This window comes from Micromonospora sp. DT44 (assembly GCF_049841635.1).
Lineage (GTDB): Bacteria > Actinomycetota > Actinomycetes > Mycobacteriales > Micromonosporaceae > Micromonospora.
The window spans coordinates 1-90,135 of sequence record NZ_JBNCKS010000029.1 but is presented as its reverse complement, the minus strand read 5'-3'; the positions used below and the strand labels follow the sequence as shown (position 1 = coordinate 90,135).

General features: G+C 71.9%; 73 protein-coding genes, 1 tRNA gene and 2 pseudogenes. 47 read left to right on the top strand and 29 right to left on the bottom strand.

The window, feature by feature from the left end; all coding sequences use genetic code 11:
• Nucleotides 1-73: 73 nt before the first annotated feature.
• Nucleotides 74-1,609 carry a M1 family metallopeptidase gene (locus ACLQ25_RS18260; RefSeq protein WP_425732046.1) on the bottom strand — a complete coding sequence of 512 codons (1,536 nt, stop codon included), beginning with the start codon at nt 1,607-1,609 and terminating at the stop codon, nt 74-76.
• Nucleotides 1,610-1,797: 188 nt separating this feature from the next.
• On the opposite strand from ACLQ25_RS18260, the gene ACLQ25_RS18255 reads away from it, so the two are divergent.
• Both ACLQ25_RS18255 and ACLQ25_RS18250 read left to right on the top strand, forming a co-directional pair.
• Nucleotides 1,798-4,353 carry an FtsK/SpoIIIE domain-containing protein gene (locus ACLQ25_RS18255; protein WP_425732045.1) on the top strand — a complete coding sequence of 852 codons (2,556 nt, stop codon included), beginning with the start codon at nt 1,798-1,800 and terminating at the stop codon, nt 4,351-4,353.
• Nucleotides 4,354-4,355: 2 nt separating this feature from the next.
• Complete coding sequence (locus ACLQ25_RS18250) at nt 4,356-5,174, top strand: hypothetical protein (protein WP_425732044.1); 819 nt, start codon at nt 4,356-4,358, stop codon at nt 5,172-5,174.
• On the opposite strand, the gene ACLQ25_RS18245 is transcribed toward ACLQ25_RS18250, so the two are convergent.
• Nucleotides 5,144-5,698 (bottom strand): hypothetical protein, encoded by a 555-nt coding sequence (locus tag ACLQ25_RS18245; RefSeq protein ID WP_425732043.1) that lies wholly within the window; start codon nt 5,696-5,698, stop codon nt 5,144-5,146. The two genes, ACLQ25_RS18250 and ACLQ25_RS18245, sit on opposite strands and share 31 nt — an antisense overlap.
• Before the next feature lie 811 nt (nt 5,699-6,509).
• On the opposite strand from ACLQ25_RS18245, the gene ACLQ25_RS18240 reads away from it, so the two are divergent.
• Nucleotides 6,510-6,773: a DUF6244 family protein gene (locus ACLQ25_RS18240; RefSeq protein ID WP_425732042.1), complete on the top strand. Its 264-nt coding sequence runs from the start codon at nt 6,510-6,512 to the stop codon at nt 6,771-6,773.
• Nucleotides 6,774-6,836: 63 nt separating this feature from the next.
• Here the strand turns inward: ACLQ25_RS18240 and ACLQ25_RS18235 are convergent, their stop codons facing one another.
• From ACLQ25_RS18235 to ACLQ25_RS18225, 3 genes are all read right to left on the bottom strand, one after another.
• Nucleotides 6,837-7,250 carry a hypothetical protein gene (locus tag ACLQ25_RS18235; RefSeq protein WP_425732041.1) on the bottom strand — a complete coding sequence of 138 codons (414 nt, stop codon included), beginning with the start codon at nt 7,248-7,250 and terminating at the stop codon, nt 6,837-6,839.
• A gap of 277 nt (nt 7,251-7,527) precedes the next feature.
• Nucleotides 7,528-8,505, bottom strand: a complete 978-nt coding sequence (locus tag ACLQ25_RS18230; RefSeq protein ID WP_425732040.1) for an SEC-C domain-containing protein — start codon at nt 8,503-8,505, stop codon at nt 7,528-7,530.
• A 96-nt stretch (nt 8,506-8,601) separates the two neighbouring features.
• Nucleotides 8,602-10,068 (bottom strand): MFS transporter, encoded by a 1,467-nt coding sequence (locus tag ACLQ25_RS18225; protein WP_425732039.1) that lies wholly within the window; start codon nt 10,066-10,068, stop codon nt 8,602-8,604.
• Nucleotides 10,069-10,285: 217 nt separating this feature from the next.
• Here ACLQ25_RS18225 and ACLQ25_RS18220 point away from each other — a divergent pair, with 217 nt between their 5' ends.
• Nucleotides 10,286-10,864 (top strand): TetR/AcrR family transcriptional regulator, encoded by a 579-nt coding sequence (locus ACLQ25_RS18220; RefSeq protein ID WP_396799248.1) that lies wholly within the window; start codon nt 10,286-10,288, stop codon nt 10,862-10,864.
• Between the two features lie 6 nt (nt 10,865-10,870).
• Here the strand turns inward: ACLQ25_RS18220 and ACLQ25_RS18215 are convergent, their stop codons facing one another.
• The gene (locus ACLQ25_RS18215; RefSeq protein WP_425732038.1) at nt 10,871-12,232 is read right to left on the bottom strand and encodes a pentapeptide repeat-containing protein; all 1,362 of its coding nucleotides are present in this window, start codon (nt 12,230-12,232) and stop codon (nt 10,871-10,873) included.
• A gap of 231 nt (nt 12,233-12,463) precedes the next feature.
• Between ACLQ25_RS18215 and ACLQ25_RS18210 the strand changes: the two genes are divergently transcribed.
• The 3 genes from ACLQ25_RS18210 (at nt 12,464) to ACLQ25_RS18200 (ending at nt 16,063) form a co-directional block, all read left to right on the top strand.
• The gene (locus tag ACLQ25_RS18210) at nt 12,464-13,240 is read left to right on the top strand and encodes an esterase/lipase family protein (protein ID WP_425732037.1); all 777 of its coding nucleotides are present in this window, start codon (nt 12,464-12,466) and stop codon (nt 13,238-13,240) included.
• A 172-nt stretch (nt 13,241-13,412) separates the two neighbouring features.
• A complete protein-coding gene (locus tag ACLQ25_RS18205) occupies nt 13,413-15,641 on the top strand; it encodes a M48 family metalloprotease (RefSeq protein ID WP_425732036.1) in 2,229 nt (742 codons plus the stop codon).
• A gap of 14 nt (nt 15,642-15,655) precedes the next feature.
• Complete coding sequence (locus ACLQ25_RS18200; protein WP_425732035.1) at nt 15,656-16,063, top strand: effector-associated constant component EACC1; 408 nt, start codon at nt 15,656-15,658, stop codon at nt 16,061-16,063.
• A gap of 25 nt (nt 16,064-16,088) precedes the next feature.
• Here the strand turns inward: ACLQ25_RS18200 and ACLQ25_RS18195 are convergent, their stop codons facing one another.
• Nucleotides 16,089-16,961: an aldo/keto reductase gene (locus tag ACLQ25_RS18195; protein WP_425732034.1), complete on the bottom strand. Its 873-nt coding sequence runs from the start codon at nt 16,959-16,961 to the stop codon at nt 16,089-16,091.
• A 194-nt stretch (nt 16,962-17,155) separates the two neighbouring features.
• Here ACLQ25_RS18195 and ACLQ25_RS18190 point away from each other — a divergent pair, with 194 nt between their 5' ends.
• Nucleotides 17,156-21,127 (top strand): CHAT domain-containing protein, encoded by a 3,972-nt coding sequence (locus tag ACLQ25_RS18190; protein WP_425732033.1) that lies wholly within the window; start codon nt 17,156-17,158, stop codon nt 21,125-21,127.
• A gap of 29 nt (nt 21,128-21,156) precedes the next feature.
• Here the strand turns inward: ACLQ25_RS18190 and ACLQ25_RS18185 are convergent, their stop codons facing one another.
• Nucleotides 21,157-21,615, bottom strand: coding sequence for a hypothetical protein (locus tag ACLQ25_RS18185; protein WP_425732032.1), 459 nt, complete (start codon nt 21,613-21,615; stop codon nt 21,157-21,159).
• A complete protein-coding gene (locus ACLQ25_RS18180; protein ID WP_425732031.1) occupies nt 21,612-21,926 on the bottom strand; it encodes a hypothetical protein in 315 nt (104 codons plus the stop codon). Before ACLQ25_RS18180 ends, ACLQ25_RS18185 begins: the two co-directional genes overlap by 4 nt.
• Nucleotides 21,927-22,155: 229 nt before the next feature.
• Here ACLQ25_RS18180 and ACLQ25_RS18175 point away from each other — a divergent pair, with 229 nt between their 5' ends.
• From ACLQ25_RS18175 to ACLQ25_RS18165, 3 genes are all read left to right on the top strand, one after another.
• Nucleotides 22,156-22,521 carry a YciI family protein gene (locus tag ACLQ25_RS18175; RefSeq protein WP_396799256.1) on the top strand — a complete coding sequence of 122 codons (366 nt, stop codon included), beginning with the start codon at nt 22,156-22,158 and terminating at the stop codon, nt 22,519-22,521.
• A gap of 369 nt (nt 22,522-22,890) precedes the next feature.
• Nucleotides 22,891-24,339, top strand: coding sequence for a pyruvate kinase (gene pyk, locus ACLQ25_RS18170; protein WP_425732030.1), 1,449 nt, complete (start codon nt 22,891-22,893; stop codon nt 24,337-24,339).
• Nucleotides 24,336-25,220, top strand: a complete 885-nt coding sequence (locus ACLQ25_RS18165; protein ID WP_425732029.1) for an acyl-CoA thioesterase — start codon at nt 24,336-24,338, stop codon at nt 25,218-25,220. Before pyk ends, ACLQ25_RS18165 begins: the two co-directional genes overlap by 4 nt.
• Before the next feature lie 9 nt (nt 25,221-25,229).
• On the opposite strand, the gene ACLQ25_RS18160 is transcribed toward ACLQ25_RS18165, so the two are convergent.
• The gene (locus ACLQ25_RS18160; RefSeq protein WP_425732050.1) at nt 25,230-25,892 is read right to left on the bottom strand and encodes a YceI family protein; all 663 of its coding nucleotides are present in this window, start codon (nt 25,890-25,892) and stop codon (nt 25,230-25,232) included.
• A gap of 225 nt (nt 25,893-26,117) precedes the next feature.
• Here ACLQ25_RS18160 and ACLQ25_RS18155 point away from each other — a divergent pair, with 225 nt between their 5' ends.
• Both ACLQ25_RS18155 and ACLQ25_RS18150 read left to right on the top strand, forming a co-directional pair.
• Nucleotides 26,118-26,582, top strand: coding sequence for an RrF2 family transcriptional regulator (locus ACLQ25_RS18155; protein WP_421472247.1), 465 nt, complete (start codon nt 26,118-26,120; stop codon nt 26,580-26,582).
• A gap of 132 nt (nt 26,583-26,714) precedes the next feature.
• Nucleotides 26,715-27,725, top strand: a complete 1,011-nt coding sequence (locus ACLQ25_RS18150; RefSeq protein WP_425732028.1) for a sulfite exporter TauE/SafE family protein — start codon at nt 26,715-26,717, stop codon at nt 27,723-27,725.
• Nucleotides 27,726-27,946: 221 nt separating this feature from the next.
• On the opposite strand, the gene ACLQ25_RS18145 is transcribed toward ACLQ25_RS18150, so the two are convergent.
• A complete protein-coding gene (locus ACLQ25_RS18145) occupies nt 27,947-29,386 on the bottom strand; it encodes a pyridoxal-dependent decarboxylase (protein ID WP_425732027.1) in 1,440 nt (479 codons plus the stop codon).
• A gap of 240 nt (nt 29,387-29,626) precedes the next feature.
• On the opposite strand from ACLQ25_RS18145, the gene ACLQ25_RS18140 reads away from it, so the two are divergent.
• The gene (locus tag ACLQ25_RS18140; protein ID WP_425732026.1) at nt 29,627-31,924 is read left to right on the top strand and encodes a cellulose binding domain-containing protein; all 2,298 of its coding nucleotides are present in this window, start codon (nt 29,627-29,629) and stop codon (nt 31,922-31,924) included.
• Nucleotides 31,925-32,123: 199 nt separating this feature from the next.
• Here the strand turns inward: ACLQ25_RS18140 and ACLQ25_RS18135 are convergent, their stop codons facing one another.
• Nucleotides 32,124-33,134, bottom strand: coding sequence for an LLM class flavin-dependent oxidoreductase (locus ACLQ25_RS18135; RefSeq protein WP_425732025.1), 1,011 nt, complete (start codon nt 33,132-33,134; stop codon nt 32,124-32,126).
• 45 nt (nt 33,135-33,179) lie between these two features.
• A complete protein-coding gene (locus tag ACLQ25_RS18130; RefSeq protein ID WP_355049541.1) occupies nt 33,180-33,659 on the bottom strand; it encodes an Lrp/AsnC family transcriptional regulator in 480 nt (159 codons plus the stop codon).
• Nucleotides 33,660-33,742: 83 nt separating this feature from the next.
• On the opposite strand from ACLQ25_RS18130, the gene ACLQ25_RS18125 reads away from it, so the two are divergent.
• The gene (locus ACLQ25_RS18125; protein ID WP_425732024.1) at nt 33,743-34,921 is read left to right on the top strand and encodes a trans-sulfuration enzyme family protein; all 1,179 of its coding nucleotides are present in this window, start codon (nt 33,743-33,745) and stop codon (nt 34,919-34,921) included.
• On the opposite strand, the gene ACLQ25_RS18120 is transcribed toward ACLQ25_RS18125, so the two are convergent.
• Nucleotides 34,922-35,590: an NAD-dependent epimerase/dehydratase family protein gene (locus tag ACLQ25_RS18120; protein ID WP_425732023.1), complete on the bottom strand. Its 669-nt coding sequence runs from the start codon at nt 35,588-35,590 to the stop codon at nt 34,922-34,924. It abuts the gene before it with no gap.
• Nucleotides 35,591-35,686: 96 nt separating this feature from the next.
• On the opposite strand from ACLQ25_RS18120, the gene ACLQ25_RS18115 reads away from it, so the two are divergent.
• Nucleotides 35,687-36,538 (top strand): alpha/beta fold hydrolase, encoded by an 852-nt coding sequence (locus ACLQ25_RS18115; RefSeq protein WP_425732022.1) that lies wholly within the window; start codon nt 35,687-35,689, stop codon nt 36,536-36,538.
• A 6-nt stretch (nt 36,539-36,544) separates the two neighbouring features.
• On the opposite strand, the gene ACLQ25_RS18110 is transcribed toward ACLQ25_RS18115, so the two are convergent.
• Both ACLQ25_RS18110 and ACLQ25_RS18105 read right to left on the bottom strand, forming a co-directional pair.
• Complete coding sequence (locus ACLQ25_RS18110; RefSeq protein ID WP_425732021.1) at nt 36,545-36,967, bottom strand: hypothetical protein; 423 nt, start codon at nt 36,965-36,967, stop codon at nt 36,545-36,547.
• A 356-nt stretch (nt 36,968-37,323) separates the two neighbouring features.
• A tRNA-Leu gene (locus tag ACLQ25_RS18105) sits at nt 37,324-37,400 on the bottom strand.
• Between the two features lie 106 nt (nt 37,401-37,506).
• Between ACLQ25_RS18105 and ACLQ25_RS18100 the strand changes: the two genes are divergently transcribed.
• The 8 genes from ACLQ25_RS18100 to polA all read left to right on the top strand — a co-directional run bounded on the left by ACLQ25_RS18100 (nt 37,507) and on the right by polA (nt 47,399).
• Nucleotides 37,507-38,130, top strand: coding sequence for an ANTAR domain-containing response regulator (locus ACLQ25_RS18100; RefSeq protein ID WP_355049623.1), 624 nt, complete (start codon nt 37,507-37,509; stop codon nt 38,128-38,130).
• 50 nt (nt 38,131-38,180) lie between these two features.
• Nucleotides 38,181-39,362: a hypothetical protein gene (locus tag ACLQ25_RS18095; RefSeq protein ID WP_425732020.1), complete on the top strand. Its 1,182-nt coding sequence runs from the start codon at nt 38,181-38,183 to the stop codon at nt 39,360-39,362.
• A gap of 209 nt (nt 39,363-39,571) precedes the next feature.
• A complete protein-coding gene (locus ACLQ25_RS18090; RefSeq protein WP_425732019.1) occupies nt 39,572-40,738 on the top strand; it encodes a branched-chain amino acid ABC transporter substrate-binding protein in 1,167 nt (388 codons plus the stop codon).
• A 109-nt stretch (nt 40,739-40,847) separates the two neighbouring features.
• Nucleotides 40,848-41,798 carry a branched-chain amino acid ABC transporter permease gene (locus ACLQ25_RS18085; RefSeq protein ID WP_425732018.1) on the top strand — a complete coding sequence of 317 codons (951 nt, stop codon included), beginning with the start codon at nt 40,848-40,850 and terminating at the stop codon, nt 41,796-41,798.
• Nucleotides 41,795-42,985, top strand: coding sequence for a branched-chain amino acid ABC transporter permease (locus ACLQ25_RS18080; RefSeq protein WP_355049549.1), 1,191 nt, complete (start codon nt 41,795-41,797; stop codon nt 42,983-42,985). The genes ACLQ25_RS18085 and ACLQ25_RS18080 overlap by 4 nt, the downstream gene beginning before the upstream one ends.
• 43 nt (nt 42,986-43,028) lie before the next feature.
• On the top strand, nt 43,029-43,898 hold the full coding sequence (locus ACLQ25_RS18075) for an ABC transporter ATP-binding protein (protein WP_425732049.1): 870 nt from the start codon (nt 43,029-43,031) through the stop codon (nt 43,896-43,898).
• Nucleotides 43,888-44,598, top strand: coding sequence for an ABC transporter ATP-binding protein (locus ACLQ25_RS18070; protein WP_425732017.1), 711 nt, complete (start codon nt 43,888-43,890; stop codon nt 44,596-44,598). Before ACLQ25_RS18075 ends, ACLQ25_RS18070 begins: the two co-directional genes overlap by 11 nt.
• A gap of 101 nt (nt 44,599-44,699) precedes the next feature.
• Nucleotides 44,700-47,399: a DNA polymerase I gene (polA, locus tag ACLQ25_RS18065; protein WP_425732016.1), complete on the top strand. Its 2,700-nt coding sequence runs from the start codon at nt 44,700-44,702 to the stop codon at nt 47,397-47,399.
• A 408-nt stretch (nt 47,400-47,807) separates the two neighbouring features.
• Here the strand turns inward: polA and ACLQ25_RS18060 are convergent.
• The 4 genes and pseudogenes from ACLQ25_RS18060 to ACLQ25_RS18045 all read right to left on the bottom strand — a co-directional run.
• Nucleotides 47,808-48,152: pseudogene (locus ACLQ25_RS18060) on the bottom strand (DUF3140 domain-containing protein); the annotation flags it as partial.
• Nucleotides 48,139-48,357, bottom strand: coding sequence for a DUF2945 domain-containing protein (locus ACLQ25_RS18055; RefSeq protein WP_210857899.1), 219 nt, complete (start codon nt 48,355-48,357; stop codon nt 48,139-48,141). The pseudogene ACLQ25_RS18060 and the gene ACLQ25_RS18055, both read right to left, overlap by 14 nt.
• A gap of 35 nt (nt 48,358-48,392) precedes the next feature.
• On the bottom strand, nt 48,393-48,995 hold the full coding sequence (locus ACLQ25_RS18050) for a Uma2 family endonuclease (protein ID WP_425732015.1): 603 nt from the start codon (nt 48,993-48,995) through the stop codon (nt 48,393-48,395).
• Nucleotides 48,996-49,052: 57 nt separating this feature from the next.
• Complete coding sequence (locus ACLQ25_RS18045) at nt 49,053-49,859, bottom strand: class I SAM-dependent methyltransferase (RefSeq protein WP_425732014.1); 807 nt, start codon at nt 49,857-49,859, stop codon at nt 49,053-49,055.
• A 498-nt stretch (nt 49,860-50,357) separates the two neighbouring features.
• On the opposite strand from ACLQ25_RS18045, the gene rpsA reads away from it, so the two are divergent.
• The gene (gene rpsA / locus ACLQ25_RS18040) at nt 50,358-51,857 is read left to right on the top strand and encodes a 30S ribosomal protein S1 (RefSeq protein ID WP_357127222.1); all 1,500 of its coding nucleotides are present in this window, start codon (nt 50,358-50,360) and stop codon (nt 51,855-51,857) included.
• Between the two features lie 206 nt (nt 51,858-52,063).
• On the top strand, nt 52,064-53,248 hold the full coding sequence (gene coaE, locus ACLQ25_RS18035; protein WP_425732013.1) for a dephospho-CoA kinase: 1,185 nt from the start codon (nt 52,064-52,066) through the stop codon (nt 53,246-53,248).
• A 7-nt stretch (nt 53,249-53,255) separates the two neighbouring features.
• Here the strand turns inward: coaE and ACLQ25_RS18030 are convergent, their stop codons facing one another.
• Nucleotides 53,256-54,992 (bottom strand): hypothetical protein, encoded by a 1,737-nt coding sequence (locus ACLQ25_RS18030; RefSeq protein ID WP_425732012.1) that lies wholly within the window; start codon nt 54,990-54,992, stop codon nt 53,256-53,258.
• A 312-nt stretch (nt 54,993-55,304) separates the two neighbouring features.
• Between ACLQ25_RS18030 and uvrB the strand changes: the two genes are divergently transcribed.
• From uvrB to ACLQ25_RS18010, 4 genes are all read left to right on the top strand, one after another.
• Nucleotides 55,305-57,413 carry an excinuclease ABC subunit UvrB gene (uvrB, locus tag ACLQ25_RS18025; RefSeq protein WP_425732011.1) on the top strand — a complete coding sequence of 703 codons (2,109 nt, stop codon included), beginning with the start codon at nt 55,305-55,307 and terminating at the stop codon, nt 57,411-57,413.
• A 166-nt stretch (nt 57,414-57,579) separates the two neighbouring features.
• Nucleotides 57,580-58,413, top strand: coding sequence for a helix-turn-helix domain-containing protein (locus ACLQ25_RS18020; RefSeq protein ID WP_425732010.1), 834 nt, complete (start codon nt 57,580-57,582; stop codon nt 58,411-58,413).
• 91 nt (nt 58,414-58,504) lie between these two features.
• Nucleotides 58,505-58,873 carry a VOC family protein gene (locus ACLQ25_RS18015; RefSeq protein WP_425732009.1) on the top strand — a complete coding sequence of 123 codons (369 nt, stop codon included), beginning with the start codon at nt 58,505-58,507 and terminating at the stop codon, nt 58,871-58,873.
• Between the two features lie 152 nt (nt 58,874-59,025).
• The gene (locus ACLQ25_RS18010) at nt 59,026-59,883 is read left to right on the top strand and encodes a helix-turn-helix domain-containing protein (RefSeq protein ID WP_425732008.1); all 858 of its coding nucleotides are present in this window, start codon (nt 59,026-59,028) and stop codon (nt 59,881-59,883) included.
• 102 nt (nt 59,884-59,985) lie between these two features.
• Here ACLQ25_RS18010 and ACLQ25_RS18005 read toward each other — a convergent pair whose 3' ends face one another.
• Nucleotides 59,986-60,279, bottom strand: coding sequence for an antibiotic biosynthesis monooxygenase family protein (locus ACLQ25_RS18005; RefSeq protein WP_425732007.1), 294 nt, complete (start codon nt 60,277-60,279; stop codon nt 59,986-59,988).
• Between the two features lie 84 nt (nt 60,280-60,363).
• On the opposite strand from ACLQ25_RS18005, the gene pnuC reads away from it, so the two are divergent.
• The 3 genes from pnuC to ACLQ25_RS17990 all read left to right on the top strand — a co-directional run bounded on the left by pnuC (nt 60,364) and on the right by ACLQ25_RS17990 (nt 63,400).
• A complete protein-coding gene (pnuC, locus tag ACLQ25_RS18000; protein ID WP_425732006.1) occupies nt 60,364-61,020 on the top strand; it encodes a nicotinamide riboside transporter PnuC in 657 nt (218 codons plus the stop codon).
• Between the two features lie 5 nt (nt 61,021-61,025).
• Complete coding sequence (locus tag ACLQ25_RS17995; RefSeq protein ID WP_425732048.1) at nt 61,026-62,114, top strand: AAA family ATPase; 1,089 nt, start codon at nt 61,026-61,028, stop codon at nt 62,112-62,114.
• A 287-nt stretch (nt 62,115-62,401) separates the two neighbouring features.
• Nucleotides 62,402-63,400, top strand: a complete 999-nt coding sequence (locus ACLQ25_RS17990; protein WP_425732005.1) for a TerC family protein — start codon at nt 62,402-62,404, stop codon at nt 63,398-63,400.
• Between the two features lie 26 nt (nt 63,401-63,426).
• Here ACLQ25_RS17990 and ACLQ25_RS17985 read toward each other — a convergent pair whose 3' ends face one another.
• Together ACLQ25_RS17985 and ACLQ25_RS17980 are read right to left on the bottom strand one after the other, a co-directional pair.
• Entirely contained in the window at nt 63,427-64,344 is a 918-nt protein-coding gene (locus tag ACLQ25_RS17985; RefSeq protein WP_425732004.1) for an NlpC/P60 family protein, read from the bottom strand.
• A gap of 60 nt (nt 64,345-64,404) precedes the next feature.
• A complete protein-coding gene (locus tag ACLQ25_RS17980) occupies nt 64,405-65,502 on the bottom strand; it encodes a mandelate racemase/muconate lactonizing enzyme family protein (RefSeq protein WP_425732003.1) in 1,098 nt (365 codons plus the stop codon).
• A 43-nt stretch (nt 65,503-65,545) separates the two neighbouring features.
• Between ACLQ25_RS17980 and ACLQ25_RS17975 the strand changes: the two genes are divergently transcribed.
• Nucleotides 65,546-66,343, top strand: coding sequence for a tyrosine-protein phosphatase (locus ACLQ25_RS17975; RefSeq protein ID WP_425732002.1), 798 nt, complete (start codon nt 65,546-65,548; stop codon nt 66,341-66,343).
• Nucleotides 66,344-66,355: 12 nt separating this feature from the next.
• Here ACLQ25_RS17975 and ACLQ25_RS17970 read toward each other — a convergent pair whose 3' ends face one another.
• Nucleotides 66,356-67,195, bottom strand: a complete 840-nt coding sequence (locus tag ACLQ25_RS17970; protein ID WP_425732001.1) for a serine hydrolase — start codon at nt 67,193-67,195, stop codon at nt 66,356-66,358.
• A 108-nt stretch (nt 67,196-67,303) separates the two neighbouring features.
• Nucleotides 67,304-69,172, bottom strand: coding sequence for a translational GTPase TypA (typA, locus tag ACLQ25_RS17965; RefSeq protein ID WP_425732000.1), 1,869 nt, complete (start codon nt 69,170-69,172; stop codon nt 67,304-67,306).
• A 133-nt stretch (nt 69,173-69,305) separates the two neighbouring features.
• Here typA and ACLQ25_RS17960 point away from each other — a divergent pair, with 133 nt between their 5' ends.
• Together ACLQ25_RS17960 and ACLQ25_RS17955 are read left to right on the top strand one after the other, a co-directional pair.
• Entirely contained in the window at nt 69,306-70,718 is a 1,413-nt protein-coding gene (locus ACLQ25_RS17960; protein ID WP_425731999.1) for a DedA family protein, read from the top strand.
• 33 nt (nt 70,719-70,751) lie between these two features.
• Nucleotides 70,752-71,636 carry a transglycosylase SLT domain-containing protein gene (locus ACLQ25_RS17955; RefSeq protein ID WP_425731998.1) on the top strand — a complete coding sequence of 295 codons (885 nt, stop codon included), beginning with the start codon at nt 70,752-70,754 and terminating at the stop codon, nt 71,634-71,636.
• Nucleotides 71,637-71,695: 59 nt separating this feature from the next.
• On the opposite strand, the gene ACLQ25_RS17950 is transcribed toward ACLQ25_RS17955, so the two are convergent.
• Nucleotides 71,696-73,822, bottom strand: coding sequence for an MMPL family transporter (locus ACLQ25_RS17950; protein ID WP_425731997.1), 2,127 nt, complete (start codon nt 73,820-73,822; stop codon nt 71,696-71,698).
• A gap of 123 nt (nt 73,823-73,945) precedes the next feature.
• Here ACLQ25_RS17950 and ACLQ25_RS17945 point away from each other — a divergent pair, with 123 nt between their 5' ends.
• The 5 genes and pseudogenes from ACLQ25_RS17945 (at nt 73,946) to ACLQ25_RS17925 (ending at nt 79,129) form a co-directional block, all read left to right on the top strand.
• Nucleotides 73,946-74,461: a MarR family winged helix-turn-helix transcriptional regulator gene (locus ACLQ25_RS17945; RefSeq protein ID WP_425732047.1), complete on the top strand. Its 516-nt coding sequence runs from the start codon at nt 73,946-73,948 to the stop codon at nt 74,459-74,461.
• 2 nt (nt 74,462-74,463) lie between these two features.
• Nucleotides 74,464-76,134: pseudogene (locus ACLQ25_RS17940) on the top strand (CocE/NonD family hydrolase).
• Between the two features lie 159 nt (nt 76,135-76,293).
• Nucleotides 76,294-77,166, top strand: a complete 873-nt coding sequence (locus ACLQ25_RS17935) for a hypothetical protein (RefSeq protein WP_425731996.1) — start codon at nt 76,294-76,296, stop codon at nt 77,164-77,166.
• 110 nt (nt 77,167-77,276) lie between these two features.
• On the top strand, nt 77,277-77,852 hold the full coding sequence (locus ACLQ25_RS17930; protein WP_425731995.1) for an ArsR/SmtB family transcription factor: 576 nt from the start codon (nt 77,277-77,279) through the stop codon (nt 77,850-77,852).
• Nucleotides 77,849-79,129, top strand: coding sequence for an MFS transporter (locus ACLQ25_RS17925; protein ID WP_425731994.1), 1,281 nt, complete (start codon nt 77,849-77,851; stop codon nt 79,127-79,129). The genes ACLQ25_RS17930 and ACLQ25_RS17925 overlap by 4 nt, the downstream gene beginning before the upstream one ends.
• A gap of 48 nt (nt 79,130-79,177) precedes the next feature.
• Here ACLQ25_RS17925 and ACLQ25_RS17920 read toward each other — a convergent pair whose 3' ends face one another.
• Entirely contained in the window at nt 79,178-79,381 is a 204-nt protein-coding gene (locus ACLQ25_RS17920; RefSeq protein ID WP_007462771.1) for a cold-shock protein, read from the bottom strand.
• A 185-nt stretch (nt 79,382-79,566) separates the two neighbouring features.
• On the opposite strand from ACLQ25_RS17920, the gene ACLQ25_RS17915 reads away from it, so the two are divergent.
• Nucleotides 79,567-80,262 (top strand): class I SAM-dependent methyltransferase, encoded by a 696-nt coding sequence (locus ACLQ25_RS17915; RefSeq protein ID WP_425731993.1) that lies wholly within the window; start codon nt 79,567-79,569, stop codon nt 80,260-80,262.
• 101 nt (nt 80,263-80,363) lie between these two features.
• Nucleotides 80,364-80,972: a DedA family protein gene (locus ACLQ25_RS17910; protein WP_425731992.1), complete on the top strand. Its 609-nt coding sequence runs from the start codon at nt 80,364-80,366 to the stop codon at nt 80,970-80,972.
• 298 nt (nt 80,973-81,270) lie between these two features.
• On the opposite strand, the gene ACLQ25_RS17905 is transcribed toward ACLQ25_RS17910, so the two are convergent.
• Entirely contained in the window at nt 81,271-81,924 is a 654-nt protein-coding gene (locus tag ACLQ25_RS17905) for an MBL fold metallo-hydrolase (protein ID WP_425731991.1), read from the bottom strand.
• A gap of 272 nt (nt 81,925-82,196) precedes the next feature.
• Between ACLQ25_RS17905 and rsgA the strand changes: the two genes are divergently transcribed.
• The 4 genes from rsgA to uvrC all read left to right on the top strand — a co-directional run bounded on the left by rsgA (nt 82,197) and on the right by uvrC (nt 89,298).
• The gene (gene rsgA / locus ACLQ25_RS17900; protein WP_425731990.1) at nt 82,197-83,267 is read left to right on the top strand and encodes a ribosome small subunit-dependent GTPase A; all 1,071 of its coding nucleotides are present in this window, start codon (nt 82,197-82,199) and stop codon (nt 83,265-83,267) included.
• A 227-nt stretch (nt 83,268-83,494) separates the two neighbouring features.
• Nucleotides 83,495-86,440 carry an excinuclease ABC subunit UvrA gene (uvrA, locus tag ACLQ25_RS17895; RefSeq protein WP_425731989.1) on the top strand — a complete coding sequence of 982 codons (2,946 nt, stop codon included), beginning with the start codon at nt 83,495-83,497 and terminating at the stop codon, nt 86,438-86,440.
• A 154-nt stretch (nt 86,441-86,594) separates the two neighbouring features.
• Nucleotides 86,595-87,077 carry a Rieske (2Fe-2S) protein gene (locus ACLQ25_RS17890; RefSeq protein ID WP_425731988.1) on the top strand — a complete coding sequence of 161 codons (483 nt, stop codon included), beginning with the start codon at nt 86,595-86,597 and terminating at the stop codon, nt 87,075-87,077.
• Between the two features lie 166 nt (nt 87,078-87,243).
• Nucleotides 87,244-89,298 (top strand): excinuclease ABC subunit UvrC, encoded by a 2,055-nt coding sequence (gene uvrC, locus ACLQ25_RS17885; RefSeq protein WP_425731987.1) that lies wholly within the window; start codon nt 87,244-87,246, stop codon nt 89,296-89,298.
• Nucleotides 89,299-90,135 lie beyond the last annotated feature (837 nt).

The window sequence follows — 90,135 nt, the reverse complement described above, 5'->3', positions numbered from 1 at the left end:
CGTTGCCTAGACAACGCCGATCATGGACGCCCTCGCGTCTACTTGCGGTCCCACATCCCTTGGAATCGATCATCTAGTGCGACAGCAGCTCGTGGGACTCGCGGATCTTGGACCAGGACTTCGGCTCAGCCGGCGGCGTGGCCTTGCGGGCGGCGCTGGCCACGTCGGGACGGCCGGCGGTGAACAGCCAGGTGGTGAAGAGGTCGTCCAGGTCCAGGCCGGAGATCCGTTCGGCCAGGGCCTGGAACTCTTCGATGGTGCCGTTGCCGTACCGGTGTTCGGCCGTCCATGCCGGCAGGATCGCGAAGAACGCGTCGTCGCCGACGGCCAACCGGAGCTGGTGCAGGGTCATCGCGCCCCGGTCGTACACCGCGTCGTCGAAGATCCGGTCGGCGCCCGGGTCACCCGGTAGCACCTGCCAGAACTCGTCGTCGGCGGGGTAGCTCGCGTAGACGAAGTCGAAGAGCTCCTGCGCGGTGCCCTCGCCCTGCTCCTCCGACCAGAGCCACTCGGCGTACGAGGCGAAGCCCTCGTTCAGCCAGATGTTGCGCCACTCGGCCACCGAGACCGAGTCGCCGAACCACTGGTGGGCGTTCTCGTGGGCCACCACGTACGTGTTGGCGCCGCGCCGCCAGAAGCCCGGCCCGTACACCGGGCGGGTCTGCGTCTCCAGGGCGAAGCCGATGCCGTCCACCGGGCCGGCCACGCCACCCAGCGCCTCGAACGGGTACGGGCCGAAGATCCCGCTCTCCCAGTCGACGATCTCACCGGTGCGCTCGATGCTGGCCCGGGCGGCCGGCCCGAGCGCCCCCAGCGAGGTGCTGTACGCGTTGATCACCGGCTGGCCGCCCGGCGTGGTGTCGGTGACGATGTCGTACTGGCCGATGGCCATGTACGCGAGGTAGGTCGCGGTGGGGGAGGTGGTCCGCCAGATCCAGCGGGTGCGGTTGCCGGCCTCGGCCGCGGGCGGCCTCGGCTGCACGCCGTTGCTGATCACCTCGACGCCGGTGGGCACCGACACCGAGATGTCGAAGGTCGCCTTGTCCAGTGGGTGGTCGTTGCTCGGGAACCACCACCAGGCCGACTCGGGCTCGTTGACCGCGAGCGCCCCGTCGTCGGTGCGCGTCCAGCCGGTGTAGCCGCCGACCAGGGTCTCAGACGGCACACCGCCGTAGCCCACCACGATGGTGAGCTGCTGCCCCCGGCTGATGGTGCGGGCCGGGGTGACGACCAGCTCGTGCGTGCCCGCGGTGCTGGCGTCGGCCTCCCAGCCGTTGACCCGTACCGACTCGACGTCGAGCAGGAAGTCCAGGTTGAACGTCGAGAGGTCCTGCGTCGCGGTGGCGAGGATCGTGGTGGTGCCGGTGAGTCGGTCGGTGGCCGGCTCGTAACGCAGCCGGACGTCGTAGTGCGAGACGTCGTAGCCACCGTTGCCGTAGTCGGGGTAGTAGGTGTCGCCCAGGCCGGCCGCTCCGGGTTGCGGCGCGGCGGTGACGACCGGTCGGCCCCAGGCCGTCGGGGCGGCGGCGGCGGCGGGCGCGCCGGTGAGCATGGTGCCGGCGGTGGTGAGGGTCAGGGCGGCGGTGGCCGCCGTGAGGACTCGACGCACGAGGTGCACTCCCTCCATCGGGTTTTCGCACCGCCAACCTAATCGACAACTGTGAACGTCGCTGGCCTGCCGCGCGCGGGGAGGCGTCGCCGCCACGATCCGAAAGCGGGGGTCGGTTACTGTCCCGGCGTCACCGCTGTCCGTTAGGGTTTGCGCGAACCGGACGGCCGTGGCGTGGGAGGCGATGCGTGGGCAGGCTCGCGTCGGCGTACGGGCAGGCGGTCACCGCCCACCGGGCGGCCCGTACCCATCTGGACGCGGCCCGGGCCGTACTCGGCGCGGCGCCGCCTCCGACGCCCCGCGCCGGTGGGGCCGACCTCGTCGCCCGGCTCGCGCGCCTCGGTGGCGCGCTGGCCACACCGACGCCCGGCGTCGCCACCCTGACCGACGACCCGGTCGCGGTGCGCGTCGGCGAGGCGTCCACCGAGGACGGCGGGTTCGCGGTGCTCGTGCCACTCGGCGGCGGCCACCACCTGGCACTGGACACCGACGCCCGGGACGGGCGGGTCGCCGCGCTGCTGCGGGCGTTGGTGCTGCGACTCGTGGCCACCGCGCCGCCCGGTCGGGTCCGGGTCGCCGGCATCGACACCGCCGCGCTGGGCGCGACCTTCGGCCCGCTGCGCCCGCTGCTCGACGCCGGGGTGCTCGACCCGCCGGCCACCAGCGAGGCCGAGGTGACCGCCCTGCTGGACGCCGCCGAACGGCACGCCCGCGCCGCCCAGCACGCCGAGCCCGCCACCCGGCAGGTGCTGCTGGTGGTCGCCACCGCCGCCCCCGCGCCACGGGAGCTGGCCCGACTCGCCGCGCTCACCCACGCCGGCCCGGCCGCCGCCGTCTGCGTGCTCCTCGCCGGCCATCCGTCCCGGCTGCCCGGCGAGACGTCGCCGCCGCTGGGCAGCACCACCGCCATCCGGCTCAGCGAGGGGTACGCGCACGTCGGCGACCCGCCCGGCGCCCCGTTCAGCGCCGACGGCAGCGGCCTCGGCGCCCCCGTGCTGCTCGACGGCGACCCGCCCCCGGCCTCGGTCCGCGCGCTCGCCGAGCACGTCGGCGCCGCCGCCCGCCGCGCCGACGCGCTGCCCTTCGCCGCGCTGCTGCCCGAGCGGCGCTGGGCCGAGTCCTCGGCCAACGGCCTGCGCACCGTCGTCGGCCGGACCGGCGCCACGCCGCTGACGGTCGCCTTCGACACCCTGCTGACGGTCGCCTTCGACGACGCCACCCCGCACTGGCTGGTCGGCGGGCGTACCGGCGCGGGCAAGACGGTCTTCCTCCTCGACGTCCTGTACGGGCTCGCCGCGCGGTACTCACCCGCCGAGTTGCAGCTCTACCTGCTCGACTTCAAGGAGGGCGTGAGCTTCAGCGAGTTCGTGCCCACCGGCCGCGACCCGTCCTGGCTGCCACACGCCCGCGCGGTCGGCATCGAGTCCGACCGCGAGTACGGCCTGGCGGTGCTGCGGGAGTTGCGCCGCGAGGCACAGCGGCGGGCCACCGCGTTGAAGCGCCACGGCGTCACCAAGCTCGCCGACCTGCCAAGAGACAGCCCGTTGCCGCGCATCGTGGCCGTCATCGACGAGTTCCACGTGCTCCTGGCCGGCAACGACGCCCTGGCCCGCGAATCGGTAGACCTGCTGGAGGAGTTGGCCCGCAAGGGCCGCTCGTACGGCATCCACCTGGTGCTGGCCAGCCAGAGCATGACCGGGATCGAGGCCCTCTACGGTCGGGCCGAGGCGATCTTCGGGCAGTTCGCCCTGCGGGTGGCGTTGCCCGGCGGTGGCGGCGTCCTCGACCAGCTCAACGATGCCGCCGCAGCCCTTCCCATCGGCGCCGCCGTCATCAACACCGCCGCCGGCGCGGTCGGCGCGGACACCGTGCTGCGCTTCCCCGACGCGCACGCCGCCGCCGGGGACCTCGCCGCGCTGCGCCACGAGCTGTGGCAGGCCCGCCCGCCGGGCTCGCGGGCACCGGCGGTCTTCAAGGGGTACGAGGCGGCCCGTGTCGAGGACGATCCGACCTTCGCCGGGCTGCGCCCCGGTGGCCGACGCCCCATGGCGCTGGTCGGCCGGACCGTCGACGTGCACGGCACCACCGCGCTGTTCCTCATGGACACCACCCCCGGCCGGCACCTCGCCGTCGTCGGCACCGCACCGGCCGGCGCGGACGTGCTGCGCGCCGCCGCGCTGAGCCTGGCCCGTCAAAACACCCCCGGTGACGTCCGGTTCCAGGTGGCCTCCCTGGTCACCGCCGCCGACCCGGTCGCCGCCGAGACCGAGGCCACGCTGCGGGCCGCCGGTCATCCGGTACACCGCCTCGACGCGGCCGGGCTGCGCGACCGGATCGCCGCGCTGGCCGCCGAGCCGGCCGGCCGGGAATACCTGGTGGTGTTCGGGATGGACGCCGCCGCGCCGGTGCTCGGGGCGGCCGACCCGGTGACGTTCCGCTCCGGCCTGGACGACCTGCGTGCCGTACTGCGCCAGGGGCCCGCCCAGGGCGTGCACCTGCTGGGCTGGTGGCGTGGCCTGCGCCGGCTCTCGGACGACCTCGGCGGCACCCAGAACCGCGACGACGTCGCCTGCCTCGTCGCGCTCAACGTGCCCGGTGCGGAACTGGCCCTGCACCTCGGGGTGCACGACCTGGCCTACACGCCCCGCGCCGACCGGGCGCTGCTGGTCGACCGGCACGACCAGCGGACCAGGCTGATCGTGCCGTTCGCCCGCGACGGGCACGAGCCGGACGGGGAGCGCTGACGGTGTCCTTCGAGGAGTACGCGGCGCTGGCCCGACAGCTCGCCGAGCACCGCCGCGCCGATGAGCGGGACGCCGCCGCCGAGTCCGCGCGCCGCCGCGACCTGCACGCCGCCGCCGACTACCTGCACCAGCGGCTGACCGCCCAGGGCCAGCGTCTCGACCAGCTCGGCCGCGCGATCGGCGTCGACCAGCCACCGGCCGCCGCGCCGCCCGGCCCACCTGCCGGGTTCGGTACGTCTGCGGCGCCCGAAGCTGGGGACGGGGATTTCGCCGGCGCAGCCGGCGCGCCGGGGCGGGCGGGTGTCGGGGCGTACCCCGAACTGCCGGCGGGGCAGGCGCGGCTGGCGCTGCCGACGGCCATGAGCCCGGCGGGCGGCGGAGTGCCGACGCAGCGCGCGGCGGCGGTCGATCCGGTGGTGGAGCTGGAGTTGGCCCGGCGGATGGCCGACGAGGCCGACCGGCACGGGCAGCAGGCCGAGCTGCTGGCCCAGCGGCCAGCGCTGCTGCCGACGTGGTCGCCGCTCGTGCGGGCGGTCGCCGTCTACGCGGCCTGCGGGGCGGCGGCCGGGGTGTTGATGCTGACGCTGGTGCTCGCGTCCGGGATCGGGCTGGTCGACGGCTTCACCCTCGGCGCGTGGATCTGCGCGGGCCTGCCGGCGCTGGCGTTCTTCGCCGGCTATCTGGTGTTGGGGCGGTGGGGGAGGCCCGCCATGGTCGCCGGTACGCCGCCGCGTTACCTGCCGCTCGGGTTCGCGATCTGCTTCCTGCTGGTGCCGCTGGGCTACTGCGCCTACCTGGTGCTGTTCCGCGCCCTGCGCTGAACCCCGTCCCGCCGCAGCTCGGTCAGCTCGTGGTCCAGCAGGTCGGCCAGTCGCTCGAACCGGTCCGGCCGATTCTGGCGCGTGATTCCCCGGCTGGGCATCTCGACCGTCATCAACAGGTACAGGTGCAGGCGGTACAGGCTGAGCCGACGCAGGGTGGCCTCGTCGAAGACCACCGGATCGGTCGCGGCGGCCCGGTAGCCCCGCAGGAGCGGGTTGTCCGGTTCGTCCTCCACCCGCCGGTAGATCAGGGGCGACACCAGGTCCATCAGCGGGTCGCCGAAGAGGAACCGTTCACCGTCGACGATCCCGCGCAGGTGCAGGCTGCCGTCGGCGTCGGCCTCGGGTTCGGGTTCGGGTTCGGCGAGCAGGTTGCCGTCCCAGCCGTCGAAGTGCAGCAGCGCCGGCCGGCGTACCTCGTCCAGCACCGACGCGTACCGCTCGGGCAGCTCCCGGATCCGGTCCGGCGGGATGGGCAGCCGGACGTCCCAGTCCGCCGCGTCGGCCAGCAGCCCGTCGAGCATGGCGGTGAACGCCTCGCGCCACGTCGCGCCGCTCGCCCGGCCACCGTCGTATCCGTAGCGGTCGCCGCTGACCTGGTGCAGCGTGGCGATCGCGGCTCCGAACTCGTACCGGGCCGGGGCGTCGTCGAGGTGCTGTTCCGACTCTGCCCACTCCCGCAGCGAACGGCCGGGAATCAGGCCGCTGACCCAGCCACTCGCCGAGTTCCGGGTCGTCGCCGTGATGCAGCAACGGCGGCACGGGCACCCGCGGCGCGCGGGTGGATACGAGGCGGAAGTACCGCGCCTCGGCCGCGCACAGGCCCCGCTCGTAGCACAGCAGCGGTACGTCGGGTCGGGGCGCCACCTTCAGCACCACCTCGCGTCCGTCGTCGAGCGCCACCCACCACACCGTCGCGAAGCCGCCACCCGTGATCGGCCCACAGTCCGCCATCGCGTGGCCCGCGCCGAAGGACGCCCGCACGTAGCGACGTACCTGATCGCGGTCCAGTGGCCGCTGCGTGCGGCTCAGCGCTTCCACCCCGGCGTACCTTCCTCCCCGTCGTGACGCCCGCCAGAGTGCCAGATTCGTCGTCGTTCGCCGGGCCATCAACGCGCTCAAGATCGTGGACAGTCTTCCTGAGCCGGTCGGAGTCTCTTGATCACTTGATGCGTACCAGTTGTCGAGCGCCTGCGGTGACTGGTCAGCATCAAGTGATCTTCGCGAACGGTTGGGCCATCGAGTGGTCGCGTTGCGTGCGGGGATCTCGTACGCTCCCTTGTGGTCTCCGCCGGTGCCGGTGGTGGAGGCGATGGTCGACCATGGGAGGTGCGCGTGAGCGCAGCACAGATCATCGCGAAGTTGGCGGCCGCGTCGCAGAAGCTTGAGGAGGCGAAGGCCAAGACCGCAGCGGCGGCACAGGACGCGGCCGAGGCGCGGAGCCTCGTGGCCGGCGCTCTGGAGGGCGTCGCCGCCGGGCCGCTGGTCGGCATGATCGACGCGTACCGTCAGGCGCTGGCCCAGGCAGCCCAGGGCGGCGAGCCGGCCAAGCAGCACGTCCAGGAGACGATCGCCAAGGTCCGCGCACTGGGGAACTGACCACGCGTCGCCAGCCTGGCACGTTCGCCGAACGGCTAGCGACGCGAGCACTCCGGGTGGCGGTCAGCGGGTGACGCGGATCTCGGCCTGGATGCGCGGCGAGTAGTCGCAGTCGATCTCGGTGCACAGCGCCACACTCCCGGTGGCGAGCGCGATGCCCCGGTTGAAGGCGAAGCCGCCGCTCTCCGCGTAGACCCGGCCGATGACGGGCTGCGGGACGCCCGTGCAGGTGAAGGTCGTACCGCTGCTGCTGCCGTACGCGACGTTGTCGCCGGAGCGTTGACGCAGACTGAATTCCGCGCCGCCGGGCCGACCAGCTTCGCAGGTCACGGTGAGGGTGATGTCGACGGCGACGCCGCGTGCGACCAGTTTCGCCGAGGTGATCTCGACGGTGGTGGCCGCGCTCGCCGGGGTCGGTACGAGCAGTGCGCACAGAGACAGTCCGAGTAGGGCGGCGGTGGTGGTGACACGGCGCACGGCGGTCCTCCTCAATGGAGTGGCTGCGTTTCCACGCTCACGGTAGCCATCGCCGACAATCGCCACCATCGATCGATCGTGCGGGTGCTGGGTGGCCGTCGGGCGGGGGCGGATGGAGGGGTGAGCGTGATGCCGGTGAGTCATCTTGATGACTCACCGGCATCAGAGACGCAGGGGACATCGCTCCCCGGGAACCCGAGCGGCCGCGCAACGGCCCGCGCGACAATCAGGCCCGCGCGACAATCAGGCCCGCGCGACAATCAGGCCCGCGCGGCGGTCAGGTCCGCGAGCGGGGCAGGCAGCACTTCTTGTACTTCGTGCCCGAGTCGCACCAGCAGGCGTCGTTTCGGCCGGGCGGCCAGGAGGTGATGCCCGCGTCGTCGAGGCTGTCGGCGTACTCGTCGAGGGTCTCCTCGTCGATGGGGTCGGCGCCCGCGAAGGCCGCCAGAGTCTCGACGCTGCCCGCCACGACGCCCAGGTCGCCGCCGCCGAGCCCGGACGCGTCGACGAGGGCGCGCTCGATCTGCGCGCGGTGCTCGTCCCAGGTGCTCGGATAGCTCTCGGCCAGGGCCGGCCAGCGCGCCAGCAGCGCGTCGAACTCCGGCTTCGGCCAGAACAGCAGCGTCGCCGGGCCGTCGTCGAGCGCGTCGGCGGCGTGGCTGGCCGCGTCGCGCAGCCGGTCGGCGAGGGTGTCGTGCTCGTCGTGCGGTAGGCCCAACTCTTCGCGCAGGTCGTGTCGCCGCTGGGCCAGGCCGAAGATCATGGCGGCGGCGGTGTCCTGGGCGTCCTCGGACCCGTGCTGGTGGGCGCGGCTGCGGTCCACCATCGCGTCGAGTGCCGCGGTGAGCCATTCGATCGCCGTCTCGGCGTGGCCGGCTTCGGTCAGCTCGCTGACCAGGTGCACGCCGTCCGGGTCGGTCTCCAGCAGTGGACGCAGCTCGGACAGCTCGGCCAGGCCCTCGTCGACTCGGCCGAGGCGCAGCAGCAGGCCGCCGCGCACGGCACGGCCGTGGGTGTTGTCGTCGGGCTGTTCGGCGATGGCGCGGGTGGCCAGGGCGAGCGCGTCGGTCAGGTCACCCGCCTGGTCCAGGATGTCCGCGGCGACCAGCAGGGCGTACCCGGTGTCGGCGGGGTCGGCGACCCGTCCCTCGTCGACGGCGCTCACCAGCTCGGTGACCAGGGCCGCCGGGTCGGGGCTCCCCGATCCGAGGGCGCCGATCTCGTCGATGCGGTCGGCGGTGAGCAAGTCGGGCATGGGCACATCCTGACGAACGACGGTTGACGACCGGCCAGCGTACCCCGACACAAGGCGCAGCCCGGGCGGCGAACCGCCCGGGCTGCGCCGCGGGCCTCAGCGGGTCGCCGGCATGGTGGCGAACTCGCCGGCTAGCTCGGATTCGACGATCGTCGTGGCGGACGGCCGGCGACCGGCCGACGCCCGCCGGGCGGACGGGACGGCGAGGGCCGCGAGCGCGGCGGCGAGGGCGATCGCGGTGAGGAGGAGAAACCCCGCCGTGAAGCCGGCCTCCCGGGGCAGGCCGCTCGCCTGCGGGTGGGCGGTGATCACGCCGCTGACCACGGCCGCGCCGACCGCGCCGCCGATGGTACGGATGTTGGCGTTCATGCCGGTCGCCACGCCGGTCTGGCTGGCGGGCACGCTGGCGACGATGAGGTTGGCCATCGACGCGAAGGCCAGGCCGATGCCGAGGCCGACCAGGCCACCGGCGACGGCGACCTCCCAGCGGGTGGCGTGCGCGGCGGCGAGCATCGCCGACGCCGCCACGTTGAACGCCGCGCCGGTGGCGAGCTGCGCCTTCGCGCTGAACACCGCCTGGAGGCGGCCGGCGAGGATGCCCGCGACGAACATCGCGACCAGCATCGGCAGCATGAGCAGACCGGCCTGGCTGATGCTGGCGCCGAAGCCGTAGCCGGCCGCGGTCGGGGTCTGGACGAACTGGGGCAGGAACGCGTACACGGAGAACATCGATCCGCCGTAGAGCAGGGCGACCAGGTTGGTGGTCCAGACGCCGGGCAGGCGCATCATCCGCATGTCGATCAGCGGGTTGGCCGAGCGCAGTTCGGCGGTCAGCCAGCCGGCCAGCAGCACCACGGCGAGGGCGAGCAGGCCGAGCACCCGGGTGCTGGTCCAGCCCCAGGCCGCGCCCTGGCTGATCGGCAGGAGTAGCGCGACCAACCAGCCGGAGAGCAGCAGGGTGGCCCGCCAGTCGATCCGACCGGGGGTACGCACCGGGGACTCGGGAATGAACAGGTACGCGGCGACGGCGGTCAGCCCCACCACGACCAGCGGGATCCAGAACAGCCACCGGTAGTCGAGCGCGGTGACGATCGGGCCGGCCAGGACGACGCCCAGTCCACCGCCGGCGGCGACGATCGCCGAGATGGCGGCGACGGCGCCGGAGACCCGCGCGGCGGGGAACTCGTCGCGGATGATGCCGAACGACAGCGGGAAGACCGCGCCGCCGATGCCCTGCACGACCCGGGCGACGATGAGCACGCCGATGTTCGGCGCGATGGCGGCCACCAGGCAGCCGAGGGCGAGGGCGGCGAGCGAGACGACGAGCATCCGCTCCTTGCCGACCATGTCACCGACCCGTCCGAGGATCGGCGTGAAGATCGAGGCGGAGAGCAGGTAGGCGGTCAGGACCCAGGTCACGGTGTTCTGGGAGGTGTGCAGGTCCTGCTGGATGGTCGGCAGCACCGGGGTGATCAGCGACTGGAGCATCGCGAAGAATCCGGCGCCGGCCGCGAGCACGGTGAAGGTGAGCCGACGCGAGCCGCGTCGGGAGGTCACTGCCACGAGAGAAAACTCCTGAGATGGTACGGAAGGAGGCGTCTGTCGCCCGTCGTCGGCGGCGGGCGTGTTGTCGGGTCCGGGCGATCGGGTGGCCAGGCGGATCGGGCGGGCCCCGAGGTAAGCTATCCGGAGGCAGGCCTCCGGGAGTTCCGGAGGGGTGCCTCCACTAAGTTAGCGGAGGGTTGCCTCCGAATGCAACCAGGACGAGGTGACGCACGTCATGACCAGCGCGGGGGTGCCCGAGGTTTTCGCGCAGCGGCCCAAGCGGGCCGACGCGCGGCGTAACTACGACGCCCTGATCGCCGCTGCGCGCGACGCGTTCGCCGAGAACGGTGCGGCCGCCTCCCTGGAGGACGTGGCCCGCCGGGCCGGGGTGGGCATCGGCACCCTCTACCGCAACTTCCCGACCCGGCGGCACCTCTTCGAGGCCGTCTATGTCGAGGAGGTCCGGGCGCTCAGCCGGTCGGCCGAGGACCTGGCCGAGCTGCCCCCGTGGGACGCCCTCGTCGCGTGGCTGCACCGCTTCGTCGCGTACGTCGCCACCAAGCGGGCGCTCGCCGAGCAGTTGCTGCACGACTCGGAGATCTTCGGGACCTGCCGTACGGAGATCTACGCCGCCGGGGAGCCGCTGATGCGTCGCGCCCAGGCGGCCGGCGTGGTTCGCGACGACATCGGTTTCGACGACGTGGTGCGGCTGATCAGTGGGCTCACGATGGCCCAGTTCCCGTCGCCCGAGCAACGCGACCGCGTCCTCGGTGTGGCCCTCGACGGGTTGCGCCCGGCGGCCGCCACCCGCTGACGAGGCTCACTCGTCGACGAGCACCAGCCACTCGTCGTCCAGGCGTCTGACCACCGTGCCCGCCGGCCACCGGTGACCGGGATCGACGACCGCCCGGGCCTGCTCCACCTGGGGTTGTCGGCTGAACTGCGCGTCGCGGAAGCTGGCCATGCGGTGGAACCAGGCCCGGCCGAAGTTCGCGGCGTCGGTGAAGCGGGCCCGATCGAACGACGCCTCGCCTTCGAAGACCGTCCAGCGGAACAGTGCCATGTTCGCGAAACGGGCCGAGTAGAAGCTGGCCGACTCGCCGAACTCGCTGTGCTCCATGGACAGTGCGCCGTCGAAGACCGACTCCCGGAACGTGGTGTCGTTGTCGAAGCGGGTCGCGTCGAAGCTGGTGGGCTGACCGAACGTCGCCCCGCGGAACGAGGTCTGCCCGGCGAAGAGGGACCGCCGGCAGTACAGGCCGTCGGCGAAATCGGCCCCGTCGAAGCTCGCGAGGCCCTGGACGCGGGCGTCGTCCAGGATCACCTCGCCGCCGGCCGTGAGGCCGTCGAGGGCCAGACCGCCGAAGCTCGCCGCTCGTAGCAGCAGCCGTCCCGTCGTGGTCGCGCCCGCGAAGCTGGTCGTGCCGGTGAACGCCGCACCCGTGAAGGTCGCGTCGACGAGCGTGCAGCCCGCGGCGTCGAAGTCGACGAGCGCCGCGCCGCTCAGGTCCAGCACGACGCCCGGCCAGTGCGCCGTCTCGTCGTGCTCGCGCAGGTGCCGGGTCAGGACCCGCTGCGCGGTGCGCCGGACCTCCGTCTCGCGCGGTTCGTCGTCCGGCGGCGACATCCGCAGGTACGCGCAGAGCACCGCCACGATCGTCGACCGCTGTGACGGATTGTCCTGCCCGAGGCGCTCCAGCGCGTGCAGCCCGCCGAGGCGTACCGCCGCGCTGTCGTTGCCGAGCAGCTCGACCGCCCGGGTGTAGAGCTCGGTGAGCCGGCGCTCGGCGGCGTCGTGTTCGGCGGCGGTGGACTGCCGGTCCTGCTGGCGCTGCGCGGCCTCGGCCACCGACTCGGCGTGTGCCTGCACCCGGTCGCGGTGGGCCTGGTCGCGGGTGGCGACGGTCTCCTGGTGGCGCTGGGCCCGTTCGGCGATCCACTGCCGGCGCGCGGCCAGCAGCAGGGCCAGTCCTCCGCCGGTGCCGGCGACCACGGTCAGGCCGGTGCGGATCGCGTCGATGCGCAGCGTGGCCCGGATGTCCTGCTGGACGGCCCGGTCGGCCTCGGTGAGCAGCAGGCCGAGCACCAGCCAGCCCAGTGCGGCGGCGAGCAGCAGGCCGACCAGGACCAGCCACCAGGGCATCACCCGCAGCTGGCGATCGGGGGGTTCGTCGGCGGCCACGGCCACAGCATGCCACCGGTCGTCGAGGGGCGGGGGTGTGCGGGTGCCCTCGGTGTCCGCTGTGGAGTGCGACCGATTTGCCGGTTTGTGCCGTCGACGGGACAACGGGTTACCGGCGCGTAACAAGTCATTGACGTTGCCGAATTGTTGCGGGCATCATCGTCGCACGGTCGACCGGACACCCCCACCCACCTGCCCGGATCGTCGGGCGCCTCCCCCGGAGGTGCAGCCATGCTGCTCCGAAAGACCGTCCTCGTCGTGTCCCTGGCCACCGCCGCCCTCCTCGCCTCGGCGGGAACCGCGACCGCCGCCCCCGTCGCTCCGGCCGCCACGACCGCTGCCGCCGCCGCGGCCAACCCCGTCATCGTGGTCGGCGGGCTCAGCGGCGTAGCCGTCGCGTACGAACCGATCGCCGCCCGGCTGCGCGCCGACGGCTACCGGACCTTCATCTACCAGCTACCCGGGCTGGGCCTCGGTGACATACCCGCCTCGGCACGCGCGTTCGCCGGATACGTCGAGCAGGTACGCGCCAGCACCGGCGCGGCGAGCGTCGACGTCGTCGCCCACTCCGAGGGCGGGCTGGTCAGCCGCTACTACCTCAAACGGCTCGGCGGCACCGCCACCATCGGACGCTACGTCAGCCTGGGCACACCCCAGTACGGCACGTACGTCGCCAACATCGCGGCGTTCCTCGGCCTCGGTAGCTGCGCGGGCATCGTCGCCTGCCAACAGATGACCATCGGTTCGGCGTTCCTCGCCGATCTCAACTCCGGCGACGACACCCCCGGCTCGGTGCGCTACACCACCATCCGCACGCTCCAGGACGAACTGGTGCGGCCGACCGGCAACGCCGTCGTCAACGACGGCGCGACGAACGTGCTCATCCAGTCGTACTGCCCGCTGCGGGTGGTGGGGCACCTGGGCCTGGTGCTCGACGGCACGGCGTACACCATCGTGCGCGGCGCCCTGGTCGACGGCCCGGTGCGACCCAACTGCCTCGCGGTCTGAGCGCTTCGGTGCGGCGGTCCTTGAGGGACCGCCGCACCGTGCCCGCGACGGCGAGTGTCGGTTGCGTGACGATCCTGGGAAACGGTGTGGCAGACATCAGACGTCCTCGATAACCTGCTCCGGCCGTCCACTCCCGATAGTGGACGCCACCCGTCGAGAGGGAGCAGCAGGCATGACCGAGCCGCAGCGTGTGCCGCCGGAGAGCACACCGCCGACAGTGCCGCAGCTCGACGTCCGGGCCGCCGAACCCCCGGCCGCCGACGCGCCGCCGCCCACCGGCGGGTTCGCCGACCGGCCACCGGGTTACCCGAACGCCCTGGTCTGGCTGCGCGCCGGAATCCTGCGGGACTGGCGGGGCGTGCTCGGCGCGTTCGTCGCCACCTGGTTCTACCTGCCGATCGCGCTGCTCCTGGCGTTCTGGGGCGGTCTCAGCTTCGCCGTCGTCGGCCTGTTCGCCGGCGGCGCCGGCGCGGACGACCAGATCCCCGCGGTGCTGCGCGACGCGCCACTGATCGGCTCGCTGCTGGACGCGTTCCTCAGCCGCTCCGGCGGAATGCTGGGCGGCGTGGCCGGGTTCGTGGTCGGATTCCTCGCCGGTTTTCTCGCCGTGCTGGTGCTGCCCTGGCTGACCGTCGTGGACGAGCCTCTCGCGCTGTTCACCGGCCTGATCGGCACGGTCGTCGCGGCGGCGCTGATCGGCGTCGTCTACACGCTGTATCGGGTGCTGCTCGAGCCGAGCCTGTTGGTGGTGTCCGGCGCGCGCCAGCCCAGCCGCCGCGAGAACGCACGACTGCGTCCGCTGCTGGACGACTGCGCGCGACGCCTCGGCCTGCCCAGTGTGCCCCGGCTGCTCATGGAGGACGACCCGGTCCTGAGCAACGCCCGCACGTACGCCCGGCACGTGGTGGTCACCACCGCCGTGCTCGGCGAGCCGGACGACGAGGTCGCGGCGCTGCTCAGTCACGAGCTGGTGCACTGGCGCACCGGGGACGAGATCACCAGCGCCTTCGTCCGTGGCGTCGGCCTGCCGCTCACCCTCGCCCACGCCCTGCCGACCTGGCTGATGCGGACGTTCCCGCACCCGGCCACCAACTTCGTGGTGTTCCTGTTCTTCTGGCCGGTGCTGCTCACCATGCGGTACGTGGTGCTGCCCCTGCACGCCCGCGACGTACGGGCCGCCGAGTACCGGGCCGACCTCGGCGCGGTGCTGACCGGGCACGTTGACGGGTTGCGGCGCATCCTGGAGCGGCGGCTCTCCTTCGAGAGCGGGCGCAGCGGCTGGGACGAGGCGGTCTGCGCCACCCACCCGCCGCACGAGCTGCGGCTCGACGCGCTGGAGCGGGCGTCGGTCACCGGTGCGCCCGCCCAGGCCGGCGTGCCCGCCGACGTCGCCGCGTCGGTCACCGCCGAGCGGTTGTTCGGCCACAGCGGCCCGGTCGGCACCCGCCGCACCTGGCTGCTGGTCGGCGTCCTCGCCCTCGTCGCCTGCCTCGGCGCCAGCGGGCTGAGCGTGGTGCAGTGGGCGTTCTTCCGCCCCCAGGCGACGGTCGACGGATTCTTCTCCGCCCTCGCCGACCGCGACAGCGAGGCCGCGCTCGACCACCTCGCCGACTCCGGCGACGGCACCGACCACAAGCTGCTCGCCCAACTGCTGCGCGGCAAGGGCTACCAGCCACCGACCGATGTCGAGGTCACCTCCCTGGAGCGCGCCGACGACACGGCCACCGCCACGGTGGCGTACCGGCTGGGTGACGCGCCGAAGACGGCCATCCTCACCCTGCGCCGCGAGGAGGAGACCACCGCCGGTCTGTTCCACGGCTGGCGGTTGGCCGGTGGGCCGATCCCGCTCAACTCGTCGATCGCCGAGCCGGGCGTACGCCTCAACGGGGTGGAGCTGCCGGTCGCCACCGAGGGTCCGCCGCTGGTGCTGCTGCCCGGCCTCTACACGGCGACCGGCCCGTCCAGCGCGCTGAGCGAGACGCCCGCCGAGACCCTGCTGGTCGGCCCGGGGGAGGGCTCGGCGATCCTGGAACTGGCCCCGGTGCTCAAGCCGACGGCGGTCGAGGCCGTCCAGACCCGGGTACGCGCCTGGTTGGACGAGTGCGCCAAGCAGACGGTCGCCGCCCCGCCGGGCTGCCCGTTCCGCTACTACGGCGGGTCGGCGCAGAAGGTCACCTGGAAGATCCTGGAGTACCCGAAGGTCGCCGTCGAGCTGACCGGCCCGAGTACCGCCCGGGTGTCCACGCCCGTGGAGGGTCAGGGCCGGGTGCAGGTCAGCGGCACCACCACGTACTTCGGCACCAGCTCACCGTTCAGCGACGACAGCGCGCTGACCGTCGCGGGTTTCGCCACCGCCGACGGGGACGCCGTCACCTTCCAGCCCGCCTCCGACTCCGACTGACCGGGAGACCCACCGTGACCGACAGCGACGCCGCCGCGCGGCTGCCCGTCCGGCTGACCATCAACCCCCGACAACGGCAGCCCACGGCGGTCGACCTGCTGACCTGGATCCACCGCCGTCCGGAGTACCGGCCCATGGTCCGGGCGGCCGGCGGTGGCGGGGGACGGCCCGGCTTCAGCGACGCCGTGATCATCGCGGTGCTGGCCCAGGGGTTGCTGCCGGGGCTGTTCAACCTGTTGCAGTCCTGGGTGGACCAGCAGCGCACGGAGGCGAGCATCCGGATCCAGTCCGGGGACACCGAGGTCGAGTTGCAGGTCAGCGGGCGCACCGACTCGGCCCGTCTGCTGGCCCAGGCCACCGAGGCGCTGCGCGCCGCCCAGGCCATCGAGGCCCGCGAGATCGGCCCGGACGCCGCCGACTGAGTCCGCGGCGTCCGGGCCAGCGCGGTCAGCTCGCCTTGGCCAGCGCCTCGAACTCGTCGTCGGTGAGTCGTACGTCGGCGGCGGCCACGTTCTCCTCGAGGTGCGCCACCGACGACGTGCCCGGGATCGGCAGCATCACCGGCGACCGACGCAGCAACCAGGCCAACGCGAGCTGCGCGGGCGAGGCGCCGTGCGCGTTGGAGATCGCGTCCAGCGGGCCGCCCGGCCGGGCCAGCTCCCCGGTGGCGATCGGGAACCACGGGATGAACGCCAGGTCGTTGCGCTCGCAGTAGTCCAGCACGTCCTCGGCGCTGCGGTTGGCGAGGTTGTACAGGTTCTGCACCGAGACGATCTCGGTGATCGCCCGCGACTGCTCGATCTGCTCCACGCTGACCTCGGACAGCCCGATGTGCTGGATCTTGCCCTCCTGCTTCAGCAGCGCCAGCTCGCCGAGCTGGTCGGCGAGCGGGACCAGCGGGTCGATCCGGTGCAACTGGTACAGCGGGATGCTGTCCAGGCCCAGGTGCCGCAGGCTCAGCTCGCACTGCTGACGCAGATACTCCGGGCGGCCCACCGCACGCCAGTCGCCCGGGCCGGACCGGGTCAAGCCGGCCTTGGTCGCGATGACCAGGTCGTCGGCGTACGGGTGCAGAGCCTCGCGGATCAGCATCTCGGACACGAACGGGCCGTACGAGTCGGCGGTGTCGATGAACGTCACGCCCAGCTCGATCGCCCGACGCAGCACCCGTACCGCCTCGGCCGGGTCCTTCGGATCGCCCCACACTCCCGGGCCGGTGATCTGCATCGCCCCGTAGCCGAGGCGGTTGACCGTGATGTCACCCCCGATCCGGTACGTGCCGGACGCCTTCGCGGGCTGCTTACTGATGTCGGTCGCCATACGCACATCCTTCATCGTCTTCGCAGTGGCGGCGGCAGGACGACACTCCGCCACCTAGTGATCGTCCCCCGAGATCCGGCGGTCATGCAGCGGCCCGCCCGAATATGTGCCGGGACACGGTGACGGCTAGCGCTCTCCGTGTCCGGTCTGCTACGCCTGATCCGAGTCGGCGCGGCCGGCGCGGGGGAGGCGCGATGTGGCGACGGTTCAGACCCGATCCGATCGGGCGGCTACGGGAGCGGCTGGAACGTTTCGGGGCCACCGGCGACCGGCGGGCGGTCCTCGACTCCGGCGCGATCCGCGACGCGGAGGCCGTCGTCGACCTGGTGACCGCGACGTCCACCGACGGGCCGTTGCCCGAGCGGGTCGCCGAGGGCGTGTCCCTCCTGGCCGGCCTGCACTGGTACCGCTACCAGCTACTGCCGTCGGGCGAGGACGCCGACGACCTCGACCAGGCGTTGCGGCTCACCGAGTTCCTGCTGCGCTTCGCGCCGGAACGGGTGCCGCCGCCGTTACTTGAGCTGCTGCGCTCCCGGCCCGCTCCCGGGGAGGCGAGAACGCCGCCGCCCGCCACCCGCTCCGGCGACGGCGCTGCCAACGCCCGGTACGTCGAGGCCGTCCTCCTGATGGCCGCCGCCGAGACCAGCCGCGACTACCGGGCCGCCGACCAGGCCGAGGCGCTGCTGCGGCAGGCGCTGGCCGGTACGCCGGCCGGAGCGCCCGAGCGCCTGCACTACCTGTCCGCCCTCGGCAAGGTCCACCGCGACCAGTTCCAGCATCTCGGCCGGCGGCGGGCCCTGGCGGGGGCCGTCGAGGCGCACCGGGAGAGCCTGGAGGCGACCGACGTCGGCGACCCGCAACGTCCCGTACGGCTGTTCAACCTCGGCAACGTCCTGGGCGACACGTACGACGTCGACCAGGATCCGGTCGTGCTGGACGAGGCGATCACCGCGTTGCGGGACGCGGTCCGGGTCGCCGCGCCGGACACGCCGGTGCGCACGATGGCGCGGATGAACCTCGGTCAACGGCTGCGCGACCGGTGGCGGCTGCACCGGCGGCCGGGTGACCTCGACGAGGCGGTCGACTCCCTCGCCGCGGCCCGGGACAGCGCCGACCCCCGGGCCGCCGCGCTGCACGGCGCCGCGCTCGCCGAGCGGTTCCTGCGCGACCGGACGCCCGCCGACCGGGACACCGCCATCGAGGCGTACCGGTCGGCGTTGACCGGGTTCGGCGGCCTCGCCCCGGATCTCGCCGGCACCGCCCAGTTCGGGCTCGCCACCCTGCTCGCCGAGCGGCACCACACCACCGCCGACCCGGCCGACCTCGACGCGGCGATCGACGCGTACCGGGCCGCCACCGGTTCCGGGTCGACGCCCGACGGGACGGACGGCGACGACCTACGGCACGTCGCGGGCGGTCTGCTGGTGACCCGGTACGAGCGGCGGCGACGCGCCGACGACATCACCGAGGCGGTACGGGTGCTGCGCGCCAGCGTGGCCGCCGCCCGGGACCCCGTCCAGCGGGCGCGTCGCCTCGCCGATCTCGGCCACGCGCTCGCCCTGGGCCATGCCGACCTCGGCGGGGTGAGCGCGCTGCGCGCCGGCCGCGACGCGCTGACCGAGGCGGAACGGCTGCTGCCCCGCACCGATCCGCTACGCCCCCACGTGCTCAACAACCTCGGCAACACCCTGCGCGAACTCTCCGACCTGGCCGGCGAGCCAACGCTGCTGGAGCCGGCCGCGGTCGCGCTGCGATCGGCCGTGGCCGCCGCCGATGCGGACACCGCGTCGCTGCCCCGGTACCGCTCGAACCTGGGCCTCGTGCTGCAGGCGCTCTTCGCCTCGACGCAGGACCTGGCGACCCTCAGCGAGGCGATCCAGGTGCTGGCGCAGGTGGTCGAATCGACGCCGACCGGGCATCCGGACCGCTTGCCGGCGCTGACCAACTACGGCTCCGCCCTGAACCGCCGGGTCGAACTCTTCCTCGACGGCGCGTTGCCCGCGAGCGGCGGGCCCCCGAACGAGGTCGCGGCCGGTATCGCCCGGGACTCCGACACCGCCGTGGCCGCGCTGCGCGAGGCCGCCGAGCTGGCCGAACAGGAGGCCGACCCCATCGAGTACGCCCAGACGGTCGGCACCCACGCGTTGGCCCACCTGCTGCGGCATCGCCTCAACGGTGACCTGCCGGCGCTTGACGAGGCGGTTCGGCTGCTCGATCGGCTGAGCCGGCGGCCGTCGGCCGACGGGGACCGGCACCGGATCCTCACGAACCTCGGCAACGCTCTCCTGCTGCGCCACCAGGCCGGCCACGCCGACGCCGACGCCAGCGCCATGCTGACCGCCTACCGGGAGGCGGTCGACGAGCTGACCGCCGAGCATCCCGCCCGCGCCATGTGCCTGAGCAACCTGGCCACCGCTCTGGAGCGGGTCGCCGAGGTCGACGCGGATGGTTCCCGCGCGCTCGTCGAGGCGACCGCCGCGCTGCGCGCCGCCGCCCACGTCGAGTCCGCGCCGTCGCTGCTGCGAGCGACGGCCGCCAGCCGGTACGCGGCACACGCCGCCCAGGCGGGCGACCTGCCGGCCGCGCTCGACGGGTACACCACCGCCATCGAGCTGATCGACCTGGTGGCCTGGCACGGCATGGACCCCGACGACCAGGCCCGCCTGCTCGCACGCTTCCCCGGCCTGGCCAGCGACGCGGCGGCGGTCGCCATCGCCCTGGGCCGCCCGGAGCGCGCGGTCGAGCTGCTCGAATACGGCCGGGGAGTCCTGCTCACCCGCGCCCACGACGCGGGCGCGGACCTGGCCGCGCTCCGCGCGCGGGCGCCCCGCCTCGCCGACCGCCTCGCCGACCTCCAAGCCGCCCTCGACGGCTTCGGGTCGCGGCCGCCGGCCCAGGTGGTGTCGCCGGACGCGTGGGGACGCGGCGGGTCGGACGCCGCGACCGGAGCGACGCCGGAGCAGCGGTACGACCTCGCCACCCGCCGCCGCCACCTGCTGGCCGAGATCCGCGACCGGCCCGGCTTCGCCGACTTCCTCCGCCCGCCGCCCTTCGACGAGCTGGCCCGGGCCGCCGCGAACGGACCGGTGGTGCTGGTCAACGTCGCCGACCGGCGCTGCGACGCGCTGGTCGTCGCCGACGGCCGGGTCACCGTCGTGCCGCTGCCCGAGCTGACCCTGGCCGAGCTGATCGTCCGTACGGCGAGCTTCCTGAGCGCGATCGCGGTGCTCACCGAGCCCTCGGCGGCGGACGTCACCCCGCCGCAGGTACGACGCCGGCACGCGGTGGCCCGCGCCGAGGTCGCCCAGACCCTGGACTGGCTGTGGCGCGTCATCGCCGTACCCGTCCTGGATGTGGCCCTGCCCACCCCGCCCTGCGCCGACGCCGAGCCGACGGACGACGGCCGGCCCCGGCTGTGGTGGTGCCCCACCGGCGTGCTCACCCTCCTGCCACTGCACGCGGCCGGCCCGTCCGACGGCGGCTACGGGCTGCTCGACCGGGTGGTGCCGTCCTACACGGCCTCGCTACGGGCGCTGACGCACGCCCGACGGGGTGGACCGACACCTTCCGGACCGGTCGACGCGGCGCTGTTCGTCGGCATGCCACAGACGCCCGGCCTGGCCGACCTGCCCGGCGTGGCGCGCGAGGAGAAGGTCGTCCGACGGCATCTAGGCCGGGTGCGTTCGCTCATCGGCCCGGTGGCCAGCCCGGCGACGGTGCTCGACGCCCTGCCGGAGCAGCCCGTCGCGCACCTGTCCTGCCACGGTACGCAGGATCTGCGCTTCCCGACCCGGGGACGCCTTGAGCTGGCGGGCGGCGCGCTCAGCGTCCGCGACCTGTGGCGGCCGGCGGGGCGTCCGGCCGCGCTGGCCGTCCTCTCCGCCTGCGAGACGGTACGCGGCGGGGCGGCCCTGCCGGATGAGGCGCTCACCCTCGGCACGGCCTTTCAACTGGCCGGCTTCCGGCACGTCATCGGCGCGTTGTGGTCCATCTCGGACGCGCTGACGGTGCGGCTCTGCGTCGACCTGTACGACGGGTTGGCGGTCAGCGGAGGGATCGCCCCGGACCGCGCGGCCGTGGCCCTGCACGCGGCGGTCCGCCGCCTGCGCGCCGCCCTACCCGACCACCCGGACGCCTGGGCCGGCTACGCGCACCTGGGCCCCTGAGCGCCGGAGCGCCGCTGACGATAGGAGGATCAGCGGCCGGGGGCGTACCAGGTCACGCCGACGGCCGCGACCAGCAGCGTGGTGCACAGCAGCACCAGCCCCACCCCGATGCGCAGGGACCGGACCGCCGCCATCGCCTCCCGGTGGTCACCGAGCGGGGCCGGCGGGAGAGCCGCCACCGGGGTCACCGTCAGCGGCCCGTGTGCCGCGCGCAGCAGCGCGAGCGCTCCGGCCACGCCCACGGCCAGCGCGGCGAGCAGCAGCAACCCCACCAGCGCGCCCCAGCCCGACGCGAGGGTGGTCACGTCGGAGCGACCCCGGATCAGGCTGAACCCGACCAGCGCCACCAGCAGCCCACCCAGGCCGTTGCGCCAGGCCAGCGCCGCCGCGCGGACCCGTTCCAGCTCACCGCGCAGCAGTCCGGCGAGCTGCTGCGCGCCGCGCAGGTCGGCCACGGTCGCGGGCGGGCCGGGACGGAGACGGATCATGCCTCGACCTCCAGCCACAGCGTCCAGTACGCCCCGCAGCCCCGCAGCCCGGCCGGGCACCCCGGGTGCTCGGCCTCGCACTCGCACAGCAGCGTCCGGTAGCCCGGGTCGGGCGTCGCGGCGTCCTTGCGGTAGACCTCGTCGACGAGCGTGGTGGCGCTCGCGTGGCCGCAGCGGGGACACCGCCCGCTGAGCACCACCGCGAACTCGAACTCCTGGGCCCGGAAGTCCGCCGCGGCCCGCGTGGCGTACGCCTCGTCGGTCACCTCGGCGTACGACAGAGGGCTCGGCGTCGGCCCGTCGTCACTCATCCCGACCTCCCGCCACCGACACCTGGACCGTCCACCGTAGCCGGTGATCACACCGGCCGCGCCCGCGTGCCCGTGTCCGGATGCCGTCGGTCCCGGGGACCGACCTGGGGGAGTTGCGCGGAGCGGCGGGTACCGCCCCTTGCGGCGTGCGAGGCTGGGCGCGTGCCGGTGACGCCGGCTCGGGCGGTCGGCGTCGGACCGGGCCGGCGCGACGGCGGAGGGAGGGCCCATGCCGCAGGTGCCGCAGGTCGACTTCGCGCTCGACACGTACGAGTGCATCGTGATCTATCCGGGCGCGGCCGGACGGGCCCTGCCCCCGGAGACCGTGCAGCGGTTGCAGGCCGAGCACGCCGAGCACATCCAGGCGCTGCAGCGCCGGGGAATCATCCTGGTCTCCGGCTCGGTGGACGGCCCGGCCCGGACGCCGGAGCCGCCGATCGGCTTCGGGCTGGCCCGCACCGGCAGCGTCGAGGACGTGCGCAGCGTGTTGGAGGCCGACCCGGCGGTGCAGGCCGGCCTCTACCGGGTGGACGTGTTGACCTTCCTCTGCCCGGCCGGCTCGCTGGAGTTCCCGCTGGTCAAGGCCGGTAACTGACCGTCCGGCCAGAGACGGGTGTCAGGCCGGTGACGGCGTCGTGGCCGGCGCCGGTGTTACCGTCGCGCGTACGGCGTGGGTCGGCCGTCCCCGGCCGGCCGGGCGGCGCACGGGCCGCGTGACCTGCTCACCGCCGTGCCCGCTCGAGGTGTCCCGGGGGCGTCGGAGAGGGCCGTCGCCGGGAGCGGCCCGACACCGGCTCCGCGCGGAGGCGTACGATTCCCGGCGCGCGGTCGCCGTTGCCCGTCGCCACAACGTTCCGGTGCGCTTGCGCCCGCCGGCCCGACGCGTGCCACGCGTCGTTGGACACCTGTTCCACTGCCTGCAAGGGGTCGGCCCCGAGTCCGACCTGAAGGAGAGACTAGCCTGATGGGCGTGACACGCCGCGCGAAGATCGTCTGCACTCTTGGACCCGCCACCTCGTCCCCGGAGCGCATCCGGGGCCTCGTCGAGGCCGGCATGAACGTGGCGAGACTCAACTTCAGCCACGGCAGCCACGCCGACCACGAGGCGGTCTACCGACTGGTCCGGGAGGCGTCGGAGGCAGCGGGAAAGCCCGTCGCCGTCCTCGCCGACCTGCAAGGCCCCAAGATCCGGCTCGGCAAGTTCGCCGACGGCCCGCACGAGTGGCGCACCGGTGACTCGGTCGTGATCACCGGCGACGACATCCTGGGCACCAAGGAGCGGGTCTCCTGCACCTACACCCGGCTGCCGCACGAGGTGAAGCCCGGCGACCGGCTGCTGATCGACGACGGTCGGGTCGCCGTCGAGGTCACCGACGTCACCGGCAACGACATCCGCTGCCTCGTCACCGAGGGCGGCCCGGTCTCCAACAACAAGGGCGTCTCGCTGCCGAACGTGGCGGTCAGCGTGCCCGCGATGTCGGACAAGGACGCCGAGGACCTGCGCTTCTCCCTGGGCCTCGGTGTCGACCTGGTGGCGCTCTCGTTCGTGCGCTCGGCCGAGGACATCAAGCTCGTGCACAACATCATGGCCGAGGAGGGCGTCTTCCGCCCGGTGCTCGCCAAGGTCGAGAAGCCGGAGGCCGTGGAGCACCTCGAGGCCATCGTGCTGGCCTTCGACGGCGTGATGGTCGCCCGTGGCGACCTCGGTGTCGAGATGCCGTTGGACGAGGTCCCGCTGGTGCAGAAGCGCGCCGTGCAGCTGTGCCGGGAGAACGCCAAGCCGGTCATCGTGGCCACCCAGATGCTCGACTCCATGATCGAGAACTCCCGCCCCACCCGGGCGGAGGCCTCGGACGTCGCCAACGCGGTGCTCGACGGCGCGGACGCGGTCATGCTCTCCGGCGAGACCAGCGTCGGCAAGTATCCGGTGCTCACCGTCAGCACCATGGCCAAGATCGTGACGACCACCGAAGCCGGTTCGATCGGCGTGCCGCGTCTGCAGCACGACCCGCGGACGCACGGCGGCGCGCTCACCGTGGCCGCCTCGTCGATCGCCCGGGCCATCAACGCCAAGGCGCTCGTCGCGTTCTCGCAGACCGGCGACACCGTGCGACGGCTGTCCCGCCTGCACTGCGACCTGCCGCTGCTGGCCTTCACGCCGGTCCCCGAGGTGCGCGACCAGCTCGCCCTCACCTGGGGCGTGGAGACCTTCCTGATGCCGTTCGTGCAGCACACCGACGACATGTTCCGCCAGGTCGACCAGGCGCTGCTCGGCCTCGACCGGGCCAACCCCGGTGACTACGTGGTGATCGTGGCGGGCAGCCCGCCCGGCACCCCCGGCTCGACCAACACGCTGCGCGTGCACCAGCTCGGCTCGCTGGTCGACGCGGCGTCGGCGCGGGCGCTGCAGTGAGCGACGGTCGGGTCGCGGTCGGCCAGGCGGCTGTCGACCAGCTGCTGGACGTGCTGGACCTCGACCCGACCGGTGAGATGACCTTCCGGGGGATGAGCCCTCCGGTCGGTCCACAGCGGGTGTACGGCGGCCAGGTTGCCGGTCAGGCCCTGGTCGCCGCCGGCCGCACGGTGGGCCCGGAACGCTTCGTGCACTCGCTGCACGGCTACTTCGTCCGCCCCGGCGATCCGGCCGAGCCGATCGAGTACCAGGTGGAGAACATCCGCGACGGCCGGTCGTTCTCGGTGCGTCGCGCGGTCGCTCTCCAGCACGACAGGCCGATCTTCTTCATGTCGGCGTCGTTCCAACGGGCCGAGGAGGGGTTGGACCACCAGGCCCCCGCCCCGCTGGACGTGCCGCCGCCGCAGGACGTGCCGACGATGTCCGACCGGCTCTCCCGCTACCCCGAGCGCCTGGGCATCTGGGGGCAGATCCCCCGCCCGATCGACGTGCGCTACGTGGGGGAGCCCGGCTGGGTCCGCCCCGGTGACCGGCCGGCCGACCCGCACCAGCGGGTCTGGATGCGCATCGACGGCAAGTTGCCCGACGACCCGCTGCTGCACGCGTGCGCGCTCACGTACGCCTCCGACCTCACCCTGCTGGATTCGGTGCTGTCCGTGCACGGCGAGGTGTGGGGGCCGGGCGGCCTGGTCGGCGCGAGCCTGGACCACGCGCTGTGGTTCCACCGGCCGTTCCGTGCCGACGAGTGGTTCCTCTACGACTGCTGGAGCCCGTCGGCGTCCGGCGCGCGAGGGCTGGCGACCGGCCGGATGTTCACCACGGACGGCCGGCAGATCGCCAGCGCCGTCCAGGAGGGTCTGCTGCGCCGCGTCGGCGCCTGACCCGACCGGTCACGCCTGGTGGATGGCCTCACCGGCGATCTCGATCTGCACGGTCTTGCCGACGAGGACGCCGCCGCTCTCCAGGGCGACGTTCCAGAGCAGGCCGTAGTCCTCACGGTTGATCTCGGCGGTCGCGCTGAATCCGAAGATGTTCTGCCCGTACGGATCACGCCGCGCGCCGCCGAAATTCACCTGTAGGTTCACCGCGCGGGTGATTCCCTTCACCGTCAACTCACCGGCGAGCACGAAACGATTGGGCTCGGACTGCGGCGGAGGATTGTGACTTCTGCCTCGTCCGCCGAGTTTGTGGTTGCGCAGGCGCGCCCAGTAGAAGATCGGGTCGTCATTGCTCTGCCACGTGATCCCCGTGCTTCGATATTCGAGAGTGGGATAACGCTCCACGTCGAGGAAGTCGGCGCTTTTCAGGTGGGTGTCCCGGTCGGCGCTGCCGGTGGAGATGCTCGCCGACGCGATCGTGGCGGTCACCCCCGAGCGCAGCGGATCCTCCCCGACCGTGATCTCCGCCGTCGCCTCGGCGAACTCGCCGCGCACGGGGCTCACCATCATGTGACGGGACAGGAAACCGATCCGCTTGTGCGCCTGATCGAGGCGGTAGCTGCCGGCGATCGGGATGGTCATGCCATCCCAGGTGCGTGTGGCGACATCGGTCATCGTGTTGCCTTCCCCCCGGGGGTTAATCAACGTCCGGTCCGAACTCCACCAACCGGCCGGACAGGCGCACTGCCCGCCCAGCATAGGGACGTTCGGAATCGGCCTTTCGGGCCCCACCGGGTAATGGATCAAGGTGTGCGGCGTAATTGCTTGTCCGTCGATGCGTGGCCGATCGGTTGAGGGTCGCCGGTACCGGCGGATGACCTGCGGGCTAACCTTGCCGGCATGCGTCTCTCCGCCCGGGTCGACTACGCCCTCCGCGCGGCCGCCGAGTTGGCCGCGACGGCCAGCGGCCCCGGGCGGGGCCGGCCGGTCACCGCCGACCAGATCGCCCGTGCGCAGGAGATCCCGCCGAAGTTCCTGGAGAGCATCCTGTTGCAGCTGCGCCGGGGTGGCATCGTGCACGCCCAGCGCGGTCCGGAGGGTGGCTACTGGCTGGCCCGCCCGGCCGAGGAGATCTCTCTCGCGGAGGTGATCCGGGTGATCGACGGGCCGCTCGCGCACGTGCGGGGGCAGCGCCCCGAACAGCTCGGCTACCACGGTCCGGCCCGCGCTCTCCAGGAGGTCTGGATCGCGCTGCGCGCCAGCGAGCGCGAGATCCTGGAACTGGTCAGCGTCGCCGACGTGGCCGCGGGGGCGCTGCCCGCGCGGGTCACCGAGCTGGCCGCCGACCCGCGCGCCTGGACCTGACGCCTCCCCGGACTGACGCGTCAACGCCGACCTGTTGGCATCCCATCCACCGATCAGACACTTGACCCCGGCTCTGCCGTGCCGCATTGTCGACCAAGTCGATAGGAGATACCGAAAAGTCAGGGGGCGCTCGTGCGCAAGCTACTGGTCCTCGCTCTGGTCGGGCTCGTCGCACAGTTGATCGATGGTTCGCTCGGCATGGCGTACGGGTTGACCTCGTCCACTCTGCTGCTGGTCGTCGGGGTCGCGCCCGCCGCCGCCTCGGCGTCGGTGCACCTGGCCGAGATCGGCACCACGCTCGCGGCCGGGTTCGCGCACTGGCGGTTCGGCAACGTCGACTGGCGGGTGGTCACCCGCATCGCCCTGCCCGGCGCGATCGGCGCGTTCGCCGGGGCCACGCTGCTCAGCTCGATCTCCACCGAGTCAGCCGCGCCGTGGATGGCCGCCATCCTCTTCACGCTGGGCGCGTACCTGCTGGTGCGCTTCGCCCGACCGCTGCGTACTCCTCGGGTCGGCGGACGGCTGCGCGGACGCTTCCTCGGCCCCCTGGGCCTGGTCGCCGGCTTCGTCGACGCGACCGGCGGCGGCGGGTGGGGTCCGGTCGCCACCCCGGCGCTGCTGGTCTCCGGTCGCCTGGAGCCCCGCAAGGTGATCGGCTCGGTCGACACCGCCGAGTTCGTGGTGGCCGGCGCCGCCAGCGTCGGCTTCCTGATCGGGCTGGGAACGGAGGGGTTCCTCCTCCCCACCGTCGTCGCCCTGCTCATCGGCGGGCTCATCGCGGCTCCGCTGGCCGCCTGGCTGGTGCGTATCGTGCCCGCCCAACTGCTGGGCGCGGCGGTCGGTGGCGTCATCGTGCTGACCAACGCCCGCACCCTGATCCGGTCGGCCGAGCTGGGCGGCCCGCTCCGCCCCACCCTGTACGTCCTGCTGACCGCCGGTTGGCTGACCGCGCTGGTCTTCGCCGTACGCGCCCTGCGGCGCACCCGTCGAGCCCACGCGACCGTCGCGGCTGCCACCGTAACGGCCACGGCACCCGCCGCTGGATTGCCGGTGCTTCCTGAGTCGGCCTCCGTCACCCCCGGAGCCGCCGACGGCAGCGCGCCGGCCGATCTCAGCGTGGCCGGAACGCCGGGAGCGCGCTGACCCGCGCGGCGGCTTCTGGTGACGGCGGTCGACTCGGTGTTTCCCGCCGGTGTTCGCGGCGGGGTGCCTTTCCCCGGTGAGCGTGATGCCGGTGAGTCATCAAGATGACTCACCGGCATCACGCTCATTTGGGTCCTCGCCCCCGCACGGGACGAGATGCGGCGCGCCGCCGGTCATCAGCCCTGCCGACGGCAGCCGGGCAGGCGGTAGCGCCCGGGCCGTCAGCGCGTCAGCAGCTTGTCCGCCGCCTCGGCGAGCAGCGTCCACGTCTCGTCGATGTGCGCCGCGGTGGTCTGCGGTGAGCCGACGGCCAGCCGCAGCGTGTACCGGCCGGCCACCCGGGTGTGGGTCAGATGTGCCCGCCCGGTGGCGTTCACCAGGGACAGCAGCTCGGCGTTCGTGTCGTCGTCGCCCCGCAGTCGGAAGCAGACCAGCGAGAACGGGTGCGCCGCGGCCAGCTCGAACCGCTCGTCGGCGCGAAGGTGATCGGCGAACCGGGCGGCCAGGGCCACGCCCGAGCGGATGTGCGCCCGCAGCCCCTCGACGCCGTACCAGCGCAGCACGAACCACAGCTTGACGGCGCGGAACCGACGGCCCAGCGGTACCTGCCAGTCCCGGTAGTCGAGCACCGCTCCCGACTCCGAGGCGGCGTTGCGCATGTACTCCGGGAGCACGGTCAGCGCCTCGACCAGTTCGCTGCGGTCGGCGACCCAGAACGCGTCGCAGTCGAAGCCGGTGAGCAGCCACTTGTGCGGGTCGAAACAGTACGAATCGGCGTACTCCAGGCCGGTGTGCGACCAGCGCAGCTCGGGGCACACGGCGGCGGAGCCCGCGTACGCCGCGTCGACGTGCAGCCAGATCCCGTACTCGGTGCAGATCGCCCCGATCTCCGCCACCGGGTCGATGGCGGTGGTGGAGGTCGTGCCGATGGTCGCGACCACGATGGCGGGTACGTCCCCGACGGCCAGATCCGCCTCGATCGCCGCGCGCAGCGCGTCCGGGCGCAGCGCCTGCGTGTCCGGGTCCACGTCGAGCGCCCGGACCCCGTCCGCACCCAGTCCGGCGATCCGCGCGGCCTTCTCGATCGAGGAGTGCCCGTGGACCGACGTGTACGCGCGGTAGCGCCGGTCGATGCCGGTCGCGCGCCAACGACCCCCGCTGGCGCGGTGCAGCGCGGTGAGGGTGGCCACCAGTGTCGCCGAGGACGCCGAGTCCTGGATGACGCCGCCACCGGGGCCGGTCGAGGAGAAGCGCGGCGGCAGGTCGAGCAGCTCGGCCAGCCAGTCCATCATGACCGTCTCGAGTTCGGTGCAGGCCGGGCTCGTCGCCCACATCATGCCCTGCACCCCGAGACCGGAGCTGACCAGGTCACCGAGCAGGCTCGGACCGGAGGTGTTCGCCGGGAAGTAGCCGAAGAAGCCGGGGTGCTGCCAGTGCGTCAGCCCGGGCAGGACGATGGTGTCCAGGTCGGCGAGGAGCGCTTCGACCGGTTCGCCGCCCGTGGTGGGCGGCGAGCCCGGTAGGGCCTCGGCCACCGTGCCCGGCGGGTCGGCGGAGGTGACCGGTCGCTGGTGCAGCGTCGTCCAGTAGTCGGCGATCCAGTCGACGACGGCGTGGCCGGCGCGGCGGAACTCGTCCGGGTCCATGTGTGGGGCGCTCATCCGGTCGAGTCGATCAGGCGGCGTGGGCCAGGGTCAAGAGCCGCACGGGGTGACGGTCGTCGATATTGCGGACCGGAAAGCGCTTGCCCTACGATGCGGCTGAGCCGGATCCGAGTTCCAGGGCGTCAACCCCCGACCAGATCGCCGTTCCGTCGCCGCCGCGGCGGACCGTCCACCGTGCTTCCCGGGCAGGGCAGGTGGGCCAACAGCGGTCACCACCGGATCCCCCGGAGGCAGTTCATGCACCCGTCAAGACAACGGCTGACCCTGCTCGCCGCCTCGACGGCCGCAGTCGTCGTGGCCGGCACCGTCGGCACGGTCGTCGCCTCGGCCGCCGCCGTCGGCTGTCGCGTCGACTACCAGGTCACCAACCAGTGGCAGGGCGGCTTCGGCGCCAACGTCACCATCACCAACCTCGGCGAGGAGATCAACGGCTGGACCCTCGCCTGGTCCTACGCCGCCGGCCAGCAGGTCTCCCAGGCGTGGAACGCCACCGTCAGCCAGTCCGGCGCGCAGGTGAGCGCGCGCAACGTCGACTACAACGGCGCGCTCGCCACCAACGGCACCGCCTCGTTCGGGTTCAACGCCTCCTGGACGAGCAGCAATCCGGCACCGGCCAGCTTCACGCTCAACGGCGTCACCTGCACCGGAGCGCCTCCCACGGGCGACCCGACCACCCCGGCGCCCACGACTCCACCACCCACCACCCCGCCGCCGACCACACCGCCACCCACCACACCGCCACCCACGACGCCACCGCCGACCACGCCACCACCCACCCCTGGGCCCGGGGCGAAACAGCTGGAGAACCTCGACCGAGGGCTGGTCAGCGTCCGCTCGGGCAACGGCAACCTGGTCTCCTGGCGTCTGCTCGGCACCGAGACCTCCGGCGTGTCGTTCAACCTCTACCGCGGCTCGACCAGGGTCAACGCCAACCCCATCACCGGCGCCACCAACTACCTCGACAGCGGCGCGGCGGCCGGCTCGACGTACACCGTGCGGGCCGTGGTGGGCGGCGCCGAGCAGGCGGCGTCCGCGCCGGCCCTGCAGTTCGCCAACGGCTACCTGGACGTGCCCCTCCAGGTGCCGGCGGGCGGCACCACACCCAGCGGGGAGAGCTACACCTACAGCGCCAACGACGCCTCCGTCGGCGACCTCAACGGTGACGGCAGCTACGAGATCGTCCTCAAGTGGGACCCGTCGAACGCCAAGGACAACTCCCAGTCCGGCTACACCGGCAACGTCTACGTCGACGCGTACACCCTGACCGGCACCCGGCTGTGGCGCATCGACCTCGGCCGCAACATCCGGGCCGGCGCGCACTACACGCAATTCCAGGTGTACGACTACGACGGCGACGGTCGCGCCGAGGTGGCCATGAAGACCGCCGACGGCACCCGCTCCGGCACCGGCCAGCTCATCGGCTCGTCGTCGGCGGACTACCGCAACTCCAGCGGTTACGTGCTGTCCGGCCCGGAGTACCTGACCGTGTTCAACGGCCAGACCGGCGCGATCGCATCCACCGTCAACTACGACCCGCCGCGCGGCACCGTGTCGTCCTGGGGCGACTCGTACGGCAACCGGGTGGACCGGTTCCTCGCCGGCACCGCGTACCTGGACGGCCAGCGCCCGTCACTGATCATGGCGCGGGGCTACTACACCCGGGCGGTGATCGCGGCCTGGGACTACCGCAACGGCTCGCTGACCAAGCGCTGGACGTTCGACTCGAACTCCTCCGGCAACGGCGCGGCGGCCGGCCAGGGCAACCACCAGCTCTCCGTGGCCGACGTCGACGGCGACGGCCGCCAGGAGATCGTCTACGGCGCCGCCACCATCGACGACAACGGGCGGCTGCTCTACTCGACGGGCAACGGGCACGGCGACGCGATGCACGTCGGGGATCTCGACCCGGGTCGCGCCGGCCTGGAGGTGTTCAAGGTCGACGAGGACGGCAGCAAGCCCAGCTCGTGGTTCGCGGACGCCCGTACCGGTCAGATCCTGTGGTCCACGCCGGCCTCCGGCGACAACGGCCGGGGCGTCTCGGCGGACATCTGGGCCGGCAGCCCCGGCGCGGAGTCCTGGTCCGCGGCGGTCTCCGGCCTCGCCAACACCCGTGGGCAGAACATCGGCCGCAAGCCGTCGTCGACGAACTTCCTCGCCTGGTGGGACGGTGACCCCGTCCGGGAGCTGCTGGACGCCACGAGGATCGACAAGTACGGCACCGGGGGCGAGACCCGACTGCTCGACGGCAGCGGGGTCGCGTCCAACAACGGCACCAAGTCCACGCCGTCGCTCTCCGGCGACATCCTGGGCGACTGGCGCGAGGAGGTGATCTGGCGGACCACCGACAGTCGGGCGTTGCGCATCTACAGCACACCCACTCCGACCAGCACCCGGATCTACACCCTGATGCACGACCCGCAGTACCGGGTGGCGATCGCGTGGCAGAACACCGCCTACAACCAGCCGCCGCACCCGGGGTTCTTCATCGGCGATCAGATGGCGGGCCCACCCACCCCGAACATCTACCTACGCTGATCTAACCCTGGCGGTCCTGATCGAGTTCGCCTAAGGTGGCAGGCACCGGGCCGCAGCCGCGGAATCCGCACAGCTGCAGCCCGGTGCTCCACACCGCGGCATTCCCGACCCGTCCCGACCGGGAATGCCGTACCACCACCGGAACCAACATTAGGCACCGTCCGGGTCGCGGGAGTGACGCTGACGTGAAGATCGTGTTTCACGCGTCCCGACGCAGGCCCCCGGCCACCTTCTCGGCGATCAACTCGTACGACCGCACCCGGTCGGCCACGTCGTACACGAGCGTGGTGAGCATCAGCTCGTCCGCGCCGGTGCGCTCCTGCAACTCGGTGAGCTGCCGCCGCACCGTCTCCGGCGATCCCATCGCCTGACCCTCGCGCCGTTGCAGCACGAACTCCCGCTCGAACTCCGTGTACGGGTACGCCGCCGCCTCGTCCGGCGTCGACAACGGCTCCGGCCGACCGGAACGCAGCTTCAGGAACGACAGCGCGCTCGGCCCGGCCAGCCACTCGGCCCGCTCGTCGGTGTCGGCGCAGACCGCGTTGACGGCCACCATCGCGTACGGCTTGTCCAGCCACTGCGACGGCCGGAAGTTCTGCCGGTACAGCGCCAGCGCCGGCAGCGTGTTCGCCGCGCTGAAGTGGTGCGCGAACGAGAAGGGCAGACCCAACAGGCCGGCCAACTGGGCGCTGAAGCCGCTCGACCCCAGCAGCCACACGGCCGGCTGCTCGCCGCGACCCGGGGTGGCGACGATCTGCCCCGGCTGCTCGCCGCTGAAATAGTTCATCAGGTCGGCCAGCTCACGCGGGAAACCCTCCGCGGACAGGCCCTCCATGGTGCGCCGCAACGCCAGCGCGGTCACCTGGTCGGTGCCCGGGGCCCGGCCGATGCCCAGGTCGATCCGGCCCGGGTGCAGCGCCTCCAGGGTGCCGAACTGCTCGGCCACCACCAGCGGCGCGTGGTTCGGCAGCATCACCCCACCGGAACCCAGCCGGATGGTCGACGTGTTCGCCGCCAGGTGCGCCAGCAGGACCGCCGGCGCGGAGCTGGCGATCGCCGGCATGTTGTGGTGCTCGGCCACCCAGAAGCGGTGATAGCCGAGCTCCTCGGTGCGTCGGGCCAGCTCGGTGGTGGCCTGCAACGCCGCGCCGGCGGTGGCGCCCTTGGCAACCGGGGCAAGATCAAGAACAGACAACGGTACGGTGATCACACGCAGTGCCAACTCCCCGGCCTGCCCGTTCATTCCGACGGCGGCTCAGCCCACCCCACGCGCCTGCTCGAAGATCAGGCTGGTCTGCGTGTGCTGCACCACCGGATCGACCGCCAGATGGTCCAGCACGAAATCCCGCAACGCGTCACCCGACGCGGCCCGCACGTGCAGCACGTAGTCCTCCGCGCCCGCCACGTGGAACACCGACACCACCCCGGGCAGCCGCACCGACCGCGCCCGGAACGCGTCCACCGCCGCCCGCTCGTGCGCCGTCAACCGCACCGACACCAGCGCCTGCAACGGCAGGCCCAACGCCGCCGGATCCACCTCCGCGTGGAAGCCCCGGATCGCCCCACGCTCGCGCAACGCCCGGGTACGCGTCAGACACGTCGACGGCGCCACCCCCACCCGCTCGGCGAGCGCATTGTTCGGCAACCGGCCGTCCGCCACCAACTCGGCGAGGATCGCGCGGTCCACCTCGTCCAGGGCCGGATACGGCCGCACATCGTTCGACTCAGAGGGCATCCGAGCATCGTCCTCCGAACCACCGGCCGAAACCAGGGCCCCCAACAGAATCATCTACCAAACTGTTGCTCCCGTGCCGGCGGATGTTCGACCCTACCCGCATGACGACGGTGGACACCCGGGCCGTACACGCCGGCCGCGACGACCTGCGCACGCTCGGCGTGCACGTACCACCGATCGACCTCTCCACCACCAACCCACTGCCGTCGGTCGACGACGGCGGCAACGCCTACGAACACCTCGCGACCGGCGGCACCCTGCCCGCCGACGCCAGCGCCGTCTACCAGCGGCTCTGGAACCCCACCGTCGCCCGTTTCGAAACCGCCCTCGCCGCCCTCGAAGGCACCGAACAGGCGGTCGCCTTCGCCAGCGGCATGGCCGCCCTCACCGCCACCCTGCTCGCCGCCACCCGCGACGGCCACCGCCACATCGTCGCCGTCCGCCCGCTCTACGGCGGCACCGACCACGTCCTCGCCACCGGTCTGCTCGGCACCACCGTCACCTGGGCCCACCCCGACCAGGTCGCCACCGCCATCCGCCCCGACACCGCGATGGTCGTCATCGAGACACCGGCCAACCCCACCCTCGACCTCGTCGACATCGCCACCCTCGCCGTGGCGGCCGGCGACGTGCCCCTGCTCGTCGACAACACCGTCGCCACCCCCGTCCTGCAACAACCCGCCCGGCACGGCGCCGCCCTCGTCCTGCACAGCGCCACGAAGAGCATCGGCGGGCACGGCGACGTCCTCGCCGGCGTCGTCGCCTGCGACGAGGCCTGGGCGGTGCGCCTGCGCCAGGTCCGCGCCGTCACCGGCGCAATCCTGCACCCCCTCGGCGGCTACCTCCTGCACCGCGGCCTGCAGACACTCCCGTTGCGGGTCCGCGCCCAACAGGCCACCGCCGAGAAACTCGCCGGCTGGCTCGCCGACCACCCCGCCGTACACCGGGTGCACCACCCCTCGATGCGCGACCCGGCGGCGCTCGTCGGCCGGCAGATGTCCGGACCCGGCAGCCTCCTCGCCTTCGAGGTACGCGGCGGCGCGTCCGCCGCCGCCACCGTCGCCGCCTCCTGCCGACTCATCACCCACGCCGTGTCCCTCGGCGGCGTCGACACCCTCATCCAGCACCCCGCCTCGCTCACCCACCGACCCGTCGAGGGCGACGCGAAGCCGGACGGCGCGCTGCTGCGCCTCTCCGTCGGCCTCGAAGACCCCGAGGACCTCCGCGTCGACCTGGCCCAGGCCCTCGACGCGATCGCCTGATCAGCGCAGCTCGCGGTTGCCCAACACCCGGGTCGGCGAGCCCTCCCGCGCCACCCGCAACATCGCCCGGCCGATCCCGTCGGTGGTCGTCACCTGGTTCGGCAGCAGCCGCCGCAACACCGGAAACAGCGGACGGGTCACCGCGTACCCGATCCGGTAGGGCCGCGTCCGCGACACCGCCCCGTACGTCGGCTGGATGAATCCCGGCCGCGCCGCGTACCCGTTGGGCAGCAGTTCCATGACCGCGTTCTCGGTGCGGCCCTTGACCCGCGCCCACATCACCCGACCCTGACCGGTCGGGTCGGTGCCGACGCCGGAGACGTAGACGAACGTGACCTGCGGGCTCACCTCGGCAAACAGTCGGGCGGCGGCGATCGGGTAGTCGAAACTGATCCGGGTGTACGCCGCCTCGTCCAGACCGAGCGACGACACACCGAGGCAGTAGAAGCAGGCGTCGACGCCGGTCAGCTCGGCCCGTACCGACTCCAGGTCACCGACGTCGGTGACGGTCAACTCCCGCAGCTTCTCCTCCCGCTGGCCGGTCGGCCGGCGACCGATGGTGAGCACCTCCCGCACGTCCTCGGCGAGCAGGCACTCCCGCAACACGCCCTGACCGACCATGCCGGTCGCACCGAAGATGACCACCCGCATCAGATCCACCCCTGTCATCGGTCCCGCCACAGGCTCCCACGATCGGCATGACCGTCAAGGCCCGCGGAAAGCCACGGCGGCCGACAACGCCGGACCGACTCGAGGGGGACGAACATGCCGTTCATCACCGTGGGCACCGAAAACAACACCGCCATCGACATCTACTACGAGGACCACGGCTCCGGCCAACCCGTCGTGCTCATCCACGGCTTCCCCTTCAACGGCGCGACCATGGAGAAGGTCGCCAACCCCCTGCTCAAGGCCGGCTACCGGGTCATCACCTACGACCGCCGCGGATTCGGCGCCTCCGGCCAACCGGACACCGGGTACAACTACGACACCCTGACGGCCGACCTCGACACCCTCATGACCGAGCTGGACCTGCGCGACACCATCCTCGTGGGCCACTCCATGGGCACCGGCGAGGTGACCCGCTACCTCAGCAGGTACGGCTCCGACCGGGTCAGCCGGGGAATCCTGCTCTCCCCTCTTGCGCCGTTCCTGCGCAAGACCGCGGACGACCCCGACGGCGTCGACGGCAGCGTCCTCGACGGCTTCAAGCAGGCCATCGTGGCCGACCGGTTCGCCTTCCTCACCGCCTTCTGCACCAGCTTCTTCAACTACGAGCAGACCAAGGGCAAGCAGGTCAGCGAGGAAGCGTTCAAGGCGCACTGGACCATCGGCCGGCTCGCCTCCGCCCGTGCGATGTACCAGTGCATCGACACCATCTCCACCGACTTCCGCGCCGACGTGCCCCGGATCAACGTGCCGATCCTCATCGTCCAGGGCGACCAGGACGCCGTGCTGCCCTGCCCGGTGACCGGCCAACGGCTCGCCCCGATGCTGCCCGACGGCACACTCGTCACCCTCAAGGGCGCCCCGCACGGGATCCCGTGGACCCACGCCGACGAGGTCAACAAGGCGATCATGGACTTCCTCGGCGCGCCGGCCATGGCCCGCGCGTGACCCTGGTCAGGACTTCGGGCCGACGTGCCGATCCAGCGCGACGACGGCGTCGCGCCGCGCCACCGACAGGCAGTTGCGCCGGTTCATCCGCCAGGCGATACCGAGCAGGTCCAGGCTCCACTGGCAGAGCCCCATGATGTCGGTCGACTCATTGACGAACATGTAGCGCGGGTAGACGTACTCCTTGCCCCGCACCGTCACCCGGTTGGCGAACCGGCAGCCGTCGGAGTGGAACAGGCCGCGCACGAAGTCGCCCGGGTGGCTCTCGACGAGCGACCGTTGCCAGTCGGCCAGGACGATCGGCCGCTCGTGCTTCTTGCCGGGACCGTGCTGCGGAAACAGACACGGCCAGTGTGTGCCGTAACTCTGCACGCTGACGCAGCCGGCCTGTTGAACGCGCTGCACCTTCGCAGCCAGCACGTGCCGCATCGCGGTATCGCAGGCCTCGATCAGTCCCGGCCAGGTGTCGCTACAGGCGATCCGAAGTACCGGAACGCGGGCGGATGTGACCAAGTGTCCATCGCCCAGGTAGAGGCCGAGCAGGTAGAGGTACGCAGCGGGATCTGTCTGAATGTCGACGTCCGGCCGGCAGCGAAAGCAGCGTGACGCGGTGCCGTGCTCGCTCGGCACCGCACCTCTACACCAGCCTCGGACCGTAGGGTAGGGGAGTCTTAGGCGTCGGGCGACCTCGGCCACGGTGCTGCCGGACAGGTGCTGTTGCCTCGCTCGTAGACGTAGCTCGGGTGGGTGCACAGCTGGATTTTGGAACAATCGTACGACACTTTTGGTGCCCCCGGTGGGACTCGAACCCACACTGTCGGAGGTTTGAGCTCCGTTTCTCTGCCGATTGGAATACGGGGACGGCTTGGCCGAATGCTCTGGTGGCCTTCCATAGGTTACCTACTACGCTGAGGGCGGTGACACCCGGCTGGGCGGGTGTCGGGTTCTAACTGGTGGGGGTAGGGCTGGTGGCTGAGACGCCGACGGATGCCGAGCGCAGGCGCGTACTGATCGCCGAGGACGAGGCGCTGATCCGGCTGGACCTCGCCGAGATGCTGGTCGAAGAGGGCTACGAGGTGGTGGGGGAGGCCGGCGACGGCGAGACCGCCGTACGCCTCGCCGAGGAGCTGAAGCCCGACCTCGTCATTCTCGACATCAAGATGCCGATCATGGACGGGCTGGCCGCCGCCGAGCGCATCGCGGGCGCGCGGATCGCTCCGGTGATCATCCTCACCGCGTTCAGCCAGCGGGATCTGGTGGAGCGGGCGCGGGCGGCGGGCGCGATGGCGTACCTCGTGAAGCCTTTCCAGAAGAGTGACCTGGTCCCGGCGGTGGAGATCGCGTTGTCGCGGTATTCGGAGGTCGCGGCCCTGGAGGCCGAGGTCGCGAGCCTGACCGACCGCCTGGAGATCCGCAAGACGGTGGAGCGCGCCAAGGGCGCGCTGATGACGACGTACGGGATGACCGAGCCGCAGGCGTTCAAGTGGATCCAGCGCACGGCGATGGACCACCGGATGACCATGAAGGAGGTCGCCGAGCGGATCCTCGCGGAGACCGCCGGCGGCGAGGTGGCGCAGCAACCGTCCGTCTGAACGCTGGTCGATCCTCGGCGGCGGCTGATCGGATCGATAGCATCAGTTGCGTGTCGGTCCGGCGTACGGTCGCGGTGGTCGGGGTTGTCGTCACGCTGCTCGCCGGCTGCCGGGCCGCCGACGACGGGCGGCTCCCCGAACCGGTGCGTCCACGGTGGGAGATGGCGGATCTGCCGGTGCCCCCGGGTGCACCGGGTCGGCTCATCGCGCGTGATGTGACCGCCTGCGCGGGTCGGTGGTACGCCGTCGGCGCGGTGGGTGCGCCCGATGGTGGAACCCGGCCGGCCGCCTGGCGGAGTGTGGACGGTCGGGTGTGGACCACGCTGCCGTTGCGGCCGATCAGCTACTACGGCGAGCGCGCGATCCTGTACGCGGTTGGCTGTCACGAGGGTCGGATCGCCGTCATCGGGGCGCGGTCGGGTGGCGCGCACGGCAATCCGCGGGTACGGACGTGGCGGCAGGACGCCGACGGTGGTCTGTCCGAGGTGCCGGCGGAGTTCGAGCTGTACGGCGGACCGGAGGCGGTCAGCGCGAGCCGTATCGCGGGTGGCGTTGGCGGGTGGCTGATCGCGGGCGCCCGCACGGGTGGGGCGGCGGTGTGGCGTTCCGCGGACGCGACCGACTTCGGGCTGGTCGACGATGCTCCGGGGTTGGCCAGTGACGCGGGGTTGACGACGATCGCCACGGATGTGGTGGCGGCGCCCGATGGCTGGTTGGTCGCGGGCGGGGGTCGGCCGGCGGGTCGGGCCGACCGTGATCCGTACGTCTGGTCGTCGGCCGACGGCCGGGCGTGGACGCGGACGGCATTGCCGGCGACGGGTGCGGACGAGGTCGTGCAGCGTCTCGTCCGGGTGGGTGCCGTGGTGTACGCCCTGGGGGTGCGGGGGAGCGCATTTCACGCCTGGAAATGGTCGCCTGAGGCGACGGTCGGAGCCGAAGAATGGCGGGCGGTCGCGGATTTCGGGGCGACGGGCGCGGGCGCGGTGGCGGGTGTCGAGGCGGTTGCCGGCGACGGTGGCGTGGTGCTGGCGATGACGGTGGCGAGCGACGGGCACCGGCTGTGGCGGTCCGCCGGGGACGCCTCGTCGTGGGCGCCGGTGACCCTGCCGGGTCACGTTTCCGCTGGTGGGGACACGTCGGCGGCGGTCGCGGCAGCGGACGGTCGGATGGTGGTCACCGTCGACGACGGGGTGGCGGCGCGGGTGTGGTTCGCGCCTTCTGGGCCCGTTTGACGAGTTGTCGACAGCCGCCGATGTGACATCTAAACGCGAGGTTTTCCGCCTCTGGTAACGGTTGAGTCAATGCCGCCTACGACACCTTACGGGGAGTAGTGGTTGTGGGATAACGTCCCGCCCCAGACCGGGTAAACGGTCCGGTCCGTGGTCGCCTTCGGCGTTCTGTCAGGCGATTCCGGGCTTCTGGACGGAGGAGGGTTCCAGCCTTGAGGCAAAACTTCGTGCGCGTCCTCGGCAGCGTCGCCATCTTGGCGCTTGTTGCCGGCGGCGCCAGCGCATGTAAGAAGGACGAGGGCACGTCGGAAGGTTCCGCCAACAAGGCGTGCGACCTCAAGATCGGTTTCTTCGGTGCGCTCTCCGGCGCCGACGCCGGCCTGGTCACCCCGATGAAGCAGGGTGCCGACCTGGCCGTGGAGAAGTACAACGCGGAGAACGCGGACTGCAAGGTCAGCGTTCAGGCGTTCGACTCGCAGGGCAAGGCCGACCTCGCGGGTGGTCTCGCGACCAGCGCGGCGGCCGACACGAAGATCGTGGCGATGGTGGGCCCGGCGTTCTCCGGTGAAAGCGAGGTCGCGCTGCCGATCTTCGACACCGCAGGTCTGGCCGTCATCAGCCCGTCGGCCACCCGGCCGAGCCTGTCGACGAAGGGCTGGAAGGTCTTCCACCGCGGTGTGGGTAACGACTTCTCCCAGGGCCCGGCCGTCGCCAGCTACATCAAGAACGTGCTGAAGTCTGACAAGGCGTTCGTCATCGACGACCAGTCGGCGTACGGCGCGGGTCTGGCCGACGAGGTCAAGAAGGGCCTCGGCTCGCTGGTCATCGGCACCGACAAGGTGGTCGACAACGCCCAGGAGTTCGGTGCGCAGATCTCCAAGGTCAAGACCAGCGGTGCCGCTGTTCTCTTCTACGGCGGTTACACCGAGGAGGCGGCGCCGTTCCTGAAGCAGCTGCGGGCTGCGGGCTGGACCGGCACGTTCATCGGTGGTGACGGCATCAACGACGCGAACATGCTGTCGGTCGCCGGTCAGAAGGACGTCGAGGGCACCATCGCCACCTGCCCGTGTGGCCCGGCGACCGCTGCCAAGGGCACGTTCGTGACCGACTTCAAGGCCAAGTACAGCGTGGACCCGGGCGTGTACGCCGACGTCTCGTTCGACCTGGCCAACATCTACCTTGAGGCGATCAAGGCCGGCAAGACCACCCGCGCCGACATCCAGGCCTTCCTCTCCACCTACAACAAGGCCGGTTCCGCCTCTGGCGTGACCTACAAGTGGGAGCCGAACGGCGAGCTGGACCCGGCACAGGTCAAGGTGTGGGCCTTCAAGGCGAAGGCCGGCGCGTGGGCTCCTGACGTGGAGATCCCGAAGGCCTGATCCCGCCAGGGTCACAGGTTTGAGGGCGTGACGAACAGAGTTGGTTCGATGCGGCCGGGGTGCGTAACCCCGGCCGCATCGGCTCAACGCAACACCCTTCGGAGCATCGGTGGACTTTGCAGAACTCGTCCGGGGCTTCCCGGAACTGACCACAACCGGGTTGGTGCAGGGTGCGATCTACGCGCTCATCGCCCTCGGCTACACCCTCGTCTACGGCGTACTTCGCCTGATCAACTTCGCGCACTCCGAGGTCTTCATGATCGGCACGTTCGGTGCCATCTGGACCTGGGCGGCCTTCGGGCTGGACAGCAACAGCGGCGCTCCGTCGGTCGGTCGCGCGCTGCTCCTGATCGCCCTCGCGATCGTGGCGGCCGCGTTGCTGTCCGGCAGCGTCGCGCTGCTGATCGAGGTTACCGCCTACCGGCCACTACGGCGCCGCAACGCGCCGCCGCTGGCCTTCCTCATCACCGCCATCGGCGCGTCGTACGCCCTGATGGAGTTGTTGGGGACGCTGACCCAGCGTCGGCAGGTCGGCTCGCCGGCCCTGCTGCCGGCCGACACCTTGTTCAAGATCGGTGGCTGGAGCGTCACGCCGGTGCAGATGCTGACGCTGAGCGTGGCCATCATCATGATGGTCGGGCTGGACTGGTTCGTTAACCGCACGCGCTTCGGCAAGGGCATCCGCGCGGTCGCGCAGGACGCCAACACCGCCGCGCTGATGGGTGTCAACAAGAGCCGGGTGATCGCGTTGGTCTTCGTGCTGGGCGGTCTGATGGCCGGCGTCGCCGCCGTCTTCAGTGACATGAAGAGCGGAAACACCCGCTACAACATCGGCTTCCTGCTCGGGCTCAAGGCGTTCTCCGCCGCGGTGCTGGGCGGTATCGGCAACCTGCGGGGTGCGGCGATCGGCGGCATCCTGCTGGGTCTGGTCGAGAACTACGGCTCGGCGCTCTTCGGCTCGCAGTGGCGGGATCTCATCGCGTTCGTGGTGCTGATCGTCCTGCTGATGTTCCGGCCGACCGGCCTGCTGGGCGAGTCGTTGGGGAGGGCGCGGGCATGACCGCTCTGCGAGAGCGCTGGCACTCCGCTTCGAGTGCCATCGGTCGGCGGGTCGACGGGCTGCCGAAGTCCGCCCGGATCACCGGGTTGCTGGCCTTCCTCGCCTTCCTCTACATCCTGCCGAACAAGTGGTTCTACGAGTACCTGAACATCCCGGGTCTGTGGATTCCGCTGTACACCACGCGCAACGACATGGCGGCGGTGCTGTTCTACTGCGCGTGGATCGTGCTGCTGTCGCTCGGTCTCAACGTCGTGGTGGGCTACGCGGGTCTGTTGGACCTGGGGTTCTTCGGCTTCTTCGCCGTCGGCGCGTACACGGTGGCGTTGTTGACGTCGCCGGAGAGCAAGCTCATCACCGAGTACAACTGGTTCGAGAGCCCGTGGCCGTGGCTGGTCACGGTGCCGATCGCGATCGCACTGGCGCTTTTGTCCGGTGTGCTGCTCGGGGCTCCGACGCTGCGGCTGCGGGGTGACTATCTGGCGATCGTGACCCTCGGTTTCGCGGAGATGATCCGGATCGTCGCCAAGAACCAGGACTGGGTCCTGAACGGCGACCGGGGCATCCCGCAGGTGGGACACCCGCCGGGCAAGTACCCGGACGGGACGGCCATCTTCCAGTTCGAGTTCAAGCCGTACTACTGGCTGCTGCTCACCGTGATCATCGGTGCGGTCTTCCTGATCCGGAACCTGGCCAACAGCCGGGTCGGTCGCGCCTGGGTGGCGATCCGTGAGGACGAGGACGCGGCGGAGCTGATGGGTGTGCCGACGTTCCGGTTCAAGCTGTGGGCGTTCGCGATCGGCGCGGCGGTCGGCGGACTGTCCGGCACGTTGTGGGCCGGTCAGGCCAACTTCGTCAACTCGTCCACGTTCTCCCTGGAGAATTCGATTCTGGTGTTGGCGGCGGTGCTGCTCGGTGGCGCCGGCAGCATCGGTGGCGCGATCCTCGGCGGCTTCCTGGTCATCTACATTCCGGAGTGGCTGCGGTCGGTGGGTGACGTCTTCGGTCTGCCGGAGACGGCCACCGTCTTCGGCAACGACTTCGACGTCAGCCCGACGTCGTTGCGGTACTTCATCTTCGGGGTCCTGCTGATCATCGTGATGATCTTCCGCCCGCAGGGTCTGTGGCCGAACCGGCGGCGTGCCGCCGAGCTCAAGGACCGGCAGAAGGAGGTGGCTGTCGTTGAGTGAGCCACGGATGGGTAGCGAGCGCGACGTCACCAGCGAGCGTGACATGGCGATCGACGCGCGGACGACGGTGGGCAGCCCGGCGGAGACCTCGTCGACACCGGACGAGGCCGTCAGCGAGCCGGCCACCCCGGTCGACGGCCGCAAGCCGCTGCTGGAGGTCGACCACGTCACGCTGCGGTTCGGTGGCGTGGTTGCCCTCAACGACGTCAACTTCACCCTCTACGAGGGGGAGATCCTCGGGCTGATCGGGCCGAACGGCGCGGGCAAGACGACCTGCTTCAACGCGATGACGGGCGTCTACACCCCGACGACCGGCCAGATCCGGTTCCGAGGCGAGAAGGTCAGTGGCCGTAAGCGGTTCCAGATCACCAAACTCGGGATCGCGCGGACCTTCCAGAACATCCGTCTCTTCCCGGAGATGACGGCGCTGGAGAACGTGCAGGTCGGCGCGGACGCCAACCACAAGACCAGCGTGCCGAGCGCCCTGCTGCGGTTGCCGCGGCACTGGCGGGAGGAGCGGCAGGGCAAGGCCAAGGCCCGCGAGCTGCTGGACTTCGTCGGCATCCAGGGTCGCTCCGGCGACCTGGCCCGTAACCTGTCGTACGGTGACCAGCGTCGACTGGAGATCGCCCGGGCGCTGGCGACCGATCCCACGCTGCTCTGCCTGGACGAGCCGGCCGCCGGGTTCAACCCGGCGGAGAAGGTGGCCCTGCTTCAGCTGATCCGCAAGATCCGCGACTCGGGCGTCACCGTTCTGCTGATCGAGCACGACATGCGACTGGTCATGGGCGTGGTGGACCGGCTGGTGGTGCTGGAGTTCGGGCAGAAGATCGCCGAGGGGTCGCCGGCCGAGGTGCGCGACGACCCGAAGGTGATCGCTGCGTACCTGGGAGGTGTCGAGGATGCTGCTTGAGATCGACAACCTGAAGCTGCTCTACGGGCGTATCGAGGCGCTGCACGGCATCAGCCTGCACGTCGACCAGGGCGAGATCGTGGCGCTGATCGGTGCGAACGGCGCCGGTAAGACCACGACGATGAAGGCGATCTCCGGGTTGCACGCCATCTCCGGCGGCAGCATCAAGTTCGACGGCACCGATGTCAGCCGGCTGCGCGCCGACCTGCGGGTGATCCGGGGGATCGGGCAGTCGCCCGAGGGGCGCGGCGTCTTCCCCGGTATGACCGTGCTGGAGAACCTGGAGATGGGGGCCTACACCCGCAAGGACCGGGCCGGCATCGCCAAGGACCTGGCGATGGTGTTCGACCTGTTCCCGCGGCTGCACGAGCGCCGCAAGCAGGCCGGTGGCACGCTCTCCGGCGGTGAACAGCAGATGCTGGCGGTGGGTCGGGCGTTGATGACCCGTCCGAAGCTGCTGCTGCTGGACGAGCCGTCGATGGGGCTGGCGCCCAAGCTGATCCAGCAGATCTTTGAGATCATCACGCGGATCAACGAGCAGGGCACGACGATCCTGCTGGTCGAGCAGAACGCGCAGCAGGCGCTGTCGCGGGCCCACCGGGGGTACGTGTTGGAGACCGGCCGGATCGTCAAGGAGGGCACCGGCCAGGAACTCCTGCACGACCCGGCGGTCAAGGAGGCGTACCTCGGCGTGGCCTGAGTCACCGACGACGAAACGGCCGGCGAGCGATCGCCGGCCGTTTCGTCGCGTCTGCGAGGCGACGACGAGGGTTGTCGGTGCGACGGACTAGAGTCGCTGCCGTGACAGCTACGACGCCGCGCCTGCTCCTCGTCGACGGACATTCCCTGGCATACCGGGCGTTCTTCGCCCTGCCGGTGGAGAACTTCTCCACCACGACGGGTCAGCCGACCAACGCGGTCTACGGCTTCACCTCGATGCTGATCAACGTGCTGCGCGACGAGCAGCCCACCCACATCGTCGTGGCGTTCGACGTCTCCCGCCGGTCCTTCCGCACCGACCGGTACGCGGAGTACAAGGCCGGCCGCAGCGAGACCCCGATCGACTTCAAGGGCCAGGTCAGCCTCGTCAAGGAGGTCCTGGCGGCGTTGCAGATCCCGGTCGTCGAGATGGAGGGCTACGAGGCCGACGACGTCATCGCCACGCTCGCCTGCCAGGCCCGCGACCAGGGCATGTCGGTGTTGATCAGCAGCGGTGACCGCGACGCGTTCCAGCTGGTCGACGACCAGATCACCGTCCTCTACCCGCGCAAGGGCGTCTCCGACCTGGCCCGGATGGACCCGGCGGCGATCGAGGCGAAGTACGGCGTCGGGCCACAGCAGTACCGCGACCTCGCCGCGCTGGTCGGCGAGACCAGTGACAACCTGCCCGGCATCCCGGGCGTCGGCCCGAAGACCGCCGCCAAGTGGATCACCATGTACGGCGGGGTGGAGGGCGTGATCGCCCGCGCCGACGAGATCAAGGGCAAGGCCGGCGACAGCCTGCGGGAGCGGCTCGCCGACGTGATCCGCAACTACGAGATCAACCGCCTCGTCTCCGACCTGGAGCTGCCCCTGCGCCCGGAGGACACCCGCTGGGGCGGCTGGGACCGGGAGGCCGTGCACCAGGTCTTCGACACCCTGGAGTTCCGCATCCTGCGCGACCGCCTCTACCAGTACCTGGAGGCCGTCGAGCCGGAGGCCGAGTCGGGCTTCGACCTGACCGGCGAGGTGCTCACCGAGCCGGGCGTCCTCACCGCCTGGCTGGACGCCCACGCCCCGACCGGCACCCCGGTCGGGCTCGCGGTCAAGCTCGACACCGGCCCCAACCGCCGGCACAGCGCCTCGATCACCGGGCTCGCGCTGGCCAGCGCCGGTGGCGCGGCCGCCTGGGTCGACCCCAGCGGGCTCGACGCCGCCGACGAGAGCGCCCTCGCGTCCTGGCTCGCCGACGCGCAGCGGCCCAAGGTGCTGCACGACAGCAAGCCCGCGGTGCTGGCCTGCGCCGCGCACGGCTGGGAGCTGGCCGGCATCGCCCGTGACACCCAGATCGCCGCGTACCTGGCCCGCCCCGACCAGCGGTCCTACGACCTGACCGACCTGGCCCTGCGCTACCTGCACCGCGAGCTGCGGGTGGACGTGCCCGAGACCGGCCAGCTCACCCTCGACGGGCTGGGCGACGAGGGGGTGGCCGAGCAGAACCTCATGCTTCAGGCCCGCGCCACCCTTGACCTCGCCGACTCCATCGACGCCGAGCTGTCCCGCGACGGCGAGCAGTCCGCGCGGCTGATGGCCGGCGTCGAGCTGCCGCTGATGCGGGTGCTCGCCGAGATGGAGCGCACCGGCATCGCCGCCGACACCGACTACCTCTCCGAGTTGGAGGCGCACTTCGCCGCCGAGGTGAAGGCCGCCGCCCAGGGCGCGTACGAGGCGGTGGGCCGGGAGTTCAACCTCGGCTCGCCCAAGCAGTTGCAGGAGATCCTCTTCACCGAGCTGGGCCTGCCGAAGACCAAGAAGATCAAGACGGGTTACACCACCGACGCCGACGCTCTTCAGTGGCTGTACGCGCAGCAGCCCCACCCGGTGCTGGCCCACCTGCTGCGCCACCGCGACGTCGCCAAGCTCAAGTCGACGGTGGACGGTCTACTCAAGTCCGTCTCCGACGACGCTCGGATCCACACCACCTTCAACCAGACGGTCGCGGCCACCGGCCGGCTCTCCTCCACCGAGCCCAACCTGCAGAACATCCCGATCCGCACCGAGGAGGGCCGGCGCATCCGCCGGGCCTTCGTGGTGGGTTCGGGGTACGAGTGCCTGCTCACCGCCGACTACAGCCAGATCGAAATGCGGATCATGGCGCACCTCTCCTCGGACGACGCGCTCATCGAGGCGTTCAACTCCGGGGCCGACTTCCACGCCGCCACCGCCTCGTCGGTCTTCGGCGTGCCGGTCGACGAGGTCACTCCGGACCAGCGGCGCAAGATCAAGGCGATGAACTACGGCCTGGCGTACGGGCTCAGCGCGTTCGGCCTGTCCCAGCAGCTCAGCATCAACACCGATGAGGCCCGTGGCCTGATGGAGAACTACTTCGCCGGCTTCGGCGGAGTGCGCGACTACCTGCACCAGGTCGTCGCCAAGGCCCGCCAGGACGGCTACACCTCGACCATTCTGGGCCGGCGCCGCTACCTGCCCGACCTGGTGAGCGACAACCGGCAGCGTCGCGACATCGCCGAGCGGATGGCGCTGAACGCCCCCATCCAGGGATCAGCCGCCGACATCATCAAGGTGGCGATGCTGCACGTCGACACGGCCCTCGCCGACGCCGGTCTGCGCTCCCGGATGCTGCTTCAGGTGCACGACGAGTTGGTCTTCGAGGTCGCGCCCGGTGAGCGGGAGGCGCTGGAAGCGCTGGTACGGCGCGAGATGGGTGGGGCGTACCCGCTGTCGGTGCCGCTGGAGGTGTCGGTCGGCCTGGGCCGGGACTGGAACAGCGCCGATCACTGATGGTCGCCCCTGCGGTTTCCGGGGCGGCCCGAGCTGTTGCGGTGGGGGTTCCGGGGCAGCCCGACCCGTTCCGGGCGGTCAGGCTTGATCCCTGCGCGGGTCGGGCTGCCCCGGAACCCCTGACCCGGTAGGCGTGGTCCCGTCGCTGTCCGTTCGCGCTCGCATCCCTACCCGTCGGGTCGCAGCTGCCCGTCCGCTCTCTCGCACCCGTCGGGGTGGGCATGCGCGATGATCCGCGCAACTTCGGGGAAAGTGCTGCATCCGGGAGGTCTGAGGCAGCAACTTCGCTGAAGTTGCGCGGATCTTGGCGGCGCCTTGCGCGGATCTTGGCGGTGGCGTGCGCGGATCTTGGCCGCGCCTGGTGCGGATCCTGTGCAGGGAGTCCGCGGAGGCGCATCGGGGCCGCTACTTCATCGGGTCGTGGCCCCAGTTCATGAGGGACCAGCGCCACTTCGTGTCGCGCACGTTGCCGGACGGGCGCTGCGCCATGTGCCGGCGGACGTAGCCGACCACCTTGCGCATGTGCTTGTAGTCCGCCTCGGAGAGGTCGGCGCGCTTGCGGCGGAGCAGGTTGATGATCTTCCGGCCGGACTCGTGCCCGACCGACTCGCCGCCACCGGTACGGCCCCCCTTGTGCCAGCCGACCTGCTTCGACTCGTCGGTCTCCAGCCACGTCGACAGCTCACCGGGCTTCATGTTCACCGCCACGGTGAACTCCCGGTAGGTGTCCCGGCCGTCGTCACTTCTGCTCATGGCGCAGCGCCTCGGGTCGGTGGGCAACGTCGCGGCCCGTGCCGTCACTGCGGACCCGGTACTGCGGGTCGTCGGGGGCCGCGTTCACCGCCCGCCCGCGAATCCGCGTCCGCTCGGTGATCGTGCCCTGCACCACGCCGTACGCGCGGCTGCCGTGGGCCGACCAGGAGACACGGTCGCCCTGGTGGAATCTCTGTTCGGCCATGCCCCGGGCTACCCGACCCGCCCGGGGCGAAACGGCTACGGCGTGATCTCGGCGATCGACAGCTTCATGTCGAACGGCTCGGTCAGCTCGATCACGTCGGCGCCGTCGGTGACCAGCTCGTACTGCCGCTCACCGCCCGGGCCCACCCGGTCGCCGATCCGGTACGCGTAGACGTGCACCGGGTCCTGCTCGATCCGCCAGGAGAAGGGGATGCCGGCGGCGGCGTATTCACCGGGCTTGGCGAACCGGTCGATTCGACGCGTGCCGGGCGAAACGATCTCCACGGCGAGTACGACATCCGCCGGCCGCAGGGTGGACCGGTGGGACGGCACCTCGGCGCGACAGAGCAGCACGTCAGGCTGACGACTGGTGTTGGGGCTGAGCCCGACGCCGACGGCCTGGCTCACCCTCAGGTGAGCCGGCACATGCCTGTGGAGCCACAGACGCAGCAGGAAGGAGATGTCTTGATGGCCCAGGGTGGGGGAGGGTGTCACCTGGATAACTCCGTCGACGAGTTCGACGCGGGGGGCGTCGTCCGGCAGGGTGAGCAGGTCCTCCAGCGTGTAGTCGGCACGCTGCTGCCGCATCGGATCCGGACACCAGGGGCCAGGTGATGTCGGGATGGGCTCGGCGCTCATGGGGCCGAGCCTACCGGCGATCGATGGATCGCAGGTCGGACTGCGGGTGCGACGCGCTCACCCCGCGGGCTTCTCGGTGACGAAGATGGCGGTGCCGGGGAAGAGCCGTCCGCGCAGCGGGCTCCACTGCCCCCAGATGCCCTCGTGTCCCTCCGGCCACTCCGGCTCCACGAGGTCCAGCAGCCGGAACCCCGCGCCGACCAGTTCCCGGATCCGGTCACCGAGGGTCCGGTGCTGCTCCACGTACGTGGCCACGCCGTTCTCGTCCTGCTCGACGTAGGGGGACCGGTCGAAGTACGAGTGCACGGCCCGCAGCCCGCCCTCAGCGGGGTCGTCCAGGAAGATCCAGCGCATCGGGTGGGTCACCGAGAACACCCACCGGCCGCCCGGGCGCAGCACCCGGTGCACCTCGGCGAGCAGGGCCGCCGAGTCGTCCACGAACGGGATCGCCCCGAACGCCGTGCAGGCCACGTCGAACGACCGGTCGGCGAAGGGCAGCGCGAGCGCGTCGGCCTGCACCAGCGGGACGCGTACCCCGCTGGCCTCGGCCGCCTTGGCGGCGTGCCGCAACATGCCGGCGGACAGGTCGAAGGCGACCGGCCGCGCGCCCTGGGTGGCGAGCCAGCGGGCGGCCGCGGCGGCGCCGCAACCCACCTCGAGCACCCGTCGTCCCGACACGTCGCCGAGCAGGTGGGCGTCCGCCTCGCGCAACCCCTCCGGGCACCAGACGAAGTCCACGTCGCCGAGGAACGCGCCGTGCTCGGCCTGGTAGTCGTCGGCGTCGGCGTCCCACCAGCCACGGTTGGCCCGCCGGACCTCGGCGTCACCCACGCCGCGCCGGGTCACCCGGCTGTCGTCATCCACCCGCTCACGCTAGGCCCCACCCACCCCATTGGGTACGGCGGCGCGTCCACGATCTGCGGGATTCCGCGCGACGCGCCCGGGCTTGATCGACTCGGCTTCGGTGCAATCGGGGTGTCCGGGCCCGCGGGAGAGCCCGGTTTTCAGGAAGCCGAGTCGATCAAACCGGGCGTGACCAGCCCTCCACGAAGGGGCCGCTGGGGCCGCTGTGACCTACGAGACAGGAGGGGTCGTTTCCGGGCGATTGTTCGGCTTTCGCAGGTCATCGCGCGGCGAGGAGGCGGGAGGGCTTGCACGCTGTGGTAATGCGCACGGTAGGCTAGACGATGCGCTCGCGGATCGCGTTGCCTCGGCAGGGAGTAGGTGCGCGGTCGTCGGAGCCACATCATGATCTCACTAGGCGATCGTTCGGTGTGCCCGGCGGCGGATCCGCTGGCGCGAACAGGTCACTGCGACACACCAGCCTGCTGTGACAACCCACCGACCGGAGCAACCGCCCACATGACGAGCAGCATCGAGGCCCCCTCGAGCGCCACCCGGGTCACCCACGACGATCTCGGTTCCGAGGAGGCTTTCCTCGCCGCGATCGACGAGACCATCAAGTACTTCAACGACGGCGACATTGTCGAAGGCACCGTCGTCAAGGTCGATCGGGACGAGGTCCTGCTCGACATCGGCTACAAGACCGAGGGTGTCATCCCCTCTCGTGAGTTGTCGATCAAGCACGACGTGGACCCCGCCGAGGTTGTGACGGTTGGTGACCACATCGAGGCCCTGGTCCTCCAGAAGGAGGACAAGGAGGGGCGTCTGATCCTCTCCAAGAAGCGGGCGCAGTACGAGCGGGCCTGGGGCACGATCGAGAAGATCAAGGACGAGGACGGCGTCGTCCGCGGCTCTGTCATCGAGGTCGTCAAGGGTGGTCTCATCCTCGACATCGGCCTGCGCGGCTTCCTGCCCGCGTCCCTGGTCGAGATGCGGCGCGTGCGTGACCTGCAGCCGTACGTCGGGCGTGAGCTCGAAGCCAAGATCATCGAGCTGGACAAGAACCGCAACAACGTGGTGCTGTCCCGCCGTGCCTGGCTCGAGCAGACGCAGTCCGAGGTGCGCACCGAGTTCCTCAACAAGCTGCAGAAGGGCCAGGTCCGCAAGGGCGTCGTGTCCTCGATCGTCAACTTCGGCGCGTTCGTGGACCTCGGCGGCGTCGACGGTCTGGTGCACGTCTCCGAGCTGTCCTGGAAGCACATCGACCACCCGTCCGAGGTCGTCGAGGTGGGCCAGGAGGTCGAGGTCGAGGTCCTGGACGTCGACCTGGACCGCGAGCGCGTCTCCCTGTCGCTGAAGGCGACGCAGGAGGACCCGTGGCGGCAGTTCGCCCGCACCCACGCGATCCAGCAGATCGTGCCGGGTAAGGTCACCAAGCTGGTTCCGTTCGGTGCGTTCGTCCGCGTGGACGACGGCATCGAGGGCCTGGTCCACATCTCCGAGCTGGCCGAGCGCCACGTGGAGATCCCGGAGCAGGTCGTCCAGGTCGGCTCCGAGGTCATGGTCAAGGTCATCGACATCGACCTCGAGCGTCGCCGGATCTCCCTGTCGCTCAAGCAGGCCAACGAGGGCTTCGTCGAGGGCGAGGAGCACTTCGACCCGACCCTCTACGGCATGGCCGCGACGTACGACACCGAGGGCAACTACATCTACCCGGAGGGCTTCGACCCGGAGACGGGCGAGTGGCTCGAGGGGTACGACAAGCAGCGCGAGACCTGGGAGAACCAGTACGCCGAGGCCCGTCAGCGTTGGGAGGCCCACACCAAGCAGGTGCAGACCTCTCGCGCCGCCGACGCCGAGGCTGCTGCCAACCCGGCCCCCGCTGTCCCGGCTGCCACTGGCGGCACCACCTCCTCGTCCAGCCCGGCCCCGAGCCGGCAGAACGAGGAGCCGGCCGGCACCCTGGCCACCGACGAGGCGCTCGCCGCTCTGCGGGAGAAGCTCGCCGGCGGTAAGTGACCCGCTGAACGACGGCAGGCCCCGTCTCCCGCGATCCTCGGATCGCCGGAGGCGGGGCCTTCGTCGTACCCGCCGGCCGTGTCGCCCTTCGCGCCGCGCGCGGGCGTTGTGCGCGGAGGGTGCGCGGGGTCTGGCCCGGGTGTGCGACGGCACCGGGCGGGACGGCCCTGTTTGGCCGGTGGCCCGCGATCCGGTTGACTGTCCTGGTGCTGAGGGTGGGTTTGACCGGCGGGATCGGGTCGGGCAAGAGCGCGGTGGCCGCGCGGTTGGTGGAGTTGGGCGCGGCTCTCGTCGATGCCGACCAGGTCGCCCGGGAGGTCGTCGCGCCGGGCACCGAGGGCCTCGCGGAGATCGTCGCCACCTTCTCCGCTGAGGTGCTGGACGCCGACGGCGCGCTGGACCGCGCCGCGCTGGGCGCGCTGGTGTTCTCCGACGAGGCCGCCCGCCGCCGGCTGGAGGCGATCACCCACCCGCGGGTGCGGGCGCGTACCGCAGAGCTGGTCGCGGCGGCGGCGCCGGACGCGATCGTCGTCAACGACGTGCCGCTGCTGGTGGAGGTGGGGCTCGCGCCGACGTACCACCTGGTGGTCGTGGTGCAGACGGCCGTGCCGACCCGGCTGGAGCGGCTGACGCGCGACCGGGGGATGGCCCGCGCGGAGGCCGAGCGGCGGATCGCCGCGCAGGCCGACGACGATCGCCGGCGGGCGGTCGCCGACGTGGTGGTGACCAACGACGGCAGTCTGGCGGCGCTGCACGACGCCGTGGACACGCTGTGGCGGCAGCGGCTGCGACCCTACGAGCACAATCTGCGGCAGCGGCGGGTCGCGTCGCCGCCCGCGCGCGACGACGCGGCGGAGGCCGACGCGAGCTGGCCCGAGCAGTACGCGCGGTTGGCCGCCCGGATCCGCCATGCGGTCGCCCCGGCGGACCTGCGGATCGACCACATCGGCGCGACGGCGGTGCCCGGGCTGGCCGCCGACGACGTCATCGACGTGCAGCTCGCCGTGCCCCGCCTCGCGGAAGCGGACGGGCCGCTGGCCGAGCGGCTGGCGGGCGCGGGGTTCCCCCGGGTCCCGGGGCACTGGTGGGACGATCCGCGTCCGGCCGGCCGGGGGCGGTGGGAGAAGCGGCTGCACGGCAGCGCCGACCCCGGTCGCTTGGTGCGGCTGCACGTACGGGCGGCGGACTCGCCCGGCTGGCGGTACGCGCTGCTGATGCGGGACCACCTGCGCGCCGACCCGGATCGACGGGCGGCGTACCTGCTGCTCAAGCGCGATCTGGTGGACACGGCGCCGCACGTCGCCGATTCCGGCACGGCCCGCGACCCCTGGTTCGACGAGGAGTACCTGCGGGCCGAGCAGTGGGCCGCGCAGACCGACTGGCGGCCCTGACCCCTGGTCAGCGTGTTCCGGGCGGTCGACCGGCGGCGCGCGGTGGCGGCGGGAGGCGGGGCACCACGGCGGGAGAGAGGTCCAGCTGCGCCCACGCGCCGGGGCCGGTGAGCAGCTCCACCCGGCGCAGCAACCCGTCCCGGTCGATCCAGTAGCGCAGCCGCGCGGCGCCTCTGCGGAACTCCACGACGTCCACCGTCCGCCCGTCGGCGAGGTCCTCACGGAGGCGCACGGGGGCGCCACGCCGGGCCGCCAGGTCGGCGGCGGCCACCGCGGCGTCGACCAGCAGGTCCAGGTCGTCGCGGGCGGATCGGGTGGTCCGCCACGTGCCGGCGGGGACCGGGAACGGCGGCCGACCGGGCGTCTCGGCCGTGCCACCACCACCGGCGTCGGCGGGCACGTCCGTACGGGACAGGCCGGCGGCGTCGCGGTGCAGGAGGGTCCGGCGATCGGGTACGCCCAGGTCGGCGACCGCCACATAGGCGGTACGGGCGGACCAGCCCAACCAACCGGCGCCCCGCAGGTTGACCTCGACGCCCACCGGCGCGGCCAGCGTCAGCGTCGCGCCGCCCTGGCCACGCAGCCGGGCCGGCAGCGCTTTCCACCTCCGCTGCTCGGCCTCCGTGAGCGCCCGGGGCAGGCCGGGTCGACCGCCGAGCGCGTCCACCGGATGCAGCGTGGGACGGTCGATCCGGTCGAGGAGCACCGTGAGCGGCCCGACACCGGGCAGGCGTGTCACCAGCTTGTGCAGTCGGCCGTCCCGGTCGAGCCAGTACCGGGCCGTGTGGGTGCCGCCGGCCGGCGTGCCGGCCCCGGTGCTGGCTTGTGCCGCGGTGCCGGCGGCTGCCGCGGTGCTGGCTTGTGCCGCGGTGCTGGTGGCGGTGGGCGTCGCGGCGGCCGGCGACGCCTGGAGTACGTCCAGGGTCCCGGCCGCGGCCACCTCCTGGGCGATCCAGCGCGCGTCACCGGCGGTCGGGATCGGGTCCGGGCGGTCGGCGCCGAGGCTGAGGAGCAGGTCGAGGACCGACGCCAGGCGCGTGCCGGGTGTCAGGTGACGCAGCCGCCAGCGGTCCGTCGGCGGCACCAGCGGAGGCGCGGCCGGGGTGGGCACGGCCGTCGGGTCCGGCCGAACCACCAGGACCGGGCCGGCGCTCTGCACCAGGCCCCGGTCGGCGCCCGCCCCCGGCCCGCCGACGTCCAGGTAGAGCAGGGAACGCGACCAGTCCACCCAGCCCACCAGCTCGGTACGGGCGGCGCCCTCGCCGGCGGTGACGCGCACACCGGCGCGCAGGTCCCGCAGGTTGGTGACCCGCATGGCGGCCAGCCGCTCGGCCTCGGCGACGGTCAGCGGCCGGGCCGGCGCGGGTGGGTCGGGAGCCCAGCTCAGCAGCCCGAGCACCAGCGCCGCCGCCGACGTCACGGCGGTCAGGGCGAGCAGGAGCAGCAGCGTACGCCGGCGTCGGCTGGCCCGGCCCGGCCCGGCGCTGTGGCCGGTATCGCCGACGGGGGTGCTCCGGTCCCGGACCTCGGCACGGCTGGGCCGGCCGTCCCTGATGCCGTGCCGAGCCCTGCGGTCCGTGGTGCCGGAGCGGGTGGTGCGGTCTCTGGTGTCGGCCTGGGTGGTGTGGTTCTCGGCGCCCGCGTGGCTGGTGGTGTGGTTCGGGGTGCCCGGGTGGGCGGCGCGGTTCGGGGTGCCGGCCCGGGTGGGGTCGGGGGAGGGCGCCGGGGCTCCAGAGGTGTCCACGGATGTGAAACGGGTGGGACGGCATCGGGTGACGAGACCGGAGTGCGGAGCAGGGGCGCTCGCGGCGGCCGGTCTGCGCCGTGAGCGCGACCACACGGGTGCGCACGCCGGACGAGCCGGGTGCTGCGACCGCTGTGCCGGGGGCGGCCGGCCGTGATGACGGCCTGGCCACCGGCCCGGTCGGCCGCCGCGAGCGGCCTACACGAAGAGGGTAGTCCCGGTGACATGGGCCACACAATGGGAATATTGAAGCCGATCACGTACCCTTCGCGACGGCCGAACATGTCGGACCTGCGGCGTACCGTTGATGTCATGGCGCTCGACATTCCTCGGCTCGACGGCCGCTTCCAGGTCGTCAGCGAATACCAGCCGGCCGGCGACCAGCCGGCTGCCATCGACGACCTTGAGCGCCGGGTGCGGCGCGGCGACCGGACCTCGGTGCTCCTCGGGGCGACCGGCACCGGCAAGAGCGCCACCACCGCGTGGCTCATCGAGCGGCTGCAGCGCCCGACCCTGGTGCTCGCCCCGAACAAGACGCTCTGCGCGCAGCTCGCTAAGGAGTTCAGCGAGCTGATGCCGCACAACGCGGTCGAGTACTTCGTGTCGTACTACGACTACTACCAGCCCGAGGCGTACATCCCGCAGACCGACACCTACATCGAGAAGGACTCCTCGATCAACGAGGAGGTCGAGCGGCTGCGGCACTCGGCGACGATGTCGCTGCTCACCCGCCGCGACGTGATCGTGGTGGCGACCGTCTCGGCGATCTACGGCCTGGGCACCCCGGAGGAATACCTCAACCGGGCCGTCCGGGTCGAGGTCGGGCAGGATCTCGACCGTGACCAGTTGCTGCGCCGGCTGGTCGACATCCAGTACACCCGCAACGACATGGCCTTCCAGCGGGGCACGTTCCGGGTCCGCGGTGACACGTTGGAGATCATCCCGGCGTACGAGGAGCTGGCGATCCGCATCGAGCTGTTCGGCGACGAGGTGGAGAAGCTCTACTACCTCAACCCGTTGACCGGTGACGTGGTCCGTGAGGTCGATCAGTTGGTGATCTTCCCGGCGACGCACTACGCGGCCGGCCCGGAGCGGATGGAGCGGGCCATCCGCGACATCGAGGCGGAGCTGGCCGAGCGCCTCGCCGAGCTGGAGCGCCAGGGCAAGCTGCTGGAGGCGCAGCGGCTGCGGATGCGCACCACCTACGACATCGAGATGATGCGGCAGGTGGGTTTCTGCTCCGGCATCGAGAACTACTCGATGCACATGGACGGGCGGCTGCCCGGCAGCCCGCCGCACGCCCTGCTCGACTACTTCCCGGACGACTTCCTCACGGTGGTCGACGAGTCGCACGTGACGATCCCGCAGATCGGCAGCATGTACGAGGGTGACGCCTCCCGTAAGCGGATGCTCATCGACCACGGGTTCCGGCTGCCCAGCGCGGCCGACAACCGGCCGCTGCGGTTCGACGAGTTCCTGGAGCGGGTCGGCCAGATGGTCTGCCTCTCCGCGACCCCGGGCACGTGGGAGTTGGAGCAGGCCCAGGGTGAGTTCGTCGAGCAGGTCATCCGCCCCACCGGTCTGGTCGATCCGGAGGTCGTGATCAAGCCGACCAAGGGTCAGATCGACGACCTCATGCACGAGATCAAGCTGCGGACCGACCGTGACGAGCGGGTGCTCGTCACGACGCTGACCAAGAAGATGGCCGAGGACCTGTCGGACTACCTGCTGGAGAACGGCGTCCGGGTGCGTTACCTGCACTCCGAGGTTGACACGCTGCGCCGGGTCGAGCTGCTGCGTGAGCTGCGCAAGGGCGAGTACGACGTGCTGGTCGGCATCAACCTGCTCCGTGAGGGTCTGGACCTGCCCGAGGTGTCACTGGTGGCGATCCTCGACGCCGACAAGGAGGGCTTCCTGCGCAGTGGCCGGTCCCTGATCCAGACCATCGGGCGGGCCGCCCGTAACGTGTCGGGCCAGGTGCACATGTACGCCGACAAGATCACGCCGTCGATGGCGGCGGCGATCGACGAGACCGACCGGCGTCGCGCCAAGCAGATCGCGCACAACGAGGCGCACGGCATCACTCCGGAGCCGCTGCGCAAGAAGATCCACGACATCCTGGACGACATCTACCGCGAGGCGGAGGACACCGAGAACTCCCGGGTCGGCGGTGCGGTCCGCCAGCTCTCCCGGGGTAAGGCGCCGGTCAAGGAGACGCGTAGTCGCAGCCGGTCGACCGCCACCACCACGTCGCGGGAGGGGATGGCCCGCGCCGACCTCGCGCAGCTCATCCAGGAGCTCAGCGACCAGATGCTGGCCGCCGCCCGGGAGTTGCAGTTCGAGCTGGCGGCGCGGATCCGCGACGAGGTCGCCGACCTGAAGAAGGAGCTACGCGGAATGGACGCCGCCGGGGTGAAGTGACGGCGGGCCGGCCCACTCACGGCACGGTCGTTCCACCCGCCGCGCGGATGTCGTGGCCACGCGCGAAGCGGCCGTTGTGGGACAGGGTCACCTTCTGCGCGACCGTGCCAGAGTATGGGCACGGCTGGTGCGAGGCCAGAAGGGCGGTCGGGGTGCGATGACGCCGATGGACGACGAGATGGTCATCGGGCTGCCCGAGACGCGTTTGCGTCCGTTCGTCGACCGGTACATCGGCTATCGGGAACGTGCGGACGTGCCGCTGGTCCGCCGGGAGACGGCCGGCGTCTTCGTGGTCCTGATCCTGGGTTGGGGCGCGCCGCTGGACGTGACCGATCCACGCAGTGCCGAGCGCGGGGTCGAGCGGGTGGACTCGTTCGTGGCCGGCACCTTCGACGGCTGGTGCATGACACGCACCTCGGGCGTGGGGGAGGGCGTGGAGCTGCTGCTGACGCCGCTGACCGCCCGGCGCGTCCTCGGGCTGCCGCTGGTCGAGCTGACCAACAGGGCGGTGGGTCTCGATCAGCTTCCGGACGGCTGGCTCGACCGGCTGCGGGGGCGGCTTGCCGACGCCGGAGGCTGGCCGCAGCGCTTCGCGCTCCTCGACGCCGCGCTCGCCGATCGTCTGGCGCTGACCCCGCCCGTCGACGCCCGCCTCATCGGGGCCTGGCGGTGGCTCATGGCGAGCGGTGGGCGCGATGGTGTCGGCGCGCTCGCCACCCAGCTCGGCTGGAGCCGACGACACCTGGCGGCCCGGTTCCGGGCGGAGATCGGTCTGCCACCGAAGACCGCCGCCCGGTTGCTGCGCTTCCAGCGCGCCCATGCGGTGCTGCGGGGCGTCGACGCCACGGCCGGCCCCCACCCCGGCTCAGGGCGACCCGTGGACTGGGCCGAGGTGGCGGTCCGGTGTGGCTACTACGACCAGTCGCACCTCATCCGGGACTTTCACCAGTTCGCCGGCGCCACGCCGGCGGCGCTCCTCGCCGCCCGCTCAGGTATCTGACGCGAGATCGTGGCGCCCCACGAGCGACGGGAAGTCGGGGCGGTCTCATTCGTCCAATCGGGAACGGGCGTCCGGTCGGAGAATTGCCGGTATGCGAACCGTCTATCCGATCCTTCGTTATCCCGATCCCCGTGCCGCGATCGACTGGCTCTGTTCGGCGTTCGGTTTTCAGGTGCACGCCGTGCACGAGGCGCCGGACGGCACCGTCGCGCACGCTCAGCTCGTCCTCGACACCGGCATGATCATGCTGGGTCCTCGGGTCGGTCCGACGTCTCCGGCGGCCGAGGACGACTGGTCCGTCTACGTGGCCGTGCCGGATGTCGACGCCCACTGCGCCCGGGCGCGTGCCGCCGGAGCGGACATCACCCGGGAGCCGTTCGACACCGACTACGGGTCCCGCGACTACGCCGCCCGTGACCTCGCCGGTATCCAGTGGTCGTTCGGCACCTACCGGCCCTGAGCCGAGTGCCGCCCCTGAGCCCTGAGCAGGGAAGGGAGGCTTCGACGGCATCGGATTCCCCCGCCTGGCGCGACCGCCCCAGTTGCGGTGCGCCACCGCGCTATTGCACTGGGTGATCGTCCTGCGTACGCTCCCTCGATGGGGAGGCGGGGATGCCGTTGCCAACAAGTCCTGTCATTCGACGCGCGCGCCTCGGCGCTGAGCTGCGTCAGCTACGCCGGCGCGAGGCGCTGACCCTGGAACAGGTCTGCGACCGGTTGGGCTGGGCCTCGACGTCGAAGCTGTCCCGCATCGAGCTGGGGCAGAGCCGTCCGGATCTCGCCGACGTGCTGGATCTGCTCGACGTCTACCAGGTGCCCGGCCCGGTCCGGGACGCGTTGATCGTCATCGCGCGCGACGCGGCCACCAGCCGTGGCTGGTGGAAGGCGCTCGGCGAGATGAGTGAACGGCAGCGCGTGTACGCCGAGCTGGAGGCGGGTGCGGCCGACATCGTCGAGTACCAGCCGGCGCTCGTGCCGGGCCTGCTCCAGACGGCGGCGTACGCGCGCTCGCGGGTCGCCGCCGGTGTCCTGCTCACGCCCGAGGTCGACGTGGAGGCCGAGGTGCGGGCGCGGGCGCTGCGGCAGGAGGTGCTGCGCCGGGCCGATCCGCCGCGCTACACAGCGGTGCTCGCCGAGGCGGTGTGCGACCCGGGCGACCTGCCGGTCGACGTCTGGCGGGAGCAGCTACGGCACCTGGTGGCGGTGACCGGGCTGGCGCACGTGACGGTACGGTTGCTGCCACGCGGGCTGGCCGACGGCGGGCTGCACCCGCTCACGCCGTACTCCTGGTATGCCTTCCCCGACCCGGCGGACCCGCGGACGGTGATGCTGGAGGCGTTGACCACCGACGTGCGCCTGGCGACCGTGCTCGACGTCGACAGGTACGAGCGGATGACCGAGGCGCTGTTGGCGGCGGCGCTGTCACCGGAGGAGACGGTCACCGCCCTGGCCCGCCGCGTCGGGCAGTAGGACTCGCCCGCGCGGCCACCGGGCCCGGCGCCCCCGAGCCCGTCGGGACCGGCGACCCGCGCGTGCGGGAGGCACGGTAACCCTGGGGTACGACAGGTCCACTCAGGCCGGTACGTCGAGGAAGTGCTCGACCAGCGGCGGTCCGGCGAAGTGCGGCCCGATGAGCGCGCGCCACTGCGCGAACCGGTCGGTGTCCCGGAAGTTCTTCTCGTGCGCCTCCACCGAGTCCCACTCGACGAGCAGCACGAACCGGGTGGGCGACTCGATGCCCCGGGTCATCCGCACCGAGCGGCAGCCGGGCGTCCCGGCCAGCACCGGGTGACCCTCGGCGTACGCGGCGGCGAACGCGTCCTCGTGTCCGGGCAGTACGTCGATCAGCGCGACCTCAAACACCATGTCGGAAAGCCTCCCACGGCCCGGGGTCGTGCGGGTGCCGCGGGGTCTGTTCCGCCGTCGACACACGCCCTAAGGTAAGCCGGCATGATCATCGACTGGCTTACCGGTACCGCGTTCCGGGTCGGGGGCGTCGCCACGACCTGGGCGGAGCTGCTGGGGTTCGCCACCGGAGTGCTCAACGTGTGGCTGGTGGCCCGGCAGCGCGTCGCCAACTGGCCGATCGGCATCGCCAACGTGCTGCTGCTCATGCTGCTGTTCTGGACGGCCGGGTTGTACGCCGACGCCGGGCTCCAGGTTGTGTACGTGGCGCTCGGCTGTTACGGCTGGTGGCACTGGTTGTTCGGGGGAGAACGCCGGACCCGGCTGGCGGTGAGCCGGACCGGCCGGCGGGAGTGGGTGTGGCTGGCGGTCGTGGGTGTGCTGCTCACCGGTGGGCTCTGGGTCCTGCTGGACCGGGCCACCGACTCGACGGTGCCGTTGCCGGACGCGCTGACGACGGCGCTGTCCCTGCTGGCGACGTACGGGCAGACCCGCAAGCGGGTGGAGAGCTGGTGGCTCTGGATCGCCGCCGACCTGATCTACATCCCGCTGTACGCCTACAAGGGGCTGCACCTGACGGCCGTGCTGTACCTGGTCTTCCTCGCGCTGTGCGTGGTCGGGTTGCGGGCCTGGCGGGCCGACGAGCGCCGACTCGACGGGGCCATCCCGGCGCCGCCCGGCCCGACCCCGGTGACCGCGTGAGCGAGATGGCGCGGACGCGGCGCCCCGAGTTCGGGCACGGGATGGTGGTGGGGAAGTTCTATCCGCCGCACGCCGGGCACCATGCCCTGATCGCGGCGGCGGCCGCCCGTTGCGCCACCGTCACGGTGGTGGTGGCGCCGTCCCGCCGGGAGTCCATCCCGCTCGCGGCCCGGCTGGACTGGCTGCGCGAGGCGCACGCGGACACACCGTGGGTCCGGTTCGTCGGCCGGTACGACGACCATCCGGTGGACTACGACGACCCGGCGGTCTGGGATGCGCACTGCGCGGTGTTCCGCGAGGCGGTCGGACCGGAGCAGGTGGACGCCGTCTTCTCCTCCGAGGCGTACGGACCGGAGTTGGCCAGCCGCTTCGGGGCCGTACCCGTGTCGGTCGATCCGGATCGGCGGACCGTGCCGGTCTCCGGGACGGCGGTCCGCGCGGACCCGGCGGGTCACTGGCAGTGGCTGAGCCCGCCGGTGCGGGCCGCTCTCGTGCGGCGGGTGGTGGTGGTCGGCGCCGAGTCGACGGGCACCACCACGATGGCCGAGGCGCTCGCCGCGCACTACGGCACGGTCTGGGTTCCCGAGTACGGCCGGGAGTTGACGGCCCGCAAGCTCGCCCGGCTGCGGGAGCGCTCGCCCGCGGCGACGATCTTCGACGTCGTGTGGGACCGCGACGACTTTCGCGAGGTGGTCCGCGAGCAGCAGGCGGCCGAGGACGCGGCGGCCCGGTCGTCGGGGCCGTTGCTGTTCTGCGACACCGACGCGCGGGCCACCGCGGTCTGGGAGGAGCGCTACCTGGGTAGCACGTCGCCGCAGGTGCGGGCGGCGGCCCGTCGGCCGGCGCGGTACCTGCTGACCGACCACCGGGGTGTGCCGTTCGCCGACGACGGGTTGCGCGACGGTGAGCACCTGCGGGCCTGGATGACCGACCGGTTCCGCGACGAGTTGGCCGGGTCGGGGGTGCCGGTCGTGGAGTTGACCGGGTCGCACGCCGAGCGGCTGGCGCGGGCCGTGCGGGTCTGCGACGACCTGCTGGCGTCCGGCTGGTCGTTCACCGACCCGATCAGCGCACCCGACACGCTAGCCTCCTAGGACGGCCAAGAGGGTGTGACGGACACTCCAGGCCCCAGGTGTGATCACGGCGCGTGGTGGGCAACAATGGTCTGCGAGGAGGGGAGTATTCCCCCGCGACGAAGTCGTCAGCACGGACGATCGCTGGATTTTCGGCGACCGACCCGGCTTCGTCGGTCGCCGTCCCGCTCGCGGGTCGGGGGCGGAAGAGACCTCCGACAGTCACCAGAGTGAGCGACAGCGGCACGCCGGCCCCGCCAGGGGCGTACGGTGTGCCCGACGCCGCGTGTCTGCCGGAGGAATGAACGTTGGACGTGTCCGGATTGGTGTGGGCGGGGACCCTCGTCGCACTGTCTGCGGTGCTGCTCGTCGATCTGCTGATCATCGGTCGGCGCCCGCACGAGCCGAGCGTGCGCGAGTCGAGCCTCTGGGTCGCCTTCTATGTCGGCCTCGCCCTGCTCTTCGGCGCCGGTGTCTGGCTGGCCTCCGGGGCCAGCGCGGCGGGGCAGTTCTACACCGGTTGGCTCACCGAGTACAGCCTCTCGGTGGACAACCTCTTCGTCTTCGTCATCATCATGGCCCGGTTCGGGGTGCCCCGGCAGTACCAGCAGAAGGTGCTGCTCATCGGCATCGTGCTGGCGTTGGTGATGCGTGGCGGGTTCATCGCCGCCGGAGCGGCGTTGATCTCGCAGTTCTCCTGGGTCTTCTACATCTTCGGCGCGTTCCTCATCTACACGGCGATCAACCTGGCCCGCCAGGGTGAGCCGGACGAGGACGAGTTCTCCGAGAACCTCCTGATCCGGTGGAGCCGCCGGGCGCTGCCGATCTCCAAGGGCTACGACGACGCGAAGCTGACGACCCACGAGAATGGGCGCCGGCTGTTCACGCCGATGCTGATCGTGATGATCGCGATCGGCACCACCGACCTGATCTTCGCGCTGGACTCGATTCCGGCGATCTTCGGCATCACGCAGGAGCCGTACCTGGTCTTCACCGCGAACGTGTTCGCGCTGATGGGTCTGCGTCAGCTCTACTTCCTGCTCGGCGGCCTGCTCGACCGGTTGATCTACCTGAGCTACGGACTGGCCGTCGTCCTGGGCTTCATCGGCGTCAAACTCGTGTTGGAGGCGCTGGCCGACAACAACCTGCCGTTCATCAACGGCGGGGAGCACGTCGGGTGGGCGCCGCACATCCCGATCTGGCTGTCCCTGCTGGTCATCATCGGCACGCTGGGCGTCGCCACCGTCGCCAGCCTGGTCAAGTCCGCGCGGGACCGGCGTCGCGAGCTGGCCGCGGCCCGGCGCTGAGGCCGGCGCCGCGACGGGCCGGCCGGTCAGACCCGGTGCACGCCCACGAGGGTGGCCGTCCGGTCCGCCGGTAGGGGCTCCTCGATCACCCGCCGCCGTCGGTAGCAGGCGTGCAGCATCCGCCGGTCGGTCGAGCCGTCGGCGACGGCGGTGACGATGCCGATGTGGTGGATCTTCCGGCCGGGACGGGCGAAGAAGTAGAGGTCGCCGGGGCGCTCCGCGCCCAGGTCGAGGGGGGTCGTCGCCACGGCCTGGTCGTCGGCGTCGCGGGGCAGGAGCACCCCGAACCGGCGCCAGGCCAGGTGGACCAGGCCCGAGCAGTCAATGCCGTACGCCGACAGCCCGCCCCAGATGTAGGCCACGTCCAGCAGCCGCTGGGCCACCGCGAGCGCGTCGGCGGCGCTGGCTGGCCCGCTCGACGGCGGGACGAGGTGCCCGTCGGGCAGCCAGAGCGGCGCGGCCCGGCCCGGGACGTGGACCGCCCGCCAGCCGTCGCGGGCGGGACCGGCCGGGACGAGACGGGTGCCCACGACGACTCCCGGCAGGATGACCGGCCCGTCCGGGGTGGCGTGCAGCCCGGTGACGGTCGCGTCCACGACGAGCGGGTCGCCGCTGAGGGTGGGAGCGGTGGGGGTCAGCTGGTCGGCGGGGAGCCAGCCCGGGTAGCCGCGGGGATCGAGCTTGGCGGCCGGCTGCTCGACGGCGACGACCCGGGCCCAGCCGTCCGGGCGCAGCTCGTCGATCAGCACCCGCTCGCCGAGCAGGAGTTGACTCAACACGCAGTCGCCGACCTGCTGGTCGGTGTCCAGGCCGGAGACCCAGGTCGGGATGTCGACGCCGGCCGTGAGCGCGGGACCGTCGACCGTCCGGACCGCCTCGGGAGCTGACCACAGCGTCGCCACCGCGACCCGGACGACGGCCTCGCGGCCCGGTTGAAGCTCCACATCGACCCCCAGCTCGTGTCGGCTGTCCGGGGGCAACCCTATGAAGAAAACCGCCGGTCTTCAACCACGAGTCTGCATCTTTACTTCAGCCAAACCGGAAATGCCCAGGCCAGGCGCGTCCGGTAGGACCACCGTCGGCCCCTCGTAGCGGATCCCGCCCTGCACCGGCGACCAGGCCAGCCACCACGCCGCGTCCAGGTCGGCGACCGCCGTGGTGCCGTACGCGGCCACCAGGCTCGCCGCCGCGCCGATGCCAACCTGACTCTCCATCATCGACCCGACCACCGTGCCGAGCCCGTGCGCGCGGGCCAACTCCAGGAGCGTGCGCGCCGGGTGCAGCCCGCCACACTTGGCCAGCTTGACGTTGACCATGTCGGCGGCCCGGCGGCGGATCACCTCCACCAGGTCGCGGACCCCGAAGACCGCCTCGTCGGCCAGGATCGGCACCGACACCCGGTCGCTGACCCACGCCAGCCCGTCCAGGTCCCAGCGGGCCACCGGCTGCTCGACCAGCTCCACGTCCAGCCCGGCGTCCTCGATGCCACGGATCACCCGGACCGCCTCGCGCGGCGTCCAACCCTGGTTGGCGTCCAGCCGGATCCGCACGTCCGCGCCGACCGCCGCGCGTACCGCCCGTACCCGGTCCAGGTCACCCGCCGCGTCCGTGCCGACCTTGAGCTTCAGCACGCCGAAGCCGTCGGCCCGCCGCTGGCGCGCGGCCGCCGCCAGGTCGACCGCGTCGCCCGCGGCGAGGGTGACGTCCGTCGGGACCCGCAGGGTCGTACCACCGAGCAACCGCGCCAGGGGTACGCCCAAACGCCGCGCCGCCAGGTCGTGCAGCGCGACGTCCACCGCCGCCTTCGCCGCCTCGTTGCCCACCACCGCCCGCTGCACCTCGGCGCAGCGGGCCACCAGGTCGTCCGGGTCGCGTCCGGACAGCAGCGGACCGAGCAGTTCGCGGACGCAGGCCTCGGCCCCGGCGACCGAGGCGCCGGTGACCTGCCACACCTGCGGCGCCTCACCGAAGCCGGACCGACCGTCGGCGTCGACCAGCTCGACGATCAACGTGTCCACCGTGGTGGTGCGGCGCAGCGCGGTGACGAACGGGGTGTGTAAGGGGGCAGAAACCCGGTGGGTGCGTACCGCCGAGATCGTCATTGAGGCACCCTATAGGCAGGAACACGGCGGGAGGGTGGGCCGGATGGTCGTACGGGACTGGCAACTGGTGGGCGCGCCGAACGCCCGTGACCTGGGCGGCCTGGTCGGCGCAGGTGGTCGCAGGGTGCGCGCCGGCCAGCTCGTCCGCACCCCGGCGCTGGGCCGGCTCACCGACGTTGACCTGCCGGTACTCGCGACACTCGCGCCGGCCTGCGTGGTCGACCTGCGCGACGGCACGGAGATCGACGTCGCGCCGCCCGACCGGCTGGCCGGCGAGCCGAGGGTGGCGCACCTGCCGGTGCACGATCCGGAGCACCCCGTCTTCACGTACGTCTCGGCGGTGCTGCTCGGGCACGACCTCGACGCGTACGCCGAGTTGGCCCGGCAGGGCACGGCGGGGGCGATGACCGAGATCTACCGGTGGTTCGTCACCGGCGAGTCGGCCCGCCGCAACTTCGGCGCGGCGGTACGCCTCGCCGCCCGTCCGGAGAACCTGCCGCTGGTGTACCACTGCTCGGCCGGCAAGGACCGCACCGGCTGGCTCACCGTCATCCTGCTCACCGCCCTCGGGGTGGACGAGGCGTCGATCCGAGCCGACTACCTGCGCAACAACGCGCTGACCGAGAGCCTGCGCGCGGTGATCGTCGAGGCGATGCGCCGCCAGCGGCCCGCGTTGGACGTCGACGCGGTGCTGCCGGTGCTGGAGGTCCGCCCCGCGTACCTCGACGCCGCCTATCAGGAGGTACGTCGGGTGCACGGCTCGTTCGACGGGTACCTGCGCGACGGGTTGGGGCTGACCGACGAGGTCGTCGGGGCGCTGCGGGCCAACCTGCTGGAGTGAGGCCCGTCGGGCTCAGAGGCGGTGGCGGGCCGCCCAGACCCGGGCCGAGACGCGGGCGAGGAGTTCGCAGGCGTCGTCGTCGCCGTCGGGCAGGTCGGTGGTGGTGCACACGGCGATCACGTACGGCGGGGCGTCGTCCGGCAGCACCACGCCGACACCGTGGCGCACACCGCGTACCCAACCGTTCTTCAGCGCGATGCGGGTGCCCTCGGGCAGGCCGGCGGCCAGGTCCTCGCGGTGTTCCTGCGCGAGCAGCACGTCCAGCATGGCGGCGCACCCGGCCGGCGAGGCGAGACGGCCGGGGGTCGTGACGCCGCTGGCCAGCCCGCCCAGCAGGGCGGCCAGGTCGGCGGCGGTGACCGTGTTGGTGATGCCGGCGTCGCGGGCCGCGAAGTCCTCGATGCCGCGGCCGGTGACGCTGTCCCGGGCGTCGGCGAGGGCCCACACCTCGGCCACCGCGGGCAGCCCGACGTGCCCGATGACCAGGTTGGTGGCCAGGTTGCTGGACCGCACGATCATCCGCTCGGCCAGCCAGCGCAGCGACGCCGTGTCGCCGAGCCGGTCCCAGACCGCGTCATCGTTGTCGTAGTGCGGGGCGCAGGAGAAGCGGGGCGCGCCGGGCTGGGCCGAGTCGAACTCGTTGACCACCGGGACGTCGGCGTCCAGGTCGAGCGTGCCGGCCTCGGCCGCGCGGTGCAGCGCCGCCAGCACCGCCACCTTCATGGTGCTGGCGGCGTAGTGGCCGGCGTGGGCGTGGCGGGTCCAGCTCGGGGGCGCGTCGAGTCGACCCACGTACGCCGAGACGGTGCCTGGCACCGCGTCCAGGAAGGCGTCGAGATCATCCCAGGTCATGCCGGTGACCGTAGTCGAGGAGGACGGCGTCGGGCGGACGTACCCCGGCGGGAAAGCGCGAGGGCGCGCCGGCCGCAATCGGCCGACGCGCCCCGGTGCGGCTGTGGATCAGCCGGCGTGCTTACGGCGGGCGGCGGCCCGGCCGCGCTGCTGCTGGTCGAGCACCACCTTGCGGATGCGCACCGCGGTCGGGGTGACCTCGACGCACTCGTCCTCGCGGCAGAACTCCAGCGCCTGCTCCAGCGAGAGCTTGCGCGGCGGGATCAGCTTCTCGGTCTCGTCGGAGGTCGAGGCCCGCATGTTGGTGAGCTTCTTCTCCTTGGTGATGTTGACGTCCATGTCGTCGGAGCGGGAGTTCTCGCCGACGATCATGCCCTCGTACACCTCGGTGGTCGGGTCGACGAACATCTGGCCGCGCTCCTGCAGATTGATCATCGCGAAGGCGGTGACCACGCCGGAGCGGTCGGCGACCAGCGAGCCGTTGTTGCGGGTGCGCAGCTCGCCGAACCACGGCTCGTACGATTCGAAGACGTGGTGCAGGATGCCGGTGCCCCGGGTGTCGGTCAGGAACTCGGTGCGGAAGCCGATCAGGCCGCGCGCCGGCACCAGCCACTCCATCCGGATCCAGCCGGTGCCGTGGTTGACCAGCTGCTCCATCCGGCCCTTGCGGGTCGCGAGGAGCTGGGTGATCGCGCCCAGGTATTCCTCCGGGGCGTCGATGGTCAGCCGCTCGACCGGCTCGCAGGTCTTGCCGTCGATCTCCCGGGTGACGACCTGCGGCTTGCCGACGGTCAGCTCGTAGCTCTCCCGGCGCATCTGCTCGACCAGGATGGCCAGCGCCAGCTCGCCACGGCCCTGCACCTCCCAGGCGTCCGGCCGCTCGGTCGGCAGGACCCGCAGCGACACGTTGCCGACCAGCTCCTTGTCGAGGCGGTCCTTGACCATCCGGGCGGTGACCTTGGAGCCCTTGACCCTGCCGACCAGCGGCGAGGTGTTGGTGCCGATGGTCATCGAGATGGCCGGCTCGTCGACGGTGATCAGCGGCAGCGCCACCGGGTTCTCCACGTCGGCGAGCGTCTCACCGATCATGATCTCCGGAATGCCGGCGACGGCGATGATGTCGCCCGGGCCGGCGGTCTCGGCCGGCTTGCGCTCCAGACCCTCGGTCATCAGCATCTCGGAGATGCGGACCCGCTGGGTGCTGCCGTCGGTGCGGCACCAGGCCACGGTCTGGCCCTTGCTGATGGTGCCCTGTCGGACGCGGCACAGCGCGAGGCGGCCGAGGAACGGCGACGCGTCGAGGTTGGTGACGTGCGCCTGCAGGGGCGCGTCGTCCTCGTACGCCGGGGCCGGGATGGTGTCCAGCAGGGTGCGGAACAGCGGCTCCAGGGAGTCGCTGTCGTCGGGCACCGAGCCGTCGGCCGGCTGGGTCAGCGAGGCGATGCCGTCCCGGGCGCAGGCGTAGACGATCGGGAAGTCGATCTGCTCCTCGTCGGCGTCCAGGTCGAGGAAGAGCTCGTAGGTGTCGTCCACGACCTCCTTGATCCGGGCGTCCGGACGGTCCACCTTGTTGATCACCAGGATGATCGGCATCCGGGCCCGCAGCGCCTTGCGCAGCACGAAGCGGGTCTGCGGGAGCGGGCCCTCACTGGCGTCGACGAGCAGCACCACGCCGTCGACCATGGTCAGGCCGCGCTCGACCTCGCCGCCGAAGTCGGCGTGGCCCGGGGTGTCGATGATGTTGATCGTGACCGGGTCCGAACCATCGGCGGGCAGGTACCGCACGCCGGTGTTCTTGGCCAGGATCGTGATGCCCTTCTCCCGCTCCAGGTCGCCGGAGTCCATCACCCGCTCGGTGTTCTCGCCTCGTGCGCCGTACGCGCCGGCCTGCCGCAACATGGCGTCGACCAGGGTGGTCTTGCCGTGGTCGACGTGAGCGATAATGGCGACATTGCGGAGGTCGGTGCGAAGCTGCATACCCTCTATCCTTCCGCCTGCGCTCGCGCAGGCTGCGTCGGGGTCACCCCCAGGTGCCCCTGATCTATGGTGAAACCGCTGTGCCGGTGGTTCCCCCGGCTGGCATGCTGGCTCCCGTGTCCCGGGGGCCTGAGTGCACGACCTGCTGACCTGGGTGCAAGGTCTGCCCACCCTGTGGATCTACCTGGTCGCCGCGCTGATCGTGGCGGGCGAGACCGCGGTGATCTTCGGCCTGCTGGTGCCGGGTGAGGCTACCCTGCTGCTCGTCGGCTTCCTCACCTACAACGGTACCTTGCGGCTCGGGCCGGCGTTGCTCGCGATGATCGTCGCGGCGGTCCTCGGCGATGGGCTGGCCTTTCGGGCCGGACGGCGGTACGGCCCTCGGCTGCGCGCCGGGCTGGGTCACCGGGTCGGGCCGCAGCGGTGGGCCCGCGCCGACGCCATGCTGGCCCGCCTGGGTGGGCGGGGCGTGTTCGCCGCCCGATGGGTGGCTTTCGCCCGGACCCTGGTGCCCCGGCTGGCCGGTGCGGCCGGCATGCCGTACCGGCGGTTCGCCGTCTGGAACCTGGCCGGGGTGGCGACCTGGGTGGGCGGCTCGATCCTGCTCGGCAACCTCGCCGGTGAGTCGTACGACACGGTCTCCCGGGTGCTCGGCCGGGCCACCGGCGCGGCACTGGCGTTGCTGGCGGGACTGCTGGGGGTGGTGCTCGCCGGTCGGTGGCTCGGGCGCAACCCCGATCCGGCACGCGCTCTGCTGTCGCGGGCCGCCGCGCTGCCGCCGGTGCGCTGGCTCAGCGCCCGCTACGGGGTGCTGTTCTTCCTGGTGGCCATGCGGATCGGACCGACCTGGACGCTGCTGCTAAACCTGGCCGTCGGGCTGCTGCTGCTCTTCGCCGCCGGGCTGGCCATCGCCGGCCTGCTCGCCGTGGTGGTGCGCAACAGCGGACTGGCGGCGCTGGACGGGGCGATCGACGTCTGGTTCACCGCCCGCCGTACTCCGGACGCGGCCGACGCCACCCTGGTCGTGGTGTCACTGGTCCGGGGGTGGGCGCTGATCGTGCTGGTGGCGATGGTGGCGGCGGTACTGGCGTGGCGTCGCCGCCCGTTGCGTACCGACCTGCTGAGCGTGGTGGGCACGGTCGGCGCGTTCGTGCCGCTCGTGGTGCTGGCCGGGGTGGCCGAGTTGACCGGCACGCACGGCGGCCCGGGTGGGAACGAGGCCGCCCCGTTCCCGACCCAGAACGCCGTGGTCGCGGCGAGCCTCTGCACCCTCGCCTGGCTGGTGTCGCGCAACGCGCGCTGGCCGGTGGCGGTGGCCGCGTGGACGGCGGCCGCCGCGGGCGTGCTGGGGGTCGGCGTCGCCCGGCTCTACCTGGGCCTGGACACGGCGAGCGGTACGGCGGCGGCGGTGCTGCTCGGCGTGCTGTGGACGGTGGTGTTCATGGTCGCCTGGGCCACCCGGGACCGTGCGGTCGGAGGACGGGAACCCTCGACCGGTCCGGTCCGCCCGTCGCAGGGGCAACCCCGGCCCGTCGAACCTTGCTAATCTGCGGCGACTGTTCGACGGGGGAGGATCACCATGCGTCAACGAGCCGGTCGGGTGGGCGCGCTCGTGCTCGCCGGCCTCCTGTTAGCCGGCGGCACAGTGGGTTGCGCCGGCAAGGGGGAACGCCCGCAGGACCAGGCCGGCGCCCCCGTCTCGGTCACCGATGCGCCGACCGACGAGCCGGTCGACGAGCCGTCCGTCGAGGCGAGCCCCTCGCCGAGCGGGGTGGCGGCGATGGGCACCGCCCCGAGTCGCAGCGCGTCGGCCTCTCCGAAGCCGTCGAAGAAGCCGACGCGTACGTCGCCGGCCACGAAGCCGCGGGTGGTCGCCAAGGCGCCCACCGAGACGAATGTCCCGCCGGTGCCGCCGAAGCCCGCCCCCTCGTCCTGCAAGCCCAGCTACAAGGGCACGCAGGCGAGCCGTGCCGACGTGAAGACGGCGCTGTCCGCTGCCGCCGCCCGCACCTACTGGCCCAGCTCCGCCCCCGACCTCAAGATCCCACTCAATCTGCTCAAGGCCACGGCCTGGCAGGAGAGCGGCTGGCAGTCCAACATCTACGCCTGTGACGGCGGCGTCGGGCTGATGCAGGTCATGCCGGGCACCGCCACCTGGATGAACCAGCGCTTCGACCAGAGCTACGACATCGCCGCCTACCAGGACAACGCGTACCTGGGCGCCAACTACCTGGCCTGGCTGACCAAGTACATCGGCGACATGTACTTCGAGTCCGACTTCCGGCTCGACGCGGACCTGTGCACCGCCGAACTGGACTCCTGCCTGCTCAACGCGGTCATCGCCGCGTACAACTTCGGGCACGGGGCGGTGGCGCAGGAGGGCGAGCCCCTCGCCATCCCGAACCCGTCGTACGTGCGCAACGTGCGGGCGCTGATGACCGAGTGCGTCTGCCTGGGCTACTGAGCACGCCGCCGGGGGCGGGGTCGGGCACCTCCCGGCCCCGCCCCCCGGCGCGTGGGCGGTCAGTCCCGTGCGGTCACCGGCTCGGGCGTCGTCGGAGCGTCGACGTCCGGGTGGGCGGCGACGCGGCCCGGCCACCAGAAGCGGTCACCGAGCAGGAATGCCAGCGCCGGCACCAGGACCGTGCGGACCAGCAGCGTGTCCAGCAGCACGCCGATGCACACGATGATGCCGATCTGCGTCAGCGTGATCAGCGGCAGCACGCCCAGCACGGCGAACACGGCCGCCAGCAGCACCCCGGCGCTCGTGATGACACCTCCGGTGACCCGCAGCGCGGAGAGCATGCCGTCGCGGGTGCCGGCGCTGCGGGCGTCCTCGCGCGCCCGGGTGACCAGGAAGATGTTGTAGTCCACACCGAGCGCCACCAGGAACACGAAGGCGAGCAGCAGCACGCCGCTGTCCAGCGCCGGGAAGTCCAGCACGTGGTCGAAGAGCAGCCACGCCGCGCCGAGGCTGGCGAAGAACGACGCGATCACGGTGAGCACCAGCAGGACCGGCGCGACCAGACCCCGCAGCAGCAGCACCAGCACCGCGCCGACCAGCAGCAGGATGATCGGCAGGATGAGGCGCAGGTCCCGGTCGTTGGCCTCGTCGGAGTCGTACGTCGCGGCCACCGAGCCGCCCACGATCGCCCCGGCGGGCGGCTCGACGCCGCTGACGGCCGGGGGAGCGGAGCCGGGAACGGCGGCGACCGCGTCGCGAAGCGCCTCGATCGCACGGTCCGAGGCGGGCGTGCCGGGCTCGGCGTCCAGCACCACGTCGACCTGGGCGACGGCCTGTCCGGCGTCCCCCGGTCGCGCCGAGGCGACGCCGGGTACGGCGGCGGCGACGTCGGTGACCGCCCGTACCGCCGCCGGGGTGGTGAGCACGGCCACCGGCTGGGTGCTGCCGGCGGGGAACGCGCGGGCCAGGGTCTGCGCGCCGGTCACCGCCTCGGGCGCGGCCCGGAACTGCTCGGTCTCGGACAGGCCGGTGCGAATCCCGAGCCCACCGAGGGCCAGGCCGCCGAGCAACAGGGTCGACAGCGCCGCGACCGCCACCGGCCGGCGTCGTACGAGGCCGCCGAGCCGGCCCCAGAGCCGGCCCTCACGGGCCGGACCGCCGACCCGGGGTACGAACGGCCAGAACAGGCCGCGACCGAAGAGCACCAGCACGGCGGGGAGCACGAACAGCGCCGAGAGCATGGCGAAGACCACACCGGTGGCGCAGGCCACGGCCAGTGCCCGGTTCGTCTCCTGCTCGCTGAGCAGCAGGGTGAGCACACCGAGCACCACGGTGCCGCCGCTGGCCAGGATGGGCTCGGCGGTACGGCGCAGCGCGGCCCGCATCGCCGCGAAGCGGTCCTGCTCGCGCCGCAGCTCCTCGCGGTAGCGGGCGATGAGCAGCAGGGCGTAGTCGGTGGCGGCGCCGAACACCAGCACGCTGGCGATGCCGGTGACCTGGCCCTGCTGGAGGTTGATGCCGACGGCCGGCACGATCGTGTCCACCGCGCGCAGGGTGAGTTGTTCGGTCGCGGCGACGACGGCCAGCGGCACGATCCACAGGAACGGACTGCGGTACGTGATCAGCAGCAGCAGGGCGACCACGGCGGCGGTCACCGCGAGCAGGGTGACGTCGGCGCCCTCGAAGACCGACGACAGGTCGGCGGTGAGGGCGGGGGCGCCGGTGACCTCGGCGGCCAGCGGGTCGGGCAGGTCCGACAGCGCGTCGCGCAGCTCGGCGACCCGTGCGGTGATCTCCTCCTGACCGCCGGAGGTGTCCAGCGGGACGGCGACGAGCGCGACCGTACCGTCCGGGGAGACCTGTGGAGGGCTCACCCGGCCGCCCACCGCGAATCGGCCCAGGTAGCCGGAGCGGGAGGCCAGGGCGGCCCGGTCGGCGTCGCTCAGCGCTCCGCCGCCCTCGCGGCTGACGACCACGATGGCCGGTTGGACGTCGCTGGTGGGTAGTTGGTCCTGGAGGCGTTGCACCTGGGTCGACTGCCACGTGGCGTCCAGGCCGGTGGCGGAGACCGGCGCCGGGTTGTCCGGCCGCGGGACACCGAAGACGACCGCGGCGACGACGAGCGCGGCGGCGACGGTCAGCCAGGCGGCCAGCCGACCCCGCGCGACCCTGCTGAAGACGGACATCGCTGACCCCTAGGTCTTTCGAAAGCCAAGTATCTTGATTGCCGAGATTATCGGCGGCTGCTCTATGCTGCAACCCGGGAGACCGACGACGGGGAGAAGCGGCGCGACGTGGCGACTCACGGCATGTACCGGCGGCGCGACACGCGCCGCGAGCAGCTGGTCGCCGAGATCACCAACAACCTCCGGCGGTACGCGGTGGACGCCCAGCAGGTCGGTCACGCCTTCGCCAACCTGCACGGCCTCAACCCGACCGACCTGAACGCGTTGATCGCCGTCATGGACGCCGAACTGTTCGGCGACCCGATCACCCCCGGCCGCCTCGGTGAGCAGCTCAACCTGTCCTCCGGCTCGGTCACCGCCCTGATCGACCGCCTGGAACGGGCCGGGCACATCCGCCGCGATCGGGACACCACCGACCGGCGCAAGGTGCTGCTGCACTACGCCGACCAGGGCGCCGCCCTCGCGATGGAGTTCTTCCGGCCGCTGGGCGTCCGTACCGACACCGTGATGGACCGCTTCGACGACGACGAGCTGGAAGTGGTGCACCGGTTCCTGGCCGAGATGGGCGAGTCGCTGCGGGCGCACCGTGAGGCGGTCCGTGCCACCCGGCCCGGGGCGCCCCACCGGACGACGGGCTGACCGTGCCCGGCCGGCTCGTCGCCCGCCTCGCCGCCGCCGCGCTGCGGCTGCCCGTGACGCGTCCCGGCCCGGTCCGGGCCACCCGGGACATACCGGTCCGCACCCGGGACGGCGTGGTGCTCCGCACCGACCACTAGGCGCCGCACCGCGCATCCGCGCCGGCCGTGCTGATCCGCACCCCGTACGGGCGGGGTGGTCCCTTGCGGCTGCTCGGCCGGTTGCTCGCCGCGCGGGGCCGGCACGCCGTGATCCAGTCCTGCCGGGGCACCGGCGGCTCGGGCGGCACCTTCGCCCCGCTGGTGCACGAGCGCGACGACGGGGTCGACACCCTCGACTGGCTGCGCCGCCAGCCCTGGTGGTCCGGGGCGTTCGGCACGTTCGGCGTCAGCTACCAGGGCTTCGCCCAGTGGGCGCTGGCCGCCGACGCCGGCGAGGAGCTGCGCGCGATGGTCGCCGTGGTGACCGCCTCGGCCACCCGGGACTCGACGTACGCGGGGGAGTCGTTCGCCCTGGACACCGTGCTGACCTGGGCCGAGCTGCTGCACGCCCAGACCGTGCCGTGGCTGGCCCGGCAGTGGGAACTCAAGCGCGGCCAGCCCCGGCTGGCCGCCGCGCTGGCGCATCTGCCGCTCGCGGACGCCGACCGGGTGGCGACCGGTGTCAGCATCCCGTTCTTTCAGGAGTGGCTGCGCCACCACACCCCGGAGGCGGCGTACTGGCGCGAGCGGGTCTTCGCCGACCGGGTGGCCCGGGTGCGGGCGCCGGTGGTCATGGTCACCGGCTGGCACGACATCTTCCTGCCCGCCCAACTCGACGACTACGCCACCCTGCGCGCCAACGGCCCTCGACCGCGCCTGGTGATCGGGCCCTGGACCCACGGCAGCCCCGGGCTGTTCGTGGCGGCCCTGCGGGAGGGGTTGACCTGGCTCGACGAGCACCTCGACGGGCCGCTGGACGACGAACCCCCGCCCCGCGCCGCCCCCGTCCGGCTGCACGTGGGTGGACCCGGCGGCTGGCGGGACTTGCCGGACTGGCCACCGCCGACCGTCCGGACCGCCTGGCACCCGCATCCGGGCGGTGAGCTGGCGGTACGTCCCCCGGTCACGTCGACGGCCGACGGGTTTCGGTACGACCCGGCCGACCCCACTCCGTCGCTGGGTGGGCCGCTGCTGGTCGCCCAGCGAGCCGGACCGGTGGACAACCGGCAGGTCGAAGCCCGCCCCGACGTGCTGACCTACACCAGCGCGCCGCTCGTCGAGCCGGTCGAGGTGATCGGCCCGGTACGCGCCGAGCTGCACGTCCGGAGCGAACTGCCGCATCTGGACGTCTTCGTGCGGCTGTGCGATGTGGACCGGCGCGGTCGGTCGTGGAACGTGTGCGACGGTCTGGTGCGGGTGACGCCCGAACGCTTTCCCACCGACCCGTCCGGGGTGCTGCGGGTGCCGGTGACGCTCTGGCCGACCGCGTACCGGTTCGGCACCGGGCACCGGCTGCGGGTGCAGGTCGCCGGTGGCGCCCATCCGCGGTGGGCACGCAACCCCGGCACCGGCGAACCTCTCGGTACGGCGGTGACGCTGCGTGCCGGTTCGCGGCAGGTGCTTCACGGCCCGGCGCACCCCTCGGCGCTGCTGTTGCCGATCGTCCACTCTGCCCCGGCTTCGCCTCCAATCTGAACAGAGCGCCTCTGAGCTGGGCATTTACCGAAAATGCGGGCTATGGTTGGGTCAACGCCCGGCGCCGTGCACCACCAGACCGGGCTCGCCCACAGCCCAACACCGCGTACGCGGTGTGACGTCGCGCCCGGTCCCCGCCCCACCTGAGAGGGGGACCCCATGACGCGGGCCCCGGATAATCTGTTGGACCTTCGACGCCTGCTCCTTGACCACCTCGACAACGCGCCCGGCCCGGACGACCTCGATCCGGCCGAGGTCGGCATCGTCGGCGACCCGGACCACCGGGGCGGCTATCACTGCGGCTCGGACCGGGTGGTCCCGAACGACTACTCGGTGGTCGAGTCACCCCGGGATCGGTCCGGACTGACCCTGGACGCGGCGGCGATCGACGTCGGCGAGTTCGACGTCCTCTCCGGTGGCGGTAGGCACACCCTGCCCAGCTTCTCGGTGTGGTGTGTAGGTCAGTGCGTCGCGAACGCGGCCGACACCCGGGACATCCGCGAGATCATCTACAGCCCCGACGGTACGACCGTGAAGCGGTGGGACCGACTCGGCAAACGCACCACCGGCGACAGCTCGCACCGCTGGCACACCCACTTCAGTTTCTTCCGCGACGCCATCAAGGCGGGCCGTGACCAGCGCCCCCTGTTCCGCCGCTACCTCAGCTCCATCGGACTCCTGGAGGACGACGACATGACCCCCGAAGAGCACAACTGGCTGGCCACCGTCCACAAGAACCTGACCGTGCTGGACGGCCGCAACCCGATCGGACAGATCTACACCCGGTTGGCGGAGGGCCGGGACGACACCGGCGCCCCGGTCACCGGCAACTGGAACCTGCAGGCGATGACGAAGCAGCTCACCGACCTGCAGACCATGCTCAAGGCGCTGGCCGGGAAGGACTTCACCGACGAGGAGGCGATCATCCAGGGCGTGTTGGCCGGGCTGACGCCGGAAGAGATCGCCGCGGCCATCCCACCCACCATCGCCAAGCAGGTCGCCGACGAGCTGGCCCGCCGGCTCGTCGCCTGAACGGGAGGCGGCCCGACCCCACCGGGCCGCCTCCACCCGCCCGGCGGTTCGCAAGAAATGTTGAGCAATAACAGTTGCGCAATTTCTCTTGCTGATGCCATGCTGCCGGTATGGAGAAGCCCGACGTACGCCAGGTCACCGACTCACGGGTGCTGGCCGCCATGGCACACCCGCTGCGCCGCCGGTTGATGGACGTGTTCAAGGTGCACGGGCCGTCGACCGTCGGCATGCTCGCCGAACGCACCGACCAGGCGCCGGCGAACGTCAGTCACCACCTCAAGGTGCTCGCCGCCGCCGACCTGGTCGCCGAAGCCCCCGAGCTGGCCCGGGACCGCCGCGAACGCTGGTGGCGACTGGTCACCCGAGGGGTGCGCTGGTCCACGGCCGACTTCGACACCGACCCCGCCGACCGCGCCGTCGCCGACGCCGCCACCTCGCTCAACCTGGACCGGCACGTCGCGCTGGCCCGCGCCTGGCACGCCGTCGAGGAGACGGCGCAGGCCGCCTGGGGCGACGCGCCGTTCTCCTCCGACCGGTGGCTGCACCTCACGCCCGAGGAGCTGGACGAGCTGGGCGCCGAAATCAACGCCCTGCTCGCCCGTTGGGAGGACCGCGAGCGGTCCGACGACGGCGTCGAGCGGCAGCCGGTGTTCGTGTTCGTCCACGGCGTACCGGCCCGGCCGTGACGGCGGCCACCCGCACCGACCCCACGCCGGTCCGACCGGTCGGTGGGCTGCTGCGCCACCGCGACTTCCGCCTGCTCTGGGCCGGCCAGACGGTCAGCAGCATCGGCAGCAACGTCACCGTTGTCGCGCTCCCGCTGGTGGCGGTCGCCGTACTCGACGCCAGCACCTTCCAGGTCGCGGTAATCACCGCCGCCGCCTGGCTGCCCTGGCTGCTGATCGGCCTGCCGGCCGGCGCGTGGGTGGACCGGTTGCCGCGCCGGCCGCTCATGGTGGTCTGCGACCTGATCTGCGCGCTCGCCTTCCTCAGTGTGCCGGTGGCCGCGCTGCTGGGCCGCCTCACCGTCGCGCAACTCCTGCTGGTGGCCCTCGGCGCGGGCGTGGCGCGGGTCTTCTTCGAGACCGCCGACCAGGTCTACCTGCCGGTGCTGCTGCGACCCGAGCAACTACCCGACGGCAACGCGAAGCTCCAGGCCACCCAGACGGTGAGCTACGTCGTCGGGCCCGGCATCGCGGGTCTGATCGCCCAACTCGTCGGCGCGGTCGCCGCGCTGCTGCTGGACGCGCTGACGTTCCTGCTCTCCGCGGTGTTCCTGCTGCGGATCCGCACCGCCGAGGCGCGTCCGGGACGGCGGGACCACTCCCGATCGCTGCGCCGGGACATGGCCGACGGGCTTCGCTTCGTCTTCGGTGACCCGTACCTGCGGGTGCTGACGCTCTACGGCGCGGCCAGCAACATCGGTCTGATCGGCTACCAGGCGGTCCTGGTCGTGTTCCTGGTCCGCGAACTACGACTCGCGCCGGGCCTGGTGGGCGTGCTCGTCGGGGTGATGAGCGTTGGAGGGATCATCGGCGCGCTGCTGGCGACCGTGGTGGCCCGGCGCTTCGGCAGCGCCCGTGCCCTGCTGGTCGGGGCGGCGCTCACCGGTCCGTCCGCCCTGCTCATCCCGTTGGCCGGCCCTGGAGTCGGCCTGCTCTGGCCAGCGCTCGGCGGCGTGCTCGTCAGCCTCGGCGTCGCCATCGGCAACGTGGTCAAGGGCGCGTTCCGGCAGACGTACACGCCGCACCACCTGCTCGGGCGCGTGACAGTGAGCATGCAGCTGCTCAACTACGGCACCATTCCGCTGGCAGCCGTGCTGGCCGGGGCGCTCGGCGCGCGTTACGGCGTCGGCACCGCGATCACCGTGATGACCGCCTGGTCGGCGCTCACCCCGTTTATCCTGCTGATCGGACCGCTCCGGCGGCGGCGGGACCTGCCCGCCGCCGCGGCAGCGTCGTGAGTGCACTGCGACGGCGGCCGGGAACCGACCGCCGTCACCGGCACGGAGCTACATCGGGCGGACGTTGTCCGCCTGCGGGCCCTTCTGGCCCTGGGTCACCTCGAACTCGACCTTCTGGCCCTCGTTGAGCTCCCGGTAACCGCTCGAAGCGATGGCGGAGTAGTGGACGAACACGTCCGGCCCTCCACCGTCCTGCTCGATGAAGCCGAAGCCCTTTTCCGAGTTGAACCACTTAACCGTGCCGGTTGCCATGCATCTCTCCCTGTTCAAAGCGGCGGACCACCGGCCTCTAGGCCGATGGTCGCCCGTACCTGTTCGACAGTAGCGGGCGAAACCCCGATCTGCCGGCCGAAGTGCCGTAGGTGTTTACTCGAACTCAGATGAAATCTCCAAGTCACCCGCGTGCCAAACCCGCCCCGACCACCCTGTCCTGGGGCATGCTTGCGCCGATGAGGGGTACCGCAGCCGCCGCGCTGTCCGAGCTGGAGCGCGAGATCGACGCGCCCGGCGCCGGCCTGGACCGGCTCCAACTGGTACCCACCCCCTTCGTCCCGGAGGTGCGGCTGCACCTCGCCGAGGACGCGATCGTCTGGTGGGCCCGGATGGAGGCGCTCGCCGGGCACCCCCTGCCGCCGCCGTACTGGGCCTCCGCCTGGGCCGGCGGCCAGGCCCTCGCCCGGCACCTGCTGGACCACCCAGAGCTGGCCGCCGGGCGTCGCGTCCTCGACCTCGCCGCCGGCTCGGGACTCGTGGGCATCGCCGCCGCGCTGGCCGGCGCCGCCGACGTCGTCGCCAACGACATCGACCCGTACGCTGTGGCGGCCGTCACGGTCAACGCCCGCGCCAACCGGGTCACCGTCGACGTCAACGGCGACGACCTGCTCGACCGCGACAGCGTCGACGCGGACCTGGTGGTCGCCGGGGACGTCTTCTACAGCCGGCCGATGGCCGCCCGGATGCTGCCGTTTCTGCGACGGGCCGTCGCCTCCGGCGCCGATGTGCTGGTCGGAGACCCCGGCCGAGCGCACCTGCCGGTCGACGGGCTGCTGGTGCTGGCCGACTACCCGGTGCCCACCACCGAGCCGTCGGTGGACCCGTCGCCACGCCGGGTGCGGGTGCTGCGACCCACCTGACCCGCCGGCCACCTCAGGGGTGACCCCGAGGTGGACACCAGGGGGCGGTAAGGGCTGCGACCGGATGTCCACGGTGGCATGACGGCCATAGCGTACGAGGCATGACGCATTGGCTGGCCCGGGTCGGAGAGCTACCCATCCTGGTCCTGATGGGCGTACTCGGGTTGGTGATGCTCTTCGACGCCGTACCGCTGCTCGGCGTCCTCATCCCCGGCGACGTGGCAATCCTGGCCGCGGTCGGGGTGGGACGCCCGGCCACCGGGCTGGCCACCTTCGCCGCGGTGCTCGCCGGGTGCCTGGCCGGCTGGTCGCTGAGCTTTTTGATCGGTCGCCGGTACGCCGAACCCCTGCGCCGCAGTCGCGTCGGAGGCTGGATCGGCGAGTCACGCTGGAGTGCGGCCGAAGGGATCCTCAGCCGTGGCGGCGGGCGGATGGTGATGGTCGCGCCGTTCCTGCCGGTGTTCAACGCTCTGCTGCCGCTGGCCGCCGGCGGACTGCGGATGTCGTACCGGCGGTTCCTCGGCTGCGCGGCCCTCGGCGCGGCGGCCTGGGCCGGTCTCTACCTGGCGCTGGGCATCGCGTCACGGTCGCTGGCCGCGCTGCTGCCGGGCGCGCCCAGCCCGTTGCTGGTGACCATGGGGGTGGGGTTGGTGCTGGCCACCGTCGTGTTGCTGGGGGCACGGCGGCGGCTGATCGCTCTTGGTTGCTGATCGCGCTTGGTTGCTGACTCTGGTTGCGGTTGGGGGCGGGGGCCTGCCGTGCCCGGCTCCGGGCGGTCAGGCTTGATCCCTGCGCCGGGCACGGCCGGCGGGGGGGGGGCGGGGCCCCCCCGCCCCCGCCCCCCCCCCCCCCCCCCCCCCCCCCCCGCCCCCGTCGTGGGCTTGGTCCGCCGGCAGGGTCTCGGTCTGCCGGTGGTTGTTTGACCTTCTGTGGTTATTGGTCAACGTTGGGTGACCCGCTTGAAGTGGCTCGGTCGGGCTCTCGTGGGTGACCCGGGCCGGGGGTGGGTTACCAGCCTCGGGTTCGCCACTGGGGGAGGGCGGGGCGTTCGGCGCCCAGGGTGCTGTCCTTGCCGTGGCCCGGGTAGAACCAGGTATCGTCCGGCAGCTGGTCGAACAGCTTGTGCTCGACGTCGTCGATCAACGCGGCGAAGCGCTGCGGGTCCTTGTCCGTGTTGCCCACTCCACCGGGAAAGAGACTGTCGCCGGTGAAGAGGTGGGCGGTGCCGGCCGGATCGCGGTAGAGCAGCGCGATCGACCCGGGCGTGTGCCCCTTGATGTGGATGACCTCCAGCGCGCAGTCACCCACCGCAACGGTGTCGCCCTCGGCCAGGTGGTCCGCCTCGATCGGCAGCCCGGACGCGTCGTCGGCGTGCACCAGGGTCCGCGCGCCGGTCTTGGCGACCACCTCCTCCAGCGCCACCCAGTGGTCCATGTGCTGGTGGGTGGTGACCACGGCGGTCAGGCCGTCGTCACCGATCAGCTCCAGCAGCCGGGGCGCCTCGTTGGCGGCGTCGATCAACACCTGGTCGCCGGTGCCGGAGCACCGCAGCAGGTAGGCGTTGTTGTCCATCGGGCCGACCGACAGCTTGCTGATCGTGAGCCCGGGCAACTCCCGGACCGCCGGCGGGCCGCCGTGGGTGACATCTCCGCTGTAGGTCATGACGTGTCGACATCCATTCCGGTGGAGGAGGTGCTCGGCGGCCGTGCGGTGGCATCGCGCCGTGTCGCTCGGACGGCGCGGCTGTGCGCACGCGTCGACCCTAGCGGGCGGGCGGGCTGCGCGCCGTCGTCGCGGAAATCGCTTTCGGCGCGGCGCGTCGCGCCCTACCGTCGGCGTCACATGCGGCACTCGGACGTCGGACGGAGGTGGAGTTCATGCCGGACGTGGCACGCGTGTTCCGCCATCACCAGCTCGACACCGATGAGGATGCTATGACCATCGATCTGACCGCCCTCGGCTGGGACGCCGACCGGGCGTCGTACGCCGCCCGACGTGGCGAGCGCCACCCGGGCCGGGTGGCCCGGGTGGACCGGGGAGTCTGCACGGTGCTCACCGTCGACGGCCCGGTCCGCGCCAGCCTCGGCCCGTCCGTGTTGGCCGCCGCCGCCCAGGACCCCTCCGCGCTGCCCTGCGCGGGAGACTGGGTACTGCTCACCCACTGGCCGGACCGCCGGATCACGGTGGGGGCCGTGCTGCCCCGGCGAGCCGCGCTGATCCGCCGTACCGCCGGCAAGGACGCCAGCGGCCAGGTGCTGGCCGCGAACCTCGACACCGCCGCCGTGGTGGAGCCGGTGCACCCGGAGCCGGACGTGGCCCGCATCGAGCGGCTGCTGTCCCTGGTCCACGAGTCCGGGGCCCGGCCGCTCGTGGTGCTGACCAAGTCCGACCTCGCGGCCGACCCGGCCGCGCTCGCCCGCCAACTCGCCGCCGTCGCACCCGGTGTGCCGGTGCTGCCGGTCAGCGCCGAGCAGGGCACCGGGCTGGCGCCGCTGCGCGCCGAGGTCGCGCCGGGTCGCACGCTGGGGCTGCTCGGGCCGTCCGGCGCGGGCAAGTCGAGCCTGGTCAACGCGCTCGCCGGCGCGGTGATGATGCCGACCCAGGCGATCCGCCGGGTCGATGGCAAGGGCCGGCACACCACCACCTGGCGGGCCCTGGTGCCCATCCCGGGCGGCGGTGCGGTGATCGACACGCCTGGCGTACGCGCGGTCGGTCTCCTCGACGGCGTGGCCGGGTTGGACCGGGCGTTCGCCGACATCGCGGGGTTGGCCGAGGGTTGCCGGTACGCCGACTGCCGGCACGACGGCGAGCCGGCCTGCGCGGTCCGGGACGCGCTGCACAGCGGTGAGCTGTCCACCCGCCGCTGGGAGAGCTGGCGGCGGCTGCAGGGCGAGGTGGCGCACGAGAGCCGGCGGCGTGTGGCCCGCCTCGCCTCCGAGCGACACGGCGGCTGGCGCTCGGCGCGACGCCGGGCGGCACGCCCGCCGTCGCCCGGGGGTTACTGACCGGGCCGTTGCCGTCGGGTACGTGCCCGGCGGCAAAGGCCGGTGTCGAAGGCGCGCGGCCGGCGCGGCCGACCGCGCTGAGCTGGGGGAATGTGCGGGCGGGGGAAACTGTCGTACCTCGGGGCTAGAGTTGCCGAGGCGTGTTTTCCGCGCCCGCACGACCGCTCGGAAACAGCACAGAGCGGGACAGACCCTCCGCTTCACCTTCACCCGGGAGTACACGTACCGTGGCCGACCGACTCATTATCCGTGGCGCGCGCGAGCACAACCTGCGTGACGTCAGTCTCGACCTGCCCCGGGACGCTCTCATCGTGTTCACCGGGCTGTCCGGGTCGGGCAAGTCGAGCCTGGCCTTCGACACGATCTTCGCCGAGGGGCAGCGGCGCTACGTGGAGTCGCTGTCGTCGTACGCCCGGCAGTTCCTCGGTCAGATGGACAAGCCCGACGTCGACTTCATCGAGGGGCTGAGCCCGGCCGTCTCGATCGACCAGAAGTCCACCTCGCGTAACCCGCGCTCCACCGTCGGCACCATCACCGAGGTCTACGACTACCTGCGGCTGCTCTTCGCCCGCATCGGCGAGCCGCACTGCCCGGTCTGTGGCGAGCGGATCTCCAAGCAGAGTCCGCAGCAGATCGTCGACCGGGTCCTCGCGATGGCCGAGGGCACCAAGTTCATGGTGCTCGCCCCGGTCATCCGGGGCCGCAAGGGTGAGTACGTCGATCTCTTCGCCGAGCTGCAGGCCAAGGGTTACGCCCGGGCCCGCGTCGACGGCGTGGTCCACCCGCTGACCGAGCCGCCCAAGCTCAAGAAGCAGGAGAAGCACACCATCGAGGTGGTGATCGACCGGCTCACCGTCAAGCCGAGCGCCAAGCAGCGGCTGACCGACTCGGTCGAGGCCGCGCTGGGCCTGTCCAGCGGCCTGGTGCTGCTCGACTTCGTCGACCTGCCGGAGGACGACCCGGAGCGGGAGCGCCGCTACTCGGAGCACCTGGCCTGCCCCAACGACCACCCGCTGGCCATCGAGGATCTCGAGCCCCGGGTGTTTTCCTTCAACGCGCCCTACGGCGCCTGCCCGGAGTGCACCGGCCTGGGTACCAAGAAGGAGGTCGACCCGGAGCTGCTGGTCCCGGACCCGGAGCGCAGCCTGCGCGAGGGCGCCATCCAGCCGTGGTCCACCGGCCACAACCTGGAATACTTCCTGCGTCTGCTGGAGGCCCTCGGCGAGGCGCAGCACTTCGACGTCGACACCCCGTGGCGGGCGTTGCCGGCGCGGGCGCAGAAGACGATCCTGCACGGCTCCGACGACCAGGTGCACGTGCGCTACCGCAACAAGTACGGCCGTGAGCGCTCCTACTACACCGGGTTCGAGGGTGTGGTGCAGTGGATCGAGCGCCGGCACTCCGACACCGAGTCCGAGTGGTCCCGCGACAAGTACGAGGGCTACATGCGGGACGTGCCGTGCGCGGCCTGCGGGGGCGCCCGGCTCAAGCCCGAGGTGCTCGCCGTCACCCTGGCGGGCAAGAGCATCGCCGAGGTCTGCAACCTGTCCGTGGGGGAGTGCGCCGACCTGCTCGCCGGCATCGAGCTGACCGACCGGCAGAAGCTGATCGCCGAGCGCGTCCTCAAGGAGATCAACGCCCGGCTGCGGTTCCTGCTCGACGTCGGCCTGGACTACCTGTCCCTCGACCGGCCGGCCGGCACGCTCTCCGGTGGTGAGGCGCAGCGCATCCGACTCGCCACCCAGATCGGCTCGGGCCTGGTCGGGGTGCTCTACGTGCTCGACGAGCCGTCGATCGGGCTGCACCAGCGGGACAACCACCGGCTCATCGAGACGCTGATCCGGCTGCGCGGGCTGGGCAACACGCTGATCGTGGTGGAGCACGACGAGGACACCATCCGGGTCGCCGACTGGATCGTCGACATCGGCCCCGGCGCGGGCGAGCACGGTGGCAAGATCGTGCACAGCGGCTCGGTGCCGGCGCTGCTGAAGAACAAGGAGTCGATCACCGGGGCGTACCTATCCGGTCGACGGTCGATCCCGACGCCGACGAGCCGCCGTCCGCAGACCAAGGACCGTGAGCTGGTGGTGCACGGCGCGCGCGAGCACAACCTGCGCAACCTGACCGTCTCGTTCCCGCTGGGCCAGCTCATCGCGGTCACCGGCGTCAGCGGCTCGGGCAAGTCGACGCTGGTCAACGACATCCTGTACGCGGTGCTGGCCAACCAGATCAACGGCGCCCGCCTGGTGCCCGGCCGGCACACCCGGGTCTCCGGGCTGGAGCACGTCGACAAGGTCGTCGGCGTGGACCAGTCGCCGATCGGCCGGACGCCCCGCTCCAACCCGGCCACCTACACGGGTGTCTGGGACCACGTCCGCAAGCTCTTCGCCGAGACCACCGAGGCCAAGGTCCGGGGGTACGGGCCGGGCCGGTTCTCGTTCAACGTCAAGGGTGGCCGCTGCGAGGCGTGCTCCGGCGACGGCACCATCAAGATCGAGATGAACTTCCTGCCCGACGTGTACGTCCCCTGCGAGGTCTGCAAGGGCGCCCGGTACAACCGGGAGACCCTGGAAGTGCACTACAAGGGCAAGACCGTCTCGGACGTGCTGGAGATGCCGATCGAGGAGGCCGCCGAGTTCTTCTCCGCCATCCCGGCCATCCACCGGCACCTCAAGACCCTCGTCGACGTCGGCCTGGGCTACGTCCGGCTCGGGCAGCCCGCGCCGACGCTCTCCGGCGGTGAGGCGCAGCGGGTCAAGCTCGCGTCCGAGCTGCAGAAGCGCTCCACCGGGCGCACGGTCTACGTGCTCGACGAGCCGACCACCGGTCTGCACTTCGAGGACATCCGCAAGCTGCTGATGGTGCTCGAGGGCCTGGTCGACAAGGGCAACACCGTGATCACCATCGAGCACAACCTCGACGTGATCAAGACGGCCGACTGGCTCATCGACATGGGTCCCGAGGGCGGTCACCGGGGCGGCACCGTGCTCGCCACCGGTACCCCGGAGGAGGTCGCCGAGGTCGCCGAGAGCCACACCGGCGAGTTCCTGCGCCAGGTGCTCAAGCTCGACGGCGAGGCCAAGGGCGCGGCGGCGGCCACCACCCGGGCCGCCAAGGCCAACGGCGCGACCAAGACGCGGGCGACCCGCAAGGTGCCGGCCGGCGCGCGCTGACTTTCCAGCATCTCTTCGGGGGCGGGTCGGATGACGACCCGCCCCTTTTGCCGGGGTCGCCCGGATGCCGGGGTGAACTATCCGGCACAGTTGCGCGTGAAAGGAAGTGTGGCCGGCTTTCGGACCGGCGCACTGGGCGAGAGAGAGGCGAGGCATGAGCGACGATCAGGCGCTGACCGGACCGGGTACGCAGACCCGTCGTACCCTGCTCACCGGCGTCGGGGCGGTCGGCGCGGCCGTCGTCCTGGCTGCCTGCGGCAGCGACGACGGCAGCGGCAGCGACTCACCCACGAGTGGTGGCCCGGCCGTGCCCAGCACCGGTGACGCCGGCGGCGGCGACCGGCAGAACGCCCAGTCGCTGGCCACCACCGCCGACATCCCGGTCGGCGGCGGCAAGATCCTCGCCGCCGAGGGTGTGGTGATCACCCAGCCCACGGCCGGCCAGTTCAAGGGCTTCAGCCCGATCTGTACGCACCAGAACTGCCCCGTGTCGAACGTCGACGGCGGCACCATCAACTGCACCTGCCACGGCAGCAAGTTCTCGATCGAGGACGGCTCGGTGAAGGCCGGTCCGGCCACCAAGCCGCTGCCCCCGAAGGAGATCAAGGTCACCGGCGACCAGATCTCGCTGGCCTGACGAAGGGCCCTCCGTCCGGGCGGGCCGCGCGCCTGCCCGGACGCTGATCAACTCGCGTTCCCGGAAGTCGGGGTGTCCCGAGCGCGACGATGCCCCGACTTCCCGTACGCCGAGTCGATCTAGCGGTCGGCGTGGTGTGTCGGGGGTGCGGACTAGGCTTGGCGGTGTGGCTGACCCCTCGACCTACCGTCCCGCACCCGGCACCATCCCGGAGTCACCGGGGGTCTACCGCTTCCGCGACGGCACCGGCCGGGTGATCTACGTCGGCAAGGCGAAAAACCTGCGCAGCCGGCTCAACTCCTACTTCGGCGACGTCTGGAACCTGCACGAGCGCACCCGCCAGATGGTCACCACCGCCGAGTCGGTGGACTGGATCACCGTCGGCACCGAGGTTGAGGCGCTCCAGCAGGAGTTCACCTGGATCAAGCAGTACGACCCCCGGTTCAACGTCCGTTACCGCGACGACAAGTCGTACCCGTACCTGGCCGTCACCCTCGACGAGGAGTACCCGCGACTCCAGGTGATGCGCGGCGCGAAACGCAAGGGTGTGCGCTACTTCGGGCCGTACTCGCACGCCTGGGCCATCCGCGAGACCCTCGACCTGCTGCTGCGGGTCTTCCCCGCGCGGACCTGCTCGGCCGGCGTGTTCAAGCGGGCCGGCCAGGTCGGCCGTCCCTGCCTGCTGGGCTACATCGGCAAGTGCTCGGCCCCGTGCGTCGGCACCGTCTCGGCCGATGAGCACCGGGCCATCGTCGACGGGTTCTGCGACTTCATGGCCGGCCGTACCGACACCATGGTCCGCAAGATCGAACGCGAGATGACCGAGGCCAGCGAGGCGTTGGAGTTCGAACGGGCCGCCCGCCTGCGCGACGACGTGGCCGCCCTGCGCCGGGCCATGGAGAAGCAGACCGTGGTGCTCGGCGACGGCACCGACGCCGACGTGGTCGCGTTCGCCGACGACCCGCTCGAGGCGGCCGTGCAGGTCTTCCACGTCCGCGACGGCCGGGTCCGCGGCCAGCGCGGCTGGGTGGTGGAGAAGACCGAGGACCTGACCACCGGCGACCTCGTGCACCACTTCTGCACCCAGGTGTACGGCGGCGAGCACGGCGAGGCGGACGTACCCCGTGAGTTGCTGGTGCCCGAGCTGCCGGCGGACGCCGACGCGCTCGCCGACTGGCTCACCAGCCACCGCGGCAGCCGGGTGTCGTTGCGCGTGCCGCAGCGCGGCGACAAGCGCACCCTGCTGGAGACGGTCGAGCGCAACGCCAAGGACGCGCTGGCCCGGCACAAGCTCAAACGCTCCGGCGACCTGACCACCCGTGGCAAGGCGCTCGACGAGATCAGCGAGGCGCTGGGCATGCGCACCTCGCCGTTGCGCATCGAGTGCTTCGACATCTCCCAGATCCAGGGCACCGACGTGGTGGCCAGCATGGTGGTCTTCGAGGACGGGTTGCCCCGCAAGAGCGAGTATCGGCGATTCATCGTCCGGGGCGCCACCGACGACCTGTCCGCGATGTCCGAGGTGCTGCGTCGCCGCTTCGCCCGCTACCTTGACGCGCGCGCCGAGACGGGCGAGGTGGGTGTGGAGTCGGCCGACGATCCGGGCGCTCCGGCGGACCCGGTCGACCCCCAGGTCGGCGTCCTGATCGACCCGACCACCGGCCGGCCCCGAAAGTTCGCGTACCCGCCGCAGCTGGTCGTCGTCGACGGTGGCGCCCCGCAGGTCGCGGCCGCCGCGCAGGCCCTCGCCGACCTGGGCATCGACGACGTGGCCCTGTGCGGCCTCGCCAAGCGGCTGGAGGAGGTGTGGCTCCCGGACGACGAGTTCCCGGTCATCCTGCCGCGCACCTCCGAGGGCCTCTACCTGCTGCAACGCGTCCGCGACGAGGCACACCGCTTCGCCATCACGTTTCACCGCCAGCGCCGCTCCAAGCGGATGACCGAGTCGGCGCTGGACAGTGTCCCCGGCCTGGGCGAGGTACGCCGCAAGGCGCTGCTACGGCACTTCGGCTCGCTCAAGCGGCTCTCCACGGCGACCGTCGACGAGATCACCGAGGTACCCGGGGTCGGTCGTCGTACCGCCGAGGCGATCCTGGCCGCCCTGGAGACGGGGGCGCCGGCCGACACCGGCGCGGACTCGACCACCGACGCGGGGAGCCCACCCGATGCGGGGGCGACTTCTGCCCCTGCGCCAGCGGTCGAAGGCTTGCCCTCACCATGATCGACTCGACGTCGCCGATATCGGGCTATCAACCGGCTGGGATAGCGCGATAACGCCGAAGTCGTGTGGTGCGGCACTGTTCCGGCCCCATGATCGCGCTCGATCCTGGTTGTAGTGGCCTCGGCCGCGCGGCGAGAGCCCTCTTTCCTGCATCGAGCACGATCTTGCCCGAATGCGCCGTCTCGGAACATTGGCCAGGCCGTCGCCCCGACCGGTAGGCAGCACTTTCGGGGATGTTGCTGCCTCGCGACGGGCTGAGGCAGCAACATCCCCGAAGTTGTGCAGATCAGGGGCCGGCCCTTGGGATCCGACGCGTGTCGCGCGCGGGCGCTGTCCCCTATGTGTGGTTTCGGCGCACGTCGCGCGATCTGATCGTCTCCAGGTCGCCGATGTGGGGCATGCCTGCGCGGAGATACCCCCGTATCGGCGATGTCGAGACGATCACCCGCTCAAAACCCGCCGGACGGTGGCGACTGCGAGGTTTGTCCCGTTCGGGGGCCGCGTCCCGTGACCGGTCGCACCCGGGTGGCGGAATCGGCGGCCGGGCCGGGTCGTTATACCTGGCATGGCACCGCGACCCTCGGGCTGGCGGTGCAGGGCAGCGGCCGGGAACACCCGCCGGGTCGCCGCGGTTACATCCCCCGCACAGCCGAGTACCTGCCGGCTGGTGCGTGTGGCAGCCGCTCGGGAACACCCTGCCGGCCGCCGCGGTTACACCCCGGCACCTCCAAGCAGCACCGGCACAGGCCGGTAGCCACCGCCGGGAACACCCGCCGGGCCGGTGTCGTTACATCCCCCGCACCGCCGAGCACCATGTTGGCTGGGCCTGGGAACACC

Bases quoted from the DNA above. Each gene is read 5' to 3' on its own strand.
- ACLQ25_RS18245 (WP_425732043.1), bottom strand. From the start codon at position 5,698: ATGCTCGACGGGCTGCTGGCCGACGCGGCGGACTGGGACGTCCGGCTG.
- ACLQ25_RS18230 (WP_425732040.1), bottom strand. From the start codon at position 8,505: ATGCCCGACTTGCTCACCGCCGACCGCATCGACGAGATCGGCGCCCTC.
- ACLQ25_RS18220 (WP_396799248.1), top strand. From the start codon at position 10,286: ATGACCAGCGCGGGGGTGCCCGAGGTTTTCGCGCAGCGGCCCAAGCGG.
- ACLQ25_RS18210 (WP_425732037.1), top strand. From the start codon at position 12,464: ATGCTGCTCCGAAAGACCGTCCTCGTCGTGTCCCTGGCCACCGCCGCC.
- ACLQ25_RS18205 (WP_425732036.1), top strand. From the start codon at position 13,413: ATGACCGAGCCGCAGCGTGTGCCGCCGGAGAGCACACCGCCGACAGTG.
- ACLQ25_RS18195 (WP_425732034.1), bottom strand. From the start codon at position 16,961: ATGGCGACCGACATCAGTAAGCAGCCCGCGAAGGCGTCCGGCACGTAC.
- ACLQ25_RS18190 (WP_425732033.1), top strand. From the start codon at position 17,156: ATGTGGCGACGGTTCAGACCCGATCCGATCGGGCGGCTACGGGAGCGG.
- ACLQ25_RS18185 (WP_425732032.1), bottom strand. From the start codon at position 21,615: ATGATCCGTCTCCGTCCCGGCCCGCCCGCGACCGTGGCCGACCTGCGC.
- ACLQ25_RS18180 (WP_425732031.1), bottom strand. From the start codon at position 21,926: ATGAGTGACGACGGGCCGACGCCGAGCCCTCTGTCGTACGCCGAGGTG.
- ACLQ25_RS18175 (WP_396799256.1), top strand. From the start codon at position 22,156: ATGCCGCAGGTGCCGCAGGTCGACTTCGCGCTCGACACGTACGAGTGC.
- pyk (WP_425732030.1), top strand. From the start codon at position 22,891: ATGGGCGTGACACGCCGCGCGAAGATCGTCTGCACTCTTGGACCCGCC.
- ACLQ25_RS18160 (WP_425732050.1), bottom strand. From the start codon at position 25,892: ATGACCGATGTCGCCACACGCACCTGGGATGGCATGACCATCCCGATC.
- ACLQ25_RS18155 (WP_421472247.1), top strand. From the start codon at position 26,118: ATGCGTCTCTCCGCCCGGGTCGACTACGCCCTCCGCGCGGCCGCCGAG.
- ACLQ25_RS18145 (WP_425732027.1), bottom strand. From the start codon at position 29,386: ATGAGCGCCCCACACATGGACCCGGACGAGTTCCGCCGCGCCGGCCAC.
- ACLQ25_RS18140 (WP_425732026.1), top strand. From the start codon at position 29,627: ATGCACCCGTCAAGACAACGGCTGACCCTGCTCGCCGCCTCGACGGCC.
- ACLQ25_RS18130 (WP_355049541.1), bottom strand. From the start codon at position 33,659: ATGCCCTCTGAGTCGAACGATGTGCGGCCGTATCCGGCCCTGGACGAG.
- ACLQ25_RS18125 (WP_425732024.1), top strand. From the start codon at position 33,743: ATGTTCGACCCTACCCGCATGACGACGGTGGACACCCGGGCCGTACAC.
- ACLQ25_RS18120 (WP_425732023.1), bottom strand. From the start codon at position 35,590: ATGACAGGGGTGGATCTGATGCGGGTGGTCATCTTCGGTGCGACCGGC.
- ACLQ25_RS18115 (WP_425732022.1), top strand. From the start codon at position 35,687: ATGCCGTTCATCACCGTGGGCACCGAAAACAACACCGCCATCGACATC.
- ACLQ25_RS18110 (WP_425732021.1), bottom strand. From the start codon at position 36,967: ATGCGGCACGTGCTGGCTGCGAAGGTGCAGCGCGTTCAACAGGCCGGC.
- ACLQ25_RS18080 (WP_355049549.1), top strand. From the start codon at position 41,795: ATGACCGCTCTGCGAGAGCGCTGGCACTCCGCTTCGAGTGCCATCGGT.
- ACLQ25_RS18075 (WP_425732049.1), top strand. From the start codon at position 43,029: ATGGCGATCGACGCGCGGACGACGGTGGGCAGCCCGGCGGAGACCTCG.
- ACLQ25_RS18070 (WP_425732017.1), top strand. From the start codon at position 43,888: ATGCTGCTTGAGATCGACAACCTGAAGCTGCTCTACGGGCGTATCGAG.
- ACLQ25_RS18055 (WP_210857899.1), bottom strand. From the start codon at position 48,357: ATGGCCGAACAGAGATTCCACCAGGGCGACCGTGTCTCCTGGTCGGCC.
- ACLQ25_RS18050 (WP_425732015.1), bottom strand. From the start codon at position 48,995: ATGAGCGCCGAGCCCATCCCGACATCACCTGGCCCCTGGTGTCCGGAT.
- rpsA (WP_357127222.1), top strand. From the start codon at position 50,358: ATGACGAGCAGCATCGAGGCCCCCTCGAGCGCCACCCGGGTCACCCAC.
- uvrB (WP_425732011.1), top strand. From the start codon at position 55,305: ATGGCGCTCGACATTCCTCGGCTCGACGGCCGCTTCCAGGTCGTCAGC.
- ACLQ25_RS18020 (WP_425732010.1), top strand. From the start codon at position 57,580: ATGGACGACGAGATGGTCATCGGGCTGCCCGAGACGCGTTTGCGTCCG.
- ACLQ25_RS18015 (WP_425732009.1), top strand. From the start codon at position 58,505: ATGCGAACCGTCTATCCGATCCTTCGTTATCCCGATCCCCGTGCCGCG.
- ACLQ25_RS18010 (WP_425732008.1), top strand. From the start codon at position 59,026: ATGCCGTTGCCAACAAGTCCTGTCATTCGACGCGCGCGCCTCGGCGCT.
- ACLQ25_RS18005 (WP_425732007.1), bottom strand. From the start codon at position 60,279: ATGGTGTTTGAGGTCGCGCTGATCGACGTACTGCCCGGACACGAGGAC.
- pnuC (WP_425732006.1), top strand. From the start codon at position 60,364: ATGATCATCGACTGGCTTACCGGTACCGCGTTCCGGGTCGGGGGCGTC.
- ACLQ25_RS17995 (WP_425732048.1), top strand. From the start codon at position 61,026: ATGGCGCGGACGCGGCGCCCCGAGTTCGGGCACGGGATGGTGGTGGGG.
- ACLQ25_RS17980 (WP_425732003.1), bottom strand. From the start codon at position 65,502: ATGACGATCTCGGCGGTACGCACCCACCGGGTTTCTGCCCCCTTACAC.
- ACLQ25_RS17975 (WP_425732002.1), top strand. From the start codon at position 65,546: ATGGTCGTACGGGACTGGCAACTGGTGGGCGCGCCGAACGCCCGTGAC.
- ACLQ25_RS17970 (WP_425732001.1), bottom strand. From the start codon at position 67,195: ATGACCTGGGATGATCTCGACGCCTTCCTGGACGCGGTGCCAGGCACC.
- typA (WP_425732000.1), bottom strand. From the start codon at position 69,172: ATGCAGCTTCGCACCGACCTCCGCAATGTCGCCATTATCGCTCACGTC.
- ACLQ25_RS17955 (WP_425731998.1), top strand. From the start codon at position 70,752: ATGCGTCAACGAGCCGGTCGGGTGGGCGCGCTCGTGCTCGCCGGCCTC.
- ACLQ25_RS17950 (WP_425731997.1), bottom strand. From the start codon at position 73,822: ATGTCCGTCTTCAGCAGGGTCGCGCGGGGTCGGCTGGCCGCCTGGCTG.
- ACLQ25_RS17945 (WP_425732047.1), top strand. From the start codon at position 73,946: ATGTACCGGCGGCGCGACACGCGCCGCGAGCAGCTGGTCGCCGAGATC.
- ACLQ25_RS17935 (WP_425731996.1), top strand. From the start codon at position 76,294: ATGACGCGGGCCCCGGATAATCTGTTGGACCTTCGACGCCTGCTCCTT.
- ACLQ25_RS17930 (WP_425731995.1), top strand. From the start codon at position 77,277: ATGGAGAAGCCCGACGTACGCCAGGTCACCGACTCACGGGTGCTGGCC.
- ACLQ25_RS17920 (WP_007462771.1), bottom strand. From the start codon at position 79,381: ATGGCAACCGGCACGGTTAAGTGGTTCAACTCGGAAAAGGGCTTCGGC.
- ACLQ25_RS17915 (WP_425731993.1), top strand. From the start codon at position 79,567: ATGCTTGCGCCGATGAGGGGTACCGCAGCCGCCGCGCTGTCCGAGCTG.
- ACLQ25_RS17910 (WP_425731992.1), top strand. From the start codon at position 80,364: ATGACGCATTGGCTGGCCCGGGTCGGAGAGCTACCCATCCTGGTCCTG.
- ACLQ25_RS17905 (WP_425731991.1), bottom strand. From the start codon at position 81,924: ATGACCTACAGCGGAGATGTCACCCACGGCGGCCCGCCGGCGGTCCGG.
- rsgA (WP_425731990.1), top strand. From the start codon at position 82,197: ATGACCATCGATCTGACCGCCCTCGGCTGGGACGCCGACCGGGCGTCG.
- ACLQ25_RS17890 (WP_425731988.1), top strand. From the start codon at position 86,595: ATGAGCGACGATCAGGCGCTGACCGGACCGGGTACGCAGACCCGTCGT.